The organism is Streptomyces griseoloalbus, assembly GCA_014650015.1.
Lineage (GTDB): Bacteria > Actinomycetota > Actinomycetes > Streptomycetales > Streptomycetaceae > Streptomyces > Streptomyces griseoloalbus.
Map to the genome: position 1 here is coordinate 1 of BMUD01000030.1, position 80898 is coordinate 80898.

General features: G+C 71.3%; 61 protein-coding genes and 5 pseudogenes. 37 read left to right on the forward strand and 29 right to left on the reverse strand.

The genetic code is table 11. The features are described from left to right. From IE178_RS31475 to IE178_RS31485, 3 genes are all read left to right on the forward strand, one after another. Positions 1–602 (forward strand): phosphoglucose isomerase-related protein (locus tag IE178_RS31475; RefSeq protein WP_498370651.1); only part of this gene is annotated, 602 nt, incomplete at its 5' end. Positions 603–608: 6 nt separating this feature from the next. Next, positions 609–1493: a phosphogluconate dehydrogenase (NAD(+)-dependent, decarboxylating) gene (gnd, locus tag IE178_RS31480; protein ID WP_193514607.1), complete on the forward strand. Its 885-nt coding sequence runs from the start codon at positions 609–611 to the stop codon at positions 1491–1493. A 5-nt stretch (positions 1494–1498) separates the two neighbouring features. Beyond that, on the forward strand, positions 1499–2083 hold the full coding sequence (locus IE178_RS31485) for a histidine phosphatase family protein (RefSeq protein ID WP_193514608.1): 585 nt from the start codon (positions 1499–1501) through the stop codon (positions 2081–2083). Positions 2084–2093: 10 nt separating this feature from the next. Here IE178_RS31485 and IE178_RS31490 read toward each other — a convergent pair whose 3' ends face one another. Further along, positions 2094–3881: a bifunctional sugar phosphate isomerase/epimerase/4-hydroxyphenylpyruvate dioxygenase family protein gene (locus IE178_RS31490; protein ID WP_193514609.1), complete on the reverse strand. Its 1788-nt coding sequence runs from the start codon at positions 3879–3881 to the stop codon at positions 2094–2096. A 147-nt stretch (positions 3882–4028) separates the two neighbouring features. Beyond that, complete coding sequence (locus IE178_RS31495; RefSeq protein ID WP_193514610.1) at positions 4029–4916, reverse strand: shikimate dehydrogenase; 888 nt, start codon at positions 4914–4916, stop codon at positions 4029–4031. Positions 4917–5062: 146 nt separating this feature from the next. On the opposite strand from IE178_RS31495, the gene IE178_RS31500 reads away from it, so the two are divergent. From IE178_RS31500 to IE178_RS31510, 3 genes are all read left to right on the forward strand, one after another. Continuing rightward, positions 5063–5728, forward strand: a complete 666-nt coding sequence (locus IE178_RS31500; protein ID WP_193514611.1) for a TetR/AcrR family transcriptional regulator — start codon at positions 5063–5065, stop codon at positions 5726–5728. Between the two features lie 204 nt (positions 5729–5932). Beyond that, entirely contained in the window at positions 5933–7291 is a 1359-nt protein-coding gene (locus IE178_RS31505) for an MFS transporter (RefSeq protein WP_193514612.1), read from the forward strand. A 351-nt stretch (positions 7292–7642) separates the two neighbouring features. After that, positions 7643–10030 carry an ATP-binding cassette domain-containing protein gene (locus IE178_RS31510; RefSeq protein ID WP_193514613.1) on the forward strand — a complete coding sequence of 796 codons (2388 nt, stop codon included), beginning with the start codon at positions 7643–7645 and terminating at the stop codon, positions 10028–10030. Positions 10031–10087: 57 nt separating this feature from the next. Here IE178_RS31510 and IE178_RS31515 read toward each other — a convergent pair whose 3' ends face one another. Further along, positions 10088–10534, reverse strand: coding sequence for a PPOX class F420-dependent oxidoreductase (locus IE178_RS31515; RefSeq protein WP_193514614.1), 447 nt, complete (start codon positions 10532–10534; stop codon positions 10088–10090). 118 nt (positions 10535–10652) lie between these two features. On the opposite strand from IE178_RS31515, the gene IE178_RS31520 reads away from it, so the two are divergent. After that, a complete protein-coding gene (locus IE178_RS31520) occupies positions 10653–11882 on the forward strand; it encodes a serine hydrolase domain-containing protein (protein WP_193514615.1) in 1230 nt (409 codons plus the stop codon). A 6-nt stretch (positions 11883–11888) separates the two neighbouring features. Here IE178_RS31520 and ribA read toward each other — a convergent pair whose 3' ends face one another. After that, entirely contained in the window at positions 11889–12548 is a 660-nt protein-coding gene (gene ribA, locus IE178_RS31525) for a GTP cyclohydrolase II (RefSeq protein WP_193514616.1), read from the reverse strand. A gap of 41 nt (positions 12549–12589) precedes the next feature. On the opposite strand from ribA, the pseudogene IE178_RS31530 reads away from it, so the two are divergent. After that, positions 12590–13261, forward strand: a pseudogene (locus tag IE178_RS31530) (creatininase family protein); the annotation flags it as partial. On the opposite strand, the gene IE178_RS31535 reads toward IE178_RS31530, so the two are convergent. The 5 genes from IE178_RS31535 to IE178_RS31555 form a co-directional block, all read right to left on the reverse strand. After that, the gene (locus IE178_RS31535; protein WP_193514617.1) at positions 13234–14625 is read right to left on the reverse strand and encodes a lysylphosphatidylglycerol synthase transmembrane domain-containing protein; all 1392 of its coding nucleotides are present in this window, start codon (positions 14623–14625) and stop codon (positions 13234–13236) included. The pseudogene IE178_RS31530 and the gene IE178_RS31535 sit on opposite strands and share 28 nt — an antisense overlap. Beyond that, complete coding sequence (locus IE178_RS31540; RefSeq protein ID WP_193514618.1) at positions 14622–15755, reverse strand: class I SAM-dependent methyltransferase; 1134 nt, start codon at positions 15753–15755, stop codon at positions 14622–14624. Before IE178_RS31540 ends, IE178_RS31535 begins: the two co-directional genes overlap by 4 nt. Further along, entirely contained in the window at positions 15752–16942 is a 1191-nt protein-coding gene (locus IE178_RS31545) for a glycosyltransferase family 4 protein (protein ID WP_193514619.1), read from the reverse strand. Before IE178_RS31545 ends, IE178_RS31540 begins: the two co-directional genes overlap by 4 nt. Next, positions 16939–17337, reverse strand: coding sequence for a 6-pyruvoyl trahydropterin synthase family protein (locus tag IE178_RS31550; RefSeq protein WP_193514620.1), 399 nt, complete (start codon positions 17335–17337; stop codon positions 16939–16941). The genes IE178_RS31545 and IE178_RS31550 overlap by 4 nt, the downstream gene beginning before the upstream one ends. A gap of 158 nt (positions 17338–17495) precedes the next feature. Continuing rightward, positions 17496–18476: a zinc-dependent alcohol dehydrogenase gene (locus IE178_RS31555; RefSeq protein WP_193514621.1), complete on the reverse strand. Its 981-nt coding sequence runs from the start codon at positions 18474–18476 to the stop codon at positions 17496–17498. Between the two features lie 108 nt (positions 18477–18584). Here IE178_RS31555 and IE178_RS31560 point away from each other — a divergent pair, with 108 nt between their 5' ends. Further along, entirely contained in the window at positions 18585–19346 is a 762-nt protein-coding gene (locus IE178_RS31560; protein WP_193514622.1) for a CDP-alcohol phosphatidyltransferase family protein, read from the forward strand. 221 nt (positions 19347–19567) lie between these two features. Here IE178_RS31560 and IE178_RS31565 read toward each other — a convergent pair whose 3' ends face one another. The 4 genes from IE178_RS31565 to IE178_RS31580 are packed head-to-tail and all read right to left on the reverse strand — an operon-like array spanning position 19568 to position 24663. After that, positions 19568–20791, reverse strand: a complete 1224-nt coding sequence (locus tag IE178_RS31565; RefSeq protein ID WP_193514659.1) for an MDR family MFS transporter — start codon at positions 20789–20791, stop codon at positions 19568–19570. 5 nt (positions 20792–20796) lie between these two features. Continuing rightward, positions 20797–22593, reverse strand: coding sequence for an ABC transporter permease subunit (locus IE178_RS31570; RefSeq protein ID WP_193514623.1), 1797 nt, complete (start codon positions 22591–22593; stop codon positions 20797–20799). A 3-nt stretch (positions 22594–22596) separates the two neighbouring features. After that, positions 22597–24117 carry an ABC transporter substrate-binding protein gene (locus IE178_RS31575; protein ID WP_438874429.1) on the reverse strand — a complete coding sequence of 507 codons (1521 nt, stop codon included), beginning with the start codon at positions 24115–24117 and terminating at the stop codon, positions 22597–22599. A gap of 9 nt (positions 24118–24126) precedes the next feature. Beyond that, a complete protein-coding gene (locus IE178_RS31580; protein ID WP_193514625.1) occupies positions 24127–24663 on the reverse strand; it encodes a GNAT family N-acetyltransferase in 537 nt (178 codons plus the stop codon). 135 nt (positions 24664–24798) lie between these two features. Here IE178_RS31580 and IE178_RS31585 point away from each other — a divergent pair. After that, positions 24799–25099: pseudogene (locus IE178_RS31585) on the forward strand (ATP-binding protein); the annotation flags it as partial. A 64-nt stretch (positions 25100–25163) separates the two neighbouring features. On the opposite strand, the gene IE178_RS31590 reads toward IE178_RS31585, so the two are convergent. After that, on the reverse strand, positions 25164–25706 hold the full coding sequence (locus IE178_RS31590; RefSeq protein ID WP_193514626.1) for a hypothetical protein: 543 nt from the start codon (positions 25704–25706) through the stop codon (positions 25164–25166). A gap of 338 nt (positions 25707–26044) precedes the next feature. On the opposite strand from IE178_RS31590, the gene IE178_RS31595 reads away from it, so the two are divergent. Further along, positions 26045–28897 (forward strand): type 1 periplasmic-binding domain-containing protein, encoded by a 2853-nt coding sequence (locus tag IE178_RS31595; protein ID WP_193514627.1) that lies wholly within the window; start codon positions 26045–26047, stop codon positions 28895–28897. Between the two features lie 92 nt (positions 28898–28989). Further along, positions 28990–29595, forward strand: coding sequence for an HD domain-containing protein (locus IE178_RS31600; protein ID WP_193514628.1), 606 nt, complete (start codon positions 28990–28992; stop codon positions 29593–29595). A gap of 97 nt (positions 29596–29692) precedes the next feature. On the opposite strand, the gene IE178_RS31605 is transcribed toward IE178_RS31600, so the two are convergent. Continuing rightward, positions 29693–29836, reverse strand: a complete 144-nt coding sequence (locus IE178_RS31605; protein WP_318280350.1) for a hypothetical protein — start codon at positions 29834–29836, stop codon at positions 29693–29695. A gap of 466 nt (positions 29837–30302) precedes the next feature. Further along, on the reverse strand, positions 30303–31529 hold the full coding sequence (locus IE178_RS31610; RefSeq protein WP_193514629.1) for a DNA sulfur modification protein DndB: 1227 nt from the start codon (positions 31527–31529) through the stop codon (positions 30303–30305). Between the two features lie 149 nt (positions 31530–31678). Between IE178_RS31610 and IE178_RS31615 the strand changes: the two genes are divergently transcribed. From IE178_RS31615 to IE178_RS31630, 4 genes are all read left to right on the forward strand, one after another. Then, positions 31679–33865, forward strand: coding sequence for an N-6 DNA methylase (locus tag IE178_RS31615; RefSeq protein WP_193514630.1), 2187 nt, complete (start codon positions 31679–31681; stop codon positions 33863–33865). Between the two features lie 106 nt (positions 33866–33971). Then, a complete protein-coding gene (locus IE178_RS31620; protein WP_193514631.1) occupies positions 33972–35963 on the forward strand; it encodes a type I restriction-modification system subunit M in 1992 nt (663 codons plus the stop codon). After that, positions 35960–37240: a restriction endonuclease subunit S gene (locus tag IE178_RS31625; RefSeq protein WP_193514632.1), complete on the forward strand. Its 1281-nt coding sequence runs from the start codon at positions 35960–35962 to the stop codon at positions 37238–37240. The genes IE178_RS31620 and IE178_RS31625 overlap by 4 nt, the downstream gene beginning before the upstream one ends. Then, positions 37237–40419, forward strand: a complete 3183-nt coding sequence (locus IE178_RS31630) for a type I restriction endonuclease subunit R (protein WP_193514633.1) — start codon at positions 37237–37239, stop codon at positions 40417–40419. The genes IE178_RS31625 and IE178_RS31630 overlap by 4 nt, the downstream gene beginning before the upstream one ends. Positions 40420–40478: 59 nt before the next feature. Here the strand turns inward: IE178_RS31630 and IE178_RS31635 are convergent, their stop codons facing one another. The 4 genes from IE178_RS31635 to IE178_RS31650 form a co-directional block, all read right to left on the reverse strand. Next, positions 40479–40685, reverse strand: a complete 207-nt coding sequence (locus IE178_RS31635) for a DUF397 domain-containing protein (protein WP_193514634.1) — start codon at positions 40683–40685, stop codon at positions 40479–40481. Beyond that, a complete protein-coding gene (locus IE178_RS31640) occupies positions 40682–41536 on the reverse strand; it encodes a helix-turn-helix domain-containing protein (protein WP_438874428.1) in 855 nt (284 codons plus the stop codon). Before IE178_RS31640 ends, IE178_RS31635 begins: the two co-directional genes overlap by 4 nt. A gap of 153 nt (positions 41537–41689) precedes the next feature. Then, positions 41690–42940, reverse strand: a complete 1251-nt coding sequence (locus IE178_RS31645; RefSeq protein ID WP_193514636.1) for a tetratricopeptide repeat protein — start codon at positions 42938–42940, stop codon at positions 41690–41692. 31 nt (positions 42941–42971) lie between these two features. Next, positions 42972–46454, reverse strand: a complete 3483-nt coding sequence (locus IE178_RS31650) for a CHAT domain-containing protein (RefSeq protein ID WP_318280351.1) — start codon at positions 46452–46454, stop codon at positions 42972–42974. Between the two features lie 262 nt (positions 46455–46716). Between IE178_RS31650 and IE178_RS31655 the strand changes: the two genes are divergently transcribed. The 9 genes from IE178_RS31655 (at position 46717) to IE178_RS31695 (ending at position 58938) form a co-directional block, all read left to right on the forward strand. Continuing rightward, positions 46717–47148: a hypothetical protein gene (locus IE178_RS31655; protein ID WP_318280352.1), complete on the forward strand. Its 432-nt coding sequence runs from the start codon at positions 46717–46719 to the stop codon at positions 47146–47148. Beyond that, complete coding sequence (locus tag IE178_RS31660) at positions 47145–48065, forward strand: hypothetical protein (RefSeq protein WP_193514638.1); 921 nt, start codon at positions 47145–47147, stop codon at positions 48063–48065. The genes IE178_RS31655 and IE178_RS31660 overlap by 4 nt, the downstream gene beginning before the upstream one ends. 182 nt (positions 48066–48247) lie before the next feature. After that, positions 48248–48691, forward strand: coding sequence for an ATP-binding protein (locus tag IE178_RS31665; protein WP_318280353.1), 444 nt, complete (start codon positions 48248–48250; stop codon positions 48689–48691). Between the two features lie 116 nt (positions 48692–48807). After that, entirely contained in the window at positions 48808–50424 is a 1617-nt protein-coding gene (locus IE178_RS31670; protein WP_193514639.1) for a serine/threonine-protein kinase, read from the forward strand. Between the two features lie 49 nt (positions 50425–50473). Beyond that, complete coding sequence (locus IE178_RS31675; RefSeq protein ID WP_193514640.1) at positions 50474–52639, forward strand: ATP-dependent helicase; 2166 nt, start codon at positions 50474–50476, stop codon at positions 52637–52639. Positions 52640–53161: 522 nt separating this feature from the next. Then, positions 53162–54046: an ABC transporter substrate-binding protein gene (locus tag IE178_RS31680; RefSeq protein WP_193514641.1), complete on the forward strand. Its 885-nt coding sequence runs from the start codon at positions 53162–53164 to the stop codon at positions 54044–54046. Then, a complete protein-coding gene (locus tag IE178_RS31685) occupies positions 54043–54972 on the forward strand; it encodes an amino acid ABC transporter permease (protein ID WP_193514642.1) in 930 nt (309 codons plus the stop codon). Before IE178_RS31680 ends, IE178_RS31685 begins: the two co-directional genes overlap by 4 nt. Continuing rightward, entirely contained in the window at positions 54969–55724 is a 756-nt protein-coding gene (locus IE178_RS31690) for an amino acid ABC transporter ATP-binding protein (RefSeq protein WP_184763104.1), read from the forward strand. The genes IE178_RS31685 and IE178_RS31690 overlap by 4 nt, the downstream gene beginning before the upstream one ends. 442 nt (positions 55725–56166) lie before the next feature. After that, a complete protein-coding gene (locus IE178_RS31695; protein WP_193514643.1) occupies positions 56167–58938 on the forward strand; it encodes a glycosyl hydrolase in 2772 nt (923 codons plus the stop codon). Positions 58939–59108: 170 nt separating this feature from the next. Here the strand turns inward: IE178_RS31695 and IE178_RS31700 are convergent, their stop codons facing one another. Next, positions 59109–60032 (reverse strand): immunity 49 family protein, encoded by a 924-nt coding sequence (locus IE178_RS31700; protein WP_318280354.1) that lies wholly within the window; start codon positions 60030–60032, stop codon positions 59109–59111. Between the two features lie 248 nt (positions 60033–60280). Between IE178_RS31700 and IE178_RS31705 the strand changes: the two genes are divergently transcribed. Further along, entirely contained in the window at positions 60281–61405 is a 1125-nt protein-coding gene (locus IE178_RS31705; RefSeq protein WP_193514644.1) for a trypsin-like serine peptidase, read from the forward strand. Positions 61406–61458: 53 nt separating this feature from the next. Here the strand turns inward: IE178_RS31705 and IE178_RS31710 are convergent, their stop codons facing one another. The 4 genes from IE178_RS31710 to IE178_RS31725 form a co-directional block, all read right to left on the reverse strand. After that, positions 61459–61788 carry a hypothetical protein gene (locus IE178_RS31710; protein ID WP_193514645.1) on the reverse strand — a complete coding sequence of 110 codons (330 nt, stop codon included), beginning with the start codon at positions 61786–61788 and terminating at the stop codon, positions 61459–61461. Between the two features lie 258 nt (positions 61789–62046). Further along, positions 62047–62445 carry an EVE domain-containing protein gene (locus IE178_RS31715; RefSeq protein ID WP_193514646.1) on the reverse strand — a complete coding sequence of 133 codons (399 nt, stop codon included), beginning with the start codon at positions 62443–62445 and terminating at the stop codon, positions 62047–62049. Between the two features lie 218 nt (positions 62446–62663). Then, positions 62664–63701 (reverse strand): alpha/beta hydrolase, encoded by a 1038-nt coding sequence (locus IE178_RS31720; RefSeq protein WP_193514647.1) that lies wholly within the window; start codon positions 63699–63701, stop codon positions 62664–62666. Positions 63702–63770: 69 nt separating this feature from the next. Then, positions 63771–65384 carry a phosphodiester glycosidase family protein gene (locus IE178_RS31725; protein ID WP_193514648.1) on the reverse strand — a complete coding sequence of 538 codons (1614 nt, stop codon included), beginning with the start codon at positions 65382–65384 and terminating at the stop codon, positions 63771–63773. Positions 65385–65615: 231 nt separating this feature from the next. Between IE178_RS31725 and IE178_RS31730 the strand changes: the two genes are divergently transcribed. The 8 genes and pseudogenes from IE178_RS31730 (at position 65616) to IE178_RS31760 (ending at position 74761) form a co-directional block, all read left to right on the forward strand. After that, positions 65616–66134, forward strand: coding sequence for a hypothetical protein (locus IE178_RS31730; protein WP_193514649.1), 519 nt, complete (start codon positions 65616–65618; stop codon positions 66132–66134). Continuing rightward, entirely contained in the window at positions 66134–67531 is a 1398-nt protein-coding gene (locus IE178_RS31735; protein WP_318280355.1) for a hypothetical protein, read from the forward strand. The genes IE178_RS31730 and IE178_RS31735 overlap by 1 nt, the downstream gene beginning before the upstream one ends. Next, positions 67528–68991, forward strand: coding sequence for a vWA domain-containing protein (locus IE178_RS31740; protein WP_318280356.1), 1464 nt, complete (start codon positions 67528–67530; stop codon positions 68989–68991). Before IE178_RS31735 ends, IE178_RS31740 begins: the two co-directional genes overlap by 4 nt. 52 nt (positions 68992–69043) lie before the next feature. Further along, positions 69044–70165, forward strand: a complete 1122-nt coding sequence (locus IE178_RS31745; protein ID WP_184763097.1) for an ATP-binding protein — start codon at positions 69044–69046, stop codon at positions 70163–70165. Continuing rightward, on the forward strand, positions 70162–73092 hold the full coding sequence (locus IE178_RS31750; protein ID WP_193514651.1) for a DUF5682 family protein: 2931 nt from the start codon (positions 70162–70164) through the stop codon (positions 73090–73092). Before IE178_RS31745 ends, IE178_RS31750 begins: the two co-directional genes overlap by 4 nt. A gap of 492 nt (positions 73093–73584) precedes the next feature. Next, a pseudogene (locus IE178_RS36370) lies at positions 73585–73713 on the forward strand (DUF4011 domain-containing protein); the annotation flags it as partial. Between the two features lie 43 nt (positions 73714–73756). After that, complete coding sequence (locus IE178_RS36375; protein WP_318280359.1) at positions 73757–73945, forward strand: hypothetical protein; 189 nt, start codon at positions 73757–73759, stop codon at positions 73943–73945. A gap of 531 nt (positions 73946–74476) precedes the next feature. Then, complete coding sequence (locus IE178_RS31760; protein ID WP_193514653.1) at positions 74477–74761, forward strand: hypothetical protein; 285 nt, start codon at positions 74477–74479, stop codon at positions 74759–74761. 54 nt (positions 74762–74815) lie between these two features. Here IE178_RS31760 and IE178_RS31765 read toward each other — a convergent pair whose 3' ends face one another. The 3 genes and pseudogenes from IE178_RS31765 to IE178_RS31775 form a co-directional block, all read right to left on the reverse strand. After that, positions 74816–76420 (reverse strand): competence protein CoiA family protein, encoded by a 1605-nt coding sequence (locus tag IE178_RS31765; protein WP_193514654.1) that lies wholly within the window; start codon positions 76418–76420, stop codon positions 74816–74818. A gap of 202 nt (positions 76421–76622) precedes the next feature. Continuing rightward, positions 76623–77434: pseudogene (locus IE178_RS31770) on the reverse strand (BREX system ATP-binding domain-containing protein). Between the two features lie 706 nt (positions 77435–78140). Beyond that, positions 78141–78593: an ATP-binding protein gene (locus IE178_RS31775; protein WP_193514655.1), complete on the reverse strand. Its 453-nt coding sequence runs from the start codon at positions 78591–78593 to the stop codon at positions 78141–78143. A gap of 243 nt (positions 78594–78836) precedes the next feature. Between IE178_RS31775 and IE178_RS31780 the strand changes: the two genes are divergently transcribed. Further along, the gene (locus IE178_RS31780) at positions 78837–79625 is read left to right on the forward strand and encodes a helix-turn-helix domain-containing protein (RefSeq protein ID WP_318280357.1); all 789 of its coding nucleotides are present in this window, start codon (positions 78837–78839) and stop codon (positions 79623–79625) included. Beyond that, positions 79622–79834: a DUF397 domain-containing protein gene (locus tag IE178_RS31785; RefSeq protein WP_193514657.1), complete on the forward strand. Its 213-nt coding sequence runs from the start codon at positions 79622–79624 to the stop codon at positions 79832–79834. The genes IE178_RS31780 and IE178_RS31785 overlap by 4 nt, the downstream gene beginning before the upstream one ends. Positions 79835–79894: 60 nt before the next feature. Here the strand turns inward: IE178_RS31785 and IE178_RS31790 are convergent. Further along, a pseudogene (locus tag IE178_RS31790) lies at positions 79895–80398 on the reverse strand (BREX-2 system phosphatase PglZ); the annotation flags it as partial. A 136-nt stretch (positions 80399–80534) separates the two neighbouring features. Between IE178_RS31790 and IE178_RS31795 the strand changes: the two are divergent. Further along, positions 80535–80898, forward strand: a 364-nt coding sequence (locus IE178_RS31795; protein ID WP_193514658.1) for a hypothetical protein, incomplete at its 3' end; no start/stop codon positions are given.

Consider the following 80898-nt stretch of genomic DNA (forward strand, 5'->3'; position numbering starts at 1 on the left):
CCGCCTACCTCCAGCAGCTCGACATGGAGTCCAACGGCAAGTACGTCGGCCGGGACGGGCGCGAGGTGGAGTGGCAGACGGGACCGGTGGTGTGGGGTACGCCCGGCACCAACGGCCAGCACGCCTACTACCAGTTGATCCACCAGGGCACGAAGCTGATCCCGGCGGACCTGATCGGCTTCGCCCGGCCGGTCGCCGAGCTGAGCGACGAACTCAAGGCGCAGCACGGCCTGCTGATGGCCAACCTGTTCGCGCAGGGCCAGGCCCTGGCGTTCGGAAAGACCGCCGAGGAGGTGCGGGCGGAGGGCGTGCCCGAGGAGCAGGTGCCGCACCGCACCTTCCGGGGCAACCACCCCACCACCACGATCCTGGCCACCGAACTGACCCCCTCGGTGCTCGGCCAGCTGATCGCGCTCTACGAGCACAAGGTGTTCGTGCAGGGCGCGATCTGGAACATCGACTCCTTCGACCAGTGGGGCGTCGAACTCGGCAAGGTGCTCGCCAAGCGCGTCGAGCCCGCCCTCACCGAGGGCGCCGACGTCCCCGGCCTCGACCCGTCCACGGCCGCGCTGGTGGCCGCCTACCGCGAACGCAGGAAGTGAACTGACATGCAGATCGGTCTTGTTGGTCTCGGCAAAATGGGCGGCAACATGCGCGAGCGCATCCGCAAAGCCGGCCACACCGTGATCGGGTACGACACCAATCCGGAACTCTCCGACGTCGACCACCTGTCCGACCTCGTCGACCGGCTCGACGGGCCGCGCGCGGTGTGGGTGATGGTCCCGGCCGGTGCCGCCACCCAGCACGTCATCGACCAGCTGGCGAGCCTGCTCAAGCCCGGTGACGTCGTCGTGGACGGCGGCAACTCCCGCTGGACGGACGACGAGAAGCACGCCAAGGAGCTGGAGGCCCGGGGCATCGGGTTCGTCGACGCGGGCGTCTCGGGCGGCGTCTGGGGCCTGAAGAACGGATACGCCCTGATGGTCGGCGGCGAGGAGGAGTACGTGGACCGGCTGAAGCCGATCTTCCACGCCCTCAAGCCGGACGGTCCGTACGGCTATGTCCACGCGGGCCGGGTCGGCGCCGGGCACTTCGCGAAGATGGTCCACAACGGCATCGAGTACGCCATGATGCAGGCCTACGCCGAGGGCTGGGAGCTCCTGCAGAAGGTCGACTCGGTGACCGACGTCCGGGAGGTGTTCCGCTCCTGGCAGGAGGGCACCGTCATCCGCTCCTGGCTGCTCGACCTCGCGGTCAACGCCCTCGACGAGGACGAACACCTGGAGCGGCTGCGGGGATACGCCGAGGACTCGGGCGAGGGCCGCTGGACCGTGGAGGCGGCGATCGACAACGCCGTGCCGCTGCCCGCGATCACCGCGTCCCTGTTCTCCCGGTTCGCCTCCCGTCAGGAGGACTCGCCGCAGATGAAGATGGTCGCGGCGCTGCGCAACCAGTTCGGCGGCCACGCCGTCGAGTCGGCGGAGAAGGCGTAACGCCCGTGGGGGATCTGCTGATAGCGCGGCACGGCGAGACGGAGTGGAGCAGAGCGGGCCGGCACACCGGCCGTACCGATCTGCCGCTGACCTCGGGCGGTGAGGCCCAGGCCAAGTCCCTCGCCCCGCTGCTGGCGGGCCGGACCTTCGGGCTGGTCCTCACCAGCCCGCTGGTCCGCGCCCGGCGCACCGCCGAACTGGCGGGCCTGACCGGGGCCGTGCCGGAACCGGACCTGTTCGAGTGGGACTACGGCGCCTACGAGGGGATCACCACCGCGGAGATCCACCGCACCCGGCCCGACTGGTACCTGTGGACCGACGGGGTGCCGCCCGGCCGGGAGTTCCCCGGCGAGTCACCGGAGCAGGTCGGGGAGCGCGCGGACCGGGTGCTGTCCCGGGTGGCCGGGGCGCTGGAGGAGGGGGACGTCATGCTCGTGGCCCACGGTCATCTGCTGCGGGTCCTGACGGCCCGCAGGCTGGGTCTCCCCCCGTCCGCCGGCCGTCTGTTCCGGCTGGAGACGGGCACCCTGAGCCGCCTGTCGCTGGAGCACGGCAGGCCCGTCGTCGCGGAGTGGAACACCCGCCCGTGACCCGTGCGCCTCAGCCGCCCGCGTGCGTCTGTGCCGCGTGCTGGGCGGCCAGGCGGACCGGGGCGTTGCGGGCGCCGTAGCCACGGTGGGCGGAATCGCGTTGGAGGAGTTCGAAGAAGACCCCGCCGATGGTGCGGGTGTAGCAGTGGCGCAGGGCGCCGTGCTCGTCACGGTCGTAGAGGATGCCCAGTTCGCGGTAGGTGTCCAGCTCGCCGTCGGCGAACGCGTGGCGGGCGGCGAGGTCGTCGTAGTAGTTCGCCGGGATCGGCAGCAGCGGGCCGCCGGCGTCGCGGAAGCGGCGGGCCGCGGCGACCACGTCGTCGGTGGCGAGCGCGATGTGCTGGGCGTGCACGGTGTCGTCCGTGGGCGCGGCACCGACGGTGAGGGCGATCCGGACACTGCCGTCGGCGTTGCTCACCGCGCGGCTGCGCAGCAGACCGTAGGGGTCGGCGACGTCCACGCTGTCCTCGGCGCGCAGGCCGAGCACGCTGCGGTGGAACAGCGCCGCCTCGTCGAAGTGGTGCCACGGCTGGGTGAGGGCGAGATGGTCGATGTGCCGCACATCCGTGGCCGCGGGGGCATGCTCCACGTCCTCGAAGTCGGCTCGCCAGCCGCCGGGCCGCGTACCGCAGAAGAACAGTTCCGTGCCGTCGGGCGCGGCCACCGCGTCGAGCGGTGCGTCCCCGGGCGCGCGGCGGCGCGGCAGTACGGGCGCCAGCAGGGCCTCCGCGCGGCGGGCGGCTCCGGCGGGGTCGGGTGACTCGAGGCCGACGGCGGCGAGCCGGGTGCCGTCACGGCGTACGGCCGCCCCGGTGTTGACCAGGATGCGCGCCTCGCCCTGCTGCCACAGGTCGACGGGCTTGCCGCGGTGCCGGGCGGTGCGGGCGAAGCCCAGCGCGCCGAGCAGGGCCGCGAGGGGTTCGGCGTCCGGCGTGAGGAGTTCGGCGAAGGCGAAGCCGGTCGGGACGACGGGAGCGGGCGGTCCGGCGACCCCGGCCTCCTCCTGGAGCATCAGCAGGGAGCGGCGGGCGTCCACGGCGGTCGCACCGGCCTCGGACTGCCGGAAGACGTCGTTGAAGACCTCGAGGGAGAGCGGTCCGTCGTAGCCGGTGCGCAGCACGTGCCGGACCAGTCCGGCGACGTCGAGACCGCCTTGGCCGGGGAAGCAGCGGTGGTGGCGGCTCCACTGCAGCACGTCCATCGCGGGGAGCGGGGCGTCGGCCAGCTGGAGGAAGAAGATCTTCTCGCCGGGGATGTCCTCGATGCCCCGGGGGTCGCAGCCGCGGGAAAGGATGTGGAAGCTGTCCAGGCAGGTCCCGAGCGCGGGGTGCCCGGCCGCCTCGACGATCCGCCAGGCGTGGTCGTACGTACTGACGTGCCGTCCCCAGGCCAGCGCCTCGTAGGCCACCCGGATGCCGAAGTCGGCTGCCAGGTCGGCGAGTTCGCTCAGGTGTCCGGCCGCGAGGGCGTCGTCGTCGACGGCCGACGGGTCGACGCTGGAGCAGACCAGGACCGTGTCGGCACCGAGCCTGCGCATCAGCTCGAACTTGTGCCGCGCCCGGCGCAGATTGCGGGCGAACACCTCCGCGGGCACGGCCTCGATGTCCCGCAGCGGCTGATAGAGGTCCACGGTCAGCCCGAGGTCGGCGCAGCGGGCGCGGATCTCCTCCGGGGCGAGGGGCGCGGCGAGCAGGTCGTTCTCGAAGATCTCCACCCCGTCGAAGCCGGCCCGGGCCGCGGCCGTGAGCTTTTCGGTGAGGGAGCCGCTGAGGGAGACGGTGGCGATGGACGTACGCACGTCGGTACCTCTTGTTTCCGTGGACTTTCGGGATCTTCCGGGGCTTCGGGGATTTCCCGGGGCTTCCGCGCTTTCCCGGGGAGCTTCCGTGAGCTGCGTGTGCTTCCGTGGGCTTCCTGGGCTGTGGGTACGGCGCCCTGGGCCCGGCTACCCGGGCACGCCGACGGCGCCGTCGGTCAGCTCGGTGAGGTCCGCGAGCATCCGGGCCGCGTCGGGTTCCCGCCCGGTGAACAGGCGGAACGCGTCCGCGGCCTGGAAGGCGGCCATCCCGCCGCCGTCGAGGGTGGCGCAGCCGGCCGCGCGGGCGGCGCGCAGCAGCTCGGTCTCCAGCGGGCGGTAGACCACCTCGGCGACCCACAGCCCCGGGCGCAGCAGCCCGGCCGGCAGGGGCAGTCCGGGGTGGGCGGCCATGCCGGTGGGGGTGGCGTGCACGAGGCCGCCGTTGCCGTCGGCGGCGGTGAGCAGCTCCGGCAGCCGGTCCGGGGTCGCGGCGGCGGCGCGGCCCGGTCCGAAGGCCCTGTTGAGCGCGGCGGCGAGTTCGGCGGCCCGTTCGGGCAGCGCGTCCACGACGGTGACCCGCCCGGCGCCCAGGGTGAGGGTGGCGTGCGCGACGGCCGCCCCGGCGCCGCCCGCGCCGAGCTGCACCACCCGTTCCAGCGGGGCGTCGGGCAGGCCACGGGCGAAGGAGGCGGCGTAGCCGGTGACGTCCGTGTTGTGGCCGACGGCGCGCCCGCCCTCGAACACGACGGTGTTGACCGCGCCGAGCGCCTCGGCCCGCGGATGGAGGGCGTCCAGGTGCTCGACGACGAGCCGCTTGCAGGGGTGGGTGATGTTGAGCCCGTCGAAACCGAGGAGCCGCGCGGCCCGCAGCAGTTCGCCCACCGCCTCGGGCGGGACACCGATCGTGTCGAGGTCGAGGAGCCGGTACAGGCAGCGCAGCCCCTGACGGCCGGCCTCCCGCTCGTGCAGCGCCGGGCTGAGCGACGGGCCGATGCCGGAGCCGATCAGCCCGACGAGATACGAGTCCTTGAGCACCGCGGACCTCCGAAGAACGGCTCACTAATGTACGAACCAGTACGTTAGCTATACCAGCAGCGGCGTTCCGACGGGAAGACCCGACGGGCCGGAGCCGCCCTGCTCCTAGAATCACCGGCACCGAACCCCCGGACCGAAGGAACCCGATGACCAGCGTCGAAGAACCGGCACGGCCCGGCGAGCGCATCCGTGACGCCGCCCGCACCAGGGCCGAGATCCTCGACGTGGCGACCCAGGAGTTCGCCCGGGCCGGCTACGACGGTGCCCGCGTCGACGAGATCGCCGCCCACACCCGCACCACCAAGCGGATGATCTACTACTACTTCGGCGGCAAGGAGCAGCTGTTCACGGCCGTGCTGGAACGGGCGTACGGCGTGATCCGCGAGGCGGAGCAGCAACTGGACGTCGACCACCTGGACCCGGTGGCGGCCATCCGGCGGCTGGCGGAGCTGACCTTCGACCACCATGAGCGGCACCCCGACTTCATCCGTCTCGTCAGCATCGAGAACATCCACGGCGCGGAGCACATCGCGGCCTCGGAGGAGCTCGGGCGGATGGGCTCGCCGGCCCTGGACGTGATCCGCCGGATCCTGGCGGCCGGGCAGGAGTCGGGCCTGTTCACGGCCGACGTCGACGCCGTCGACCTGCACGCGATGATCAGCGCGTTCTGCTTCTTCCGGGTGTCCAACCGGCACACCTTCGGCGCGCTGTTCGGACGCGACCTGGTCGATCCGGCGCAGCGCGAGCACTACCGGGCGATGCTGGGCGACATGGTGATCGCCTTTCTGACGGCGGAACGCACGGCGGACTGAGCCGCTGCCCGCGACGGGCGGAACACGCGGCGGACCGGCCGCGAGCCGGATACCGCGTACGCGACCCCTTGACAGTGCGGGCGGCCCGGCGCAGCATCCCTACCCAGCCGCGACTAACTATCCAGTGGGTTAATTAGCGCATCGGCCTCTCCCCTCCGCTCGTCCTCCGCGTACCGTCGTGGAGTCCCCCCGAAGGAGCACGCCGTGTCCGTCCCCGCACCGCCCCGCGACGCCTCCCCACCCGGACAGCCGAAGAAAGCCGCCACCGCGGCCTGGATCGGCAGCGCCCTGGAGTACTACGACTTCTTCATCTACGGCAGCGCGGCCGCGCTGATCTTCCCGGAGGTCTTCTTCGACGACTCCGACCCGGCCACCGCGACCCTGCTGTCGCTGGCCACGTTCGGTGTCGCGTACGCGGCCCGGCCGATCGGCGCGCTCTTCCTCGGACACATCGGGGACCGGCTCGGCCGTAAGAAGATCATGGTCTTCACGCTGATGCTGATGGGCCTGTCGACGTTCCTCATCGGCTGTCTGCCCACCCGCGCCCAGGTGGGCACCCTCGCCCCGGTCCTGCTGGTGCTGTGCCGGGTCCTGCAGGGCATCTCGGCGGCGGGTGAACAGGCCAGCGCCAACTCGATGACCCTGGAACACGCGCCACCGGGCCGGCGGGGCTTCTTCACCAGCTTCACCCTCAGCGGCACACAGGGCGGGCAGCTGCTCGCCACACTGGTCTTCATCCCGATCGCCGCGCTGCCCGAGGAGCAGTTGCTGTCCTGGGGCTGGCGGGTGCCGTTCTGGCTGAGCGTCGCGGTCGCCGTCGTGGGGTACGTCATCCGCCGCAAGCTGGACGAGACGCCGGCGTTCGAGCAGCAGACCGCCACCGAGGGCGTCGTGAGGCTCCCGCTGGTGGTGCTGCTGCGCGAGCACTGGGCGGACGTCCTGCGGGTGATCGCGGGCGCGCTGATCGCCTCGGTCAGCACGATCTTCACGGTGTGGGCGCTGGCCTACGCGACCGGTGACACGGTCGGCATGTCGCGCTCGTCGATGCTGTGGGTGGGCGCGCTGGCCAACGTCGTCGCGCTGGCCGCGATCCCGCTATGGGCCGCGCTCTCCGACCGGGTGGGCCGCCGCCCGGTGTTCCTGATCGGCGCGGTCGGCAGCGCGGTGACGATGTTCCTTTACCTGTGGGCGATCTCGACCGGCAACTACACGCTCACCCTGCTCCTCGGCATCCTCGCCTTCGGCGTCGTCTACAGCGCCGCGAACGGTGTGTGGCCGTCCTTCTACGGGGAGATGTTCCCGACCCGGGTCCGGCTGTCGGGCGTGGCGATCGGCACGCAGATCGGCTTCGCGGTGGCCGGGTTCGCGGTCACGTTCGCCGCGCAGATCGCCGGCCCGGACGGCGACGACTGGTTCGCGGTGGCCCTGTTCACGGCGGCCCTGTGCGTGCCGCCGGTCCTCGCGGCGATCACCGCCCGGGAGACCCACCGCAGCGCCACCGAGCGGCTCGGCGAACGGGTGCGCGACGAGGGCGCGGCGCGGCCGGAGAAGGTGACGGCCTGAGCCGGAAGGGGTGACTCCTCAGCCGGTGAAGACGACGGCCTGGCCCCGCCGACGAGCGTTCCGAGCCGGCTGACGAGGAGCCGCGACGCGGTGCGGCAGCCGGCGCGATCCCGCGCGGCCGCGCCGCGTTCCGCGACCGGTCAGGAATCGAGAAGCGCGCAGGGCCCCCGCCCGCCTAGCCTGGCCTTGGCGCGACACCGTGGCCGGTGACGCCCGTCGGACGGACGAGGCACCGGAGCCGCGACCGCGCCGACCAAGGACGACCGGGGGGCACTCCCGCACCCGGTCGAACCGAGCCGGAGAACGCCGGCGGGGACCGCGACGGCGTCCCCGCCCGACGGATGGAGAACGATGGGCATGGCCACGGGGCCGGAGTCGGCCGCACCGCACGCCGCCGACAGCCACGATCTGATCCGCGTGCACGGCGCGCGCGAGAACAACCTCAAGGACATCAGCGTCGATCTCCCCAAGCGCCGGCTGACCGTGTTCACCGGCGTGTCCGGCTCGGGCAAGAGCTCGCTCGTCTTCGACACGATCGCCGCCGAGTCGCAGCGGATGATCAACGAGACGTACAGCGCCTTCCTGCAGGGCTTCATGCCGACGCTGGCTCGGCCCGAGGTCGACGTACTCGACGGGCTGACCACCGCGATCACCGTCGACCAGCAGCGGATGGGTTCCGACCCGCGCTCCACGGTCGGCACCGCCACCGACGCCAACGCGATGCTGCGCATCCTCTTCAGCCGGCTGGGCAAGCCGTACTTCGGCCCGCCCGGCGCGTTCTCCTTCAACGTCGCCTCGGTCCAGGCGAGCGGCGGGTTCACGGTCGACCGCGGTGCCGACAAGACCAAGACCGAGAAGGTGTCCTTCAACCGCACCGGCGGCATGTGCACGCACTGCGAGGGCCGGGGCACGGTCTCCGACATCGATCTCACCCAGCTCTACGACGACTCCAAGTCGCTCTCGGAGGACCCGTTCACCATTCCCACCTACACCGGGGGCGGCTGGGTGGTGCGGGTCATCGCCGAGTCGGGCTTCTTCGACCCGGACAAGCCGATCCGCGACTACACCAAGAAGGAGCGGCACGACTTCCTGTACCGCGAGCCGACCAAGGTGAAGATCAACGGGATCAACCTCACCTACGAGGGGCTGATCCCCAAGCTCCAGAAGTCGATGCTCAACAAGGACCGGGAGGCGATGCAGCCGCACATCCGGGCGTTCGTGGACCGGGCGGTCACCTTCACCACCTGTCCCGAGTGCGACGGCACCCGGCTCACCGCGGGGGCGCGGTCGTCGAAGATCAAGGAGATCTCCATCGCGGATGCCTGCGCGATGGAGATCAGGGACCTGGCCGAGTGGGTCCGCGGCCTCGACGAGCCGTCGGTGGCGCCGCTGCTCAGCGCGCTGCGCCACACCCTCGACTCGTTCGTGGAGATCGGTCTCGGCTACCTCTCGCTGGACCGGGCGTCGGGCACGCTGTCCGGCGGCGAGGCGCAACGCGTCAAGATGATCCGCCACCTCGGCTCCTCGCTCACCGACGTCACCTACGTCTTCGACGAGCCCACGATCGGCCTGCACCCGCATGACATCCAGCGGATGAACAACCTGCTGCTGCGGCTGCGGGACAAGGGCAACACGGTGCTGGTCGTGGAGCACAAGCCGGAGGCGATCGCCATCGCCGACCACGTCGTCGACCTCGGTCCCGGCGCCGGTTCGGCGGGCGGCACCGTCTGCTTCGAGGGCACCGTCGAAGGGCTGCGGGCCAGCGACACCGTCACCGGCCGCCACCTCGACGACCGGGCCTCCGTCAAGGACACGGTGCGCGAGCCCACCGGCAAACTGCCGATCCGCGGCGCGACGGCGAACAACCTGCGAGGCGTCGACGTCGACATCCCGCTCGGGGTGCTCACCGTCGTCACCGGCGTCGCGGGCTCCGGCAAGAGCTCCCTCGTGCACGGGTCCATCCCCGCCGCCGAGGGGGTGATCGCGGTCGACCAGACCCCGATCCGAGGCTCCCGGCGCAGCAATCCGGCGACGTACACCGGACTGCTCGACCCGATCCGCAAGGCGTTCGCCAAGGCCAACGGCGTGAAGCCGGCGCTGTTCAGCGCCAACTCCGAGGGTGCCTGCCCCACCTGCAACGGCGCCGGCGTCCTCTACACCGACCTGGGGATGATGGCCGGGGTCTCCACCACCTGCGAGGACTGCGAGGGCAAGCGGTTCCAGGCGTCCGTGCTGGAGTACCACCTGGGCGGGCGCGACATCAGCGAGGTCCTCGCGATGTCGGTGACCGACGCCGAGGAGTTCTTCGGCACCGGCGACGCGCGGACGCCCGCCGCGCACAAGATCCTCGAGCGGCTCGCCGACGTCGGCCTCGGCTACCTCACCCTCGGCCAGCCGCTCACCACGCTGTCCGGCGGCGAGCGGCAGCGACTGAAGCTCGCCACCCACATGGGCGACAAGGGTGGTGTCTACGTCCTGGACGAGCCGACCACCGGCCTCCACCTGGCCGACGTCGAGCAACTGCTCGGGCTGCTGGACCGGCTGGTCGACGCCGGCAAGTCGGTCATCGTCATCGAGCACCACCAGGCGGTGATGGCACACGCCGACTGGATCATCGACCTCGGGCCCGGAGCCGGCCACGACGGCGGGCGGATCGTCTTCGAGGGCACCCCCGCCGACCTCGTCGCGGCCCGCTCCACCCTCACGGGTGAGCATCTCGCGCAGTACGTCGGCGGCTGAGGCACTCGCCGCAGGCACCGGGGCGCCAGGCGCCGCGCCCCGGTGCCGTGCCCGGTGCTATGCCCCGGTGCGTCGCGGGATGCCGTACGCCCGCTCCACCCGCAGCCGCAGCACCAGCCTCCGGTCGCGGACCATGGTGGCGCGGTAGTCGTCCCAGTCGGGGTGCTCGCCGCTGATGTCGCGATACAGCCGGACCAGTTCCTCCACCGTCCCGTCGTGCGGATCCCCGGCGACGGGCGACAGATCGGCGGTGCCCTCGGCGACCGTGTAGGCCCACCGGTCCTTGGTGGTGACGTGGTAGGAGGCCCGGGGGTCCCGCCGCAGGTTGCGGGTCTTGGCCCGGTCGTCCGTGAGCGAGACCCGGATGATCCGCTCGTCGGGGTAGTAGACGTGCATGACGTTCGACAGCTGGGGCCGTCCGTCTCGTTTCAGCGTGACGAGCACTCCGCCGGCCTTCTCCGAGAGCAAGCCGAGCAGTGCGTCCTGTGCGGCGTCCTGAGTCATGCCCCGATCAACGCCACGCACCGTCCCGGCGTTCCCGGCTCTCACTCGTACGGAGGTCTGAGCCGGTCTGTGCGGGGTATGCCGGACTCACCTCGACGAACATGATCCAAGGAGAGCGATGGCAGTGCTGCGGCAGGAAGCCGGCCCCGAGGAGGTCGGGCTGGACGCGGGTGCGCTGGAGCGTCTGGACCGGCATTTCGCCCGCCGGGTCGACGAGGGCCGGCTGCCCGGGTTCCTCGTGGCCGTCGCCCGGGGCGGACGCGTCGCGCACCTCACGGCGTACGGGGCGCGGGACGTCGCGGCCGGACTGCCCGTGGAGAGCGACACGCTGTGGCGGATCTACTCCATGACCAAGCCGGTGACGTCGGTGGGCGCCCTGATACTCATAGAGGAGGGGCGTCTGTCGCTGGACGATCCCGTCGGCCGCCACCTGCCGGCGTTCGCGGAGCCGCGCGTGTACGAGAGCGGGTCGGGCGACCGGGTACGCACCCGTCCGGCCTCCGGTCCCCTCCTCGTACGGCATCTGATGACGCACACCGCCGGGCTGACGTTCGCCTTCTACCAGGCGCATCCCGTCGACGCGCTGTACCGGGCGGCCGGGCTGGAGTCGTCGGTGCTGCCGGGGTCGGACCTCGCCGGGACGACCGAGGTGTACGCGAGCCTGCCGCTGCAGTTCGATCCGGGCACGCAGTGGAACTACTCGGTCGCCTCGAATGTGCTGGGACGGATCATCGAGGTCGTGTCCGGGCAGCCGCTCGACGCCTACCTCACCGAGCGGATCTTCCGGCCGCTCGGTATGACGGACGCCGGGTTCGAGGTCTCCGACGAGCAGGCGGTGCGGCTCGCGGAACTGTACGGGGAGCCGGACGACGGCGGCATCCAGCCGATTCCCGGACTGCCGCTGCGGGGGCGTCCCCGGTTCCTGTCCGGCAGCGGCGGCATGGTGGCCTCCGCCCACGACATGCACCGGTTCATGGAACTGCTGCGCCGGCGCGGCGAACTCGACGGCACGCGACTGCTCGCCCCCGAGACCGTGGACCTGATGACCCGCAACCACCTCCCGGGCGGCGCCGACCTGCGCGCCTTCGGCAGCCGGCCCGCGCACGACGAACCCGGCAACGAGGGCGTCGGCTTCGGCCTCGGCGTCTCCGTCGTCATCGACCCCTCCCGTACCCAGGCCCCCTCCGGGCTGGGCAGCTACGGCTGGAGCGGGGTGGCCACCACCACCTTCTGGGTCGACCCGGGCCGCGACCTGACCGTGCAGTTCTACACGCAGGTGCGGCCCCGGTCCTCCCACACCGTCTTCCGTGACCTCAAACGGCTGGCGCACGAGGCGGTGGCGCGCTGACGGGCGTCAGGACAGGTGCGCCACCGCGTCCAGGTGGGGCAGGTGATGGTCGAGGCGTTCCCGCTTGGTGCGCAGATAGGTGATGTTGTTCTCGCACGGCGGGATGAGCAGCGGCACCTGCTCGGCGACCTGGATGCCGTGCCGCACCAACGCCTCGCGCTTGCGCGGGTTGTTGGACAACAGCCGCACCGACCGTATGCCGAGGTCCTGGAGGATGCCGGCGGCGGCACCGTAGTCGCGGGCGTCCACCGGCAGGCCGAGCGCGAGATTCGCCTCGACGGTGTCCAGGCCCTCCGCCTGCAGTGCCATCGCGCGCAGTTTGGCGAGCAGGCCTATGCCGCGGCCCTCGTGCCCTCTCAAGTAGACGACCACGCCCGCACCTTCGGCGACGACCGCGCGCAGCGCCGACACCAGCTGGTCGCCGCACTCGCAGTGCTGCGAACCGAAGGCGTCCCCGGTCAGGCACTCCGAGTGCAGCCGGGTCAGCACACCGTCCGTGCCGAGGTCGCCGTAGACCAGGGCGACTTGCTCGTCACCGCGGTCGTGGTCCAGGTAGCCGATCGCCTGGAACGTGCCGTACACCGTGGGCAGCGGCGCATTCACGACGCGTTCCACACCGGTCCGCCGCGGGGGCTTCTTGCCGAGTACGCCTACTTTTTCTGTCATGATTCTCGCGTTCCTAAGCAGAGACGAAAGGCCGTGAAGACATGGGTGGTTCACACAAGCGGTCGGCGGCATACGGCCCGGTGCACGGTCTGTTGCCGGCGGATACTACTGAGGATGTACGCAATCGGGGCGCCGACGTCTCACGGCAGATCGCGGTTCTTCCCGTCGGGAGTTTCGAGCAGCACGGTCCGTTTCTTCCGCTGGCGACCGACACGCTGGTCGCCTGTGCGATCGCCCGGGAGATCGCCGACAGCTACCCGGTGCACCTCCTTCCTCCGGTGACGATCTCCTGCTCGCACGAGCACGCGGCCTGGCCGGGGACCGTCTCCCTCTCCTCCGTGACCCTTCACGCGGTGATACGGGACATCGCCGACTCGCTGCGCCGGTCGGGCGTGGACACCCTGGTGCTGGTCAACGGGCACGGCGGAAACTACGTCCTGGGCAATGCCGTTCAGGAATCCTCCGCCCGCGGCGAGCGGATGGCTCTGTTCCCGGCCCCGGAGGACTGGGAGACGGCGCGAGTGCGAGCCGGCGTGGTCACCTCGCTGCTCACCGACATGCACGCGGGGGAAATCGAGACCTCCGTCCTTCTGCATACTCATCCCGAATTGCTGCGACCCGGTTATGAGACCTCCGATCACGTCGCGGACGACCGACGCCATCTCCTCACCCTCGGCATGTCCGCCTACACCGATTCCGGTGTCATCGGCCGTCCTTCTCTGGGCTCGGCGGAAAAGGGCAAGGAACTCCTGGCGAGTCTCGCGGATTCCTTCGGCACATATTTCTCGATACTGACCTCACCTCCGATCCCGTCCACCCCGGCGAGCCCGTCCACCCCTGCAAGCCCGACTGGCCTTCCCAGCCCGTCCACACCTTCGAGCCCGTCCGGCCCTCCCAGCCCGTCCACACCTTCGAGCCCGTCCGGCCCTCCCAGCCCGTCCGGCGTTTGAGGACGAGGCCGAAGGCCGACAGGGGGTCCGGGGGCAACGCCCCCGGGGACGGGACGGGAAGGGGCGGCGGGGGCGAAAGAAGGCCGGCCTCCGACCGGGCGGGAGCCGGCCCGCACCCCCGCGTACCAGCGGGCGACAAGCACCACGGCCCCCGGCGCACTCGCCACCAGGCTGAGAACGCCATACACCACCGCGACGGTCAGCCCCCGGCCCGCGCCGAGACCTGCCGCACCGAACGCCCAGGCGGTAACGCCCTCCCGAGGCCCCCACCCACCCACATTCAGCGGCAGCCCCATCGCGAGCAGCGCCAACACGGCGAGCGGAAGCAACTCGACCACGGCGGCGCCGACGCCGGCGACCTGCGCGGCGAGCACGAACATCACGACGTACCCGGCCAGCACGACGACGGACGAGACAAGAACCCCCGGCGCGCTGCGCCGCGAGCACAGCCCCTCGCGCGCCTCGGCGACGATCCCGTGCAGCACCCGCTCCCGCCGCCGCGAGGGCGCCCGGTTCATCCGCAGCGCGAGCACCACCGCACAAGCACCCAGCGCCGCGAGGCCGACCACAGGCGCGGCCTGCCGCACCTCACCGAGCACGGGTGACGGCATGCTCACCAGCACCACGGCGCCGGCGGCGAACAGCGCGAGCTGCCCGGCGGTCCGCTCCAGGACTACCGCCCGTACCCCACGTCCCAGGTCACCGGTGCTCTGCCCGTGGCGCACGGCCCGGTGGACGTCACCGAGGACACCGCCCGGCAGGGCCGCGTTCAGGAACAGGGCCCGGTAGTAGTCGGCGACGGCGGAGCCGAGCGGCAGCCGGATCCCGAGCCCCCGGGCCACCAGCGCCCAACGCCACGCACTGAACACGGTGGTCACGAGCCCGATCGCCAGCGCCGCGAGCAGCGTCGCCCCGTCGATGCGGCGCAGCCCGTCCAGGAAGACCCCGGTGCCGAGACGCCAGAACAGGACCGCGAGGATCGCGACACCGGCAAGGGTGCCGAGACGGGTGCGTACGGTACGGGTGTTGAGCCGGGCGAGGAGACCTCGGGCGCCGGCCTCGTCCCCTTTGGTGTTCGGCACGGACGCCGCCCGTGCCACGGGTGCCTCCACCGTCCGCGCACTCATGCGTCGCCGTCCGCCGGCCGGCACAGGGCGAGCAGATCGCTGTGGTGGACGACGGCCCGCAACTCCCCCGCAGCGCAGGCGGCCAGACGCTCGGCCAGATAACGGTCGGCGCGTTCCGCCAGTTCCGGTCGCTCCTCCACCGCCGCCCCGACCCAGCCCCGCAGCCACTGCTCGGTCAGCGCCGCCTGCCCGGGACCGAGGCGCCAGGGGCTCGGGTTCAGCCGTACGGTCGCACCGTGCTCGGCGAAGGCCTCGGCGGTGACCGTGACCGCGTCCGGTCCGAGCAGACCGCCCCGGCGCTGATGGGCGTTGAACGCCTCGGTGATCTCCTCGTCCATCGGGTGCGGCGCGGTCAGTTCGACACGTCCGGCCACGGAGAGCGTCAGCAGCGCCGGGCAGCCGGCTCCCGCGCAGGCGGCGGCGAGTGTGCCGACCTCCTCACGGGTGAGGACGTCGAGCAGCGCGGACGCGGTTACCAGGGAGGCACCGGCGAGCGCGTCCGGGGTGAGCCGGGCGACGTCACCGCGCCGGGTCTCGACGGTGACATGGCTGCCGTCGGCGGCGGAGCGCGGCGAGGCGACGGCGGCGAAGTGCAGCAGGTAGGGGTCCCGGTCGTGCAGGACCCAGTGCTGGGCGCCGTCGAGTCGGGGGGCGAGCCAGCGGCCCATGGAGCCGGTGCCGCAGCCGATGTCGTGGACGACGAGTCCGTCCGCCCGCCGCGGCGGAACGGCGAGCCGGATGCGCAGCGGGTCGAGCAGGTCGTGGGAGCGGGCGGCGGCGTCGGCCGGTTCGCGCAGTCGGAGCCACTCGGGCGCGTAGCGGGGTGGTTCGTCGGCTTCGGTCCCGCGCAGCCGCAGGGTGGCCCGCTCTGTGGGGCGGGGCGCGGGGCCCGCGCCGGGGATGACGGACCGGCCGACGGTGGTGGTCTCGTGTTCCACGTCGCCCCTTCGCGGGCCGGGTACCGGGTGCGTGACGTCCCGGAGCCCGGGCGCCGCATCCGTCACGTCCCGGAGCCCCGGCGCCGCATCCGCGACGCCCCGGAGCCCAGGTGCCGTATCCGCGACGCCCCGGTGTCCGGGCCGGGCCGGGATCGTCCCGCCGTGCTGTGGGGTGGTCGCCGGTTCGGTCATGCGGCCCTCCGGGGCTCGGTGGGGAGCCGGCGCAGTACCGCCGCCAGGCTCTGTGCGGTGCTCGCCCAGCCGCCGAGCGCGGCGCGCCGGCCGCGGGCGGCCGCCTTCAGCCGGCGCCGCACATCCGCCTCGCCGAACCAGCCGCGCAGTTCGGCGGCGAGGGCGGAGGGGTTCTCCGGCGGGACGAGGATGCCGGGCACCCCGCCGTCGGGTGCGCGGCCGACCGCCTCGGGCAGACCGCCGACATCGGTCGCCAGCACCGGGATACCGCGCGCCAGCGCCTCGGTCACCGCCATGCCGTACGTCTCCGCGTACGAGGTGAGCACCATGAGGTCGGCGGCGGCATAGCTGGCGTCGAGCGCGGCGCCGGTCTGCGGACCGGCCAGCTCCAGCCGGTCCTCCAGGCCGTGCTCACGGATCAGGTCCCGCAGGTGGGCGACGTATTCGGGGTCCTGGCCGAGCCCGCCGACGAGTGCGCAGCTCCACGGCAGGTCGGCCACCGCCGCCAGTGCCTCCACGAGCCGGTGCTGTCCCTTGCGCGGTGTCACGGCGGCCACGCACAGCAGGCGCGAGACGCCGTCGGTGCCGGGCGCGAGGGGCGCGATGTCGGCGCCCGGGGCGGCGACATGGACGCGGTCGGGGGCCAGGCCGTGGTGCGAGACGAGACGGCGCACCGCCCAGTCGCTGGTGGCGACGACGGCCGGCACCGCTCGCAGCACCGCGCGTTCACGGGCGTCCAGGCCGGCGGCGACAGCCGCGTCCAGCCCGGTCTCGTCGCCGAGCGGGAGATGGACGAGGACGGCCATGCGCAGTCGCTCCGCCTCCGGCACGACGACCTCGGGCACCCCGCAGGCGACCAGCCCGTCGAGCAGGACGACGGCACCGTCCGGCAGTTCGCGCAGGGTGCGGGCGAGTTCGGTCCGGGCGGCGGCGTCCGGCCGGGGCCAGTCACCGGCCACGGCGTGCCGGTGCACCTGCCAGCCGAACCCGGGCAGGTCGAGGCACACGCGCCGGTCGTAGGCATTGCCGCCACTCGGCGCGGCCGGGTCGTCGACACCACCCGGCATCACGAAGTGCACGGAGCGCAGGGACATGGGGATGATGCCGCCGTCCCGCGGAAAGGCCGCCCGCGGGGGAACACGGTCCAGGCGAGCCGTCCCGGCCCGGTCGATGGTCGTATCGGTCACAGCGCACGCTCGTAACTCGCCCAGGCGATGTGCGACTCGTGCAGGGTCACGGAGATCCCCGCGATGCCCTTGGCGCCCTCGCCCAGCGCTCCCTTGTGGATGCGTTCGGCGAGCCGGTCGGCGATGACCTTGGCCAGGTACTCCGTGGAGGTGTTGACCCCCGCGAAGTCGGGTTCGCTGTCGAGATTGCGGTAGTTCAGCTCGCCGACGACGGCTCCGAGTTCCTGTGTGGCCAGGCCTATGTCGACGACGATGTTGTCCTCGTCCAGCTGTTCGCGCCGGAACGTGGCGTCCACGAGGAACGTGGCGCCGTGGAGGCGCTGAGCCGGTCCGAAGACCTCGCCGCGGAAGCTGTGGGCGACCATGATGTGATCGCGGACGGTGATGCTGAACAACGGACGACCCTCCAGGTGCGGCGCGTCTGCTCCCCGGCCGATCTTCGCCGGGGATGCCGAGTAGTACGGCTGACTGCCTTCCCATGTTCAGCGTCCGCTACGTCCGTTCTCAGGTCGGACGTGCTTGCCCGGACCCGCCTGCTTCAGACCCGCTTGCTTCAGTCGGGGTCGCCGTAGCGCACGCGATGGCAGAGCGCGGGAATCTCGCCGGAGGCCAGCCGGGGCATGACGTCGGGCAGTTCGTCGAAGGGGGACTCGCCGGTGATCAGGGCGTCGAGCGCGGGGTCGGCGAGCAGGTCGAGGGCGAGGGCGAGCCGGTCGGCATAGCCGCGGTGCGCGCGGGCCGGGGAGAGGGTGCCGACTTGGCTGCCGCGGATGACCAGCCGCCGGGAGTGGAAGGCCTCGCCCAGCGGAAGGCTCACCTTCCGGTCGCCGTACCAGCTCAGTTCGACGACGGTCCCCTCGGCGCGGAGCAGTTCGAGTGCCCGGCCCAGTCCCTGCTCGGTGGCGCTGGCGTGCACGACCAGGTCGCACTCGCCGAGGGCGTCCCCGGGCAGCGCGAATCCGGCTCCGAGCGCCTCGGCGGTCCTCGCCCGCGCGGGGTCCGTGTCGACGAGCTGGACGCGTACGCCCGGGAAGCGGGCCAGCAGCGCGGCGACCGAGCAGCCGACCATGCCGCCGCCGACGACGGCGATGCGGTCGCCGACCAGTGGCGCCGCGTCCCACAGGGCGTTGACGGCGGTCTCCACGGTGCCGGCGAGCACGGCCCGTCCGGCGGGCACGTCGTCGGGCACGGGTGTGACGGCGCTCGCGGGAACGACGTAGCGCGTCTGATGCGGGTAGAGGCAGAAGACCGTACGCCCGGTGAGCGCCTCGGGCCCCTCCTCCACCACTCCCACATTCAGATAGCCGTACTTCACCGGCCCGGGGAAGTCGCCTTCCTGGAACGGGGCCCGCATCGCCGTGTGCTGGCTCTCGGGCACGCCACCGCGGAAGACAAGGGTCTCGGTGCCACGGCTCACCCCGGAGTAGAGCGAGCGCACCAGCACCTCTCCCGGACCGGGTGCGGGCAGGGCGACCTCGCGGATTCCGCCGCGGCCAGGTGAGTCGAGCCAGAACGCACGGGCGGTGCGGTTCATCGAATTACTCCTGAACGATCGGGAAGCTGCACGCGTACCGAGTGGTGCACAGGCCGCGCACAAGGTAGCGGCGTTGATCGACTCTGTCACACGGCCGGAGGGTGTTCGGTGGCCCTGAACAACACTTACGACGCGAGGCTCGTACAGCAGGAGACAGCCGTGGGGGCGGGCGTACAGATCCTGTTGCTCGCACTGCTCGGCACGGCGATCGGCATGGGCCCGGCGGGCTGGCTGACCGGTCTCGCGTTCGCGATCGCCACGTGGGCGGTGCTGTCACGGGCCCTGCACCGGTCCCGGCCGCGCTCCTTCGGCGCGGCCAACCGGGTCACCCTCGGCCGGGCCGTCCTCGTCGGCGGGGTGACCGCGCTGGTCGCCGACTCGTTCCAGGACTCGCCGCCCGTCTCGCTCTTCGTCGGCCTGACCGCCGTGGCGTTGATCCTCGACGGCGTGGACGGCAAGGTGGCGCGCCGGACCGGTACGTCGACTCCTCTGGGCGCCCGCTTCGACATGGAGGTGGACGCGTTCCTGATCCTGGTGCTGAGTGTGTATGTGTCGATGGCGATGGGCCCTTGGGTGCTGCTGATCGGCTCGATGCGGTACGTCTTCGTCGCGGCGGCACGCGTCTGGCCCTGGCTGACGGCCTCGCTCCCGCCGAGCACGGCCCGCAAGACGGTGGCGGCGCTCCAGGGGGTGCTGTTGCTGGTGGCGGGCGCGAACCTGCTGCCGTACACGGTCAACGTCGGGGTGGTGGTCCTGGCGCTGGGCCTGCTGGTGTGGTCGTTCGGCCGCGATGTGCTGTGGCTGTGGCGGACGTCGCGGATGGCGGCCGTTCCGGCGGGACGTGAGGTGCGGGAGCTGGTCGCCGGGTGAGTCGGGCCGCTTGCCAGGTAAGTCGGGCCGGGCGCCGGGTGAGACGGGCCGCTTGCCAGGTAAGTCGGGCCGGGCGCCGGGTGAGACGGGCCGCTTGCCAGGTAAGTCGGGCCGGGCGCCGGGTGAGACGGGCGGGGCGCACGAGACGGGCGGGTGGGACGAGACGGGCGGTGGGACGAGACGGGCCGGGCGCCGGGTGACGCGAAGGGGGTGTGAAACGGTCACTTTCGTCTCGGCACCAGCCCCGCCGCCACCGCCGTCATGGCCGCCAGGACCAGCCACGGCACCTCCCGTGGCAGCCCCGCGTCCAGCAGGGTGCCGGTCGCCGAGCTGCCGAGCAGCACGATCAGGCCGGAGACCGAGGACAGTGCCCCGGTGTAAAGGCCGAGTCGGCCCTCCTCGGCGAGGTCGGGCACCAGGGCTCGGGCCACCGGCGCCACGAGCATCTGGCCGAGGGTGAGCAGGACGACGAACCCGGCCGCGGGGACCAATCCGACCGCCCCCGTCCACCTGGCGGGGAGGGCCGCCGCCACGACCCCGAAGCCGGCCGCGACGACGATCAGTCCGGCCGCCATGGACCGGCGCATCGCCAGCCGCTCCCCCGCCCAGCGGGTGACCGGCAGCTGGGCGGTCACCACCAGCAGCGAGGACAGCGCGAACAGCCAGGCCAGCGCGGTCTGCGAGCCGGTGGCGCGCTCCACCTCCTTCGGGAGGGCGAGATACAGCTGGTTGTAGGCGAGCAGGTAGGCGCCGTAGGCGCAGCACAGCGCCAGGAAGGGCCGGTTGCGCAGCACCAGCCGCAGTCCGCCCCCGACCGGCGTCCGGTCCCGTCCGGGTATGTGCTGCGGCAGCAGCCTGGCATGACCGGCGAGCACGAGTACGAAGATCCCGGCGCCCGCCAGACACGCGGTGCGGAAGTCCACTGCCAGCAGCAGCGCCCCCAGCAACGGCCCGGCGAACGCCCCCGCCTGCCCCGCCACGGTGAACAACGCCAGCACCCGGGTGCGCGGTCCCCCGCCTCCCTCCTCCCACGCCACCGCCTGCCTGGCCACCTCCGACTCGACGGCCGGTGAGAACAGCGCGGCGGCGAACCCGGTCAGCAGCACCGCGCAGACCACCGCCCAGGTCCGCTCGGCGTACCCCAGCCACACGAACCCGCCGATCCGCAGGGCACACCCGGCGAGCACCACCGGCCGGATGCCGTACCGGTCGGCCAGCACCCCGCCCACCACGAACAGCCCCTGCTGACTGAACGTCCTGAGCCCCAGCACCAGCCCGACCAGCCACCCCGCCATCCCCATGGCCTGACCCAGATGCGCGGAGAGAAAGGGCAGTACGGCGAAGAACCCCAGGTTGAAGGCGAGTTGGGTGAGGATCAGCAGCCGCAGCAGAGGGGAGAGCCGGAGAGGGCGGCCGGGCGCCTCGCCCCGCGGTCCGGTGGACAGAGCACTCACCGCGCCCCCACCCGTTCCTTCGCGGGCGACGGCGGGCGTGCGGGAGGCACGTCGGGCGTACGGTCACCCCGCCGCCGTCCCGGCCCTCGAACCCCGCCCGCCGCGGTCACCGCCAGCGCCCCGAGCAGGGCGAGGACGCCGGCCGGGGCGAGCACGGCCCAGGGTGCGCGTTCGGCGTACGGCTGGTTCTCGGCGAGCAGCGCACCCCATTCCGGCGACGGCGGCTGTGCGCCGAGCCCGAGGAAACCGAGCGAGGCGAGGGCGAGCGCGACACCGGGCAACCGCAGCAGGGCGTGCCGGGTGACGGGCGGCAGTACGGCGGGCAGCAGTTCGTGGCGCAGCAGGTACCAGCGGCTCGCGCCGAGGCCCCGGGTGGCCGCGAGATGCAGGGTGACGCGCTCCTGCGCCAGCAGCGCGGAGGTGTGCGCGGCGAGCGGAGCCCAGGCCACGGCGGTCACGGCGAGCGCGGGCGTGGTCGCCCCGCCGCCCGCGACGGCGGTGACGAGCAGCGCGCCGAGAGCCGCCGGGACGGCGTTCACCGTGTCGACGAGCGGCCCGGACAACCGGGGCAGCAACCCGAGCACCACTCCGGCGCACAGGGCGGCGGCACTGATCGCGAGGGCGAGCAGCAGCGTGTCGAGGGCGCCGTGTCCGACCCGGGCGAGCAGGTCCCGGCCGAGGGCGTCCGTGCCGAACGGATGGGCGAGCGAGGGTTCTCGGAGTCGCTCCCCGGTGTTCAGCGCGAGCGGGTCGCGGGGCAGCCCGAGCGCGACGACGGCGATCAGGACGGCACCGTGGACGACGGGCTGCACGCGGCGGGTGGGCGGGGCCGGCCGGTGCAGTGTCGTCAGGGCGCCGTCCCGCAGGGCGGGCCCGACGAGCAGCCGGGCGGCGAGCCGGCACGCTCCCGTGGACACGGCCCCGAGCAGGATCAGGGCGAGGGTGCCCGCCTGGAGGACGGGCAGGTCCTGCGCGAGGGCGGCCTGAAGGGTGGTGCGGCCGAGGCCGGGAATGTCGAAGATCTGCTCCACGGCGACGGCCCCGCCGGTCAGCCCGACGACGAACAACCCGAGGTTGGGCAGCAGGGCGGGCAGGCACCGGCGTACCGCCTGCCGGGCGATCCGCCGGCCGGGTATCCCCCGGGCGGCGGCTGCCAGTGCCCACGGCTCGTCGAAGGCGCCGGGCAGCAGATCGTCGAGCAGCCGCCCCAGCACGGCCCCGGCGGGCAGGCCGAGGGCGAGGGCGGGCAGCACGGTCCACTGCGGCCCGTACCAGCCGAGGGCGGGCAGCCACCCCCACTGCACCCCTACGACGGTGGCGAGCACGGACCCGATGAGGAACTCGGGCAGCGCGGCGAGCACCGCGGAACCCGTACCGCCGGCGCGACGGCCGTCGAGCCGCCGCCGCGCCCCGAGGTGGAGGGTGCGGGCGCAGACGAGCGCGGCGACGACGGCGGCGACGCCGAGCGCCACCGTCATCAGCAGCAGGGAAACGCCCAGCGCCCGGAGCACACCGGGCAGCACCTCGCCGCCGGAGATCCAGGACCGTCCGGCGTCCCCGTGCGCCAGCCCGCTCAGCCACTGTCCGAGCAGGTGGAGCGGGCCCGAGTCCAGCCCGAGCTGGTCGCGGATGTCCGCCAGCACCTCGGGCGTCGGGTCGCGCTCGGCCGACCGCGCCTTCAGCACGGTCAGCGCCGGGTCGGTGCGCGTGAGCCAGGGCAGCAGGCCGATGCCGCACACGAGACCGGCCGCGAGCGCGGCGCGCCACAGGAGTGCGGCCACGTGCTGTCGCACGGGTCAGCGCCGCGTTCCCGTACCGACGAGGGCGCGCTCGTAGGGATCGAGCACGACTCCCCGTACCGAGGTGCCGACGCCGGTGATGACGCGCTGGTGCACCAGCGGCACCACGGCGTCGGTGCCCAGTATCTCGGCCTCGGCGGTCATGGCGGCGTCCTGCCGCTCGCCGGGATCGGCGGTCCGCTCGGCCGCGGCGACCGCCCGGTCGACGTCCTTGTCGCACAACTGGGCGATGTTGTAACCACCGTCGCAGGTGAAGTCACCGGAGAGCACGGCGACGGGGTCACCGGTGTCGACGGAGGTGTTGCGAGCGAGCACGAACGCGTCGAACTCCCCCTCCAACGCGTCGCTCTCCATCCGCGAGTACTCACGCACCTCGAGTTCGACGCCGAACCCGGCCTTCTCCAGCTGCTGCTTCAGCACCTGTGCGACTTCCGGCAGTTCGGGCCGGTTGTCATACGTGGCGAGGGTGATCGAGGTCCCCTTCGCACGCCCGGCCCCCGCTCGCCCGACGGGCTTGACCCGCTTGCCGTCGGCCCAGGTCACGGCGGGCCCGTAGATGCCGGCGCCCGGGTCGGCGTACCCCTCGTACACCCCCTCGGCGAGCACGGAGGTGTCGACGGCCGCCCGGGCCGCGGCGCGCAGCTTCGGGTCCTCGAAGGGCCCGGAGGAGACGTTGAGCAGCAGGCTGGTGGTGCGGGTGGTGGCGGTGTCGTGCCGGGTGTCCCGGTCCAGGGTGGCCGCCTGCGCGACGGGGACCGCCTCGGCGATGTCGACCTCGCCGGTGCGCAGGGCGTTGGCGCGGGCGGTGCCGTCGGCGACGAACCGGGCGTCGATGCCGGAGGCCTGGGCGCGCCCGCCCCAGTACGCGTCGAAGCGGTCGAGGGTGGCGGAAGAGGCTCCGTCGACCTTGGTGAGCTCGAACGGGCCGGTGGCAGTGCCGACGGGATCGACGCGATCGCCGCCGCCGTTGCCCCCGTCACCGCCGTCGCCGCCGTATGCCTTGCCGGAGAACACGGCGAGCCCGGGGCTGGACAGGCGCAGCGGCAGGATGGGATCGGGCTCGGCGGTACGGACCCTGACTCCCCGCTCGCCGTCGGCCTCGGCGGTCAGTGTGACCCCGAAGAGGGCGGCGGGCGCGGGCCTGGCCCGGGTGGCGCGGGTGAGCGCGTTGACCACGGCGGACGGGGTGACGTCCGTACCGTCCTGGAACGCGGCGTCCCGGAGCGCGAACACCCAGGTCCTCTCGTCCTCCTGCCGCCAGGACTGGGCGAGCGCGGGGGCTGCGGCGCCGTTGGCGTCCATGGTGGTCAGCCCTTCGGCGACGCCGAGGCGGCTGAGGATCGTGGCGTCGGCGCCGTAGGGCGAGAGGCGCTCGGCGGGCGGGAAGGCGAGCGCGACCCGCAGCCGCGACCCGTCCTTGCCGTCACCGCTCTCCTTCGACTCACCGCCTTGCGAGGCGAAGCAGCCGGCCAGCAGCGGCGTGAGTACGAGGGCGGCGAACAGCCGCGAACGAAGCAGGCGCACAGGTCACCGTCCCATCGGAATCTCGAAGTGGACGACGGCACCGCCGTCGTCCGTGTCCTCACGTTCGTCGTGCACGACCTCGCCGAGCGACCGCCAGAAGGCCTCAGCCCCCGGCACGGACGGATCGGTGTGCAGGTACACGGCCCGGTAACCGCCGTCCGCCGCCGCGAAGTCGAGCAGTTCGCCGACCATCCGCCGCGCCAGGCCCCGCCTGCGGTGGTCCGGGCGCACGTACACCCGCCGCAACTGCGCGGTCTCGCCGGAGGGGTAGCGCTCGGCGAGTGGGCGCGGGTTCGGCGGATGGGCGGGCCCGCGGGAGTCGAGGGCCGCGGTGGCGACGACCTCGCCCCCGTCCGGGTCGAGCGCGACGAGCAGGGTGTGACGGGGCGGGGCGAGATAGGCGGCGCCCGGATCGATGATGTCGCCGTGCCAGTGGGGCACGTATCCGGTGCCGAACTCCCGATAGACGGTGTCGAGCATCACGGCTCGCGCACGGTCGAGGTCTGCCGGGCCCGCAGCCCTGATGCTGTAGTCACGCACTTGCACACCATACGCATTAAGCCTCCAAAGTTGATCACCGGGGGTGAGCACGCGGGACGCGGCGCGAACGCTTCGACGCGACCCCGAACGCGACCCTAAAACTACCCACATGACATTCATTTTCAAAAAACCGGGGTGTCGCCGAGGATCGCGTTCGTCGGCAAGGGCGGCAGCGGTAAGACGACCCTGCCGGCCCTCTTCGCCCGCCACTTGGCGCACTCCGGCGCCCCCGTTCCCGTCATCGACGGCGGCATCAGCCAGCACCTGGCCCAGGCCCAGGCCCCCGGCGAGGACGACCCGGCCGCGGCTCACGCCTGCTGCGCCTGCTCGGCGACGACACACTGCACACGCGCCACGTCTCCCCGGCCTGCCGAGTCCCCCTGATGGTCACGGCGGGTTCGATGAAAGCGACCTGGGTGTCGCCTGCTACCACTCCGGGGCCGACGGCACTGTCCTGAACCGGTCCCCCTGCTTCAGGGACCGCCGATGCGCCCCACCGGCTACTCGACACCCATCGCGTCGAGTAGCCGGACCACCTCCTTGCGCCCGTATCCGAGCAGCCGGGCCCGGTCGGCGGCCATCAGCACCAGGTGCGCGACGATCTCCGCCGCATACCCGTTCCCGCTGTCGGCGTCGAACCATTCCTGGGGCTTCTCGACACCCAGGCTGTTCATCACCACCCCGTGCTCGCGGCGGATCTCCGCGACGGTCCCGGCGACCGCGTCCAGGAGTGTCCTCCCCGGCCGCTCGCACTCCAGGGCGAAGCGCCCCCAGTCGACGGGCACACACCCCTCCGGCGGACGCGCCCGCAGCCCCGCATACCGCTCGTCCGCGAACCCGGCCGTCCGGAACTCGTCGTGCACCAACGAGAACCGGTGGAAGCCGGGCGGCACCGGAGGGGGTGGAGGCGTGTACTCCCACCCGGCGTCCTCGTACAACTGCCGCTTCACCTCTTCCTCTTCGGCGTGCGTCACGGTGAAGCCATTGGCCTCATTGCGCCCCGTCGTCGTGCCGTCGGGGTTGCGGTGGAAATGCAGGCTCATGAGTACTCCCGCTGCGGTGATGAGGATGGACCGGACGGCCCCGTCGCTGGATCGAACGGGCGGCCGTGCCGGCTCGTGCCCGCTCCGCGGGACGTCACTCGATCGTGTGATCGAACCCATTGGGTGCCATCGGACATCACCTGCCGGCCTCGGCCCTCACTGCGGTCCCCGCGGTAGCCGCCGTGGCCACGGACCTGCCTTCCACCAGGAGCGGTTGTCACAGGCAAGCGATATCCTCATAAAGCGCTTGTGACACATGTGTCTTACGACCACGGGGGGTGTCCATGCACAGCCGGGATCAAGGCTTTCCTCATGACTGCTCGGGCGGTCACCCGGGCATGTCGACCGAGGCGGGCATCGACATCCAGCGACAACTGGAGTCGCTGATCCAGGACTTCCGGACCAGCGACCTCCCCATGCCGGTCATCGTGCTGCACGCCGAGGACGCCGCCGACGACGACCGCGTCACCGAACTCGTCGACGAGCTGCGCGAAGGGCAGCAGAGCCACGGGACACGTCTGGCCGTCGCCCCGACCGAACCGCAGCCGGGGGCCGTCGATCCCATGGCCAGGGCCGCGCGGCTCCTGTGCGACCTCGGCGATTCCCGGAAGTGGGGCGACCGGTCCGCCACCTACCGGCCCTACGCCTTCCCCCGCCTCAACCTCGTGCGCGCCCTCCAGGAGGCCACCGACGACCCGGAGATGCGCGCACACTGGCCCATCGCCTCCGCCGGCACCCCCGACGGGAACACTCAGCGGGAGGAGGCCCAGACGCATCTGCTGCGCATCCTGGCCCGGCAGCGCTGGCGGCCCCGCAGACCCTCACGGAGGCCCCGGCAGGTGCTGCTGACCGATGTGCAGCAGTTCCTCCCCATGGGGGTGCTGGGCGCCTTCACCGCCCTGCTCACCCGCCCGGAGTGGTACATCGCCGCCCTGGCGGGCATCGGACTGATGGTCCTGCTCGCCGTTCTGAACCACGTCCCCGGACGCGCGCCGCTCTTCCTGTGGCTGCGCAGGGAGAGCCGGTGGTTCCTGACCACGACGTTCCTCCAGTCCGCCGCCCGCCGCCAGTCGACCAGCGTGCGGCTGCTGCGGCCCGTCCGCTCGTGGAGAGCCATAGCGGCCCGCGCCTACGACGTGGCCGAGGCCATGCGCGAGGGCGGCCCGTTCCCGCTCCAGCTGTACGTACTGGCGCTCTTCGAGGACCTCCGGGACAACCACCGGCGCGGCAGCTGGGACCTGCGCGGGTTCAAGCGGACGCGTCCACCGGTGCTGCTTCTGCACCGCGCAGGCCGGGAGAACGGCGGCATCGAACTGATCAAGGCGGTCAGCGACGTCCGCAGCCGCCGCAGCGAACTCGACCCGCTCCTGATCGTGGCAGGCGTGGCGGCGGACGACGCGGCCCTGCTCGACCGGGGCGAGGACGGAGTTCCACCGGCCGGCCGGCCACAACCCCCGTTCCAGCCCCGCCGCCTCCAGCAGCGGTTGCGGCACTGGTACGACGAATGGGCCGGCAACCTCCGGGCCGACCAGTCGCCGAGCAGGACGAACGCCCTACCCTGGGTGCTCAGGATCCCGCTGCCGCGCGAAGAGTTGGTGCAGCTGCGAGAGACCGACTGGCGATGCGTCCGGGCCAGGCACCGGCCGCCCCTCGCCCGCGTGGTGTGGTCGGCCCACAGTCTGTTCCTCGTCCTGGTGCTCGCCGCCACCGCGGGCGTCGTCCACGCACGCGAACTGCACCGCACGTACTGCTCCGCGGGTCTGCTGACCGCCGACCGCGACACCGAGCGGCACGCCGCACCCGGCGGTGGCACGGAGTGCGTCGGGATAGCCACCGGAGACGTCCGGTTCGGCACCTACCTCGAGGACGGCGCCGACGAGGAGGGAAAGCGACTGCGTGAACTGGAGGATCTGGTGATCGCCGAGAACGCCAAGGTGCTGCGGAACCACCCCGACACCTACGTCACGGTGGTGTACGCGGGGCCGTTGAGCTCCTCCACGGCGGACCCCTCCCTGGTCAAGGGCAACGAGGAACTGGCCGGCGTGTACCTCGCCCAGCGCGTCGTCAACGCGAACTACACGGTGAAACTACGGGTGCTGCTCGCCAACGGCGGTGCGGACATGGGGCACCAGCGGGTGACGGCCGAGGCGATCGCCGACTACGCCGACCGCGACCCGACCGTCGTCGGCGTCGTCGGCTTCGGCCGCGACCTGCAGAGCAGCCCCGACGTCACGCGCCGGCTCCACGCGGTCGGGCTGCCCGTCGTCTCCGGCACCAACTCGGCGACCTACCTGCCGAAGGACTTCTCCAACTGGTTCAGCCTCGCGGCCCCCGACGAGCACCAGGCGGAGGCGCTCGGTCTCCTCGCCCGGCAGCTGCGCACGCGGGACACGGCCCCGTACGCGCTGGTGCTGGCCCGCGACACCGAGCAGTCGCAGGACCGTTACACCAGCGAACAGGCCACCTACGGCGGGCAGATGCTGCAGCGGGAGGGCTTCCGGCTGCTGCCCGAACAGGCCTACCGGGTGGCGAACGGCAATCCCGAGCTGCGGCATCACGCGGAGAGCATCTGCCGGGGGGTAAGCGTCCCCTCCGTGATCTACTTCGCCGGGCGGGTCGAGGACATCGGGTCACTGATGACCCAGCTGAGCACCGAACCGGGCTGCGCGAACCGGGAGATCGCGATCCTCACCGGCGACGACCTGAGCAAGGCCAGGTTCTCCGACACGGGCGGCCGCGACGGCGTGGCCCCGCGGATCACCCTCTACCACGCGGCGCTGGCCGAGTTGAGGGAGGCCGCGTCCGGGACCGACTTCTACAACGCCGCCGCCAAGTACCTCCCCGGGCTGGAGAAGGGTGAGGCCACGTACGACGCCGACGACTTCGCCAGCGGGCAGACCGCTCTCTCCCACGACGCCACGCGTGCGCTGTACTGGGCGGCCAGCCTCGGCGACGAACCCCAGAGCCGCGCGGCGACCTGGGTCAACCTCCGGGGCGTCAAGCTCGACGGGATGGCCACCGGCCGGATCGACTTCACCGACGCTCCCCTGTACGGCGAACGGCGCGGCCACAGCATCGTGCTCAAGCGGGTCCGACGGACCGCGGAGGGCGTCTCCGAGGCGGAAGTGCTGTGCAGCAGACCGGCCGGGAGCACGAAGCCGCTCGACGTCAGGGACTGTTCGATCGGGTGAGCGGGCACCGCACCGCCCTGTTCGCGCGGTTCGTCCGGCGCCGAACCGAGGACGGTCCGAGCGAGACCGGCGGCCGTTGTTACGCTCACCGGGTGAGGATTCCGGGACCCGAAGAGATCCGTGCCCTGCACGAGAAGTACGCGCCCAGCGTCGAGGCGTTCACACTCGTCCACACGCACTGCGAGATCGTCTGGAGCATCGCCGAACAACTCCTTTCCGCGCCGCGCCTGCGTCATCTCGACGGCGAACTGGTCCGCGCCGGCTGCCTCCTCCACGACATCGGCGTCTACCGCCTCTACGGCGAGGACGGGCGGCTGGACCACGGGAACTACATCCGGCACGGGCTGCTCGGCCACGAGATCCTCGAGCAGGAGGGCTTCCCCGAGACCCTGCGCCGGTTCTGCTCCCATCACACCGGAGTCGGCGTCACGCGGCAGGACGTCCTGAGCCAGGGCCTCCCGCTGCCACCCGCCGACTACCTGGCGGTGACGGAGGAGGAGAGGCTGGTGATGTACGCGGACAAGTTCCACTCCAAGTCCAGGCCCTCCGCGTTCCTCTCCCCCGACGAGTACGCCGCCCACGTCCGCCGCTTCGGCGAGGAGAAGGTCACCGCCTTCCACGCGCTGCGCGCGGAGTTCGGCGACCCGGACCTGGCTCTGCCGGTACCGCACGGCGGCGGCGCGTCCGTCCACCCGTGACCGCAGCCGCTCGCAGCCGGCCGCGGCCGGTACGGGACTCCCGCCGCGGCCGACGGCGGCCGGCACCGACCGACCGGCGTCCGCTTCCGGTGCCGGTTCAGTACAGGTTCTTCCGCAGAACGTCCCAGTCGGTGGCGCACAGACCGCAGTTCGGGCCGACGAACTCGGCCTTGGCCGTGGTGTCGCCCTTGAGCTGCCACGGCGGCGTCCGCTCGCCGTCTGCCTCTCTGGCCGTCGACACCCGTAATTCCCCACCCATGACGCCTCCAGCACCCCCGCAGGTCGTCCTGCCCACCTGCGACGCCTCACGCAGGCTATGCCTGCTTTGAACTGTCCGACCGTGCTTTCGTCACATTCGCGGGAGCCGCCGGATCACTCACCGGCAAGCGCCCCGTCCGAGCTTCCGCACACCCCGGCCTTCGGCCCGCGAGGCCGACGCCGATGAACAGGAAGACCAGGGCGACCGCCCCGTACTTCAGCCACCGTCCGCACCGTGAACGGGCTGTCCGGGGCCGGTGGATGTGCCGGGACCGAAGGGGCCGACGCCGTGCGGGTTGCGGTCGGGCGGCGGGTGAGGCTGGTGGAAGGTCATGACGTGCTCCGTTTCCGGGGTAGATGTGTGGCACGACCGGCATGCGTGATGCGCCGGCCGCTGCGTCCCAGGACGGCCATTGGCGGCCGAGCCGGCCGTGGCTGCCCGCCGGGGTTCAGAAGCCGCGGATCCTGCGCCCCGCCTCGGTCGCCGGGTAGAGGATCGCCTCGGCGACCCGTCCGCCGGAGTCCTTCACTCCGCCGCTGAAGTTGAGGCGTCCGGAGGTGCCCGCCTTCGCGGCGACCCCGTCCCAGTACCTCGCCTCCCGCTCCCAGCGGATGCCGTCGAGGAGGCGGACCAGGTCGTCCGTGCGGAAGGCGGAGGACGTCTCGGTCCACGGCATGGTGTGGTGGACGGCGATGCCGATGCCGGCGAGGACGGCGGGCGCGGTGATGGCACTGCGCCCGGTGAAGGCGCGGGCGTGTCGGGCGATCAGCTGTCCGAGAATCGGTACGAGGGCGGCCTCCACCTGCTCCGGCCGGTACCCCGCGGGCAGTTCGTCCTCGTGCACCGACTCGGCGGACCGCTGGAGGCCGTTGCGCCCGTAGAGCGCGGTGACGACGAGGGCGCGCAGCGCGGAGAGGGTGACGACCTCGCGGTCGTTCGCGGATACCTGCCGCTTGCTGACGTTCACGAGCCGCGCGAAGGGCACGCGCTGCCCGTCGACGTCGACCTTCACGGAGTCGGCGACCAGGTGCGCGAGCCGGGTGCCGTAGTCGCGCTGGTCCATGGACATGGCGAGGTTCTTGGCGACGGCCACGCCCTGCACGTTGCGGTCGTAGAAGATCTGCCGCGCGTCGGCGGGGGCGAGGTCGATGTACAGCTCGAACGGGAGGCGCACCTGGGCGAGTTCCGGATAGGTCAGCCCGTACGCCTCGGGATCGTCGTAGAGGTCGTGCCAGGCGGTGGTCTGGGTCTCCCCGTCGATGGCGATGACCATCGTGCCCGGCGCGATGGTGAGGGTGCGCAGGCCGCTGCCGGGGACGAGTTCGTCGCTGAGCGCGGCGAGCGGTCCGGCGTGCCACAGGGTGATGGGCGGCGTGGACCAGGCGGCGCCGAGCTCGCCCTTCAGCCCGGCGGCGATGTACTCGGCGTACGGGCCGACGTTCTTGCCCTTCTGCGAGGACTTCAGCGTGCGCTGCACGGTGGCCCGCAATTCGGCGTGCCGGCGCACCAGACCCGAGGCGGCCTTCAGCCTGCGCGGGTCCTCCTCTGCGCGGGGCGAGGGCACGAGCTGGACGAGCGTCGGCACGGACATGGTGCCGACGACGGCGTCGGCGCGGAACGGCGCCACGGTGAGCTGGGTGCCTTCGACGGCTGCGGTCGGCATGGTCAGGCGCATGGGTCTCCCCCCGGAGGTGCGATGAGCGGCTCCCTCGCGGAAGCAACACCAGAGAAGCACAGCACTGAAAGCGCCGTCAAACGTATTGACAGATTTGACGGGTGCTGTAGTTTGTTGACTGTTCACTCCAGAGAGGCCGGATTCCCGCCATGCCCCAGTCATCCGCACAGGTGACCGCCGCCGAGATCTCCCGCATCGCGGGGGTCACGCGCGCCACGGTCAGCAACTGGCGCCGCCGGCACGAGGACTTCCCCGCGCCGTCCGGCGGCACGGACTCCAGCCCGCTGTACGACCTGGAGTCCGTGCGCGCCTGGCTCGCCTCGCGCGGTCACACCTCGGCGGCAACCCCCTCGGAAGAGCTCCGCACGACCTTGCGCCTGCGTGCGCAGAGCGGTGGCAGCGGTACGCCGGAGGGCCTGCTGCTCCTCGTCCTCGCGGCGGCGGGCCGCACGCCGGAGGACCTGACGGCCGCCACGCGACTGCCGGACGAGGATCTCGTCGCCCACGCGCAGCACGATGCCGGGTCCGTCGCCGACGCCGTACCGGCCGCGGACCCCGTCCGTTTCGACACGGACGACGCGACAGTGCTGCGCGCGCTGTACGCGTGTGTACGGGACGAGGGCGGGCAGGCCGCGTTGGGCGTGCTCGCGGAACGGGAGCTGGAGGACAGCGCCGCGTCCGGCGCCTACCGGACACCGGCACCGCTCGCTGACCTGCTGGCCCGCCTGATCCCCGGCTCACCGTCCCGCGTCCTGGACCCGGCCTGCGGCAGCGGCACCCTGCTGGCGGCCGCCGCCCGCCGGGGCGCGCGCGAGCTGTACGGCCAGGACACGCTTCCGGTGCAGGCCCGGCGCAGCGCGGTGAGCCTGATGCTGACGGAACCGGAGGCCTCGGTCACCGTGCGCGCCGCCGACAGCCTCCGCGCGGACGCCTTCCCCGACCTGCTCGCCGACGCGGTGCTGTGCAATCCGCCGTACGGCGTCCGGGACTGGGGCCATGACGAACTCGCCTACGACCCCCGCTGGGCGTACGGCGTACCGGCCCGCGCCGAGTCGGAGCTGGCGTGGGTGCAGCACGCGCTCGCCCACCTGACGCCCGGCGGTTGCGCGGCGCTGCTCCTGCCGCCGGCCACGGCGGGGCGCGCGTCGGGGCGTCGCGTACGGGCGGAGCTGGTGCGCAGCGGGGCGCTGCGCGCGGTGATCGCACTGCCGGCGGGCGCGTCGGTGCCGTTGCACGTCGGGCTTCAGGTGTGGGTGCTGCGGCGTCCCGAGCCGGGCGGTCCGGAGCGCAAGTCGGTGTTGTTCGTGGACACGGCGGCGGAAGGGTCGGCGGGGGCCGGGCTCGGTGGTACGGCGTCGGCCGGGCGCACACGGGGGGCGTCCCGTTCCGCCTCCGTGGACTGGCCGGGCGTGACGGCGCGGGCCCTCGGGGCGTGGCAGGCGTTCACGGAGAACCCCGACGCGTTCGAGGGCGAACCCGGTGTCGCGCACGCGGTCGGTGTGGTGGACCTGCTGGACGACGTGGTGGACCTGACCCCGGCCCGGCTCGTACGGGCGTCACGGGCCGAGGTCGACCCGGCGAAGCTGTCGGCGGAGGTCGACGCCACGCGCCGGGATCTCGTCAAGGCCGCGAAGTCGCTCACGCGGGCCGCAGGTCACGAGGACTGGAGTGCCGCCGGGACCGCGGCGCGGGAGTGGCGGACGGCTACGGCGTCCGACCTCGCGCGCGGTGGGGCGCTCGCGTTGCTGCGTACGGTGCCGGAGGCTGCGCGGGGGCGTGTGGACGGCGGGAGCGAGGAGCGGTCGCAGGCGCGGGCGGTGCTCACCGGCTCGGACATCTCACGGGGCTCGGGTCCGACGGGTGACCCGGCGGAGCTGCGCGGCGACACGGCTCCGGTGATCGCCGTGGGGGACGTCCTCGTACGGGCGGTCGCGGGCGGAGAGGGTTCGATGGCCCGGGTCGCGGACGAGGAGGACGCGGGCGCGCTGCTCGGTCCCCACGTCCACCTGTTCCGGCCGGACCCGAAACGCCTGGATGCCTGGTTCCTCGCCGGGTTCCTGGGCGCGGAGGAGAACATCGCGGGCGCGTCGACGGGCAGTACGGTGCTGACGGTCAGCCCGGGCCGGCTGCGGGTGCCGTTGCTGCCGCTGGAGGAGCAGCGCCGGTACGGGGAGGCGTTCCGGCACGTGCACGCGCTCCGGGCGGAGGCGCGGCGGGCGACCGCGCTGGCGGAGGAGACGGCACGACTGCTGGCGGGCGGGCTCACGGGCGGGCAGTTGCTGCCGTCACGGGAGGCGGCTGAGGTACGCGGCCAGGGTGGCGATTCGCCCCATTAGGCACGCGGCACCTCACTTGTAGACCACACTTGTCGGACCGTCCTGGGCAGATCGATCGGCTCGGGCGGTGGGGTTGGGACATTTCGGAAGGAATCCGGGGATCCAGTTGAACAGCAGTAAGCACACGGAGTTGGCGAACCACGCGTGGTCCGTCGCCGACCTCCTGCGGGGGGACTACAAGCAGTCCGACTACGGCAAGGTCATCCTGCCGTTCACGGTGCTGCGGCGACTGGAATGCGTGCTGGAGCCGACCCGCGAGAAGGTCGCGGAGATCGCGGAGCAGCACGAGGACAGCGGTATCGACCCGGACCGCTTCCTGCGGCGGGCGTCGGGCCACTCCTTCTACAACAAGTCCGGCCTCACCCTGAAGAAGATCGCCGGAGACCCGAAGAACGCGGCGCAGAACCTCCTGGTGTACGTGGGGGCGTTCTCCGACAACGCGCGGGGTGTGCTGGAGCGCTTCGAGTTCGCGCAGCAGATCAAGCGGCTGGACGACGCCGATCTGCTCTACAAGGTCATCGGCAAGTTCACGGACCTGGACCTGCGTCCCGAGGTCGTGCCCAACCACAACATGGGCTACATCTTCGAGGAGCTGATCCGCCGGTTCGCCGAGCAGTCGAACGAGACGGCCGGTGAGCACTTCACGCCGCGCGAGGTCATCCAGCTCATGGTGCGGCTGCTGGTCGCGCCGGACGGGGACGCGTTGCAGTTGCCGGGTGCGGTGCGCACGGTCCTCGACCCGGCCTGCGGCACGGGCGGCATGCTCTCCGCGATGGACGACCTCATCACCGAGCTGAACCCGGACGCCACGGTGGAGGTGTACGGGCAGGAACTCAACCCCGAGTCGTGGGCGATCTGCCGGTCCGACCTGATGATCAAGGGACAGGACCCGGAGAACATCGCGTTCGGCAACTCCTTCTCGGATGACGGGCACGCGCGCAAGACCTTCGACTACATGCTGGCGAACCCGCCGTTCGGCGTGGAGTGGAAGAAGGTGAAGGACGAGGTCGAGCACGAGCACAAGGCGCTGGGCGAGGCCGGCCGGTTCGGGGCGGGGCTGCCGCGCATCAACGACGGTTCGCTGCTGTTCCTCCAGCACATGATCGACAAGATGAAGCCGGTCGATGTGAACGGCGGAGGCGGCTCTCGCATCGCGATCGTCTTCAACGGCTCGCCGCTGTTCACGGGTGCGGCGGGATCGGGTGAGTCGGAGATCCGGCGCTGGATCCTGGAGAACGACTGGCTGGAGGGCATCGTCGCGCTGCCGGACCAGTTGTTCTACAACACCGGTATCTCGACGTACTTCTGGATCCTGACGAACCGGAAGAGCCCGGATCAGAAGGGCAAGGTCGTGCTGCTGGACGCGCGCGACCAGTGGCAGAAGATGCGGAAGTCGCTGGGCGACAAGCGCAAGGCGCTGGGCAAGGAGCACATCGCCGAGGTCGTCAAGCTGTACGGGGAAGCGCTGGCCGTGGCGGGGGATGCGGAGCATCCGTTGCACGGCAAGGTGAAGGTCTTCGCGAACGAGGACTTCGGGTACCAGCGGATCACAGTAGAGCGGCCGCTGAAGCTGCGGTTCGAGGTGACGGAGGAGACGCTGCCGGCGCTGGAGGCGTCGAAGGCGATCCAGAAGTTGCCGCAGGCTTCGGCGTTGGCGGATGCGTGCAAGTCGCTGGTGGGGGCGAGCTGGGGTACGAAGCAGGAGGCTTGGCTCGCCCTGAAGGATGCGGTGGTGCAGTCCGGCGGGACGTGGCCCACGGGGGCGCCGTTCAACAAGGCGCTGCGAGACGTGATCGGGGTGCGGGATCCGGAGGGCGAGGTACAGCTCGTCAAGGGGCAGCCTGAGCCGGACGCTGAGCTTCGGGACTACGAGAACGTGCCGTTGGGTGAGGACGCCGAGGGGTATTTGGAGCGGGAGGTCCACCCACATGTGCCGGATGCGTGGATCGACCACAGCAAGACGAAGATCGGATACGAGATCCCGTTCACTCGTCACTTCTACGTGTACGAGCCGCCGCGTCCGCTGGCACAGATCGACGCGGAGTTGAACGCACTCGAAGACGAAATTCAAGGGCTGCTGGGGAAGGTTACGGAATGAGCGCCACCGTTAGACTCCGCCATCTCGCACAGGTCAACCCCAGCACACCTGCCTTCGACAGGGCGAACGACGACGACGAGTTGACGTTTCTCCCCATGGAGGCTGTCTGGCCAGGCGACCGTCTTGACCTATCTCAGAAGCGCTCCAAAAGGGCAGTGTCCACCGGATACACCCGATTCCAGGACGGAGACGTCCTCGTCCCAAAAATCACACCCACCTTCGAGGCTGGCCGTTCAGTTTTGGTGCAGGGTCTAGTCGGGGGTATCGGTGCCGGGACAACCGAGCTGCACGTGGTCCGTCCCGGCAAGGAAATCGACCCGAGGTTCCTTCTCTACGTCGTCAATACACACAACTTCCTGAAGCTCGGCGAGGCGGAGATGTATGGCGTTGCTGGCCAGCAACGCGTGCCGGACGATTTCCTGCGCGATTTGCCGGTGCCGCGACAGTCACTGACAGAACAGCGCCGCATCGCGGACTTCCTTGATGCCGAGACATCACGTATTGACCAGCTCAGCGCCAGGCGCCATGAACAGATGAAACTACTGACCGAGCGCCGCACTGCTGTCCTGGCCGAATGTGTCTCGTCAAGCGGCCCTGACTCGGTCCTGCACCCTCTCGTAGGCACCGTGCCCCGCTCTTGGCCAGTACTGCCTTTGCGCCGGGTCATTCCTGCGGTGAACGTTGGCGTTGTCATCAACCCGTCGACACACTTCACCGACGATGGAGTCCCCTTCATTCACGGGTTTAACGTGCGATCTGGATGGATCGATCCGCACGGCATGAAGTTCATGTCATCGCAAAGTAACGAAGAGTTGCGCCGATCACGCATCCGCACTGGTGACGTTCTCGTGGTTCGCGCCGGCACGCCCGGACGGGCCGCCGTTGTGACTGACGAATATGACGGAGCCAACTGTGCTTCCGTGTTGATCCTGCGGCGCGGCCGAGCAATGTTGCCTGAATTCCTTTCGGCATTCATCAACTCGCCGGCAGGACGGGGCCAGGTACAGGTTTCCCAGTACGGCGCTGCACAGGAGGTCATCAGTGCAGCGCAGACTCTTTCGTTCGTAATCCCTGTTCCGCCCCTCTCCGAGCAGCGATACCGCGTTGACCGCCTGAACGCGGCTCTGCACGCCCAGGGTCGCATTCTTAGCAAGCTACAGCGCCAGGTTTCTCTGCTTGCTGAACGCCGCGAAGCCCTTATCACCGCCGCCGTAACCGGCCAGTTCGACGTCTCCACCGCCAGCGGACGCAACGTAACCGAAGGAGTAGCCGTATGAGCCCCGTGCACGACGAGTCCTCCTTCGGGTCCGCCATAGTCGCCGCACTCTGCGAGCGCGGTTGGCGGGAGGCGAACCCCGAGGACTACCAGGCCGATCTCGGGCTCGACACCAACGAGTTGTTCACCTTCATCGGGGCGACGCAGCCCGACGAGTGGGACGAACTGCTCACCGTCTACGGCGGTAACCCCAACGAGGCCCAGCGCGGTTTCGCTCAGCGGCTCGACCGGGCCATTGCCGATGACGGGCTTCTGCACGTCCTCCGGAACGGCGTCAAGGATCGCGGGGTTCGGCTCCGTGTCGCCTATTTCAAGCCCAACCTCATCTCCGCCGACTCCGTACTCAACGGTTACCGGGCCAACCGCCTCACCGTCGTGCGAGAACTCCCCTACGCCACCAAGCAGGCCGACTGGGGTCACCGGCTCGACCTCACCCTGTTCCTCAACGGCATACCGGTCGCCACGGCCGAGTTGAAGAACCCGCTCACCGGGCAGGGCGTCGAGCAGGCCAAGGAGCAGTACCGAACCGATCGGGACCCGACCGAGCTGATCTTCACGCGGCGGGTCATCGCGAACTTCGCCGTCGACCCGGACCTGGTCTTCGTCACCACGCAACTGCGCGGCAAGAACACCCAGTTCCTGCCCTTCAACACCGGCTCGAACGGCCCCGGCCAGCCCGGTGGATTCGGCAACCCTGCTCCCACCGCCCACGGCACGTACTCCACGTCCTACCTCTGGGAACAGGTCTGGCAGCGGGACAACTGGCTCGACCTCCTCCAGCGTTTCGTGCACCAGCAGAAGCACAAGACGCCCGGCGGCGGCACCACCAAGTCGACGATCTTCCCCCGCTTCCACCAGTGGGACGTGGTCCGCAAGCTCACCGCGCACGCGTCCGTGCACGGTGCCGGTCAGAACTACCTGGTCATGGCCTCCGCCGGCTCGGGCAAGTCGAACACCATCGGCTGGCTGGCCCACCGCCTCAGCGACCTGCACGCCCGCACCGATCCGGCCGTTCTCAGGCCCGACGCTCTGGCCGACGGCCGCATCAAGCCCGGCGAGCCCGTCTTCGACAAGGTCATCGTCATCACCGACCGCCGTGCCCTGGACGCACAGCTCTCAGCGACGGTCGGCAGCTTCTCGCAGACGGACGGCCTGGTCGTCAAGGTCGACGAGAAGCACGGTGCGAAGAGCGAACAGCTCGCCCGTGCCCTCTCCCGCGACACCGGGAAGATCGTCACCGTCACCCTGCACTCGTTCCCGGCGCTGCTCGACTACATCAAGCGCAACCCCACCAAGATCGAGGGCAGCCGCTTTGCGATCATCGTCGACGAGGCGCACTCCTCCCAGTCCGGTGACGCCGCCACCGCCGTGAAGTCCGCCCTGCGCGACCTCGGCCTGGACGCCGACTCGGACGACGAGGGCGCGACCACGGTCACCGTGGACGACCAGCTCAAGGCGAAGGCGGTCGCGCGCTCCCGCGCCGCCAACCTCTCCTACTTCGCCTTCACCGCCACGCCCAAGTCCAAGACGCTCGAACTGTTCGGCACGGAAGGCGTCGAGAACGGCAAGACCGTCTACCGCCCCTTCCACACGTACTCCATGCGCCAGGCCATCGAGGAAGGCTTCATCCTCGATCCCCTCCGCAACTACGTCACCTACAACACCTACTGGAAGCTCGCGAACCTCAACCGTGACGAGAAGGAGGTCGACCCCTCCAAGGCGAACAGCCTGCTCGCCCGGTTCGCGCTCATGCACGAGCACACGGTGTCCCAGCACGCCCAGGTGATCGTCGAGCACTTCGTCGCCCACTCCCGCGGCCGACTCGGCGGACGTGCCAAGGCCATGGTGGTCACGGCCTCCCGTCACTCCGCCGTGCAGATGGCGCGTGCCATCCGCAGTTACATCGCCGACCGCGAGTACGACACCAAGTACCCGGACCTGGGTGTGCTCGTCGCGATCTCCGGTTCCCTCACCATCGACGGTGAGGAGACCACCGAGGTCAAGGAGAACGGCGGCATATCCGAGGCCGCGCTGCCGAAGGCATTCGGCTACACCCGTGCCGACGACAAGGCCGCGAAGGCCGGCGGCAAGGGGCAGCAGGAGTACCGGATCCTGGTCGTCGCCGAGAAGTACCAGACCGGCTTCGACCAGCCGCTCCTGACCACCATGTACGTCAACAAGACGCTGACCGGCATCGCCGCCGTGCAGACCCTCTCCCGCCTCAACCGCACCGCCGAACGCAAGTCCCAGGCCGACCTCGCCGTCCTGGACTTCGTCAACGAGGCGGAAGACATCCAGGACGCCTTCCGCCCGTACTTCGAGGAGGCGCACACCCTGCCCTCCGACCCGAACCTTCTCTACACGGCCCAGAGCCGCGTCATGTCCGCGCCGATCATCTCGGAACAGGACATGGACGAGTTCGTCGCCGCGTACTTCGAGGCGGAGAAGAAGGCGGGCGGTGTCCAGTCCAAGTGGGAGAAGCTGCACGCCGAGTTGTACCGGCTCCTCTCCCCCGCCGTCATCCGCTTCACCGCCCTCCTGGAGAGCGAGGAGGAGGACGACGTCGAGACGGCGGAGGAGTTCCGCGCCAACCTCAACGACTACGTCCGCAAGTACGGCTTCCTCGCGCAGATCGTCCCGTACCGTGACGCCGAGTTGGAACGCCTGCACCTCTACGGGCGCCACCTTCTCAACCGCCTCCCCCGCCTCGCGGACGGCGGAGTCGACATAGGCGAGGTCGACCTCAGTCACCTGCGCGTCGAGAAGACCGGCGAGCACGATGTGTCCCTCGATCCCGAGGGTCCCGCCGAGCTCAAGGGCTTCGGTGACGGGGTGGGTGGTGCGAAGGACGCGGACAAGTCACTTCTGTCCGAGCTGATCGAGAAGTTCAACTCCAAGTTCGGGACGGAGTTCACCGAGGAGGACGTCCTCCCGGCCTTCAACGCGACCAAGAAGGACCCGAAGGTCCGGGCCGCGGCCGTCGTCAACGACGAGGAGAACTTCGGGATCGTCTTCGACAAGGCGTTCGAGGAGAACATGATGGATCATGTCTCCACCATCGACACCCTCGGCAAGCGGTACTTCGGCACCGACCGGGACTTCAAGTCCAACCTCGACCGCAGCGCCCGCCGCGCGGCCTGGCGGATGATCCGCCGGGAAGAGGGGCTGGACGACTTCTGACGTGGTCGGGGCCCGGTGCAACGCACGCACCGGGCCCCGCTCATCGTGCGTCCGCCTGTTCAGCGGCCTGCGGCCATCCGTACAAATCCGCCCCATGCATCAGGGCCGAACGCGAGCCTGGCCACGGCGGGCTGCTTCGAATCCCTGACGAGAACGGCTCCGGAGGCTGCGGCGACCTCGACGCACTCACCACCATTGCCCGTGCTGTAGCTGCTCTTGACCCAAGCGGCCTCGGGCACAGCCGCCTTGCTGTGCTGCACGCTCATGTCTCTCCCATCAGTTGCTTGATGAACGCCGCTGACTCGCTCGGTGTCAGGGCTTGTGATCGGAGGATGCCATAGCGTGCTTCCAGCGTGCGCACGTACGCAGCGTCCGTGTAGATGCGACTGTGATCCTGCACTTCCGCGTACGCAAGGCGTTGCCCCTTGTCGACGTCGATCAACGAGAAGGGGCCGCTCAAGGCTGCGTTGTCTTCCCGCTCGATCGGCATGACCTGCACCTCCACGTTCCTAGACTGGCCCGTGACGAGGATTTGTTCCAGCGTCTCACGCATGACTTTTGGGCCACCGATCGGCCTGCGCAGCACTGCTTCCTCAATCACGAAGCTCACCAAGGGTGCGGGGCGACGGAGGAAAATCTCCTGACGCACCATGCGCGCCTCAAGCCGCTGCTCGATCACATCGTCTTCCAGCAACGGCCGCTGCATGTGGAAGACCGCACGTGCGTAGCCTTCGGTCTGCAACAGACCGGGCACGGCGTACATGGCGTACAAGTTCAAGGCCGTGGCTTTGGCCTCAAGCCGAGCCATGTCCCGGAACATCGCCGGGTACTGGGCCTTCCCCACTTCGTCCTTCAACGCACGGAGTACACCCCCGGCCCCCAACACCTCATCCGCCTTGTCGATGAACGACGCCTGCGGAATCCGCCTCCCCTGCTCAATGGACGCCACCGTGTCCGCCGAGTACCCGAGCCGCTTCCCGAACTCGGCCCGTTCCAGCCCCGCCCGCGTCCGCAGCAGCTTCAACTGCCGTCCGAACGCGGTCACCACGCCCGTCCCGGGCTCGTCCTCCGGCCGCCGCTGCTGCCGTACCGTCTCCTCGTCCCGCACCTCGGTCACCGCCCTCGCCGCCTCTCCCCGCGCACCGCGCACGCGCACCGTGCCTACAACGCCCCGCCCGCCCCGCGCCAAGGGACCGCGCAAGGGCATCGCCGCTGGTCACGCTAAGCCACGGAGCACCACCGCACGTGCGCGTTCTCGGCACATTCACCCTCAGGGTGAACGCAGCCAGGCCAGCTTCTCCTCGGCGTCCCGAAGGCGGGGGTGTCCGGGGCCGTAGATGCGTTGGTAGTCGCGTACGCAGCGGTCGAGCAGTTCGGCGGCCTCCTCGTGGCGGCCCACGTCGATCAGCACGTTGGCGAGGTTGTCCCGGGTGACGACCGTGGTCGGGTGATCGTCGCCGTGGAGTGCGACGTATCCGCTCAGGATCGCCCGCAGGATGGGCACGGCGTCCTCGTAGCGCTCCTGGGCGTGCAGGACGGCGGCGAGGTTGTTGCGCGCGGTGAAAGTGGACTCGTGGTGCGGCCCCACCGTCGCCTCCATCGACCGCACGACGGCGCGGATGTGGTCTTCCGCCTCGGCGTGGCGGTCCAGTCGGACCAGGACGGCGCCGAGGTTGCTCCGGGCCGCGATCGTTCCCTCGTGGTCGCGCCCGTACCGGGCCTCCAGTTGGGGCACGAGGGCGCGCAAGGCGCGCTCGGCCTCCTCGTGGCGGCCGCACTTGAGCAGGGAGGCGGCGTGGGCGTTGGTGGCGGACAGGACATCGGGGTGGTCGCGGCCGAGCTGCCGGGCACGGCGTTCCAGGACGTCCCGCAGGAGCGGCTCGGCTTCGGCGGCGCGCCCGAGGTCCTCCAGGACGGCGGCGAGTCCGGTGGCGCTGCGCAGCGCGTCCGGGTGGTCGCGGCCGAGTGTCTCCGCCTGGGCGCGGAAGGTGTCACGCCACGCTGTCTCGGAGAGGCGCAGTTGGCCGGTGGTGTGGAGGAGGTCGGCCAGCTCGACGGAGGTGCGCAGGGTGTCCTCGTGGCGGTCGCCGAGCGTGGTCCACTGGGTGCGTACCACGTGCTGGTAGAGCTCGACGGCTTCCTCGCCCCGCCCCGGGATCGATCCCAGGACCTCGGCGAGTTCGCGCATGGCGGTGAGGGCGTCCGGGTGCTCGGGGCCCAGGGTGTCGATGGCGGACCGGGCCCGCATGGTGTGGATCTGTTCGGCGGAGAGCTCCACGCGGGCGATCTCCTGCTCCGGCCGGCCCTCCGTCACCTCCGTGATGGTGAGGTGTCCCCCGACCAGCCGTCGCGCGGTCCCGGATCCCCCTGCGGGCTCCTGCGCGTCCGTGCCCGGCGGCGGCTGCCCGTCCGTGCGTTCCCGGTGTTCCTGCCTGCCCTCCTGTTCCTGCCGGGGCCGCGGCGGCCGTGCGCCGGCGCCCTGGCCGTCTCCCGCGGCTCGTCGCCGCCACCATCGGGTCATCGTGACCGCCTCCTCGTTGCTGCCGGTGTCGTCAGGCGCCCGCGTGCACGTGTGCCGCCCACAGGCTGGGACTGGCCGCGAAGGCGGCGCGGCACCGCAGAACCGCCTGGTGCAGGGCGTGGGCCGTTCTCGTGTCGTCCAGTTCCGGTCCGCCGTCGGCTCCTTCGGTGCACAGCTCCCGGTAGAGGAGGCGGGTGACGCGGACGGCCACCGCGTCGTGCACCGGCCAGAGCGTTCCGACGGCGTTGGCGTACCCCGCGAGCTGGAAGGCGGAGGTGATGTGGATCGCCTCGTCGGCCAGTTCCCCGCCGCCCCGCGCCGTCTCGCACGCCGACATCACCGCGAGCCGTGCCGCAGGCAGTTCCAGGCGGGAGATCTCGCGGACCGTCAGCGGGCGGGTCGCGTGGTCGTGCACCAGGAGCCGGCCGTTGGAGGGGTCGGCGGGCTCGCTGACCCCGTGGCAGGCGAAGTGCACGCAGGGGTGACGAGGCAGGGCATCCATCACCTGTTCGAAGGTGGCCCGCTCCTCGGACAGCACCTCGGTCGGCAGGAGGCCGCGCAGTACCTCCACCTCGCGCCGCGCGCCGCCGAGCGGCCGGGCACCGGGTGTCTCGGGGAGTGCCACGGCGAGCAGCGGGCCGTGCGGGCGGGGGGCGGCGGCGCGGGCCCTGGCGTACCGGAGAGCTCCGACGGTCGGCGTGTAGGAGGAGACCACCCGGTCCAGTACCGTCCGTGGTCCCGGCACGGCCGCCACCGGGGCGGGTACGGATCCGCCGTCCGGTACGGCGTCCGGGGCCTCGTCGTGGTGACCGGCCGCGTGCAGGGGCAGCGAGGCCAGCGCGCCTCCCGGTGACCACCACAACCGGTGCCACTCGCCGTCGGGCGTGGGCCCGTGCAGCCCGAGCCGGCCGAGCACCGGGCCGGTGACGTGGTCCCAGGTCCAGGCCAGTACCTCCCGGACCGTCTGCTGGGCCGCCCGGTCGCGGGTGGGGTCGGCCGCGTCGGCGAGCGCCCGCTCGAGGCGGTCCGCCTGTTCGGCGACGGCCCGCGGGGTGGCGTGCGGCAGTGGGACGAGGAGGACGCCGCCGTCCCGCAGCACCAGGGCGTCATTGCGGAACTCGCTGCAGTAGGCGAGCACCACCGGGCCCTGGTCGGCGCAGGCCAGCAGCGCTTCGATGGCCGGCGCGCCGAGGAAGTCGGAGAAGCCCGGCCGCGCGCGGATCTCGGCGACCAGGTGCTCCAGCTCGGCCGCGAGGGTGTGCCGCAGGTCAGCGGTGTCGGTCGGCCGCAGGCCCTGGGCGGTGTCCGCGGCGTCGGCGGTCTCGAGCGCGTCGAGCCGTTGTCGCAGGCGGGCGAAGCGCTCGGCGAGATCGGGGTGGGCGCCGCGCAGCCGTCCGAGCCCGTCGCGGGTGGCCATGGTCCGGCCCAGCAGGACGCCCCGGCCCTGTTCCAGCAGCAGCACCGCGCGCTCCGGCTGCCCGGCGTTGACCGCGCACGCGGCGGCTTCGGCGGCCAGGCCCCGCACCCGGGACAGACCGCGTTCCTGGTCACTGCGGACCAGTCGGCCGGACGCGGCGAAGGGCAGGAGCTCCAGGGCCAGTTCGTAGCCCGGCAGGGCCTCGTCCCATCGGTCGCCGTCCGCGGCGGCGGCGCCCCATTCCCAGGCGGCGAGAACCCGCTCGTAGGGGGGCAGGGACCTGGTTGCGGCGGCCTGCCGGTAGGCGTCCTCGGCGGCACGGAGGACTCCCGGGTCGCCGTCCCGGTGGTACAGGGCGCGCAGCGCGTCGCCGTACGCCTTGACATAGGTGCCGTGGGTCGAGGTGTTCTCGGTGACGGCCCATACGGCGCGGCCCAGTTCGCTGACGGCTTGCTCCAACTCGCCGGGTTCGCCGGTGGCGTGGTGCTTGGTGAGCCGGGCGGAGCCGAGGTTGGAGAGGACCACCGCGAGCGCCGGATCGCCGTAGGGCACCTGCCGGGCGGCTTCCTCCAGGAGTTCGACGGCCTCGTCGAGGTCTCCGACGTCGGCCGTGGACTCGAACCGGGCCCGCAGGGCGTTGGCGAGGTGGTTCAGTCGGTCGGCGCGCGGCTGGCCGGCCGCGGGCACCAGGGCGAGCGCCTGACGGGCCACGTCGATCGCCTCGTCGGCGGCCGTGGTGTCTCCGGTCACGCCGTGCCAGCTCTGCAGGACCACCCCCAGATTGCCGAGCCGTGCGGCCTGAAAGGCGGGGGGTGCCTGTGATGCGTGGAGCGCTTCCCTGGCCAGTCGGGAGGCTTCCCGCAGGGCGGTCAGATCGTCGGTCCGTAGGGCGCGTTCCCGCAGGGCGACGGCGAGGTTGGCCAGGGTCCTGGCGTGCCTGTCCGTGCCCGGTTCCTGCTCGGCGAGGGCCGTGCGCAGGGTGGCGACGGCCTCGTCCAGCAGCGCTGCGTCACCGGTCCACTGCGCCAGCCTGTGCAAGGTGTTCCCGAGACTGTTCAGTCTCATGGCGCGTTCCGGGGTACCGGGGCGGAACAGTGTCAGGGCCTCGCGCAGCAAGGCCGCGGACTCCTCGAGCAACGTCGGCTCGTCGGTGGCCTCGGCGGCCAGTCGCAGGGCGATGCCGAGGCCGGCGAGCAGTTCGGCGCGGTCCGGGTGACCGCGCGGGCATTCGGCCAGGGCCATGCGGTGCACGCGCAGCATCTCCGACCGGTGGGCCTCCTCGGGGGCGTGCTCGTGCCACTCGCGCAGGGCCTGGGCGAGGTTCCGCAGGACGAGCAGGCGGGCGGGCTCACCCCGGGGGACGGCAACCAGCGCGGCGCGCCACAGGTCGAGGGCCTCACGCAGGGCGCTGAGATCCCCGTCCAGCTGGTATGCGTCGAACCGCATCGCGGCCAGGTTGCTCAGGTAGCCGGGACGGTCGTCCGATCCGCCCGGCAGCACGTGGAGCGCGCGCCGTTGGGCGTCCGTCGCGCGAAGGAGGTCCGTGGGGACGGGGGCGGCGGTGTCCCCGTCCCGAGGCCCCGTGCCCCGGGTCCCCGCACGGGCCGCGCCTCGGTCCACGGCGATCTTGTGCCGCAGGTGCAGCACCTCCCCGAGTGCGCCCAGCGACTGCGCCGCGGTCTCGGCATCCTGGGGGAGGCGGGCCGCCCGGTCGAACGTCTCCACCGCTCGGTCGAGGTCGTCGGTCCGCCCGTGCAGCGCGAACCTCTGCTGGTAGGCGAGGCCCAGGAGCCGTACGTCCTGCGGGCGGACCGGTTCACACGCCGCCCGTTCACGGCCCAGGTCGACCAGTGCCTCCAGGTCGTCCGGGCGCCGCAGCAGTTGGTAACGGGACTGGAGGGCGACCATCAGGTTGGCGGCCCGGACGGCGGTCCGTACGGTGTCCGGCGCCGCTGCGGCGAGTAACCGCTGGTAGAGCGCGATCGCCTGGTCGAGGGCCTGCCGGTCGCCCGTTTGGAGGTGGTGGAGCAGCAGCCGATCGGCGTGCGCTTCCTCGTCCGGTCCGTCCGCCGCTCGCGCGCGACTCGCGTTGAACACGCCCACCCCCGGTGTCACACCGCCGTGACCGAGGCCCCTCGGCGCTGCGCGGCCCATGCTCACGATAGCGAACGAGCCGTCGGACCGACGGCGTACAGCGAACCGCGTCGTACGGTGGACCGGTCGTACAGCGAACCGCGTCGTACAGCGGACCGGTCGTACTGCGGACCGGCTGAGGGACCTGGGCGTACGACTGGCGGAAGCCGGACGAAGGCCGACGTACAATCGCGGCCGACCGACATCCGGCGTCCGAGGGGGAACGGTGGAGATCGAGACCGGCGGGCGAAGCGGGCCGCGAGGCGGACACGCCCGGTTGGGGGAGCTCTGCCGACGGCTGACGGACGCGTCCGGATCGCTGGGTCTCGGTGAGCGAGGGCTGCGGCTCATCGAGTCCATCACCTCGGAACTGCGTACCGGGCGGGCTCCCGAGGAACTCGACGACGCCTTCGACGAGTTGGAGGAGGAGTTGCTCGCCGCCGGGCACAGCGCCGGCCTGGGCTCCTACCGCACCACACCGACGCCGCTCACGCCCGGCTACCAGCAACTCCCGGTCGCCGGGCGGAACCACCCGCCGCTGCACGTGCTCGCTTGCCCGCGGGGTCACTGCGGGCGTGTGGAGGCACCCGGCGACGATGCCCCGCACCCCGGCTGCCGGATCTTCGACCAGCCGCTGCGCACGGTCCCCCTCCGGTGACCAGCGCCTTCCTCAGCGCGCTGGGCGGCCGGATCGCCGAACGATGGCTGGCCGCACTGGCCCTGCCGGGGCTGCTCTTCCTCGCCGCCCTCACCACGGCCATGGTCCTCGGCCACGCACACTGGTCCGACCTGGAGCGGCTGCGGGCCTGGCTCGACACGCTCGCCGCCTCCCCCGCGTCCCACAGCGCCGGCACCGTCGCCCTGGTGGCGGCGGGCGTGCTGGCCGCTGCCGCTGCGACCGGCGCCGCCGCCCAGTCCCTGGGCGCGGGCGTGGAACTCCTCTGGTACGCGGAGCCGCACGGGCCCGTGCTGCGGTACCTCGCCGACCGCCGGTCGCGCCGCTGGCGCGCGGCCGACGCCGCCTTCCGCACCGCGCTGGTGACGGCGGGCCGAGCCCGTATCGAGGGAGCGGACGACGCCGACCGGCTCGCCGACATCGCCGAGCGTCGTTACGCCGAGCGCGGCCGCATCGCCTCGGCACCGCCCCGCCACCCCTTCGCGATGGGCGACCGCCTCGCCGCGCCCGGACAACGGCTCTGGCGCGCCCACCGGCTGGAGCTGGCGGCCGCCTGGCCGCATCTGTGGCTCCTGGCCGCCGACGGCACGCGTGCCGAACTGCAGGCCGCCCGCCTCCGATTGACCGCGTCGGCACGCCTGTGCGCCTGGGGCGTGGGGTATCTGGTGCTGGCGCTGTGGTGGTGGCCGGCGGCACTGGTCGGGGGCGTCGCCGTCGCCTCGGGCGTGCGGCGCGGGCGCGCGGCCGCGGAGGCCTTCGCCGAACTCACCGAGGCCCTGGCCGACCTCCATGTGCGTGACCTGGCGGCCGCGCTGGGCGTCGAGTGCGAGGGGGTCGACGACCGGGCCCTCGGCGAACGCCTCACGCGGCTGCTGCGGAAGGAGACGGAAGCCCCGTAGGGCGGTCCTGCCGCGCGGTGCGCGCCGCACGCGGCAGTCGTCCGTGCGCCGGCCTCGCCGAGCCGCTGGGACAGTGCCATCGGGTACCGCCCCGTACAACGCCGGTGCCCGCCCCGTACGAAGGGTTCGCGTCAGCGCGTCATCGCTGGTCACGCGGTGCCACAGCGCGCCACCGTGAGTGCATGACCGCAACACAGCCACCCCTTACGGTGCACCGGTTCGCGATGCGCTTCAGTTCCACCCCGCGCGGTGCCCGCCTCGCCCGGCGCATGTGCGAGCACTGCCTCGACGCCTGGGGCGTCCCGTACGACAGCGACGCGCACGACGTCGTCACGCTCGTGGCGGCGGAGCTGTGCGCCAACGCCGTACGGCACGGGCACGTCGCGGGCCGGGACTTCCACGTACGCCTGACCGCCGACCCGGCCACCCGCACCGTACGGATCGAGGTCACCGACACCCGGGGCGAGAGCGTTCCCCGCCTCCCCGCCACCCCGACGCAGGACGGCGAGGGCGGGCGCGGACTGCTGCTCGTCGAGGCACTGGCCGACCGCTGGGGCTGCTCGCCCCGCACCGGGGGCGGGCCCGGCAAGACCGTCTGGGCGGAGTGCACCGCTTACCCGGCCTGACCTGATCACGCAACCGGCGCCCGCCCTGGTTGGACGCACACGCCCTCGCCCGGAAGACTGATCCCCGATCACATCGCAGACCTTCGGGCACTCGACGCGAGCGGGGGCGGGGCCAGGTGCCGGACGTACGACGGATCGCGGAACGCTACGAACTGCTGGAGCAGTTCGACCACGGCGGCATGGGAGACGTCTGGCGCGGCTACGACGCCGTACTGGACCGGCCGGTCGCCGTGAAGCTGATCAGGCCGCAGGCCGTGACGTCCCCGCACCTGGCGGAGGAGTTCGAGAAGCGCTTCCGGCGCGAGGCGCGGGTCACCGCGCGAATCCAGCACCCGGGTGTGCCCCAGGTGTACGACGCGGTGCTGGACGAGTCGTACGAGCAGCTGTTCCTGGTGATGGAACTGGTCGACGGCGTGCCGCTGACCGCGTACGTGCGGCCCGGCCAACCACCCCTCCCCCTCGGCTGGGCGGCGGCCGTGGCGGCGCAGGTGGCGACCGTTCTGTCGTACGCGCACGACGTACCCGTCGTCCACCGCGACCTGAAGCCGAGCAACATCCTCGTCGCCCGGGACGGCACGGTGAAGGTGCTGGACTTCGGTATCGCGGCGATCCTGCGGACGGACGTCACCAAGCTGACCGCGACGGGCAGTCCGATCGGGACGCACCAGTACATGGCGCCGGAGCAGGTGCGCGGCGCCCGGGTCACGCCCCGCACCGACCTGTACGCCCTCGGCTGCGTGCTGCACGAACTGCTGAGCGGGCGGCCGCTGTTCTCCGGGGACAGCGAGTGGCAGCTGATGATGCAGCACGTCAACGCGGCTCCGACGCCGCTGCGTGAGCTGCGTGCCGACGTCCCCGAGGCCCTGGAGGAACTCGTCCTGCACCTGCTCCGCAAGGCGCCCGAGGCGCGTCCGGCGGACGTGCAGGAGGTGTACGAGCGGCTGCGGCCGTTCCTGCCGGCGCCCGGGGAGGAGTCCGCGCCGGAGGAGGCGGGTCCCGCCGGAACGCCCGACCCCACCGGCATCTTCCGCCGCCCCTACGCGCCCCGCTCGCGCGCCGGCGCCACGGGCGCGCGGCAGAACGCGCCCAGCGCCGGACCGGACGCGGTTCCGGCACCCATGCTGCCGCCCGCCCAGCGTGACGAGCTGCGGGAGCAGATCCGCGAGGTGTACGACCACTGCGCCGCGCTGTGGGACGAGGACCGCTTCTCGCAGGCGGCCGAAGTGGTCGGCGAGATGATCGAGTCGGCCGCCCAGGTGCTCGGCTCAGAGAGCAAGGCGGTCCTCGCGCTCCGCAGGCGCCGGGCATTCAGCCGCCAGCTTGCGGGTGATCACCGGTCCGCGTTGCCGGAGTTCGAGGCCCTGGCCGACGCGTATGGACGTGTCAGCGGGCCGAACAGCGAGGAGGCGCTGGACTGCCGGGCTCAGGCGGCCCGCTGCCGTGGCGAGCTCGGCCGGGTGACCGAGGCGCTGGCCGGGCTGCACGGCGTACTCGACGCCGTCCGCGCGGTCGACGGTGATGTCAGCGAGAACGCGGTGGAGCTGCGCCGCGACATCGGCATGCTGCTGCTCGCGCAGCAGCGGGCGGCGGAGGCGTACGACGTCCTGGAGCCGCTGCACGCCGACCTGTGCGTGGTCTACGGCCCGGACGACGAGCTGACCGCGGAGGTGGCCGAGACGCTGGCCGTAATCCGTCTTGATCTCGATGGCAGCGGCTCGGGCTCAACGCCCTGACCTGGTTGTTCACCCGCATCGCAGACCGCACGAACCTTAGGATCCACGTATGCCCCAGCTTGCCTTCGACATCGGTTTCTTCGCCGAACTCCCCAAACTCCAGCCGCCGGTCAGGAAGGGTGTCCTGGAGGCCTGGGAGAAGTTCGGCCGGCTCACCCTCGACCAGCTCTTCAAGGACCCGGGGCTGAAACTGGAGAGTCTGACGAAAGCGAAGGACAAGCAGATCCGGACGATCCGCATCGACCAGTTCTGGCGCGGGGTGGTGCTCGCGCCGCCCACCGGGGACACGTTCGTCCTGCTGCGGGTCCTGCCGCACGACAAGGCCATCGACTGGGCGATGAAGCAGAAGTCCAGCATCAACGAGGTCACGCGGGCGGTCGAGATCCGGGACGCGGCGACCCTGGACGAGATCACGCCCGCGTACGAGCGGGTGGCGGAGTCCTCGCCGAAGCCCCGGCTGTTCGCGAAGTTCTCCGACGGGGACCTGACCGCGCTCGGCATCGACGCCGAGACCCTGCGGCAGGCCCGGTCGCTGGTCGACCAGGAGCAGTTGGACGTCTTCGCGCCGCTGCTGCCGCAGGACCAGCGGGAGGTGCTGCAGTACCTCGCCGCGGGCTGCACGGTGGAGGAGGTCTGGCAGGACATCGTGGCGCCCGCGCTTCAGGCGTCCACGCAGCCGGTGGACACGCGGGACTACGAGACGGCGATCCGGCACAGCCGGGCCCGTATCGCGCTGGTGACGGCCCCGGAGGAACTGAGGGACATCCTCGAGAAGCCCTTCGCGGCCTGGCGGGTGTTCCTGCACCCCTCGCAGCGGAAGGTGGCCTACCGGGCGTCGTACTCGGGGCCGGCGCAGGTCACGGGCGGGCCGGGCACCGGCAAGACCGTCGTCGCGCTGCACCGGGTCAAGCACCTGCTCGGGCACCTGCGCGACGGGGACCGCATCCTGCTGACGACGTACACCAACGCGCTGGTCAACGCGCTTCGTTCGGGCCTGGAGTCGCTGGTGGACGATCCGGGGCTGCGCGAGCGCGTGGACATCTCGACGGTGGACGGCTTCGCCAGCCGTGTCGTCGCGGAGGCGCCGGGCGCGGTGGCGCTGCGGCCGTTGATGAGCAACGAGGAGGTGAGCCGCTGGGGCAAGGCCGCCAAGGCGACCGGCTTCACCGGCAGCGCCCAGTTCCTCGCCCAGGAGTACCGGCATGTCGTCCTGGCCCAGGGCATCACCACCCTGGCCGAGTACGAGGCGGCGGACCGGCGGGGCCGCGGCAGCCGGCTGACGGCGGCCGAGAGGCCGCTGGTGTGGGAGACGGTGGAGCGGTTCACGGCCGGCCTGGCCGAGGACGGGGCCCGCACGTGGCTGCAGACCTGCGCGGAGGCGGCGCGGCTGCTGGAGGAGAAGGGGCCGCAGTACCGGCACGTGGTGGTGGACGAGGCGCAGGACCTGCACCCGGCGCAGTGGCGGCTGCTGCGCGCTGCCGTGCCGGCCCGCCCGGACGACCTGTTCATCGCGGGCGACCCGCACCAGCGCATCTACGACTCGAAGGTGTCGTTGAAATCGCTCGGCATCAAGGTGACCGGGCGGTCGGTGAAGCTGCGCAAGAACTACCGCAGCACGCAGGAGATTTTGCGCTGGTCCACGGCCCTGCTGGTCGGCCGTCCCATCGCCCAGCTGGAGGACGAGGGCCGCGACGAGACCCTGCTCGGTTACCGCTCCGCTCTGCACGGCGACGGTCCGGCCGTGCACGCCGCGCCGACCGAGGAGGCCGAGCTGGACGCGCTCGTCACCCAGGTGCGGGCGTGGATGGACGCGGGTGTCGGCGCCGGGGAGATCGGAGTGAGCGCCCGGTTCAACAAGACGTGCGGGAAGGCGGTGGCTCACCTGAAGGAGGCCGGCATCCCCGCGGTGACGCTGCGCTCCGCCGCAGGCGAGGCCGCGGCGGCCGAGGCACAGGCCGTGCGGGTCGGCACCATGCACTCGTTCAAGGGGCTGGAGTTCCGCTGCGTCGCGGTCATCGGCGTCACCGAGGAGGCACTGCCGTTCACGAAGGCGGTCACACCGCCGGAGGTCGACGCCAAGCAGCACGAGACGGACCTGATGTCCGAACGCTGCCTCCTGTTCGTCGCCTGCACGAGGGCCCGCGACAGCCTGTACCTCTCCTGGTCGGACAGCCCGAGCCCCTTCCTGACCGAGGCCGGCGTCACCGCCGACTGATCCCTCGCCGTCCGGCCCGGCATCACCACCGACCGCAGCGGGGCAATCCTCAAGGCCCGTTTCCCGCAGCTCCACGACTACGAATCGGCCGCCTGCTCCGATGCCAACGGACGCGGAGCTGCCGCGGACCCTGCTGTCCGAGTGCGCGGCGATGGGCTTCGAGTACGGCTCCTCGCCGGCCGCCCCGACGCGCTGGTCACACCTACGGCCATGGCCGAAGCAAGCAGGAGTACATCTGCAACCGCCGGCCGGTCACACCGCCCCTTCTCCAAAGGCCGACCCCGGGTCCGAAACGTCTGCCGGGCACACGCGCCGTCACTTTCGCGCCGCTCGGGCCCGCTTCCCCCGGTACCGCGTACGAGCACCCCGCCCTCCCTTCGTACAGCACCCACCTGTACACGCGCCCGCGCCAGGGTCCCGTCCTCGCCCGCCTGTTCACGAGACTGCAACACCCGTTCCCACCATGCGGATTATCAGGGGGTGCCCTCGACAAACCGGGGAAACCGCTGCCACTCTCCCGCCATGCTTCTCGTCCCTCGTGTTCTGCGCCGCGTCCTCGCCGGCGCCACCGTCGCCCTGCTCTCGACCGCGGTCGGCTGCGCCCCGCAGCCCGAGGCCGACGCGTCCGCCGGGTCCTCCGGTTCGGCCGGCCCTTCGTGCACCGCGGGCAAGCTCGCCACGAAGACGCCCGGCAAGGTGACGATCGCCACCGACCAGCCCGCCTACGAGCCGTGGTTCAAGGACGACGACCCGTCCAACGGCGAGGGCTTCGAGTCGGCCGTCGCGTACGCCGTGGCGGAGAAACTGGGGTACGGCAAGGAAGCCGTGGTCTGGCAGAGCGTGCCGTTCAACAAGGCCTTCGCCCCGGGTGAGAAGACCTTCGACTTCGACATCAACCAGGTCTCCGTCAGCGACGAGCGCAGGAAGGCCGTGGACTTCTCGTCCGGCTACTACGACGTGCGCCAGGCCGTCGTCGCGCTGAAGGACTCCCGGGCCGCGAAGGCGACGGGCGTCGCGGACCTCAAGGGCCTCAAGCTGGGCGCCCAGGTGGGCACGACGAGCCTCGAGTACATCGAGGACGTCGTGAAGCCGACCCGGGACGCCGCCGTCTACGGCAAGAACGACCAGGCCAAGTCCGCGTTGCGGAACGGCCAGGTCGACGCGATCGTGGTCGACCTGCCGACCGCGTTCTACATGACCGGCGCCGAGGTGACCGAGGCCGAGATCGTCGGCCAGTTCGAGAACCGGGGCGGCACCCCGGAGCAGTTCGGCCTGGTGCTGGACAAGGGCAGCGCGCTCACCCCCTGCGTGACCGACGCCGTGGACGCGCTCCGCGAGGACGGCACGCTCGCGAGGATCGAGCAGCGGTGGCTCTCCGACGCGGTCGACGCCCCGGTGCTCAAGTGACCGTCGTGAAGGGCGAGTTTGGCCGCGACGACGAGGACGACGTGAAGGACGGTACGGTCGAAGCGCCCGGCGCCGCGGATCCGTACGTCCCGTCGCCGCGCCGGCTGGAGCGCGAGCGGTACCGGCGCGTCCGGGCCCGCCGCGCCACGGCGATCGCCGCGCTGTCGACCCTGGTCACCGGGGCCGCCCTCTACCTGCTCGTCGTCAGCGCACCCGGCTGGCCGCGCACCAAGGAGACGTTCTTCGACCCGGCGTACGCGCGCGAGGCGTTCCCCAAGGTCCTGGAGGGCCTCTGGCTGAACCTGCGGCTGCTGCTGGTGTGCGGTGCCGCCGTGCTGGTCCTCGGCATGCTCATCGCCGTGGCCCGCACCCTGCGCGGCCCGGTGTTCTTCCCGCTGCGGGTGCTGGCGGCGGCGTACACGGACTTCTTCCGCGGGCTGCCGCTGATCATCAACCTGATGATCGTGGTCCTGGGGGTCCCGGCGCTGCGGCTGCAGGGCATCACGGTCGACCCGGTGCTCCTCGGCGGCACGGCGCTCACGCTGACGTACTCGGCGTACGTCGCGGAGGTGTTCCGCGCGGGCATCGAGTCGGTGCACCCCTCGCAGCGCGCCGCGGCCCGTTCCCTGGGCCTGACGAACCGGCAGGCGCTGCGGTTCGTGGTGCTGCCGCAGGCGGTGCGCCGCCAGGTGCCGCCGCTGCTGAACGACCTGGTGTCCCTGCAGAAGGACACCGGTCTGGTGTCGATCGGCGGCGCGGTCGACGCCGTCCGCGCGGCGGACATCGTCGTGGGCCGCAGTCTCAACTACACGCCGTACATCGTGGCGGGGCTGGTGTTCGTCGCCCTGACCATCCCGATGACCCGCTTCACGGACTGGGTGACGGCCCGGACGGACCGCCGGCGGGCGCAAGGAGGAACGACATGAGCGACGACGTGCCGGTGCTGCGGATGGAGTCCGTCCGCAAGACCTTCGGCGGCTCGGTCGTCCTGCGTGACGTCGACCTGGAGGTCGCCCCGCACACGGTGACCGCGCTGATCGGCGCCTCCGGTTCCGGCAAGTCGACGCTGCTGCGGTGCGCCGGTCTCCTGGAGGACGTCGACGACGGCGCGATCTGGCTGGACGGCGAGGAGATCACCGACCCGCGTGCGGACCGGGACGCGGTGCGGCGCCGGATCGGCGTGGTCTTCCAGGCGTACAACCTGTTCCCGCACATGACAGTGCTGGAGAACATCACGCTCGCCCCGCGCCGGGTGCACCGCGTCCCGCGCGCCCGGGCCGAGCAGCAGGCCCGGGAGCTGCTGGAGCGGCTCGGGCTGGGCGCCAGGGCGGGCGAGTACCCGGACCGGCTCAGCGGCGGCCAGCAACAGCGGGCGGCGATCGCGCGCGCCCTCGCCGTGCGGCCCCGGCTGCTGCTGCTCGACGAGATCACCGCGGCCCTCGACCCGGAGCTGGTCGGCGAGGTGCTGGACGTCGTGCGTGACCTCAAGGGCGACGGCATGACCATGCTGCTGGCGACGCACGAGATGGGCTTCGCCCGCGAGGTCGCCGACCAGGTCTGCTTCCTGGACTCAGGCGCGGTGCTGGAGCGCGGCACCGCCGAGCAGGTCTTCGGCGACCCGCGGCAGGACCGCACGCGGCGCTTCCTGCGGCGGATCGTGGAGGCGGGCCGCCTGTGAGGGGCCGCGGCGGGCCGGGGTGAAGGGCGCGTTCCCGGCGGCCGGTGTTCTCGCGCGTCGGGCCTCCCCGTTTCCGTCGGCGCGGCCCCCGCACCGCGCACGGGTGTGCGGTGCGGGGGCCGCACACCCCCTACAGGCGTCGGTGCTGGTGGCACGCCCGTCGCGGCCGCCACGCCCGGCGGCATGCACAGCCTCTCCTCCCAGCGGCACCAACCCCCGGTGAGTTCGGCGGCCGGCGGCTCGCCCTCTTACATGTGACCCTCCGCCATCGGGTCCCGTCGCAGGACGCTCACATCGTCAAGACGCGAAGACATAACGGATTTCGGGGACGGCAAGTACCTGCTGCGTTCAAGGCATTGACACGTGCATTACAGAGGCTTTACGTTCCGGCCACCTGAGAGCGCTCTCAGACTCCCCTCCTGTCATGACTTGAGGTGTCCCCATGCCATCCCCCCGCACCAGACCGGCAGCCGTCGCGCTGCTGGCCTCGGCCCTCGTCGCCGTCGGCCTGGGCCCGGCCGCCGTACCGGCCGCCGCCGCCACCATCCCGGTAGGCTCCGGCAGTTACTCCGACACCCGGCCCTCCGGCACGTCGGGCCCCACCACCAACACGGGAGCGCCGGTCACGCCCAAGCTGACCGCCGCCGCCCGGAACCGGCCCGTGCCCACCAACGACTGGTGGTCCTCCCTCGCCTTCCAGCGCTACGGCGACAACCCGTACTCGACCCCCATGTACGGGCACCCCCTCACGTACCAGGCCACGGCCGGCGGGCTCGACGTCGGCTATCCGACGACCCCCGCGATCGTCGGTGACGGCCGCCAGTACGAGTACGCCCACAAGCGCGACCTCACCATCGGACTGACCGGCCTCAACTCGCCCGACACCAAGGCCGACGACTGGTCCGACTGGACGGTCACCCCTCATTGGTCCGACGGTGCCCGCACCCTGCGCACCACCATCGGCCACGGCTCCCCCTTCGTCTACGCCAAGGGCTCCGGCGGCAACGCCCAGATCACCACCGCGGGCTCGCCCGCCGTCTTCGCCGACCAGGGCAACGTCCTCGGCATCACCGTCGCCGGGCATCACTACGCCCTCTTCGCGCCGACCGGCAGCGACTGGAACGTCGCCGGCTCCACCGTCACCGCGGGTCTCGGTTCCAAGGACTACTTCTCCGTCGCCGTGCTGCCGTCCACCGACGCGCTGGCGACCTTCAAGAAGTACGCCTACAGCTTCGTCACCGGTTCCAAGGCCACCTGGAGCTACACCGGCGGCACCGTCAAAGCCACCTACACGGTCACCACCGAGGCGAAGGAAGGCACCGAGCGCGGCACGCTCCAGGCCCTCTACCGCCACCAGTGGCTGAACACCACGGACCCCCTCACCTCCTACACCTACGTCTCACCGCGCGGCACCATGAAGGTCCGCGAGTCGGCCTCCTTCACCACGAGCCAGAAGGCATCGGCGGTGCTGCCCGGACTGCCCAAGTCGAACGGCGTGGACACCGCCAGACTGCGCGGCTACCTGAACGAGGTCGTGAACGCCTCCGACCCCTTCTCCGGGGCCGCCGACACCTACTGGACCGGCAAGGCCCTCGGCCGCCTCGCCCAGCTCGTCCCGGTGGCCGACCAGATCGGCGAGACCGGCACCCGCGACCGGCTGCTGGGCCTGATGAAGGGCAAGCTCCAGGACTGGTTCACGGCGGGAGGCGCGAACGAGTTCAGTTACGACAAGGACTGGAAGACCCTCACCGGCTACCCCGCCTCCTACGGCAGCGACACCGAGCTGAACGACCACCACTTCCACTACAGCTACTACGTCTACGCGGCGGCGATCGTCGCCCAGTACGACCCGGGATGGGCCGCCGACTCCGCATGGGGCGGCATGGTCAAGGCCCTCGTGCGGGACGCCGCCAACCCCAGCCGCACCGACACCGCCTTCCCCTTCCTGCGCGGCTTCGACGTCTACGCGGGCCACAGCTGGGCCTCCGGCCACCAGGGTTTCGCCGCCGGCAACAACCAGGAGTCCTCCTCCGAGTCCACCAACCTCAGCGCGGCCCTCGTCCTGTGGGGCTCCGCCACCGGCGACACCTCGCTGCGTGACCTCGGCACCTTTCTGCTGACCACCGAGTCGGAGGCGATCGCCCAGTACTGGTTCGACGCCGACGAGCAGGTCTTCCCGTCCTCGTTCGGCCACGACACGGCCGGCATGGTGTGGGGCAGTGGCGCCGCCTATTCCACCTGGTGGACCGCCAACCCCGAGGAGATCCACGGCATCAACGTCCTGCCCGTGACCGGCGGTTCGCTCCACCTCGGCGGTGAGAAGGCCGCGATCCGGCGCAACATCGCCGAGATGGAGCGCGAGAACGGCGGCCCTGCCGTCGAATGGCGGGACATCCTCTGGGAGTTCCAGTCCTTCGCCGACCCGGGCACGGCCAAGGCGAAGTGGGACGCGGGGCACGCCGGCTACACCCCGGAGCAGGGGGAGTCGAAGGCGCACACCTACCACTGGATCAACACCCTCGACACCCTCGGTGCCCCGGACGCCACCGTGACCGGTGACATCCCCACCTCCGCCGTCTTCACCAAGGGAACGACCCGCACCTACGCCGCCCACAACCACGGATCGACGGCCCGTACCGTCACCTTCTCCGACGGCAAGACGCTCTCCGTGCCGGCCCGTTCCACCGCGACCGGCACCGGGACCGGTTCGGGCGACCCCGACCCGGAACCGCCGACCGGCAACACGTTCCAGCTGCGCAGCGGTGGCACCCTGACCACGGCGACCGGCGGCACGGCGGGCAGCGACACCATCGCCTCCGGCGGCGGCGCCAACCACGACGGCACCCCGTACCAGCCCCTCGTCTACCAGGTACGCGGCGTCAACGGCACGCTCACCCCGGGCGCGCAGACCGCCTTCCGGCTCCAGGTGGACGCGGGCACCACGGTCGGGCTGGGCCAGCAGGCCCGGATCAGCTACGACTTCACCGGCGACGGCAGCTTCGACCGGACCGAGACGTACCGCTACTTCGCGACCGACCCGGTCACCGGATGGGAGGAGTACACGCAGGCACGCGGTCTCCAGGCGGCCACGGGCACACCGCGCGACCTCGCCGGCGGCACCGTACGCCTCGAGGTGTGGAACGCCATCGGCAACGGCACCTCGAAACTCCAGACGGGCACGGACAAGTCCGTGCTGGTGATCCCCTACAGCTGAACCGGTGAGGGCCGCCGGCGGCGGGCATCGGCTTCCGGCCGGTGCCCGCCGGACCGGTGAAGGGGGGTGCGGTTGATCCTCTTGTGGTGGCGGAGGGGCCGGCCCCTGGCCGGCCGGTCGACGCCTCCCACCCAGCCGACTTCACGGCCTACGGACCGTCCACGGATCGTTCACCGGCTGACCGATGGCATGCCCTCCGGGGCTCGCAACAAGGCCTGCGGCAGATAGGCGGAGTGAACGCGCAGGTCCCAGCCGTGCACCTGGACCGCCAGTGCGGCCAGGGCGATGGTCTTCTGCGGCAGCAGGCTGCGGGGCGCCGCATCGGGGGGTGCGCTCTCCCGGTGCTGGACAAGGCGATGCGCAAGCGCCTGTTCGAAGGCCGGCTGGTCGTCCTCCAGGAGCACGCGCAGCAACCGCTGATCCGGCGTCAAGGCGCCGAGGGCGTTCAGACGGAGCGCCCCGTCGAGACGCTCGTCGACCTCCGGCATGCACAACGCCGTCGACGGCCACTCCCTGGGCAGGTGCCCGCCGGACTTGGTCAGATAGCAGGTGAGGGTGTCCATCTCCGCCAGTTCGGCCGGGTCCGAGATCGACGTCAGTTTCGAGTACGGCACCCCGTCGCGGATCGTGGAGGCATGGTCGCGCAGCAACAGCCCGATGACGCGGTCCCGCTCCCGGACCGTGCCGCTGATCACGCACAACGCGAAGGCGTCCAGCCAGTCCCTCGCGGTGGACGCGTGCTCCACCACAGCCTCGAAGTCCTTGTCCTCGCTGCTGATGCTCTCCCCGATCAGGGGAAAGAGGATCTCCTGGTCGCCGTTGGGATAGCAGCCGAGGTCCAGGTATCCCAGGGCGCATTCCGCTGCGGTGCGCAGGACCATGTGTGACGGGGCGGTGTCGAGTCGAGGCTCCGTCATCGTGCGGGCGGCGAGGTGGTCGAGAAGGTCGTCCCGCAGGGCTCGCAATTCGGCGTCGGAGTAGCAGTCGTACTGCATCGTGTGCCAGCGGTGCCTGGTCCGCCGCTCGATGTCCTCCAGCGCCTGCTCGACACTCCGCCCGCTCACGTCATGCCGGGCCACATCCCTGATCGTCATGCACGTCATCCTGGCAGCCGCCACTGACAGCACGGGTACCCGGCCCGGACGACGCCCGAGGGACGGGCCGCCGCGCGCGGGGTATTCGCCGGGCGGCGGACATGCCCATCGGTTGGCGGGGCGGGTCGACCTGTTCGCGGCAACTACCGCATGTTCACGGGAGGTCCACAGGTCGACACCGGTGATTGTGGTTCACTGCCGAGGCGCGACAGGACGTGACGTTCCGTCAACTGAGAGGTACTGGACCAGTGCACATACCCCGCACTCGCAGTGCTGCCACCGCCGTACTCCTCGCGGTGGCGCTGATACCGGCCACCCTCACCACCGCATCGGCGGCGGAGGCACCCACGCCCGCTGAACCGGGCGTGACGTTCGGCAAGCAGGCCACCGACCCGCAGAAGGTCCGTGACTTCTGGACACCCGGGAGAATCGCCCGCGCGCTGGCGAACGAGAAGAAGGACCAGGCCGGCGTCGCCCGCGACGCCGCGGTCGCCACGGCAGCGGCCGAAGCGACCGAGGACAAGGCCGGCAGTACCGCCCCGCGCCTGACGGCTGAGGCTCCGCAGATCCTCCCCGCGAAGAGGACCGGCGTGTCGACGACGGCGGCGGCCGACGTCCCCGAGATGCCCGTCGCGCAGAAGGTGCCGTACCCGCAGACCCCGCCCGCGACCGTCGTCGGCAAGATCCTCTACATCGACGACGCGGGTGAGGAGCACGGTTGCAGCGGCGCCTCGATCTCGGCCGACGGCAACAACACCGTCTGGACGGCGGGTCACTGCGTGCACCCGGGCGACGGGCGGGGATCCGACGGCTTCTACGACCTGGTGCTCTTCATTCCGGGCTACAAGGAAAGCCTCGACACCCCCGGTGAGTACGACGCCCCGTGGGGCGAGTGGGTCGCGCAGTCGTTCGTGGCCCCGGAGGCATGGACCCAGGACAAGGACTACGACGAGGGCGACCTGGCCGCCTTCACCGTCGAGGCCCCGACCGGCTACACGAACCTGACCGACACCGTGGGCGCGTTCGGCTACAAGTTCGGGTACGGCTCGGACTGGCCGGACATCATCGACTCCGGGTTCCCGGGCGAGGGCTACAACCGCACCGACATGGACGGGTACACGCAGTTCTACTGCACCGGCGACGTCGTGGACGCGATGAACTGGAACCCGCTGGACAACCGGCTCGAGATGAACTGCGACATGGGAGCGGGCGCGAGCGGCGGACCCATGGCCACCACCGAGGGACAGATCGTCGGGGCGAACTCCCACGTCGAGATCGACGACCAGGACCAGCGGATCAATGATCTCCTGTACTCGTCCGACCACGGCGACCAGGCCGTCGCGGTGATCAACGCGATCAACGACGCGAACTGATCCACCGGCGCGCGCAGCGGGGTCCCGGCCGGCATCGGCCGGGGCCCGTCCCGTTACTCGTCCGCGCGCCGGCCCATGTCCGGGTCGATGTCCTCGGCCTTCGGCGCGTTGACCATCCGCTGGTGCAGGTAGCGGCCCCGGATCTCGTCCGTGGTCAGCACTTCCCAGCCCTCGGGCAGCTCCTTGCCCGCCTGCTCGAGTTCGGCCGTCCACGCCTCGACCAGTTCCGCCCGGGTCGTCGGTACCTGCGACGCCGTCGGCTGAGCCGCGCCGACCGTCACCGGAGGCGTCTCGTCCTCCTGGACGGCCACCACCGCGAACGCCAGCGCACCGCCCGCCACGAACGCCGCCACGGCAATGGCCCATACCCGCCTGCGTGTCATCCTGCTCCCCTCACGAGCCGCACCCACCTTCACCGTGTCACAGACCTGCGGTAAGGACGACAACCGGGCACCAACTCCGCCCTTGCGCCCCCGCCCCTGAGCACCTGGGTGGTCGCCCTCATCCACGCCTGGGAGAGCGAGTTCAGGTAGTGCTGTTGGAGAAACGGGTAGGCGGTACTTTGACGCTGATCGTCACGGGGCTTTCGACGGCTGTCACGGCGCCTCGCGCCCGGCGGTCGCGCGTACGGAGACGCGGCGTCAGAGGCCCGCCCGCGCCAGCAGCACCGGCAGGGCCTCCGGTTTCACCTTCTGCACCGACCGTACCTGCCCCATGCCCAGTTCCTCACGGCCCACCGGATCGCGGTGCAGCGCCTTCGTCGCCTCGGTCAGCAGTGTCACGGCGACCAGGTAGGGGACGTCGGGGTCATCGTGGTTCTCCCACGGCTCCTCGTCGACCTCGGCCACCGCGGCGACGGCCGACTCCGGCTGGGCGAAGAAGAACCAGAGGCGGTCGCCCGGCCGCATGCGGTTGCGACGGCCGAGCCAGAGCTCCAGCTCCGGGTCCTCCTCGGCCAGTTGACGCATCGTCTCCTTGTCGGACGGTTCCCCGTCCAGCGTGTCCTTGCGCGGATTGAGGATGTAGATCCAGTCCGCCATGGAATCCCCTTCGGTCAGGACACTCGGCCCGCGAAAGACACCTACGTGCAGCGGCCCATGGTGCCAGACACCCGGAAGTCATGCGTACACATTTTCGGGGCACCTTTGGTGCGAGGGACGGGCCAGGCCCGTACGCACCTCGGCCGGCGATGCGTCCCCGCGGGGACGCATCGCCATCGTCGGGGAGACGGTCAGGCACCGGCCGCCGGGATCGGACCTCAGCCGTTGACGCGGAGAGCGCCCAGCAGCATCGGCAGTGAGGCGTGCAGTTCGCGTTCCCAGTACGCCCAGCCGTGGGTGCCCGGACCATAGAAGTGGGTGGTGAGGTGCCTGGCGCCGACGCGCTTCAACTCGGCGGCCAGCGCGTGGTTCTGCCGGTTGAAGTCGGCCTCGAGGGCGCTCGTGCTGCCGGGCGGGTCGAGGGGGCCGGTCGTGCCGTCGCCGCAGGACAGGTACACGGGGATGGACCTGAGCCGTTTGGCCAGGTGGAACGGGTCGTGGGCCTGCCAGACGCGGCGCTGTGCGACCGGGTCGCCCCAGACGCGCAGCGGGTCGTTGCCCTGGCCGGCGAAGAAGCCCATGATCCGGTTGACCGACTCGTCGTTCAGGAGTGGGTGGGCCGAGCCGGAGTAGGTGGCGGCCGCCTTGAACATGCCGGGGTGCCGGGCGGCGTACAGCAGGGCGCCCTGGCCGCCCATGGACAGGCCGGCGACGACGCGGTCGCTGCCGGCGCCCCAGTCACGCTCCAGGAGGTGCCGCAGCTCCACCGTGTGGAAGGTCTCCCACGCGGGGTCGCCGCCCTGTCCGTGGTTCCACCAGTCGCTGTACCAGCCGTTCCAGCCGGCCTCCGGCATGACGACGAGTACGTCGCGCAGGCCGGCGGTCTCCGCGACGTCGGTGAGTGAGGTCCACGAGGTGTAGTCGCCGCAGCAACCGTGCAGGAGCCAGAGGGTCGGCCAGTGCCGGCGTCGGTCGGCCGGGTTCCAGCCGTCGGGGGTGAGGAGGCGGACCTTGACCGTGCGGCCGCCCAGGGCCGTTGAGCGGACCGACAGGTCGATCTGGCGGTCCGCGACCTGGGTGACGTCGACGACTTCCGCCCCGCGCGGGGACGAGGAGCGGGAGGCTGCGGCTGCCTCGGTCGACTCGCCCGCGCGGGCCAGCGCCGGTGCGGTCGGGGTGAGGGTGGCGAGGAGCACGGCGAGGACGAGCAGGACGCGGGCTCTTCGGGTCAGGAGGGTGGTCTCGGTCGCGAACACGGCGGCTCCCTTGATGTGATTCTTCGCTGCGTGGGGCGGTTCGGCGGAACTGGTGGGACTTCGTGCGCGTCAGGGCCTGCGCGGCAGTATCAACAGCGCGTCCCCGACCGGGCGTTCGCCTGCGGCGTCGGAGGGGTCGTTGATCACGTCGCCGTCCGCCACCATCGTCGTGGAGCCGCCCCCGTCGAGGTTGACCGCGTCGCGCAGTCCGAGGGACTGGGCGACCTCGGCGCTCTCTCCGATGCCGAGTCCGAGGGCGTCGGTGCTGCGTCCGTCGGCGGTGACGAGTACCGTGCGGCCTGCCGCGTCGACTCCGGCCAGGGTGCGCGGGTTGCGCTTGTGCACCCAGCCGTAGTACCAGCTCGGGTCGCCCGGGTGCACCATGCCGTCGGTGGCGGGGGTGACGTGGAGCCGTCCGTCGCGGACCAGTTCGGGGCCGGCGTTGACGATGTCCGTCACGGGTGACGGCGAGACCCGGTGTCCGCGGTCGTCCAGCAGGGTGGTGGTGATGTGCAGGCGGTCGCCGGGCCGCGCCAGGGCCGTCAGGTCGTCGACGTGCCGGCCGGTCGCCTGGACGGCACTGCCACCGGCCGGGAGTGGGCCGCCGCGCGGGGAACGCAGTTCCAGGACGCGGTCGTGGGCGTCGAGTACGGCCTCCAGTCCCTCGCCCTGGGGCGTGCTTCGGCCGTAGTCCGGGGTGAAGGCGACGAGTTGATCGGGGTTGGTGCACGTCACGTCGTGCCGGGGCAGCGCGGTCGGACTGTCTCCTGCGCCGCCTCCGCAGTTCCTGATCAGGCCGGGTACGCGGTTGATGCCGTTCAGGTTCAGTGCGGTGTGCCGACCGGTGACTCGTCCCTGCCAGGTGAGGCGGGTGATCTGCGTCCGCCGGCCGTCGTCGTGGACGACCAGGCTCGGGCGTCCGCGCACCGGTTCGCTCAGCAGACGCCCGTCGTACACCCCTACGCCGGCGGGGTCCCCCGGGGCGCCCGACCGGGGGTCGAGGACGAAGAACCCGGCGTTGACCGCCGCGGTGGCGCCGGCGGCCTGCGCCAGGGCACTGGTGGTCTCGCGGTTCTCCAGGTCGGGGCCGTACGAGGCGGCCAGCGCCCCGCGGAACGTGCGCGGGTCGATGGTGAGCACGTCGACGCGCCACGGGCCGCGGTCCGTGGTCTCGCCGTCCCAGCCGGTGTAGGTGACCGATCCCGTGAATCCGGCCGCCCTGAGCCGGGTGCGCTCCGACGTCGCGGCGGACTGCGAGTCGAAGGAGCCGATGCGGACCCGCCAGCCCAGCGTCCCGCCGGCGTAGTCGGCCGTCCTCGGCGTCGTCACTTCCTCCACCCGGGCCCGAAAACCGTCGCGTCGCAGGTCGGTGGCCAGTTCGTCGGCGCTCGCCCGGTCCTTCAGCGTGGTCGGGGGCGCGTCGGGGTCCGGTGAGGTGTCGCCACCGGGGATGGACGCCTCGACCGTCCAGTGGTGCGCCGGGTCCTTGTCACCGCGCACGATGCGGGTGAGTGTCACGCCCGGCCGCAGGGTCTGCGTGGTACGGGTCTCGATCAGGTCGGAGGGGCCCAGCGGCAGGGCCGGCCGGTCCGGTCGGGGGGCGGCGGACGCCTGGGCGGGCAGCACGGTCAGCGCCAGGACGACACCGAGGGCAGCACCCGCACCGCACAGTCTCTTCTTCATCTGCACCGCCTGAAACGAAGACCCGGTGGGACCATGCGTCACTCTCCCGCCTCGTGCGGCCAGGGTGACGAACAGTCACTTATGGCACGTTGGACAAGTATCGACCGGTTCTGTCACACGTCAAGCATGCCGAGCGGGGTCCCGGATCCACTCCCGGGCGGCGTTGTCAGTGGTCGCCGATAGATTCTTTTCCGTTCCGCCGATCTGGTGTGAACACCCCCTTTCGCATGCATGGGAGATGGCGCGTTGTCGGTCTGGGAGAGGTCGAGTACGGCGCGGGTGGTGCCGTCCGCGCGGCCGCGGAAGCTGGCCAAGGTGCCGTTCGTGGAGTTGGCCGACGGGCGGTTGCAGGGTGTGGTGTCCAGTGGGTCGGACATCGGGCGGGTGTATGTGTCGTCCATCGAGGCGGGGACGTACGCGTTCGCGTGCAGCACCAACAACAACCGTCCCTGCGGCGGGGCGAACGGGTGGTTCTGCAACCACATAGGCGCGCTGATCGGTGAGGCCGTGCTGCAGTACGGCGGCGAGCGCGTGGCCCGGTACCTGAAGGTCGAGGTGTCCGGTGACGAGGCCGATGCGGGAGCCGTCACCCACGCCATGACCTCCACGCGGCCCGCACAGGGAGACAGGTCGGCCGCCGCCCAGGTGTTCAGCCGGTTCCTGCGGCACCTCGCCTATCTCGAACTCGGGCCGACCACGGCGCCGTTGCCCGAGATGCAGTGGTTCCCGACGACGAGGGCGGTGGCCTGATGCGTGCCGATCTGCTGACCGACGCGGTCGACGGGCTCGACGAGGCCCTCGCCGCCGTGGACGGATTCGACGAGGTGCTCGTCGGCGGGCTGCTCCGCCCGCAGCCGGCTCAGGCCGTCGGGCTGGCCGGGCTCGCCTCGGCCGTCGCCGGGTCGCCGCTGGCCGTGCGGGTCGCCGAGGCGGCCGAGAAGGCGGCTGCCGGGGCCGCGGGCGAGGAGCACTTCGTCGCGCTCGCCGCCGCGCGGACCGCTCTGCTCGGTTCCGTGCACGACGCGCTCGTCGTCCGTGCGGAGGAGGCCGTCGGACGATCGGGCGAGGCCGAGCAGGGCGCCGCCGCGGCCGGGGACCCGGAGCATGCGGCCAACCTGCACGCGGCCGCCAGGAACTGGCTGTGCGACCTCGCGCGGGCCGGCTGGCAGGGGATCGACCACGAGCTCGTCGCCGGGTCCGCTTCCGTCGTCTCCGCGATGCTGCCCGACCCGGCGCTGCGCCGCCTGGCGACCCTGCTCGACGGCTTCGCCGCCGAACTCGCCGCGTCCTGCCCGGGCGCCACCCTGGAGCGCGTGCCGGTGCGTCGCTGGGCCGACCTGTGGTCGCGTGCCGTGCTGCTGACGCTGCCCGGCGCCGCCTCCGCCCCCGCCGTCACCGAGGCCACCGGGCGTCTGCTGCCCCTCGGCATCGACGTGCAGGAGCACGCCACCGCCGTACAGGCCCAGGTGCACGCCGTGTTCGAGCCGGCGGACGGCGAAGGGGCACGGCTCGTACGGGCGTCGGTGTCCGCGCCGAAGCCGGACACGGTCGTCGGGGCGGGACTGTGGCAGCTGCTGCGACCGCACATGTCCCTGCTGGCCGCCGTCGGCGAGGGGCGTGCCGTGGAGATCGACGCGATGCCGATGACCGCCGAGGGCGACCTCCTCTGGGACGACGCCCGCGCCCGGACGGGCGAGCCCGCCGAGGTGTTCGCCACGGCGCGGGTCGCGCTCCCGACGGCGTCCGCGTACGCGGTCGCGCCCCTCGACCGGCATCCGGCCCGCATCGCGGTGCCCGTACTGCTGGAGGGGTACGCCGTGGAGGAGGAAGAGGAGGGCGGGACGGCCTTCCGGATCGCCGGGCAGCGGTTCACCGTCGACGCCGACCGGATTCCGGCCGCGAGCCCGCTGACTCCGGAGGTGGTCGCCTCGTCCGGCGCGTGTGTCGCGCTGCTGCGCTGGGACGCCGGGGAGTTCCTGTTCCAGCCGCTCGCCGTGGAGCGGACCGTGCGGAAGAAGTCCGTCGCCGTGCATGCCGGGGCCTGGGCCGGGGGGACGACCGACAAGGCGGGGGTGCGGGCCGAGAAGGCGGCGACCGACGCCGTCAAGGTGCTGCGCGAGCGTGCCGGAAGGCTGCTGCGGAAATGAGCGAGCGAAACGGCGAGCACTACAGCGAGCACGACAGCGGGCGGAGCGGCGGGCAGGGCACCGACGGGGCAACTGTGCCCGTTCCGGACGAGAACCGGCGGCAGGTGCTGTACTGGCGGTTGCTGGCCCGGCTCTTCGACCCGGAGGAGCAGGCGTCCCTGGAGTCGGCCAGTCTCGCCGTGGTCGAGGACATCGGGCTGCCGGCCGCGCTGCTGGACCCGGGCGCGTCGGTCGACTCCGTCGTGCAGCGGCATCCGGAGCTGGCGGCCGAGTTCGAGGGGCTGATGGCGCCCGGGCCGGACGAGGACGGTGTGCGTGACCGGGCCGCCGAGGTGCGGCGTGCGGCGCTGGCGTCGAAGGTGCTGCTCAACGTCTTCGCCTCCGGCTCCGGTACGGTCAGCGCCGAGCAGCTGGCTCGCTGGCAGTCCGACGCGGGCTGGCTGGAGCGGGCACTGGGCTGCCGGCCCGGGGAACTACGGGGCGGCGGCGGCGGTCGTTCGGGCGGAAGGGGCGTCAGCCCGACCGGTACCGGCGTCGGCGGACCCGCGCCCGACCTCAGCCGGCTGATTCCCGAGATCGGCCCGGAGCTCGGCTCGATCGAGGCCGGTCTCGTCAAGCGGATGCATCTGCGCGAGGTGCTGTCCGACCCCGCGCTGGCCTCCCGGCTGACACCGAGCATGTCGCTCATCGAGCAGCTGCTGCGCGACAAGGACAACCTCTCCGGAGTGGCGCTGGCCAACGCCAAGTCGCTGATCCGGCGGTACGTCGACGAGGTGGCCCAGGTTTTGCGCAGCCAGGTGGAGAAGTCCACGGTCGGTGACATCGACCGGTCCGTCCCGCCCAAGCGGGTCTTCCGCAACCTGGACCTCGACCGGACCATCTGGAAGAACCTCACCAACTGGGACCCGGAGGAGGAGCGGCTCTACGTCGACCGCCTCTACTACCGGCACACCAGCCGCAAGACGACGCCGCAGCGGCTGATCGTGGTCGTGGACCAGTCGGGCTCCATGGTCGACTCGATGGTCAACTGCACCATCCTGGCGTCCATCTTCGCCGGGCTGCCCAAGGTGGACGTGCACCTCATCGCCTACGACACCCAGGCGCTGGACCTCACGCCCTGGTCGCACGACCCGTTCGAGACGCTGCTGCGCACCAAACTGGGCGGCGGCACCGACGGCACCGTCGCCATGACGCTCGCCCAGCCGAAGATCGCCGAGCCGCGCAACACCGTGGTGGTGTGGATCTCCGACTTCTACGAATGGCGGACCGAGGAGCTGTTCGAGAGCATGGCCGCCATCCACCGCTCGGGGGCGAAGTTCATCCCGGTGGGCTCGGTGACCAGCGCCGGCCGCGGCAGCGTCAACCCGTGGTTCCGGGAGAAGTTCAAGGACCTCGGTACGCCGGTGATCTCCGGCCACATCAAGAAGCTCGTGCACGAACTCAAGACGTTCCTCACCTGATCGCAGCCGGCGCACCCGCCCTGTGATCACACCGTACGAAAGGCCTTCCCTCATGTCCGACCTGCTGCGCGCTCCCGCCGAGATCAAGTACGCCGAGGAGCTCGACTGGCTGGAGTCGATCGACGACGGCCCCAAGCCGTTCTCGTGGCGTCTGTCGCCGAAGATGGTCCGCCTGTTCATCTCCGGCTCCGAGCGGTCCGACGGCCTGGACCGGCAGATCTCGCAGAAGTGGTTCGGCGACCGCAGTATCGTGGAGCGTGCGATCGTGACGCTCGCCTCCGACCGCGGTCTGCTGCTGATCGGTGACCCCGGCACGGGCAAGAGCTGGCTGGCCGAGCTGCTGTCCGCGGCGATCTGCCGCAACTCCACGCTGGTGGTGCAGGGTACGGCCGGCACGACCGAGGACCACATCAAGTACTCCTGGAACGTGTCGATGGTCATCGCCAAGGGCCAGTCGCGGGAGTCGATGATCCCCTCGCCGATCATGACGGCGATGGAGGCCGGGTCCATCGGCCGCTTCGAGGAGCTGACCCGGTCCACGAGCGACGTCCAGGACGCGCTCATCTCCATCCTCTCCGAGAAGTACATCTCGGTGCCGGAGCTGGAGAGCGGCGGCAGCGACAACATCGTCTTCGCCAAGCCCGGCTTCTCCGTCATCGCCACGGCCAACAGTCGCGACCGGGGTGTCAACGACCTGTCGTCCGCGCTGAAGCGCCGCTTCAACTTCGTCCGCATCCCCGTGGTGACGAACAAGAAGAGCGAGGCGGAGATCGTCCGCTTCCGCACCGAGGAGCTGCTGCGCCGGCACGCGATCGAACTCGACGTGCCGCCGACCCTCCTCGACGTCCTGCTGCAGAGCTTCGCCGACCTGCGCGCGTCCGCCGCGGCGGCCGGCAGCGACGACGAGAAACTGGAGTCCGCCCTGTCGACGGCCGAGCAGATCGGCGTGCTCGAGGACGCCGTCCTGCACAGCAACTTCTTCGGCGAGCGCGCCCTCACCGCGCGCACGCTGGCCTCGTCCCTGGTCGGCTCCCTCACCCGGCGCGAGCCCGAGGACCTGGCCATCCTCAACAAGTACCTGCACGGCGTGGTCGAGCCGCGCAGCAAGGAAGAGGGCGGCTCCTGGCCGGAGTTCCTGGAGGGCGGCCGCGACGCGATCGCCACCCTGTCATGAGCGGGCCCCACGAGAGCAGCACGTTCGCGGCGCTGCGCGGCCGGCTCCAGGAGGCCGCGGCCACGTTCGCGGGCGGGCCGGACGCGCTGGAGAGCATCCTGCTCGGCATGGTCGACGACGTCGACCGCGCGGCGCGCGAGCCGCTGGAGATCTTCCCCGTCTGCCACCACTCCCCCGCCTCGGCGCTCGCCATGGCCCGGCGGCTGCGCGAGAAGCAGCCCAAGGTCGTCTACCTGGAGCTGTGCGAGGACATGGCGCCGCTCCTGACCGAGCTGCGCAACTGCCGGCTGCCGGTGGCGGTACAGGCGTTCGCCGGTGACCTCGACGGCTTCCCCGCCGAGTGGGCGCCGCTGTCGGTCGTCGCACCCATCACGGAGGCGTCGGCCGAGTACCAGGCCATCGCGTACGCGCTCGACACCCCCGGCGTCGAACTGGTGCTGGTCGACCGGTCGTCGGACCACGTCTTCCAGTGGGACCGGCGCGGCGAGCGGGCCCAGGAGGTCGCGACGGAGGGAACCGCCCCTCCGGAACAGGCCGAGGCCGCGCTGCACGGTGAGGCCGTCGGCGTGGAGATCGGCGACCTGCGGCCGCGCTTCGCCGAACTGGAGGAGCACCTGCTGCGGCACGGCAGGGTGCGGCACTGGTCGGAGTGGTGGCACCAGTTCGTCGAGGTGCCGCTCGGCGACAGCGATCACGACACCTACCGTCAGGTCATGTTCCTCATCGGCAGCCTGTTCCGCCGGCTCGCCCCCGGCGACGGCGACCGGGTCCGGGTGGACGAGGACCGCGAGCGGTACATGTGGACCCGGATGCGCGAGCACCTGGCGGCGACCGGCACGGACCCGGAGGACTGCCTGTACGTGTGCGGGGCGTTCCACGCGGCCAGCCGTGTCGAGGAGTTCGGCGTGCACGGCAGCACGGACACGTTCACGATCTCCCCGCGCACCGCCACCACCTGGCAGTACGGGCTGATCCCGTCCAGTCACGCGGCGATCGAGGCGCAGTTCGCTCTCGCCTCCGGCTCGGTGTCGATCGCCGCGACCGAGTGGGCGAAGAGCCTGAAGCGAACCCGGGTGAAGCCGTACCGGCTGGAGGGCCAGGCGGGGACGAAGAAGTCCGGGAGGAAGAAGGCGGTCGCCGCCGCGGCCGTCCCTGCGCCGCGGTCCACGGACGCCGGGGACAGGCTGTCCGGATTCCTGCGCCGGCCGCCCGTGCTCGACGGTCTGGACGAGGCCGAACTGCTCGGCTGGTCCGTGGACATCGTGCGCGCGGCCCGCCGCAACGGCTACCTCGCCTCCACCGCCGACGCCATCGCCGTCTTCGAGACGTCGATCCTGCTCGCCGGAATGCGGGACCGGGCCAAGCCGACGCCGTACGACTTCCAGGACGCGGCGGTCACCTGCATCGAGAAGGACAGCGTGCCCGGGCGGCGGGACGTGCGGCGCCTCGTCGAGATCATGATGGGCGGCGACCGGATCGGCCAGGTCGGCTACGAGTCGCTGCCACCGCTCGCCCGCGACGTGTACGACCGGCTGGCACCGCTGGAGCTGAAGCTCCAGCAGCGCGGTGTGCAGCGCGCCCTGCTGGACCTGGCCTCTCGGCCGGAACTGCGGGCGTGTTCCGACCTGCTGTGGATGCTGCGGCGTCTGCTGCCGCACGGCGCCGCGCGGCCGATCATGGGCGAGCGGCGGCTCGGTGAGCGGTCGATCCAGGAGTCCTGGGACCTGGCGCTCGGCACCCACCAGCGGGCGCTGATCGAGCTGGGCTACGAGGGCGTCAGCATCGAGCAGGTGCTGGAGCAGCGGTTGCGGCGCGAGGCGTACGCGCCGCAGGCGACGACCGCGACCGTGCTGGCCGCGGTGGAGGACGCCACCCTGTACCTGGGCAGCCGCCGCCTGGCCGACGAGCTCGGCACGCACGCGCTGAAGGTCCTGGCCACGGAGCGCAGTGTGGACGGCGCTCCGGAGGTCCTGCGCCGGGTGCGCGGGCTGCTGGCGTACTACCGCACCCACGAGCCGGTGCTGCCGCCGTGGATCGAGGCGTTCACCAAGGCCGGCTACGCCCACTACTGCACCCTGCTGCCGACGGCGTTCCGGGACGAGGACGCGACGGTGGGGCAGGTCGCGGCGATGCTCGGCTTCCTGTTCAGCATGGAGAGCCTGGCGCTGTCGCTGGGCTGCGACCGGACCCAGCTGGAGCTGGCCGTCGCCCAGTCGCATCCCGACGACCCGGCGAAGACCGCACTGCTGTGGGCGGCGCAGGTCCAGCTCGGCACGCTGTCCCGAGCCGAACTGCGCTCGCGGTGCGACGAGTTGCTGGACAATCCGCTGGTGGTGCCCTCCTATCCGCGCTACCTCAGCGGCTTCGTGCACGCACTGGAGCCGGTGCCGGGGCTGGCGGACGTGGTGGTGGAGGCGGTGTCGAACGCGTTCGGCCGACTGCCCGACGAGGTGCTGCTGCCCTGGCTCCCGCTCCTGATCACCACCCTGCGCTCCGGCGCGGCGGACCTCGCCCCGCTGCTGATCCGCGAGGCCGGGCGCATCTTCCCGGCCCGTCTGCCGGCACTGGACACGTGGATACCGCCGTGGCGGGCCCCGCAGACGGACCCGTTCGCGGCCCGCCGTTCCCGGCCGGAGCCGGACGGCCCCCGGGGCGCCGCGCTGCTCCCGGCCCATCCGGCGACGTGCGACGCGGTCGCGGACCTGCTGGGCTGCACGGAGGGCTGGACCGCCGCCGACGCCGCGCCCCTCCCGTCGGGCGTCGCACTGCTGGCGGCGCATCCGGCGGCGTGCGACGCGGTGGCGGGACTGCTGGGGTGTGGTGATCAGTGGACGGATCAGGCTGCTTCGGCCCCCACTGGCGCTGCGCTCGCGACCCGCCACCCGATGACAGCGAGAGCCCTGGAGTCCCTGCTCACGGGCGCATGACGGGGACGGCCGGGCTCTGGGCCGACCGGGGCCCGGCCGCGCGGGCGGACGGACCGCTGCCACGACGGGCGACACACCTTCCGCGCCATGCCGTGCCAAGGCCACACCGCACCAGTTCACGGACGGCGCGCGGCCAGTCGCCCTCCCCTCAGGGGCGCCACAGGTGCGGGCGCGTCAGGTGGTTGAAGGTCGCTTGGAGCGCGACAAGCAAGGTCCACTTCTGATTTACACACCACCACCATAGAATCCGTCCGTCCGTGGGGGGCGAGTGCGACAAGACGAACATGTCGCACAAGGTCTGGGATCATTCGGGGAACGTCGGGTCTGCCCGTGTTGCCGTACCCCAGAAGGCTGTCCGTGCTTTCCCTCTCCGTACCCGAGCAGCGCAACGTGAGGACAGGGACAACCGTGACAACCATTCCGGGTGCATTCGGAGGCGATGGCGATCTGGACCGCCTCAAGGCGGTTCTGGCGGACTGGCGCACGTCACTCGTGGACCTCAGCGGACGCAACCGGCTGCTGAATTTCCGGCATACCCGCACCTCGACGCTGGAGGTGACGGCTCCCACACCGTCGCAGTTGGTGAGCCTGCTGGAGAACCGTGCGCTGCACTTCGCACCGCTCCCTGACGACGTGCCGGCGGAGGGCGAGGAGCCGGCTGGGCGTGCTGTCCGAGTCCCCCGGCCTGCAGCGTACGGAGTTGGCCAGGGAAACCGCACGCTTCTTCGGATGGCTGCGCCTGGGGCCGGACATCCGTGCCGCGTTCGAGACGGACATCGAGCAGCTGCTCACCGACGGACTCGTCACTACGGGCCCGTCGGGGCTTGTGCCGATGGAAGACGTCGCCGGGTGACGGCTGTGTGCCGAGCGAACGGCATGCCCGGTGTCAGCCGACGGCGCGGATCGGTGAGCGGTTGCTCGCCGATCCGCCGGCCGACAGCCGAACGCTGAGGAAACCCCGTCCCTTCCGCGATCAGGCGACGACCCCGAACGCTTGATCGCCACTACGGCGCCCCGCGATGACAGCAAACACGGTGTGGTGGTGGGGGGTGCCCGGGAGAATGCCGGGAGACCGGTGCGCAAGAGGGCTGAGCGATGGGCACGGCGTTGGTGGCGCTTGCGGCTGCGGTGATCGGGGGTGGGGTCTCACTGGCGTCGGTGTTCCTTACGCAGCGCGGTGCGGAACGTGGCTGGGTCCGTGACCACGAGCGCATCGAGCGGCATCGCCGGGAGGACCAGGTACGCCAGGGGGACAGCCGCTTGCTCGAGGAACGGCGTGCCGCGTACTCGCGGTTGCACGCGACAGCGCGAGCAGCCCGGGACGCTCTGGCGGCTTGCCTGCACGATCTGCGCCGGGCCGACGCCCTGGAAAGAGGCGCGGAAGGTGGAACTGGAGGAGCGTTGGAACGCCTACGTCGTCCAGCACATGGAGTCCCACATGATCATGTCCGATGCCGTACTACCTCTCCTGGGAGCCGCCAACGGTTCCCTCCGGCAGATCTACGGTCTGGTGAAGCGTCTGGACACGGGGCAGCCGAGGCAGGACGAGGGCGTCGGGGTGTTGAGTGGACGGATGGCCGACCTCTGGGAACGGCTCACCGATCTGCGGGATGGGATGCGCCGTGATCTCGGCGTCGCCGCACGCGTGGAGCCGCCAGTAGCGGAATGAGGACTGCTGGACAAACAGTTCTTCTCCGCAGTCGCAGATCACCGAGGCGGCCGCTCAAGCCCGGGACGCGTCGACTCGTCCGACGGCATACTGCGGGCCGGGGGACTCCTGGTGACGTCGCAGGTCCCCTTCCCAGGCGGCCTGTGCGTCGCGCGGGCTGGGAACCACACGGTCCAGATGGTCCAGCACCTGTGCGTACAGCGGATGTACCCTTCTGCCCCGTGCGGCCACCAGAGCTGACAGGAGCGGCAGGTCGGGGCGTGTCACCCGATCGACCTCCACCAGTAGCGCCACCTTGTCGTCCGGGTGGAGGGCGGGCAGTCCGTGTCCGAGGCGGGCGCCCAACTGCGCCCATGTCATGGGCCGTGCGGTGCGGGCGGCCATGGCCAGCAGCGGCCGCACGGCATCGGCGTGAGCGCAGATCCTCCGGAAGGACGGACGGGCGAGCAGCATGTTCGCGTGTGCCTGCCAGGCGCGGATGCGCGTGCTCACCTCCGGGGCCGGGCCGCGCCACATCGTCCTTGCGCGGGACGTGAGGTCACGGAGAATTGTCTGCGTCTGGTCGAGGTGCAGTTCGTCCCCTGCGCGGTCGAGGTAGTCGAGCAGGAGGTTCAATCCTTCGGTGACCTCCTCGTCATGGTGTGCCTGGATTGTCTGCAGGGTGACAGGGACCGGCGAGGGAGGCGGGGCGCTCGGGCTCTGCCCGCCGCCTGAGGCCGTCCCCTGCGCCACAAAGGCGTCTTCCTCGGCCCGGGGTTGTCGCCGGTACACCGGTGACGGCTGCCGGTCCGGCTCACTTGTCCTGGGCACGGCAGCGGGCTGCTGAAATCCTGCTCGGGGACGAGACCCATCGCTGCGCCCCGTCGGCTGATCGGCTTGCGGCGTCGGAAGGGACCGGAGAGCCGGGGGCGGGTTCCGTCTGTCGAACCGCGCGGTACCACCGGGGGTGGGCTCGTGTCCTGGAAGCCGAACGCCGTCGGCGGTCATGTGGCATTCGGTGAGCGGAACCCAGTCGATGGGGGTGTCCGGGTACTGCACGCCGACCTCTACGACGCGTGTGATTCCGGCGGGGCGGCACTGGATGCGAAGCGCGTATCCTCGTCGGTCGATCTCCCAGTTGGCCAGCATGCTGTCCGGGCCGAACAGCCACTCGACACCTGCCCATCGTTCCCGGAGATGGGCGTCGGTCTCCTCCCACTCCGACTTCGACCTCCTGGCGAGCTGGACGCGCACCAGGCGCTCCCGTCGTTCCTCGCGGTGCAGGTAGCGGACATCGACGTAGTCGCGCAGGTCCTGCTTGCCCTTCTCCTTGTAGCGCGGCTGGACATGCCCGTACTTCTGTTGCTTCAGCCAGGCTGCGACGGCCCGCCCCATGTAGAGGTGGTCGGCGCTGGCCTCGTTCGTCGAGACGCGACGGCAGGTGCCCGAGGCGACGTGTGCGAAGTGGCATTTCTTGTCACGGTACTTGCGAGCGGAGAGCTTCTTGCCGCAGCCGCCGAGGAGTGTCCCGCAGTAGAACTCCCGGGTCGGGTACTCGCGTATGAAACGGTCGTACTCGACCGCGTCCATCGGCAGGTAGACCGGGTGGTCGGTGGCAGGAGATCCCGCGACGGCCGTCTGGACCTTGCGGGTGTCTTCCTCCGCTGCGGGCACAATCATGGTCGGGCTCCGGGCGTGGTCGGGCGAGTGAACGGTCCCGCCGAGGTTGGCTTGACACCTCGCGGGTCACCTGTCTGTCGGTTCTCTCTCGTTGCTCGGCCAGACAGGCCTCGGCGCGTCGGGTGAGCGACACCGGAGGGTCTTCGCCGACCGGTCGAGTACGTCACCCTCTTCCTCGGCCGGCTGCCGGCGTCGCCCGCCATCACAACTCCAGATCGATGTCGTCGGCCGAAGCGGATCCGCCGGAGACCGTGGCGGCCAGGTTCCGTTCCACGTCGGTGAGTGCGCTGCTCGCCACCGTCAGCTCGTAGTGCTGCCGAGGGTCGAAGTCGTCGAACTGGTCCACCCGGTCGAGGACGTCCCCGACGAGCTTCTTCAGGAACAACCGGGGGGCCACCCCGACCTCCCCGCCCAGTGCTCCGCCGACGGCCCGAGCGAGGTCCGCGACGTACACGTCGTCGACGACCGTCCGCACGCGGTCGGGTGACGCGGCGGCGTCCGCGTACAGGTCCCGGATGGTGACGCCGCGGCCGACCAGGGACTCCTGGTTGAAGCCGGGAAGCCTGATCTGCACCGCGCGGGGGTTGTCGAAGCGCGGGTCGGTGGTGAAGTCGGTGGCGAGCCGCTGGGCGAGCGGGGCCAGGCGCTGCACGCCCTGCTGGCCGTCGTAGAAGGCGGGGGTGCCGGTGATGACGAGGTACAGGCCGGGGAAACGGCCGGAGTGGAGACCTGGGTCTCGGCCACGGCGAAGTTCCGCCGCTTGGCCCGCTCCCCCAGCCAGCGGGTGAAGAAGGTCTTGCCGGACCCGTACTCACCGCGCACGGCCTTGAACACGGACCCGCCGGACGCCGCCGCGTCCAGTTCCGCGTCGAGGGCCGCCTCGAACCGGTCGAGCCCGGTGGCCAGCAGGTCGAGTCCGCTCTCGGGTACGGCGCCGCGCCGCAGCGCGTCGATGACGGTGCGGCGGCGGGCGGCGCTCACCTGGGCGGGGCGCTTGGATCCGGTGGTGCTCACTCCACCAGTGTTCCATCTCCGGGAGCGCTGCCGGGCGGGGCCGGGAACGGTTCCGGCGAGCGCTCCGCAGCCGGCGGGTCTCAGGAACCCATCCCTTGCGATGGGCCCTCCGGTGCGGGGCACCCCGGTGCTGATCACATCGGGTGCCGGGGATCGGCCCCTGTGCTTGTACAGGGTGCTGGAGGGATACAGCGGACCGCCCGTGCAGGGGCGGTGGAACGCTGAAGGTGAGGCGGTTCGGTGACGATGGCAGACTACTTCGCGGACCTCACCCCGGCGCAGTTCCTCAAGGCGGTGGCCAGCGGCCCGATCTACCCGTACACCGAGCACCGGATACCCAAGCGCCGCGGCGTACTGCGGACTGTGCATGCCACAGTCCCTCGGTTGTCCGAGATACAGCAGGGATTCCTGGCCCGTCCGGGCGGGACTTCCCCGTTCGTCGGCCCGCCCTGGTCCACCAGCTACTCGCAAGGTTCTAACCCGGGACGTAGTAGCCGGGGTGCGGACCTCCGAAGCAGAGGCCGGTCGGGTCACCGACCGAACGGAGGTCATAGTCGCGACAACGTACCGGCGACATTCGGCCATCCCTCTCAACTGGCGCCCTCGATAGCGGCGTTCCGCAGGAGATGCTCGACGAGCTGACGACCTTCGCGAAGGTACTGCGGGCGTTCGCACCGTGACGTGACGTGGGGCAGTGGGGCGAGACTCATCGGTGCGGGCACGTGATGTCGGCCCACACCGTCTTCGTACAGGTGTCCCGCACCTCGCAGCCCCAGCGTTCGGCGTACGTCGATACCAGGAGCAGCCCTCGTCCCGAGTCCGCTTCGAGTGAGCGGGCCTCGGCGGCGGGGGCTGTCGGCGGCAGCCGTTCGGGCCGCGCATCGGTCACCTCGACACGGACGTGCTCTTGGATCCGCAGCAGGGAGAGTCTGAAGTCCCGCCCCGGCAACCGGCCGTGGGTGACGGCGTTGGCGGCCAGCTCCGCCGTGACGAGGGCGACGGCGTGGGACACCTCCGCGTCGTACGGGATTCCCCAGTTCGCAAGCTGCTGCACGGCGAGATGGCGAGCGAGGCGCGCCCCGCGTCGGGTGGCGCTGAGACGGATGGTGAACTGCGGACCGCTTGTGGGTGCCTCGGTCTGCGCGTCGATCGACTCCATGCAGTGACCGTCTCGTCACACGACGGGACCGGGCCAGGTCGGACGGTCGTACCCGGAGGTGCGGTACGGCCGTTGTACGGGTTGGTACGGCATCCGTACGGGTCCGTGCCCGGGACCGGACGACGGCCGGGTCGTTGAGGACGGTACGGGACACTGCGGCAGGCAGGGGGCGCGATGGGCAGGACGGGCGAGCGGGAGTGCCGGACGACGGATCGGCGTTCAGCGGGCAGGGAACGGCCCTCAGTGTGGAGCGCCTACGGCAAACTGGTCCGCCTCTTCCGCGAACGGGCGGGGCTCACCCAGCAGGCCCTGGCGGACGCCATCGGCTACTCGCTGGAGCAGGTCGCCTCGGTGGAGCAGGGGCGGCGCCCGGCCAAGGTCGCGTTCACGGAGGCCGCGGAGCGGGTGCTGGGGGCTGGCGGGGCGCTGCGGGTGCTCCAGGAGGATGTGGATCGGGCCAAACTGCCGGAGTTCTTCCAGGACTTCGCCTTGTTGGAGGCCGAGGCGGTCAGTCGCTTCTCCTACGATCCGATGTTGGTGCCAGGGCTGTTGCAGACCGAGGCATACGCCCGCGCCCTCCTTCAAGCGCACTTCCCGCCACTTGAGGATGAGGCCATCGAGCAACACCTCACAGCTCGGCTCGCCCGACAGACGCTCCTGGATCGCAAGAACCCATGCGTCGTCTTCTCCTTCATCCTGGAGGAAGGCTCACTCCATCGGATGGTGGGCAGTACGGGTGTCATGAAGGACCAACTGGTGTGGCTCCGAGAGTGCACCCGCCTGCGGAACGTCGAGATTCAGGTGATGCCAACCCAGCGCGCTGCCCACAGCGGGGTAAACGGCCAGATGGTCTTGTTGGAGACGCTCGAACGTCGGCAGTTCGTATGCATCGAAGCTCAGGGCATCGTGAACATCCGCTCCAACCGAAATGAGGTCAGCGAGTTCTGGCTGCGGTATGGAATGCTGCGGTCACAGGCCCTCAACACAGAAGAGTCTGCCCGTCTCATCGAGCACATGGCAGGGGAGCTATGAGCATCGAACAGCACATCGCGCCGTCCGGCGAACTCGCATGGGTGAAGAGCAGCTACAGCGGCACGAACGGCGGCGACTGCGTGGAGGTCGCCACCGCGCCCGGCATCGTCCATGTCCGGGACTCGAAGGCGCGGACGGGCGCGGCGCTGGCCTTCCCCCGGATGCAGTGGGCCGCGTTCACCTCCTACGTGCGTGAGACCGCCGTCTGACGACGGACCCCACTCCGGGTGCCTCCAGGGCGAGCTTTGGAGGCACCCCGAGTCGTGTCGTCAGCCCGCTTCGAGGGCGAACTGCTCGCGCAGCAGCGCCTCGTGGAGCCGTAGGGTGCGGCCGTCCGGCAGGGTTTCCAAGACCTGCACGCCGTCGTCGTTGAGGAGTTGCCGCAGGACGGCGGCGAAGCCGTCGCCCCGGGTGACGGGCATGCCGGCGCGCTGGGCGAGAGCGGTCACGGGCAGGGTGCCGCCCGCGTCGAGCAGCGCGGCGAGCGCCTTGTGGACCTGCTCCTACTGCGGCTTGCGGGCCAGTCCGCCGAGCTGTCCCTGGTACGTCTCCGAGTCGAGCAGTGCCGTCACCAGCGTCTCGGTCCAGGAGACGACGGTCGGGGTGAGCAGGGCGTCGTCTCCCCCGGCCATCAGCGCCACATCGAAGAGTGCCTCGTGCATCCGGGCGACTTCCGCCTGCTCCTTCTTGGCCTTCCCCGTCGGCTTCTTGGGAGCGGGGACCGTTCCGGTCACCGGCCGAGCGGCGTGCTCGTCCGGCAGCGGTGACTTACCGGCAGCGAGCGCGTGGGGCGAGTCATACAGCGTGCCCGCAAGGAGAAAGCGCTGTCCCCCGTGCGAGCTACACGCGGATGGCACTGCGGGGTGACGCCTCTCGGGGTCCGAATCCGTAGGATCTTCAGGTTCGCGGATGTTGACCGCGCTGATTGAGGGGACGTTCATGAGAAGACCCGGGTGGCTGACCGCGCTCGTCTTAGCAGTGACGCTGATGACGGCGGGGATGACGGAACCGGCCGAGGCGGCGGGGGAGGCGTGCGCCACGGCTGGATCGAACTTCGCCAGCCAGCCGATCGCGGAGAACACGGCGGCGTTGCGGATGGGATGCGCCCGCGACGCCGGATCGCTGCGGCCGCTGGCGGACAGCGACACCGACATGGTGGCCGCCATCGACTTCAACACCGCGCAGCGGCCGGACGAGTGGCAGCGGCAGATGTCGCAGATGGTCAACACGGTGCGCGCCGACAAGGACAAGGGGCGCACGCTCAGCGAGTCCT

What these genes read in the sequence shown, in the direction of transcription:
- gnd (WP_193514607.1), top strand. Translation starts at nt 609, where the DNA reads ATGCAGATCGGTCTTGTTGGTCTCGGCAAAATGGGCGGCAACATGCGC.
- IE178_RS31500 (WP_193514611.1), top strand. Translation starts at nt 5,063, where the DNA reads ATGACCAGCGTCGAAGAACCGGCACGGCCCGGCGAGCGCATCCGTGAC.
- IE178_RS31510 (WP_193514613.1), top strand. Translation starts at nt 7,643, where the DNA reads ATGGGCATGGCCACGGGGCCGGAGTCGGCCGCACCGCACGCCGCCGAC.
- IE178_RS31515 (WP_193514614.1), bottom strand. Translation starts at nt 10,534, where the DNA reads ATGACTCAGGACGCCGCACAGGACGCACTGCTCGGCTTGCTCTCGGAG.
- IE178_RS31520 (WP_193514615.1), top strand. Translation starts at nt 10,653, where the DNA reads ATGGCAGTGCTGCGGCAGGAAGCCGGCCCCGAGGAGGTCGGGCTGGAC.
- ribA (WP_193514616.1), bottom strand. Translation starts at nt 12,548, where the DNA reads ATGACAGAAAAAGTAGGCGTACTCGGCAAGAAGCCCCCGCGGCGGACC.
- IE178_RS31535 (WP_193514617.1), bottom strand. Translation starts at nt 14,625, where the DNA reads ATGAGTGCGCGGACGGTGGAGGCACCCGTGGCACGGGCGGCGTCCGTG.
- IE178_RS31540 (WP_193514618.1), bottom strand. Translation starts at nt 15,755, where the DNA reads ATGACCGAACCGGCGACCACCCCACAGCACGGCGGGACGATCCCGGCC.
- IE178_RS31555 (WP_193514621.1), bottom strand. Translation starts at nt 18,476, where the DNA reads ATGAACCGCACCGCCCGTGCGTTCTGGCTCGACTCACCTGGCCGCGGC.
- IE178_RS31590 (WP_193514626.1), bottom strand. Translation starts at nt 25,706, where the DNA reads ATGAGCCTGCATTTCCACCGCAACCCCGACGGCACGACGACGGGGCGC.
- IE178_RS31595 (WP_193514627.1), top strand. Translation starts at nt 26,045, where the DNA reads ATGTCGACCGAGGCGGGCATCGACATCCAGCGACAACTGGAGTCGCTG.
- IE178_RS31610 (WP_193514629.1), bottom strand. Translation starts at nt 31,529, where the DNA reads ATGCGCCTGACCATGCCGACCGCAGCCGTCGAAGGCACCCAGCTCACC.
- IE178_RS31615 (WP_193514630.1), top strand. Translation starts at nt 31,679, where the DNA reads ATGCCCCAGTCATCCGCACAGGTGACCGCCGCCGAGATCTCCCGCATC.
- IE178_RS31625 (WP_193514632.1), top strand. Translation starts at nt 35,960, where the DNA reads ATGAGCGCCACCGTTAGACTCCGCCATCTCGCACAGGTCAACCCCAGC.
- IE178_RS31630 (WP_193514633.1), top strand. Translation starts at nt 37,237, where the DNA reads ATGAGCCCCGTGCACGACGAGTCCTCCTTCGGGTCCGCCATAGTCGCC.
- IE178_RS31635 (WP_193514634.1), bottom strand. Translation starts at nt 40,685, where the DNA reads ATGAGCGTGCAGCACAGCAAGGCGGCTGTGCCCGAGGCCGCTTGGGTC.
- IE178_RS31645 (WP_193514636.1), bottom strand. Translation starts at nt 42,940, where the DNA reads ATGACCCGATGGTGGCGGCGACGAGCCGCGGGAGACGGCCAGGGCGCC.
- IE178_RS31665 (WP_318280353.1), top strand. Translation starts at nt 48,248, where the DNA reads ATGACCGCAACACAGCCACCCCTTACGGTGCACCGGTTCGCGATGCGC.
- IE178_RS31675 (WP_193514640.1), top strand. Translation starts at nt 50,474, where the DNA reads ATGCCCCAGCTTGCCTTCGACATCGGTTTCTTCGCCGAACTCCCCAAA.
- IE178_RS31680 (WP_193514641.1), top strand. Translation starts at nt 53,162, where the DNA reads ATGCTTCTCGTCCCTCGTGTTCTGCGCCGCGTCCTCGCCGGCGCCACC.
- IE178_RS31690 (WP_184763104.1), top strand. Translation starts at nt 54,969, where the DNA reads ATGAGCGACGACGTGCCGGTGCTGCGGATGGAGTCCGTCCGCAAGACC.
- IE178_RS31695 (WP_193514643.1), top strand. Translation starts at nt 56,167, where the DNA reads ATGCCATCCCCCCGCACCAGACCGGCAGCCGTCGCGCTGCTGGCCTCG.
- IE178_RS31700 (WP_318280354.1), bottom strand. Translation starts at nt 60,032, where the DNA reads ATGACGATCAGGGATGTGGCCCGGCATGACGTGAGCGGGCGGAGTGTC.
- IE178_RS31710 (WP_193514645.1), bottom strand. Translation starts at nt 61,788, where the DNA reads ATGACACGCAGGCGGGTATGGGCCATTGCCGTGGCGGCGTTCGTGGCG.
- IE178_RS31715 (WP_193514646.1), bottom strand. Translation starts at nt 62,445, where the DNA reads ATGGCGGACTGGATCTACATCCTCAATCCGCGCAAGGACACGCTGGAC.
- IE178_RS31725 (WP_193514648.1), bottom strand. Translation starts at nt 65,384, where the DNA reads ATGAAGAAGAGACTGTGCGGTGCGGGTGCTGCCCTCGGTGTCGTCCTG.
- IE178_RS31730 (WP_193514649.1), top strand. Translation starts at nt 65,616, where the DNA reads ATGGGAGATGGCGCGTTGTCGGTCTGGGAGAGGTCGAGTACGGCGCGG.
- IE178_RS31735 (WP_318280355.1), top strand. Translation starts at nt 66,134, where the DNA reads ATGCGTGCCGATCTGCTGACCGACGCGGTCGACGGGCTCGACGAGGCC.
- IE178_RS31740 (WP_318280356.1), top strand. Translation starts at nt 67,528, where the DNA reads ATGAGCGAGCGAAACGGCGAGCACTACAGCGAGCACGACAGCGGGCGG.
- IE178_RS31745 (WP_184763097.1), top strand. Translation starts at nt 69,044, where the DNA reads ATGTCCGACCTGCTGCGCGCTCCCGCCGAGATCAAGTACGCCGAGGAG.
- IE178_RS31750 (WP_193514651.1), top strand. Translation starts at nt 70,162, where the DNA reads ATGAGCGGGCCCCACGAGAGCAGCACGTTCGCGGCGCTGCGCGGCCGG.
- IE178_RS31765 (WP_193514654.1), bottom strand. Translation starts at nt 76,420, where the DNA reads ATGATTGTGCCCGCAGCGGAGGAAGACACCCGCAAGGTCCAGACGGCC.
- IE178_RS31775 (WP_193514655.1), bottom strand. Translation starts at nt 78,593, where the DNA reads ATGGAGTCGATCGACGCGCAGACCGAGGCACCCACAAGCGGTCCGCAG.
- IE178_RS31785 (WP_193514657.1), top strand. Translation starts at nt 79,622, where the DNA reads ATGAGCATCGAACAGCACATCGCGCCGTCCGGCGAACTCGCATGGGTG.